The sequence below is a fragment of the Rhizobium sp. KNZ2-6A genome (assembly GCF_056755475.1).
Genome location: NZ_JBNDIC010000017.1, coordinates 1 through 115,343 on the forward strand (window position 1 = coordinate 1; position 115,343 = coordinate 115,343).

A 115,343-nucleotide genomic window follows, 5' to 3' on the forward strand; every position below is an offset into this window, starting at 1 on the left:
CCCGGAGAGAGAGCCCGGCGCCACACCAGGCCCTCGCTTTTCGTCAATGCTCCGCAAGCCAAGTGCTGTAAAAGGACGGGCGTCCCACAGCCTCGAATGCAATTCCCTTCACATAAGGTGCGCCAGCAAAGACCTGTGGCTCCTCGAAGAAGGGGATGACATAGGCCTGATCCAACAAATATTCCTGCGCCGCCTTGGCCGCGGCCAATCGCTTGCCGCTATCGGTTTCGGAAGCAACGGCTTCGAGGATGCCGCTCAGCTTGTCATCCGAGAAAGTTGCCTTCGGATTGAGGCCGCCCTTTTGTAGCAGCGCATCGCGGTTCTTGGGATAGAACTGGCTCTTGATGACATCGGGATCGGCGCGGCCGACTTCGGCGACAACCAACGGCGTCTTTGCCGGATCGATATTGTCGGTGACGAGATTTCCGGATGTGCCAGCCAGAACCTGTAGCTTGACGCCGATCTTGGCCCATTGCTGAGCGACGAGCTGCAGCACGGCCTTGTTTTGCGGCTGCGGCAGGGATTCATAGATGGCCAGCGACAGCGGCTTACCATCCTTCTGGCGAACGCCCTCCGCTCCCTTCTTCCAGCCCGCTTCGTCGAGAAGTTTCTCAGCGGCTGCCGGGTCGTAGGTCAGCTTCGAAGAAAGGTCGGTATAACCGGCTGCCGCCGACGAAATGATCGACTTTGCCTGCGGATAATTCGCCGAAAACAGCGTATCGACGATTTCCTTGTTGTTCGTCGCATGCAGAAGCGCCTGGCGGACCTTGAGGTCGGCGACGAGCGGATTGTCCGGCCGGAAGGCGACGCTGTCGTTCACACCGCGCGTCGGTGCCGCATAGATAGCGAAGCTCTGATCGGCAACCTGCTTTTCGTCGTAGGCTTGCAACTGGCGAATGAAATCAGCCTGGCCAGACAGCAAGGCGCCGATGCGCACGCTGTCTTCGCCGGTGATGATGTATTTGATGCCGTCCAGATAGGCGCGGCCCTGATGCTCCAGCTTGCTCGGACCCCAATTGTAGTCCGTGCGCGCCTTCAGCGCGAGCTGCTTGCCGAGTGTCTCGCTCTCGACGGCGAAGGGACCGGAACCGATGATCTTCGTGGCATCACCGAGCTGATCGAAGGGGAGTGCGAGTGTCTTCAGTGAAACCAGGCCGGAGCCGATCACCGACGTTCCCTGCAGGAAGCCGGGAGATGACTTCTTGAAATAGAACTTGACCGTATAGGGATCGACGACTTCGCTATGGTCGTAATTGTTGATGACCTCCGAAACCGGCTGCTTCAACTCCTTGTTGCCGAGGCCGAACGTATCGTAATTCTTTGCGACGGCATTGGCATCGAGCGGCGATCCGTCGGAAAAGGTCACGCCCTTGCGGATCTTGAACGTATACTCGGTCGCGGTGTCATTGACCGTCCAGGACTCGGCAATCCACGGCTCGATCTGAAGCGTCTTCGGATTTTGATAGGTCAGCTTATCGGTAATCTGGTTGAGAATGCCGCCGTTCGGATAGAAACCACCGGCGGGCGGATAGAGGTTCGTGTGCGCCTGCTGCTCAAGATAAATCAGCGTGCCGCCTTTGACCGGCTGGTCATCAGCAAATGCGGCCGGCACCGCCAGTAACCATGCCGTCAATAGAGTTGCCGCGTTGAGTTTGGCTTTGATGCCCATTGTGTATGCCTCTGTAGGAAAATGCACATCAACCTACGCTGGACATGTCATTATCTATAGAATTAATATTCTAATTTGCGCGCTACTGAGGGAACGAACGCTTTGCATCCCGATCAGTGACGATCGCCAATGATGGCCGCTGAGGAAACCGTTCGCCAGCTCCATCATGGAAACGGAGATCAATGGCCAAGTCATCGATAGTCCGAAAATCAAAAACGCTCACGCGGCCTTCAGCCTGGTTTCGACGAGACGAGCAAACAAAGTGGCACCGACGGGAAGAATGGCATCGTCAAGGATGAAGCCGGGATTGTGAGCCGGAACGTCGCCGGCATGCCCGAGCGTAAAGAACGCGCCCGGCGCGTGGAGGAGCATGTCCGCGAAGTCTTCGCTTCCCATGGCCCGCCGGGACGCCGTCGAAACCCGGCTCTCGCCAAGGACCTTACGGCCGATATCGGCGATAATGTCGACATGCTCCGGGTCGTTGGTCAGAACCGAAAATATGTCGCGTATATCGATGCTGACTTCGATGTCATGCGCTGCGGCGATACTGCGGGAAATAGTGGTCAGTCGGTCGCGGATCAAACGTCTGATATCGTCGGAGAAAGCGCGGATCGTGCCGCCGACGCTAGCCTTTTCAGGGATTACATTATAGGCGGATCCACCCGCTATCTTCGTAACGGACAGCACGGCTGGCTCCGTCGGTGGGACGTTGCGGCTGACGATGGTCTGCAACGCCTGCACAAGTTCGGCAATTGCCGGAATCGGATCACGCGCGACGTCTGGATGGGCACCATGTGCACCCTTCCCTTTGAACGTCACATCGAAAAAGTCAGCTCCCGCAAGCACGCTGCCGGCCGAGACATGCAGATGATGAGGGGGCAACTGCGTCGCATTATGAAGTCCGTAAATCTCGTCTACCGGGAATCTCTCGAACAGGCCGTCGGCGATCATTGCTCGCGCCCCGCCCAGCCCCTCCTCCGCCGGCTGGAAGATGAAGGTCACCGTGCCCGCAAAATCCCGTGTTTCAGCAAGATAGCGAGCTGCGCCGAGCAAGATCGTCGTATGGGCGTCATGGCCGCAGCCGTGAAACCGACCGGGATAGATCGAAGCATAGGCAAGGCCGGTTTCCTCAGGCATTGGCAAGGCATCCATATCGGCGCGCAGCCCCACGGATCTGTTGCCGGGATGCCGCCCCTTAAGACGGCCGACGACCCCTGTCTTGCCGATATTGCGATGAACCTCGATCCCCCAGGACGACAATTTTTCGGCAACGATTGCCGACGTCCTTATTTCCTCGAAACCGATTTCAGGATGCGCGTGGAGATCATGTCGAATAGCAACCAGCTCCGGATAATAGCCTTCGATACGATCGATGACGTCCGGAGCGAGCTCTCCTGCGGGCTGTTTAGCGGATTTATTCATGCGCGGATCTCTGAAAGAGGGATAATGAGCCTGGCTTTCCGGCAGCAGTGAGCGAGCCTTTCAAGACAAGATGTGAGTTGGCCAATGTTCAGGCCGGCACCTGAGCAATCAGCCATCACCTATCGCTGAACCGTCCTGCCGGTCATCAGGCATTCGCGTCAAACCGGACGCTGATGGTCGACACGCCCGCGCACCTCGTTTCCTCGCTTCAGAAGATTGAGGATAGGGCAAAGCCTCTCCACGGTGGCTTGCAACCTAGCTATGTCTTCAGTGCTTGCCGAAGACACCAGTGTTACGATGTAACTGATTTCGTGGGGATAGACCGGAATATCGTCATGGCCCTCAACGCCCCCTCGCGGATCGATCGCAGCCGAGACTTCCGCATGCAGCGATTCCAACGGCACGCCCTGATCGGAAGCATGGATCAGATACGTATGCGTCAGACAGCTGGAAAGTGCGCCGAGCAACAGTTCCGGAGATGAAGGACCGAGATTGTAGCCGGCGAAATCCGGGGGACTATCGGAAATAACCTGAAAATCTCTAATTCTGATACGGCGCACGCCGCTGCGCCCCTCGGCACTCGCACTGGCATTTAGGGTTACCACGCCAAGCTCTCCAGACTTCACCCGCTTACGCCTGTTGAGCAAGGCTTCCCGCTTCTGTCCGAGATATTCGTTCAAATCTGTCACTACCATTTTCCTTCAATTCGATGGCGTGGCTCTTCGCATGCCATTCCGGATCCACAACGGGTGATGATTTCACTTATAGCCGGAGGCGATCATAATAGTCTATAAAAACTATGAACTATTATCGGGCCGACACCGGATCTCCCTGTAGAAGCCACGGAGCTCGGCGATCGAGAGCGTCAGGCTCCACTTACCCGTACTCTGGCTGGAATGTGGCAGCTTCGATGCGCGCAAAGGTCGTTTGTGCATAGCCAGGTTCAGCATCGAGCAGGCGGTTGGCAGCATCTCGTTCCGGGATAGCCCACATCTCTTATATTAGAATTCTATTCCACGATCGCGCAGCGATTTGGTATCGATGAGAATGGCCATCCGCACCTGCCATGCTTATAGTCTACTAAATTAATAGACTAATTCACGCTCTGCAGCTCATCCGCAAGAATGGATTTCAACAGGTGATCGCAATGAACAGACAAGTGATCGAATATGCCGGCATTCCGGTCGGCATCGTCGTTCCGGACAGAAATTCATTGAAGTTCATCGCGGTCAAATTTCACGTCTACGACCTCGACGGTCAACTCTTTGCGACGACATCGGACGTGCTGCGGGCAATCCATAAGCTGACGTTGACATCCTCTGACGGTGTCAATCGGGCCGCCTAGGGAAAACTGCGCCATGAGTCGATTACATTACTTCTTTCGCCTTGCGGCCCAGCGCGACGACATCGAGACAAGATTGCTAGCTCAAGAGTATCGAATGCTGCTTCTCGACGATCATGTTGACGATGGCACCAGCGGGGAATTGCAATCGAAATGCTCGGAGCTTTCCCGTGAAATTTGGTCCCATCAGCAACAGCGCCATCCTTGACAATCAAATCCCAAGCGGCGCCTGCCAGCAGCGTCGTGATCGCTAGGACAAGCGCAAGATCAGCGCGAAATGAATACCTGAATCGACGAGGAAAATTGCCGATGTTACGAAGAGTTTACATCAGGAACGCCGTCTCAATCGCTGCCAAGTTCAGCGCTGCAATTGTACTGACCGCTACTATCGCGCTGGCGTTTCACAGTTCTGCGACCGCAGGGCAGAAGGTACTTATATCCTATGAAGCCACGCCTTCTTCGGGCTTCAACCTGCCAGGGCTCACCCATGCAAGTTACGATGACCGGGCGGCATTCTCGGCGCAAGTGCTGAAGGAGATCGTGCCGAAAATTATATCGGCGAATGGCATTGATCCGGCAACCCTGGAGACCGAGGTCACGCCCGGAGGGTATCTGCTGAAAACGAATGCATCGCTTCAGACGGAAGGAGAGCTCGATGACCTCATCGCCGATCGGCTTGCCGGCTCATTTGGTTACGTTTTTCGTCAGTACAGCGTGCTCGTCTCGCGCCTTGACGATACGTTGGGCAAGACCGGCTTTGTTGTCGTGCGATTTCCCAAGGACACGCTCAACGCGGCTGTCGCACAGAAGTTCTTCGAGACGGCCGACGCGACGAAGAAGGGCCTGGGAGGCGGCTATACAGCGTTCGCGGACGAACAGATTTACCTTAACGTCGCAAATTCCGAAGGAAAGCCTTACAGCGGCCTTGATGACACGGCCTTCCTGGACGGATTGAAACAAACGGCCGCATCCTTCGCGGATCCCAAGCCGGAAATTGCCGCTTCAGGCAAGGCAACCGCGCGCTTCATTAGCAACGATTGGGACAAATCCGGTCAAGGCGAAGACTATGTCGGTCAACTCGGCGGCCCCAATTCCGATCTGGTGCAAAAGCTCGAAGTGATCGGGAAGACCTATGCATCGCTGATCGTCACATCAGCCGAAAAGAATGGCTGGAACCGCGGCCAATAGACTTTCCTCTCCGAACCATGTCCGACGCGGGCTTTGGCAAGTAATGGGAATGCGAGCCGGCCTGCTGCCGCGAGAAGACGACCATTTGATCCATCTTCATATTGGGAGACACTGATGGCTGTTACGGCCCAACCACTTATACTCGATCACGCGGTCATTGGCGTGCTTGACCAGCTGGACGATGCGGCCGCTGTCTACCGCAAGCTCGGCTTCAACCTCACGCCGCGGGGTTATCATACCCTGGGCTCGATCAATCATCTCGCCGTATTTGCTGAGAACTATCTGGAACTGCTGGGATTTCCTCGGGAGAATGACAGAAAGCGAGCCGATCTCTGGTCCTATCCGGTTGGTTTGAATGGATTGGCCTTTCGCACCACCGACGCCGCTGCTCTGCAAAGCGAATTAGACAACGCCGGCAAATCCGTTACGGAATGGCGCGATTTTTCGCGTCCGGTTGACGTGGGGGGCACAGAGAAGTCAGCCAGCTTCCGTACCTTCCAGATCGGCAAGGAGGCGCTTTCCAACGGCCGCTTCTTCTTTTGCCAGCACAATACGCCGGAACTGGTGTGGCAACCGGGTGACCAGGACCATCCGAACGGCGTCCTCAATATTGTCGACGTGTTTATCGTCAGCCGCGCTCCTCAAACGATTACCGAACTGCTGGCTGGATTTCCCAATACCGCGGCGCCGCAAGTCACCAAGGACGGTATTACGATTGAAGCCGGTATCGTCACGATTCATATCGTCTCCGAGGCCGATGCTGCCGCGCGATTTGGATCTGCCGCTCCTCAAAGCTTTGAGGGCAACGAAAGAAAGATAGCCCTTGGGCTGAACGTCCGTTCACTCAAGGTAGCGGCGGATATCCTTGCGCAAGGAGGCTTTTCGCCGCGTGCCTTCGAGGGAGGTTTGCTCGTTGATGCCGACGCCGCCAACGGGGTTGCGCTGTGGTTCAAGGAGGAAACTTGAAGAGGCGGACCTCGCGGACGATAGTAACGGGTAAGAAGAGAGAAGGAAATTCCGCATGACCAACCAACCCGTCACCACACGCATCGTGCTTGCCTCGCGCCCATCCGGAAAGCCCGTGGCTGCGAACTTCCGCCTCGAGCGGGAAACGCTGAGGGATTTGATCGAAGGCGAAATCCTTCTGCAAATCCTTTATCTGTCCCTCGATCCCTATATGCGTGGCCGCATGGATGATGCGAAGTCCTATGCGGCGCCGGTCGGAATCGGCGGCGTGATGGAAGGCGGGACGGTGGCGCGCGTCGTCAGCTCCCGCAATGCGGCATTCAAGCCCGGAGACATCGTTCTGTCCCATTCCGGCTGGCAGAGCCACGCGATTTCAGACGGCAATGGCTTACGCAAGCTCGACCCGAATGCGGCGCCGATCTCGACGGCCCTCGGGATTCTGGGAATGCCGGGCTTCACCGCCTATACGGGGCTACGCAATATCGGGAAGCCCAGGGCGGGCGAAACATTGGTCGTCGCAGCTGCAAGCGGCGCGGTGGGCTCGGCAGTCGGCCAGATAGCGAAGATCTTCGGCGCAAGGGCGGTTGGGATTGCAGGTGGCCCCGACAAGTGCCGCTATCTATACGAAGAGCTTGGCTTCGATGCCGCGATAGACCATCGCGCGAGCGACTTTCAAACCCAGCTTGCATCGGCCTGCCCGAATGGCATCGACGTCTATTTCGAAAATGTCGGCGGGCATGTCTGGAACACGGTATTTCCGCTGTTGAACGATTTCGCGCGTGTGCCGATCTGCGGGCTGATTGCGCATTATAACGATGACGCCGGCGCGTCGCGACACCCCGACCAATTGCCAGCGGTGATGCGCTCCATATTGCGCAAGAGCCTGACGCTACGAGGTTTCATTCAGCGCGAATTTGCCGATCAACGCCCCGATTTCTATCGCGAAGCCGGACAATGGATCGCCGAGGGGCGCCTCAAATACAAGGAGGACATCGTGGACGGGCTTGAAAACGCTCCGGCGGCTTTTATCGGCCTCCTGGAAGGACGAAATTTCGGCAAGCTGGTGGTGCGCATCGCGCCATGATTTAGGGGTGATCGCTGCGCAGTCCGTCAGCAATAGCCTCGGCGACCTTTCTTGCCTGTATGCGGATGTCCGGTACGGCGGTGATTTCCCAGAACTGGCCTGCGGTCAATGCACCAACCGCGTAGAGAGCCACCTTGCTGCCTATCGGCGCGGGAATGCGGGACTGGGCGTCGACAACCAGCCCAAGATGAAGCGGATCAGCCTCCACAAGACCTTTGCGCTGCATCTCCTGCAACAATGGCGAGTGCGCTGTGCCCGCGCGTTCCATGCCGGTGCAATTGACGATCCAGTCCGCTTGTATCGACGCCGCAACACCTCCTCCGCGAGGACGATAGTGCAGCATTAGGCCCCCTGCGTCCTCCACATTCCGCAGGTAGCCGGCTCGCACCGAAACCTGGCCGCTTTGCATCATGCTTTCGAACCTGCGAAAAACGTCGGGGGCGACGCGGTGACGGTGGATGTTCCACCATGGCAATGCGTGGCGCAGAAAGCGGCGGCGTTCGATATTCGGCAGCCTCAGCCACAGAGCCTGGGTTTTAGGGCGCAGACCATCCATGACCCTGCGCCAGTCGCCGGCATTCCTGCTTTCACGACGCAGGACATGCAGGATTTCACTCATCTTCGTGGGCAATGACCCGACATCGATTTCCTCAGCCGGCTTTGGATGACTGATATGATTGAGCGGAACGAGGCCCCGCCGTGAGAGCACGATTACCTTACCCATAAATCCGTGGGCAAATAGCGCGAGAACCTGATCGATCATCGTCAGTCCCGAGCCGAGAATACAGACCGTGTCGGTCCTCCCCACCTGTCTGAGCCAAGACAGCCGCCATGGATTTTCGATGATATGCGATTGCGCATCGGCTGATAACTGCGACTGATCGAGCGGCAACTTGGCATTTCCGACGCCAAGACAAAGTGCGATGCTTCGGCCGGCAATCTCACCGCCATTGTCCAGCAGAAAACCAAGCGCGGCGCCATATCGTTCGACACATCCGCTGGCCTTTGCCTTGATGAAATCGACCCGGCATCGGCGCTTCCTGTTGCGCAGAAGAGCGGCCAGGCTGTCGCGGAGATATAGGCCATAATCCTGTCTGGAGGCGAAGTCTCCTCCACCCAATGGCCGCTTTCGCTCACGCAGCCATTCGACGAAGGCATCCGGACGGTCCGGAAAGAGGCTCATGCGTCCGGCAGGTACGTTCAAGCGATGCAGATAAAGCTCGGTGCGATAAGCCGTCCCCCGGCCAAATCCGGGATCGTCGCCGACAACGGCGATCGATGCCGTCTCAGGAAGCAGCTCGACGAGGTTGCCGACCGTGGCGATGGCGGAAAAGCCGGAGCCCACAACAACGGCATCATAGATCATCGCTTGTTCTTTCTGCTTTCAATGAGCGGAAGAATTGCCTGAATCTCTTTCCCACGGTCTTATCTAGGGCAAGCGAATCTCCAATCCAATATGGGACGGTTCCGTCTCCGGAAGATGCCGGTTTCGCCCTACGCGCTTCCGCGCATCAGGTGGACCGGGCCTGGCCCGCTTCGCAATTCGTGGATAGCCCTAAGCTCATCGGCAACGAGCTTCTGAAGCCTCCACAGATTAAGGTCACGAATTCCCCAGGCCTCGAGATGTTTCACCGTCAAATAAAGATACTCGGCGCACGACCCTCTGGCACCGCACGCCCTTGCCAAGATACCTGCCACCGCTTCCAGTGATAGTTTGGAGGTAACATGCCTTCCCTTTGGATCCGCCCAGAAGACCAACGCGCGCACGGGGCCTTGCTCGGTCTGAACGCGGACCCACCTTATGGTGGATGAGTCTTCAAGGGTGCCGACTTCCCGGCGAAGCATGCGTTGAATCTGGCCCAGGCGATCACCATCATCCAATCTGAAGACAACGGCCTTGCAGTATCCGCCTCGCTTCAATGCAAGCATGAGCCCCGGCTGCGTCAGCGATCCTCGCCATCGCGTCATGCGAAGACAGAATGAGCGATGCCAGCCCTTGATCGCTCCGACACGCGCTTCCACGGCATCGAAATCAGGCTTCCAGATCAGGGAGCCATAAGCGAAGATCCAAAGTGCGTCGCCTTGCGACTCCTGCCATAGCCGCCTTGCCAGCGCGTCCAGTTCGTCATCGGTAATCGGCACTCGCAGCGGGTCCGGACCAGGGTCGATCTCGTCTCGCAAACTCAAAGCGACCAATTCATCCGTCAGATCCATCTGGGATCGGTCGGCTTCGACACCTGCTCGAACTACCTCGCCTACCATCATTTATACCACTGCCGCCAAGTCTGATGAGGCTGCCGCCAGCAATTGTTGAGGCAAGCCAAGGTTGGCACGGAGCGTCCCTTCTTCATATTCGGTGCGATAGACACCCCGTTCCTGCAAAAGCGGCGCGGTCCTTTCGACGAATTCGTCAAAGCCGTCAGGAGTCAAATGCGGCGTAAAGACGAATCCATCCGCGGCATCGGCCTGCACATAGCGATTGATCTCGTCCGCGACACTCAACGTCATAAATCTACTTTTAGTGCCTGCTATTGCGGAGAGAGGCTCATCCAATCTGCAAATGAGTGGCGAAATGTTTTTCGCCGGACCAGCGTCTGCGACGAAAGGCTGCCCAAGAAGCCGTCCACTGCAGCTCGTTTGGCGGCGCGAATGCCTGTCCCTAACCATCGCCGATTCTCGGCACGGATCCGATGAGTTCGCGCGTATAAGCATGCTGGGGGCGCTCAAACACCTCCTCGACCGATCCTGTCTCGACAACAGTCCCTTCCTTCATGACGACGATCCGATGGCTGATGTGCTGGATCACTCCCAAATCATGCGCAATGAAGATCATCGACAGACCGAGTCGTGCCTGCAAATCGACCAGCAGGTCGAGAACTTGCGCCTGTGTCGTGACGTCGAGCGCCGAAACCGGCTCGTCGCAAATCAAAAGTTTCGGCGTGGCGGCAAGGGCCTGCGCTATCGACACGCGCTGGCGCTGGCCGCCGGAAAGAGCCGTCGGCCTGCGGGCAAGCAGATCCGGCGTCAGCCCGACAAGCGCCAACAATCTGACGATCTCTTCGTGGCGCGCCGATCTGTTCAGCTTGCGGTGGAGCAGCAGAGGCTGCTCGATGATGCGCTCGACCGTGAAGCGCGGATTGAAAGAACTGAGCGGATCCTGGCTGATAGTCTGCATTCCGGCTCGCAATGGACGACGCGCGCGTTCGGAAAGCGCGCTCCACGGCCGTCCTGCAAACAGCACTTCCCCCGTATCCGGATGCTGAAGTGCCAGCGCGATCTTGCCAAGCGTCGTCTTGCCGGAGCCGGATTCGCCGACCACACCCAGCGTTTCGCCGCGGTCGACATGAAGCGACACATCGTTGACAGCGCACAAAAGACTGCCGTCCGTACGCCTAAAGCTCATCGACACGTTGCGGATGTCGATGAGGCGCTCGCCCGAACGAACGGCCTCCCTCCTCGGCAAGGGTTTATCCGGAGTGCTGAGACGACGGCCGCGATTGGCAGCCATCGGTACGGCAGCCAATAGCTGCCGGGTATAGGCATGCTGCGGGGCGGACAGGACGCTGCGCGCCGGGCCGGTTTCCACCAACCGGCCCTTCTGCATCACCGCAACCCGATCAGCGAGTTGGGCAGCAACGGAAAGATCATGGGTGATCAGGAGGATGCCATGGCCGGCGGCGGCCAACTCCTTGAAGATGGCAAGCACTCGTTTCTGGACGCTGACATCCAGCGCCGTCGTCGGTTCGTCGGCTACGAGCAAGCGCGGCTGGCCGGCAAGTGCGGAGGCAATCAATGCCCGTTGCCGTAGCCCGCCCGACAATTGATGCGCATATTGCCCTACTCGCGATTCCGGTTCGGGAACACCGACGCGTTCCAGCAATTCTACGACTTGCTGCGACACAAGCGAGCGTGGCGCCAGCCGATGCGTGAGGATTGGCTCGGCAATTTCCCGACCGATGGTCCTCAAAGGATCGAGCGATACGAGTGCATCCTGAAGGATGAACCCGATTTCCCGCCCCCGCACATGTCGCCAGGCTTTTTCCGATAGATCGAGGAGGTTCAGTGACCGATCGTCATGAGCCGTCAGCTTCATCGTGTCGGCCTTTACCGCCGAACGTGGTCCGGCAAGACCCACAATCGCCCGGGCCGTTACCGATTTTCCAGACCCGGATTCGCCAACCAATGCGAGGATCTCACCGGGCGCGATTTGCAGCGACAGGTCGCGAACCGCATCAATCGGGCCGCGCGGGGTCCAAAACACCACGTTCAGTCCTTTGACCGCAAGCAGCGGCGGCGGTTCGGAAGCGGCGGTCAGAAAGTTTCGCGCACCGGCTTGGACATTCATCGCAGATGTCCCGTTGCGAGAAGGGTTTGCAACCGCCGGCCCAGGAGCGTGATTGAAATGACGGACAGCGCAACCACTGTTGCCGGCAGCAGGCTGGTCCAGGGCGCGATGTCGAGAAAATTGCGACCATTGGCGAGGAGTGCACCCCACTCAGCCGCCGGAGGCACGACGCCAAGGCCGAGAAAGCTCAACGCCGAAGCCGACAATACCGAACTCCCCACGCCAACAGTCGCGAGGATGAGAAGCGGCCGGATGGCATTGGGCACGATATGCCTCCTGATAATCGTCCACGGATGCTCGCCAAGTGCTATGGCATGTTCGACATAGCCCGACAGCCTGATGTGAAGCACCTGCGAACGGATCAATCTCGCATAGCCGGCAATGCTGGCAAGCCCGACCGCCAATAGCGTATTGGCGGGCCCGCGCCCGAGAACGGCGATCACCAGCAGCGCAAGCAGCATTTCCGGAAAGGCAAGCAGGATATCGATGATGCGCAATAGAAGCCGGCCGATCGGCCTTGGAGCCAGCGCCGCCGTCGTCCCCAGCACGATACCGCCAAGACTGGCAATTAGGGTCGCGCCGATGCCAATGGTCAGGGATTGCGAGGTTCCGTAGACCACGCGCGAAAATAGGTCGCGCCCGAGTTCATCGGTCCCAAACCAGTGTTGGGCATCGGGGGGCAAGAGTATCGCATTCGGATCGACCGCCTCGGGATCGAAAGAGGAAAGCCATTGTGGTATCCAGACTGCGATGCCAAGAACGACCACAAAGACGAAGGGAACAATCAATCCGAAGGACAGCCAGACCGGGCGTTTGCGCGCGATGCGGCGCTCCCGTCTGTTCTCTAACCCGACATCGCTCAAAGGCCTGTCCTCCGTAAACGTGGGTCGATCAACAGGTAGAATGCGTCGACCAGAAGATTGACGATGACGAAGACAAGGGCAGACAGCATCACCAGGCCAAGAATCAACGGCATATCGCGGGTCTTGATCGCTTGAAGCGTGATCTGGCCAATTCCCGAGCGGCCGAATACGGTTTCAGTCAGGATCGAGCCGCCAAGCGTGCTGGCAAGCAGAGTGCCGGTCAGTGTTGACGCGGCCAGAGCGGCGTGTCGCAAGCCGTGTCTGACACGCAGCACCGTCTCGCCGACGCCGCGTGTGCGCACCGTCAGCGAGAACGGCTGGGATAGTGCTTCCTCCAGACCGTCGCGCAATACCTGGCTTAGTAGTGCTGCCAAAGGCAGGCTCAGCGCTATGGCGGGCAACACCAGAGCGGACGGTCCGTCATTGCCGGTGACTGGAAACCATTCCAGATTGAAGCTGAAGATCGTGAGCAGCACGATCCCGATCCAGTAGACCGGCGTACTCAAGAGGATCAATTCTATCCCTGAAGAGAGCAGCGTCAGGCTTCTGCGGCGGCCTGCCGTTGCCAAGGCAACGGTTATTGCCAGGAAAAGAGCAAGGGCGATCGCACTGCCGGCAAGCTGTAATGTCGGCCCGGCAGCCTCATAGATCACGTCTGAAACCGGCTGGCGATATTGGTAGCTCTCTCCGAAATCTCCGGTCAGAGCTCTGCCGATATAATGCGCATATTGCAGCGCGAGCGGCTGGTCCAGGCCGTATTGATGTATCAATTCGGCGCGCTCGGCCTCGTCGACGACGTTCTCCCCGCCAGCCAATATTGCAACGGGATCGCCGGGAATAAGCTTCACCGCGATAAAGGCAATTGTTGCCGCGCCCCAAAGCACGGCAACAATCACACCGGTCCGCCGCACCACGGACTGGAGGAGCTTATTGATCCAGCCAGGCATCGTAGAAATTCGGCTTCGCATTGGTGGCCCAGGAGATGCCGAGAAGCTTCTTCGAGGCGCCGAGTTGATAGGCCGCCACGAAAAGCGGCACGGCATAGGCCTGATCGATCACTTCCCTCTGCACCTCGCCATAGAGCTTTTTGCGTTCGGCATCCGATGCTCCGACGGCCTTATTCAGCTTCTCGTCTAGGCTTTTGATCCGAGAGGCATTCTGACCATTGGGCGGAATGTAGGCCGAGTGAAATACGGTACGCAGGATATCCGGCTCGGCGCGCACATAGTAGAAGGAGACAAGATCGTAATCATTGGCGTTGGTGCGAGCAGTCCAACCGCCGGAATCGACCGGATCGAGCTGCAGATCAAAGCCTGCCTGCCGCACCTGATACTGAACGGCCTGCGCCAGGGTCACTTCCGTCGCGGCAAGTGACGTGCCGTCATAGACGTAATGCAGCGTCAGCCGACCGCCATCCTTCTTTCGGATACCGTCGGCATCCTTTTGCGACCAGCCGGCCTCATCGAGCAATCGGTTGGCTTTTTCCGGATCGAAACCCCACGACCGGGCGATATCGCGATCATAATAGAGCGTTGAAGGGCCAAGGATGTTGTCGGCCGACTTCAGCGTTCCAAAAAAGGCGGCCTTGATGGCGGCAGGCCCATTGACGGCGCTCTGGAATGCCTGGCGAACCTTCACGTCCTGGAATGGCCCCTTCGAGGTGTTCAGGAAATAGGAGCTGTTGACGCCGGGATTTTCCCGCGTCACCACCTGCAGCTTGCCGTTGCCCTGAACCGAGCGGAAGTTCGCCGGCGGCACTGCGTCGATCGCCTGCAGCTGACCGCTTGCCAGCGCGCCAAGGCGCACGGAAGCCTCCGGCAGATATTTGAAGACGATCTGATCGAAATGGGCTGGCCCCTTATGCACGGCATAGCCCGGACCCCAATTGTAATCGGCGCGGCGGCTGAGCTTGCTGCCGCTGCCCTTGGTGAAATTGTCGAGCACATAGGGGCCGGATCCGATTACGGTATTCGTCGTACTCTGCGCCTTTTGAAGATAGGTCGGAGACTGGATGCCGAGATAGGGAAGGCTCAATCCCTGCAGCAAGGGAGCAAAGGATTGGCGATAGCGAATAACGACCGTGCGACCATCCGGCGCTTCGATCTTGTCGATCGGCCCAAGCAATGACTTGGAGTAGCTGGATGTGGTCTTCGGATCGAGAATGCGATCGAAATTGAATTTGACTGCGGCTGCGTCGAACGGTGTGCCGTCGCTGAACGTTACACCCTGACGCAGATGGAAGGTGTAGACGGTATTGTCAGCATTGATGTCCCAGCTTTCGGCGAGCCAGGGCGTGAACTTATTGTCTTCGCTCTGTCCGACGAGCGAATCGACAATATTCCGGGTAATCAATGCCGTGATGGAGTTGCCGGTGATCGAGGGATCGATGATCGAAGCATCGGTTGCCAATCCGACATTGAGAATACCTCCATCAACCGGCTTTGCCGTGTCGGATGCTGCATTTGCCGCGGTGCCGACCATTGTCAAAAGAGACAATGCCAGTGCAATGCCGATTTTGCCTCGTCTCGCATCGCCGACGCCTAAATACCTTTTATTCATATCCCGTCCCTGTTTTGGTCGCTGTACATCGATCGTGCGGCCGAACGCTTAACCGACATCGTGCAGCATGAACGGCACGATAATTGTCTATAAAAATACTAGACTAAAGGCATCGTCATGCGTTTATGCAAAGAGAGGCGGAAATCCGTTTCAAGATCCAAGGGTGGACCGCCGTTACGCCATCGGAGAAGAGAACGTGCAACTAACGCTCGTCCACTTCCTTCGACCGCCTGACATCGTCGATCGGTTTCCTCGATCCGGCTAGAAGCAGCCATGCCAGTCCTGATCATCGAGACCGGTCGAGCCGGGCTGGCTTCAACCTGCTTTCGACAAAGCGCGCGAGATCCCGACCGAAGCCCCGACCGGAGCCCGCAGGTGGTCTTTTTTTGAGGTGCTTGATCAGGCGGACATTCGATTGCCGAGGACAAACTTGTATCGTTCTGGCCGGATGAAGAACTCCGACCACTCGGCGCAACCGCCGTGATCGAAATATGAGGTTCGTTCGAGGACGAGCAGAACCGCGTTCGCGGCAGTGCCGATCAAGGACGAGATGCGAGGTGGAACTGCGCGCGCGCCGATTGCGATCTCGGCGGAGGCAATATCGGCGCCCGCTTTGTCCTTGAGGAGTGCATAGGTCGGCCGTTGTTCGGCCGTTTTCAAATCCAGTTCGGACATGACGGTGGGCAGGAGGCTCCGCCCCAAAGCTATGGGCTCGTCGTCCACCATGTGAAGACGCTCCAACAGCGCGCATTTTTCGCCAAACAACGAGACAAACGCCGATGGCGTTTCAATCGCGGTCAGTTCGACGATCCGCATCGTGGCATCGAAGCCCTGCACTTTCAGCGACTCGTGAAAGCTGCGGAGCGTATCGATCTGATGGCGGACCTGCTTGCCGGCGACGAAGGTGCCCTTGCCTTTCCTGCGTTCGATCAGCCCGTCCTTGTCGAGCTGATCGAGCGCGAGGCGGACGGTGACGCGGCTGACCTCGAAGCGCGCCATGATCTGCGATTCCGATGGTAGCCGTCCGGAGGGCTCGAATGTCCCATCGGTGATCTCGCGACGAAGGCGATCGGCGATCTGGAGGTACATCGCCACCGGGTTGTTGCGTATCAAGCTCATCTATTTTCCATCGGGGTTAAAAAGACCACGGACTCTTGCAGCTTTGGAATAGCGTTCTCTTCTGCCGCCGGACAAGGAAAGACACCACGTTGATAACCTGTATTATAATGTATTAAAAATTGAGGGAATTCCAACGTCGGATTGTTCGAACGCAATATGGCATTTGTTTCCCCAGCTCCGCAGCTTTCACATGGCGCTACCTTTTCGGTGAGTGGCATGGGTTTCGCCTATCCCGAAAGCCGACGCAGTATATTCGAACGGTTTTCCTTGGAAGCCCGTCCGGGAGAATTCGTTGCCGTGCTCGGTCCCTCTGGCTGTGGCAAGTCGACATTGCTCAATCTCTTGTCCGGCTTCCTGCGCCCGCAGTCGGGTCATATCACCATAGACGGTGCGCCAGTTGTGCCGGAACATCCGGCACTCGGATATGTGTTTCAGTCGCCCAACCTTTTCCCCTGGCTGAGCGTGCTGGAAAATGTCCGCTTTGGCCTTCGTATGAATCGCAGGGGAACGCCGCAGGAGCAAAAGGCCATCGCCCTCAATTTTCTGCGGCTTGTCGGCCTGGAAGAACAAGTGGACGAACCGCCGCACCGATTGTCGGGCGGCCAGCGTCAGCGCGTAGCACTTGCGCGCTCACTGGCACTTGAGCCGCGCCTTCTGCTCATGGATGAGCCTTTCGCGGCACTCGACGCCATGACGCGCTCGGCCCTTAACGACGAGTTGCTCCGCATCTGGTCGAGCTTGGGGCAGACGGTGCTGTTTATTACGCACGACATCGACGAAGCGATCTATCTGGCGGACCGCGTCCTCATCCTCGGTCTGCCTCCAGCCGGCATCACGGCCGAAGTGACGATCGGTTTGCCGCGTCCTCGCGACCAACGAGGCACGCGCGCCAATCCATTGTTTGCACAACTGCGCGAACGGCTTGCCGAGCAAATCGCCGCAGTCACGACCAGCAATCAACGCCTTACCTGAAGGGAACCATCGGATGAACCGCATTTTACCTGCAGCTTTTCTTGCACTTGCCGCTGCCTGGCCCGCTGGTGCGCAGGAACCCCCACCGCTTCGCATCGGCTGGGTTCAGGCCATGGCGAACGCGCCGGTCCTGGTCGCCGAGGAGAAAGGCTACTTTCGCGAAGAAGGCTTGAACGTCGAACTCAAGGGGTTTGGCGATGGCCCTGTCATTCAGCAGGCCGTGGCCGGAGGGGAAATCGACGCGGCCTATATCGGCGCCCCGCCCGTCTATCAATGGGCCGCACGCGGGCTTGAAGCGAAGATCATCGCCAAAGTGAACTATGGTCAGGCAGCCTTGATCGCGAAGACTGATGGCTCCATCCGCTCGCTCCCAGACCTCAAAGGCAAGAAGCTTGCCGGCGTCAACAGGGGAAGCGGCATGGACGTGCTGCTGCGCGGCTTTGTCCTGAAGGAGACTGCCGGGCTCAATCCAGATGTTGACCTCCAACTATCGCAGATGCCCGTGGGCAATATGAATGCAGCGCTCGATACAGGCGTGGTGGACGCAGCCTTTGAATGGGAGCCCTTCATCAGTCAGTCGGTGCTTCGCGGCGCAGGCCGTGTCGTCTTCGATGTGAACGGCGCTTTGCCAGGCTATCCATGGTACGTCGTGGCAGCGCCTGCAAAGACACTGAAGGAGCGGCCGTACGACCTCGTCAAGCTCTTGCGGGCCAATGCCAAGGCCATCGCCTTTCTCAAGGAGCATCCCGAAGAAGCCAATCGGATCATCGCGCGGGGTTTCAAGCTGGAAGCCGTAAAGGCTGTCGACGGCAGCGTCGTCCCGCCGGAAGCGATCGTCGCCGAAGCCAGGAAACGCCTTGGCTGGTCCGCCGAAATCGAACCGTCCGACCGCGCCTTCATCCAGCGGCTCATCAACTACTCCGTTAACCTCGGCATTCTCAATAAGCCATTCAACGTCGATGACATCATTGACGACAGTTTTGCCGCGAAAGCGGCCGCTCAGCGATGAGATCCGATCGATGAAGACATTGACAGCGCGGCTGGGTTTTCCGCAGCCGTCCTGGCGCTGGGCAGCGCTTCCCTTCCTGCTTGCCGTATGGTGCCTCGCAGCCAGCAGGGTTCCCTCTTACGTGCTGCCACAGCCCTGGGAGGTGGTAGCCGAGGGACTGCGTTGGGCCCGGTCCGGCGAGCTCGCCCGCCAGTTTCTGGCCAGCTTGTTGCGTGAGTTCGGCGGCTTCGGCGCGGCTATCCTGGCGGCGCTCGCCATCGGCGTGTCTGCCGGGCTTTGGCGGCCGTTCCGCGAGTTCGCCCAGCCTCTGCTCGGTCTGTTCATGGCCATCCCTCCGATCGCCTGGGCGCCTCTCTCACTGATCTTCTTCGGCCTCGGATACCTCTCGATCGCCGTCGTCATATTCATCGCGTCGGCTTTTCCCATGGCCGTGACGATCCAGGAAGGCGTGCTTTCGATCGGCAGCGGGGAGGTGCGCGCAGCCCGCATTCTGGGTGCCAAACGGTTTCAACTGCTGGCTTATGTGTATCTTCCAGCCTCCCTCCCCTTTCTGACCGCCGCATTGCGCATCGGCTTTGCGCAGGCATGGCGAGCGCTCGTGGCGGCGGAGATGATCGGCGCCTCCCAAGGGATTGGCTGGATGGTCGCCATGGGCGGACAGGTCGGCAATTCGGCGCAGGTGCTTCTCGGCATCGCGCTGATCGGGCTCACAGCGTGGCTCATGGAGAGCCTCGTATTTCGACGGATAGAGCGCCGCTACGAAGGCTGGCGCGGACAATAACGGACATTTCCCATGACAGAGACTTTGCCGCACAAGGCGCCCCAAACCGCCGTACATTCGCCCACGGGCCTTGCCGCCTATTTCGACACGCTTCCCTTCCTCGGCCGCCTCACCTGTCAGAGACAGACGCTGACCGCCGGCGAATGGACCGAACTGGAACTCGTCTATGAGGTCGGTGCTGTCGGCCTTGCCGATGGCGCCTGGCTGAAGCTCGCCTTCAAATTCTATTCCGACTGGGCGCTGTTCCAGACGACGGAGCCAACTGGCGCCAACTATGTTTCCGCCGAATATCACGCCGGTCCGCTGGTTGCTGGCCAGAGCCCGGCAACGGTGCAAGCGCTGAAAGTACGCTTCGACCAGAAGGGACACGAGCGTCCTTTCCAGAAGGCCATCGTCATCGATGTCGTTGATGGCTATATCAATCCCGGCGACAGGATCGTCATTCGTCTCGGCGATCGACGACAGGGCGGCGCCGGTACGCGAGTGCAGACGTTCGTCGAGAAAGCATTCCGATTCCGGCTGTTCATCGATCCGCTGGGCAGCTCGAAATTTGCCGAAGTGCCCGGCGACTGCAAGCTCGAAATCCTGGCCGGCCAGCCCCACGCCCTTCAGGTCATTGCGCCGCGCCTTGTTGGTCTGGGTCAATCCTTCGACGCGATCGTGCGCGTCGACGACATATGGGGAAACACCTGCCGCGACCGTAATTTGCGGGGCACTCTGGTGATCACCGCTCCGGACGCGACCCAACGCACGCAGCCGATCGCGCTAGCCGCGGAGGACTGGACATTCGCGCGGATTTCCGGCCTTTCCTTCACTGACGCCGGCGAGTGGAAACTGGAAGCGCGGCTGGACGGTGAGCCCTTCGTCGCCGCGGCCATCGCCTACGTGCAGAGCGAGGAAGGCGCCTCGCGTCCTCTCTACGCGGACCTGCACGTTCATTCCGACGACACTGTCGGCACCAACGACGCCACCTACAACCTCACCTATGGACGGGACATCGCCGGGCTTGACGTGGTGGGCTACACCGTCAACGACTTCAACATCACCGAAGCGAACTGGGACAAGGCCGTGGAGATTATCCATGGCCTTAACGAGCCCGGCCGCTTCGTCTGTTACCCGGGCACCGAATGGTGCGGCAACTCCGCAGCCGGCGGCGACCGCAACGTCGTCTTCCTTCGGGATGGCAAGCCGCGCTTCCCCTTTGATGAACAAGGGCGCTCCCTTCGATCTTTCGAATGGAACGAGACGACGGCCGGAACGATCCGACCCGGCGTATGGCCGGTAGACCGGCTCCACGCCGCCTATGAAGACGATCCGGAGGGGCACTTGCTGATCCCGCATGTGGGCGGCCGGCGCTGCATTCTGGATTGGAACCATCCGGAACTGGAACGGCTTATCGAGATCGGGTCCGCCTGGGGACAATTCCATTGGCTCTACACCGAGGCGCTCGCGCGCGGATACAGGGTCGGCGCTTCCGCGGCCAGCGACGAGCACCAGGGCCGATGCGGCGGCGGCGCGCCGGCAACCGGAACGTTCGGCTCGCGCGGCGGGCTGACGGGCGTCATTGCCGACCGCTTCGACCGTGCCAGCGTCGGCAGCGCGCTCAGGGCACGGCGCACCTTTGCCACGACCGGTGAACGCAGTTTTGCCGCCCTATGGCAGGGACAGCATTTCATGGGCGAAGTATTCGATGCTGAACCCGAAACGCCGCTCTCCTACCGTCTGCTTGGCCAAGCCGGTTGGGAAGAGGTTGAACTTTATGACGGCGACCGCGTGGTGTGGCGACGCGATCTGCATGCTGAGGCCGGCCTCAGCGAACGCAGTGTCCGCATCCGTTTCGGCGGTGCGCGCATCAAGGATCGCTATCGCGCGGCTTATTGGAGCGGCGATGTCGCCGTGACCGGCGCGGCAGTTCTTGATGTGCATGGGGTCGGCTTTGACCACCCCGAACAAACTGTGTGGCGCACGGGCCTCGGCAAGCTCGGCTTCAGAACCGCGACCCACGGCGATGTGGATGGAATTGAGCTCACACTTTCCGAGCTGGACGACGCTTACATCACCATCGACGCCAAACTCCACGGCTACAGCAAGATCGGCGACCCGCTTCAGCCGCCACCGCATGTGCATGGCCCCGAAGCCAAGCTTGAAGTCAGTGGGAAAGATTTGATTGCGAAAAACTCCGCCACCCTCGACCTACCCGGCGTCGAGCTGCGTCTTATCGTGGAAAGGGTCACCGACCAACCGCTGCCGAGAGATCTTGCGGGCGAGATTTCGCTTAGCGAACTTGAGCTCGATCCGGTACGAGAACATCCGTTGTTCATAACGGCTCGTCAGCGGGACCAATCCCGAATTTGGACGTCTCCATTGTTCTCGCAGCCTCGATAATTGATGCACTGGCTTGCGCCGGTCGGTGGTGGCTTCCGTCACCATCGGCCTGCTCTGGCTTTTGATAGTGCAAACCATTGGTTTGTTCGCTAGCGAGCTGTGTCATTTTGGTCGGCAGCGACGCCCCGTATCCGGGTTCCGCGAACCGGCTATGTCGCGGTCATCCCCCGTCACGCTCATGCCGGAAGCCTGGTAACAGGCTTCGTCGACTGGCTTGTCGCAGAAGCCGGTTCAAGTGCCTACGCGAGCTATTTAGCTCGCCCGATCTACGCGGGTGCAAATAGTTGATCAGTGCAGTGGCAGCCGTTGGATTGAGAAGGGCATTAGGCACAGACGGTTTCGTCTTCGCCCACCGACGCCATCGACACAGCGCTCGCGAAAGATCGCCGTAATCCTCCATGCAAATCCAGAACCGTTCAAACCAGATATTGACGGGGTCGTCTTCTTCCAACACCGGAAACGTCGTCGTTGTCCTCGCCCATTGGAATGCTCCGAACACGATATAGTCGGGGAAGAGAGGGGACGAGCCGCCAATGAACGGCTGGTAGATCAGCATAGAGCGTAGCGGCTCCAGCGCCGAGCGGAAAGAAGCAAGCTTCACGCGGCGATCTCGGGCAACCTCTTCCAGTGTTCGTCCGAATTTGGCTTCACGGCTTTTCCCGAAATAGGCAGCGCTTTCCGGCTCCAGGAGGCCAACCTCCTCCATGAGCGTGGCAATACCGACAAAGGGAGAAGAGTGAGCTGAGACCAGCGCTCGATGAAACGGCCCATCGATCTACCGCCTTCCCCGGCGAACAAGGCGGGCCGATCCGGATAGGCTTCATCGAGGCAAAGCGCGATCGCAAAGGAATCGGCGATCACCCGCTCGCCGTCACGAATGACGGGAACGGTCCTGGAAACACCGTTCTCGACATGTGGCACGCCGACAAATGTTGTCGGGACGGTCTGATATTGGAGCCCCTTGTGGCGCGAGCGACATACGCGTCTTCCAGCAATGAGGGCTGAAACGGATTTCGACACTCGAACCGACAAGATCATAGAGGGTGACTGTCATTGCCATTCTGAAAACGAACCGAAAGGACCATGCGCTGACAAGGTCGCCGGTTATATGAGCTTCTGACCCCGCCCCGTCTTTGTCGAAAAGAATCCAGGATTCTTGCCGGCAATGCTATCTCGACTTTCGCAACTCTGCAAAGTCGGCACTTCCACGGCACTCCGGTTTCCGATCTCCGTTGACTAAACATGGCAAGCCATATATGAGTGAGACAGGTCTGTATCATATAGAGCTTAGCCATGCCGCTCCGCGCCGACGCTGCCGAAAAGCGACAACACATCGTTGAAACCGCCTATCGCCTTTTCAAGCGTGATGGCTTCCATGCTACTGGCATAGACAAGATCATCGCCGAGGCCGAGGTCGCCAAGATGACGATGTATCGGCACTTCCCGAGCAAGGACAAGCTGATCACCGAGGTTCTGGACTGGCGGGCGGAACGGTTCAAGCGGCAGCTCGACCGGCTTTCCAAAGCTGCGATGACGCAGCACAAAAAGATCATGGCGATTTTCGACTGGCATGAGCGCTGGTTCGATAGCCCGGATTTTCATGGTTGCCTGTTCCAGCACGCATTGGCCGAGTTCGGAGATCCAGCCCATGCCGTGTTCGGGGCGGTCGCACGGCAAAAGCGCGATCTGCAGCAGCTGCTCCGGGACATTCTGGCGGAATCCCTAACGAACGATCGCGCAGCGCACGTCGTCGCAACGCTCTTCATGCTAATCGAGGGCGCAACGGTGCTCGCCCATATGGGACAAGGCAAAGCCGCGGTCGCCAGCGCCCGAAAGGCGGCAGCCGATGTTCTGGCCTCGGCGGGACTGCCTCAATGAGCGCGGTTGTCATCGGCCTCGCACTATTCGCCGCGATCCTTCACGCGACATGGAATGCCTTCCTGCGCAGCGGCGGAGATCGGCTGTGGACCGTGACCATCATGAGCTTCGCGAGCACGGTTCTCTCGCTTCCGCTTCTGTTCATCTACCCTCTGCCGGCGTCAGGGGCCTGGCTTTACATCATTCTTTCGGCGGTCCTTCAGGTCGCATACAGCGTCTTTCTCGTCGCGGCCTATCGTTACGGCGAGTTGGGGCAAGTCTATCCGATCGTGCGTGGAACCGTGCCGCTACTGGTGACATCAGGCGGTTTCATCATCACCGGCGACAAGCTCAATTCCTACCAGATTACCGGCGTTGTTCTTATTGCCCTGGGCATCATGAGCCTGGCGCTGGGAAAGGGAAGAGCCTCGACGGCATCCATTCTGCTCGCATTGGCGACCGGCGCAATCATCGCCGCCTATGCGACCGTGGATTCCATGGGAGTACGGCAAGCCGGGCAGAGTGTAGCTTACACGGCCTGGGTGCTTGTCCTCTACGGGGCATTTCTGCCAGCCGCGTTCCTCGCCCTGCGTCGGCGGCTCGTGGTCGATTTTCGCGCGCCTGCAACATGGAAGGCGCTCGGCGGTGGGCTGGTCGCGATGATCGCCTATGGCACCGTGGTTGCGGCCTTTGCCCTGGGACCGGCCGGCCCGATCACGGCGCTCCGGGAAACGAGTGTCGTCTTCGCTGTTCTGATTGGCTGGCTGTTTCTTGGCGAAACCCTGACCGCCCGGCGCATTCCCGCCTGCATCATTGTCGCGGCCGGCGCGATCCTGCTCGGGCTTTGATCGTAGAGTCACGTCGTCTGCACGGATCCTGCTGAGAGCCGAGGCTTGCTGAATACTGCGATAGCAGAGCAGACAGCTGCGAATTACATCGATGGTGAAGCTGCTGCAATGCATGGCTAACCGAGCTTCGCCATGCGGTGAATTCCAGCTATCGCTACTTTAACCACTACGAACGAGAGGGTTAACGATGGAGACCGCGGGCTTTGATGGCATTCGCACCGATCGCGCGGCGGTGACCGCGGTCGTGCTTGGCGTCACGGCTTTTTATTAGTCGCCTTGAAGCGATCCAAACCTGCGACCGGATGGGTTAAAGCGTTATAGCTGGTCGATTTCCGAGGTTTCCTCAATCAGCCGTCGAAGGGTTCTTCGCTAAATTGACTAAGCGGCTAAAGCACGGGGCCTTCCGGTCGCTCGTCGATCTCCAAGCCGCTATCAAACACTTTCTTGCTACCGCGGGCTGGCTGACTGCGACCTGCCGCGCCGCCTCGGCAAAGCTTCTCGCCTCCGGGAGCCGCTGGCAACCAAGTTCCTGAATTCAAACCATAGATGAGGTTCGCACGTAGATTTCGCTAACTCAGCAATTATTGTTTTGAACTCCACGTTAGGAAGGTCTCTGGTTTGACGTCATTCGTCCGCGCCTTCTCGATAAGCGGTTTCAGGGTGTCCTTGACGAAGTCTTCCATTGTCGTGCGTAGCGCAGGACGATCACCGTGAAACTTTACACGGCCGTCGTTGAGAGCAGCCGAGGTGTTCTTATCATAGACCCAGCGATCAAGCGTCCCGAACCTCTTCCGGAATACCGTTTCGACCTCGCGATCGCTCGGATCGACGAAGCGATAATCCACCTCTCTACCGAGTGCCCGGCCGACAATCCCGGCGATCTCAGGCATCGTGTAATCGATTCCCAGTTGCTTCACCGACCGGTGCTGGTCAGTCAGCGTGTCGAACTCCTTCGCCGCGAAACCCACGAGGTCCTGAATGGCAACCCAAGGAGCTTTGACGTTGGGGTCAAGCGTCCAGCCGATCCTATCGTGCTGCGCGATCGCGTCGACCCACCTGGACAGGTCCTCCATGAACCAGCCACCCTGCAGGTGCACCAGATTGATGTCGCGTAACCGGTTGAGAATCTGATCCAGGATATGGAAGCCCTGAAAATGGCCAGTGTTTCCGCTGAGCTCGGACCCCATTCCGGTCAGGCTCACGGCAAATTTGACCGGGGAGTCCCGAAGTGCGTCAAAAAACCGAAGCGCTACCGCAGGGTAGTGCCCGTGAAAGTCTTCCGCCTCCCAAATGGTTTTGACCATGAGGAACGCAGCGTCAGCGTCTTCGAAGAACGTGTTAAGCTCGCCAGCACCTGTGTCGAAGCTGCCAAGGAACGGTTCTGCTCCTTTCGCGACAAGTGCATCGAGGGCGGGCCCTCCTCTCGAAAGAGCTTTGACTGAATGGCCTTTGGCCAAAAGATTCTCGGTGAGTTTGGCACCGATCCTGCCGGTCGCGCCAACCACAGCAATGCGCATGGTCACATCTCCTAAAGTTTGTTGAGCCGATTCTTAAAGGATTGCTTGGCGGGCAAAAGTGGAGATAATGCCATATGATCTCGAAATCGGGCCAACCTTCTAAGCCACCCTGCAGCACCGCTTGCGATCTGAACCTCTTGCACGGGCCGGCGATGGCCGTCAGGATGGACTTCGCCGAGTATGAAGCCGAGGGGGGGCAGCACCAGCACCCGCAGGGTCAACTGATCCTGGCGCTCCATGGCGCGGTGACCTGCAGGGCGGAAAGTGGAGTCTGGATCGTTCCGCCCGACTGCGGAATTTGGATACCGGGCGGCGTTCCGCACAGCAATCAGGTCACGTCCAATGCTCGTCTGACATATCTGTTTGTCGAGCCCGGCGCGGCCATGCTTCCGGCTGAATGCTGCACGCTTTCGGTATCGCCGATGCTTCGGGAGATGATACACCGGATAGCGGACCTATCAGAAAGTGATACGCGCGACGCGCATGTCGATCGGCTCGTGCGGGTCATGCTCGATGAGCTCGCGCTGATGCCCCGAGAGAAGTTGGAGCTACCCGTATCTGACCATCCAAAGATCGCCTTGATCGCTGCGGCGCTTTTGGCAGACCCAAGTGACCGCCGAACCCTCGGTCAATGGGCTGAGCATGTCGCCGTCAGTGAGCGAACGTTGAAGAGGCTCATGGTCCAAGAGACAGGATTGAGCTTCGGCCGTTGGCGGCGTCAGCTACATCTAGTCATCGCGCTGCGGGAACTTGCCGACGGTACGACAGTCCAGCGGGTAGCAGGCGACTTAGGGTATGAATCCACGACGGCCTTCATCGTCATGTTCAAGAAGGCCCTCGGGACCACACCATCGCGTTACTTTGCCGATCGCTTATTGAACACGGAACACGCGTGAGACACTGCCTATCCAAAAATTCCGGCAGCGATAAACCTAAGTCGACTATCCGCTAGGTGCCGGAGGAGACCAGTCAACAAGGCGCATAGCAGTGATGTTAGCGCTGGCCAAACGCACAGCAGGGCCGAATAGCTCGCCTCGTTTAGGCAGGTTCCCAGATCGCTGCGGTTCCTAGGCCTCCGCCGATACCATGACGATCCTGTTGCTGACAAAGGAAGAGACGGACGCCTGGATGCTGGCGCCCTGGAAAAGGCCAAGGATTTGGCCCCCCATTACCGGACGCGCTGATTATTTCGTCGCGCGAACCGTACGGGTCGACGATCGTCTCAATATCCGGAGAGCTGGTGGAACAGGGCAGTCTGCTGTGACGCATCAATGGCCGCTCAATAGAATCGGAAAACGAAAAAGCCTGTCGCGGGAGGAGGTGCGGCAGGCTTTTCGAAAGAATGAACAACGGCTGGGAGGAGGAGTGCCGCTGTTCCCTCAGGCGCCCCTTGGGAGGAGGAACGGGTCACCTGAAACACGAAGCTTTGCGGGAGGAGGCGCATCGCTTCGATGGATTGAAGATACCAGCGACCGCCACGACCGCCAGCGCCGCAATCGCAGCGCAGCTATGCGCGTGTTGCAATGCAATATGGAGGCGCGCTTATTTTTTGGCCACCACCGCGTATCAAATCACATCTTTCGGGTAGTGACTGCCTTTGAATTTGACCATGATCGGGAAACCTGCCTGCTCATCTTCGACCCAGATCCATGGCACGATTAAACTGCTTGTAAATCCGGTGAAAATTTTGCGACAAAACCCCGCGGCGTCTGAACCGAAATGAATCGTCAAGGCGGCGGTGGTGCCCGATCAATTAGTATTGGACAGCGTTCGAGGCCAATACTATAGGTGTTGGAGGGTAGATTGGCTTGGTATGAGCTATGGAATTGCGGCAGCTCCGATATTTTGTGGCCGTCGCCAGGACGCTCAGTTTTACCAAGGCGGCCGCCGAGGTCCATATCGCCCAGCCTCCACTCAGCAGGCAGGTAGCAAACCTTGAGGCAGAGCTTGGTGTCGGGCTGTTCGAGCGAAGCCCCCGAGGCATCAAGCTCACCCCGGCCGGCGCGTTATTGGTTGAACGCGCGAACGAGATCCTGACGAAAGTGGAGCGGACCAAGCGTGAGGTAGCGGCGTTCAACGAAAAGCGCAGGCGTCTGTTCAAGATCGGCTTCGACCTCTCGCTACTATACGGACGGACGCCCCGGATCCTTCGGTATCTGCGCGAGAGCTATGCTGAGTATGACTTCGAATATGCCGAGGTCGCATCCGCTGACCAGGTGCGGGCTGTCCGAAACGGAGAGATTGATCTGGCCCTCGGGCTGACCCTCCTCGTCGACGACCAGGTCGAGCAAATCGTGGTCCGGAACGAGCAGCTGGTGCTCGCGCTTGAAATCGGCCATCCGGCGTTCCGGGGGCGCGACCAGCCGATCAAGTTGTCCGAGGTCAGCAATGAGACACTGATACTATACGATGAGCGGGCGTCCGGGGAACCGCGCCATCCTGTCATACGCTTCATCGAACATGTCGGGTTCACACCTGCCAAAACGATGAAGATCCGTGGACTGGCGGCTGCACTCGGCCTGGTCGCCGCGGGGGGCGGCATCAGCATCGTGCCGGCCAGGGCCCTTCTCATGCGTGGACAGGATATCTGCTTCGCACCGCTGGCCGACGATGGCGCAAGCTCGCCTGTGGTCGTGACGACCCTGCGGGGAACGAACGGCGAAATCGTGACAAGTATTCTCGCGGAGGTGGACCGGCTGACCAGATTCGATCTGTCCTCATCGATACGCGCTATTTTCTGATGCGGCTATCGCGCAGCTGAGTGGTATCGGTTTCGACGCGCCGTTCCCAAGCCTAGCGGACCGGCACTTAGTTAGCCCGCATGGCCGTCTCAAGCGCGGTTTCAACATGATGCGTGCGCTGGGGATCCAGCGGGTGATCGATACGGAGAGGCGGAGGTCAGATCCTACAATCGGCGACCGCCCCTTCAGGATAGGATCAGGCCGCGGTCGCCGATTTGGCAGGGCGTTATTTCGTATTCTCGCCCGCGGCCGCCTTCTCAATCAGGTCCGCGATCGCTTTGGGCTGCGAGACATACACCGCGTGGCTTCCCTTGACCTCGACGGTGACGCTTCCGGCCCGCTTCGCCATGAAACGTTCGAAGTCGGGATCGATCTTTTTGTCCTCGGTCGCGACGGCATACCAGCTCGGCTTGGACTTCCATGCGGCTTCCTTGACGACCGCACCCAACGCCTTCTCGCTCACGGGGACCTGCGACAGGGCCATAAAATCCGCATCCGCCTTCGGAAGGTCCGCCGCGAAATCGTGGTGGAAGGTTTCCTGATTGAGCGTCAGAAAGCCGTCTGCGCTCTTCACCACATTGTTGGTTGCCGGCGGAAACTTGCTCCGGACCTCCGCGAGATTCTCGTTCGCATCAGGTGCCAAAGCTGCGACATACACCAGTGCCTGCACTTCGGGCAGGTTTCCCGCCTGCGTGATCACAATGCCCCCGTAGCTGTGGCCGACCAAGACGACCGGTCCCGCCGTCTGCTTAATAGCTCGGGTCGTGGCTGCGACGTCGTCTTCCAACGATGTCTCAGGCTCCTGCACGACGATCACTCTATAGCCATCACGCGATAGGATATCGGAGACGGCCCTCCAGCCCGAGCCGTCCGCAAAGGCTCCGTGGACCAGCACCACGTTCTTGATCGGCTGGGCGGCGTGAGCCGCCCCGAAAGACGAACCAAGGCCGACGACGATGGCCGCGATGGACATTATATTTTTCATCAGATTTCCCTTTTGAGATGTGGACTGACTATGGCGAGACTTTGAGATCGAGAAGAACGGTCGGGATCAGTTCGGAAACGGTCGGGTGGATCGGTACCGCCCAGCGGAGCGTATCGATGGACTGATCTGCGTTCATCATGTCGAGGATTCCGTGGATCGCCTCATCGCCGCCAGTGCCGAGGATGCGTCGCGTGTCCGCATCAGCCACGACCTTCATGAAGCCCAGCGCCTCGCCCTTTTCGACCGCACGACCGACGCGTGCCATAGGGCGCTTTGCGTGCATAAGTCGACGGCCGCCGGAGCGCGACGGCTCCGCCAGCAGCGTTCACCCCACAACGGCGTATCGGCTCACGCGATGACGATGTGCACGTCAACATTGCCGCGGATGGCATTGGAATAAGGGCAGATCTGATGGGCTTCCGCGACGAGCTGCTCCGCAGTCATCCGCTCGACCCCCGGAAGGCTGGCCGAGAGCTGGACGACCAGGCCAAAGCCGCCCTGACCGTTCGGGCCGATGCCCACGGTCGCCGAAACCGACGAGTCGGCTGCAATGTCGATCTTTCTTTTGCTGCCCACCAGCTTCAACGCGCTCAGGAAGCAGGCTGAATAACCGGCTGCGAAGAGCTGCTCCGGATTGGTGCCCGGGCCGCCGGTGCCGCCAAGCTCCTTCGGCGTGCTCACCACTAGGTCGAAGGTTTCGTCTTCGGTATAGGCACGTCCATCACGACCGCCGACTGCGGTGGCCGTCGTACGATACTTAGCTTCAATATTCATAGCTGCTCCTTGGATCGGTAAGGGGATCGGTGTCATGCTTTGCCCTGAGGCGTGAAAGGGTGGCTCTGCCCCTTGAGGGGATACTTGCCGTGGCCTCAGTGTGCCGCGCGCGATGCCCCTCGCCGGGCCTCGCTGACGGTCAACCAGATGGCCGAAACGAGGAAGTAGAAGGCGCCAAATGCGGCATAGGGAGCGATGTTGGCGATGCCGACCGGTGTCGGGCCATACGCCATCTTGACCATGAAGATGCCTGCCAGGGCGGATTGCGCGCCGCTCAGGATCATTGCCCATTGCGCGCCATAGGATTTCCAGCGGCCGACGGCGGCGGCGAGCTGGAAGATGCCGGCAAATCCGGCCCAGATACCGAAGACCAAGAGCACGCTTGCCATGCTGTCGCTCAGCGCGACGACGACGGCAATGGTCGTGATAATGCTGACGACGAAGTTGAGGAGCTGCGACCTGTTACGGGTGATACCGCCGCTGCGCTGGGCGTCGACGAAGTTGGCGATCGCGTCCCAGGCCGGATAGCCTACCAACATAATCGCGGCGAACGGCGGGCTGTTCTTTGCGATGCTGAGGGCGACCGCCACCCAGGCTGCCGAAAACGCGAAGCGGGTGAAATAGTATATCTTGAGCCATTCTGAGGTCGACCAGGCAGGGTCATTGTCGATGTGCGTCACAAAACATCTCCACTTATTCAGATACCTTTTAGAAGGTAGTTCTACCGGCAGCTGTCCTATTAAATGGTAGTCAGACCGGGAATCGAGGGGGCCGCTGGCGTACCGCGGGGCCATAATCCCCACGGTTCCGACCTACGCTTTGCAGCCAGCCCCCGGCCGCACATCATGGTCATTCACCTTGGGGGCGGCTGTTCGCGGCAGCCTTCTCTATAACCGCCGCGACCTCAGCAGGATGCGAGATGAACACCACATGGCTGGCGCCCGGGATCTCGGTGATCTTGGCGTTCGCACGATTGTACATGAAGCGCTCGAGGTCCGGGTTCACGCTGCGATCTTTCTGCGCGACGATGCCGTAGCTCGGCTTGGTCTTCCAGGCTGCGACCTTGGCCTTGGTGTCGAAAGCCTTCGCCGAGATCATGACCTGCGAATCGGCCATGAAATCACTTTGGTCCTTGGGGAGGTCGGCTGCGAACGCCTCGCGGAAGCGCGCCGGGTCAAGCATGAGGAAGCCGTCCGGGGTCGGCCGGATCGCGCCGGGGATCGGGGGCGGCGTGATTTTGAACAGGTCGACCACGCTCTCCCCGACATCGGGAACGGCGGCCGCGACGTAAACCAGCGCCGTCACCTTAGGATCGTCGCCAGCTTCGGTGATCAGCTGCCCGCCATAGCTGTGGGCGACCAGAACCACCGGACCGTCCGCTAGCGTGACTGCGCGCTTTACGGCCTGAACATCTTCTTCCTCGGTGGTCTGCGGTTCCTGGACGACCTGCACCTTGAAGCCCTTGGCCTTGAGGCGATCATAGACGCCCTTCCAGCCCGAACCGTCGGCCAGTGCGCCATGCACCAAAATGACGTTGTGGGCGGGCTGGGCATAAGCGCCGGAAGCGGTGAAGGCAGCCGACAGGAGGGCGGTGCCGACGATTAGGCTCTTACGAAAACAACGGAACATGAGGATTCTCCTCGAATTGTTGTGGTCAAGACGGGTCCCGAACCTGGGGTTCAGGCTGCGAGTTCGTTCGCTCTCGCTGCAGGATCAAATATCGACCAAAAAGCAATCGAGCCAATACTTTAAATATGGGAACCAATACCTTTATGGTATGATGTGCAGGGCGGCCTATGGTGTCACCGGCGGAAGCTCTGCGTTACCGATGATGCTCGTTGGCCACATCGGTGCCACGCGTTTATTCACGCTTTCGGCTTGGCACAGATGTTCTCGGCTTCTAAACCGAACCAATGGCTACGGCGGCAATTTTAAGACTATTTGCCGGATCGCCAGGTGCCGAATGAGCAGCCGAAAACCCTTCCTTCAGATAGAGTTCAAAACGCCCGTGAGGTCTGGATTAATTAAAGCCGCGTTCGCAAGCTGGCCGGCCCTTGACCTAAGATCTCCGGTGTTAGGTCGGAATGGGGGTGATCGCGACGGGATTGATAATAGTTGATAAACGACCTATCTTGGTCTGCATCACATCAGATGGAGGACCGCATGATCAGTGCCGATCTGGGAAAGCAGCTCGAAAGCTATATTCAGCAACTTGTCGAGACAGGTCGCTATGGTTCGAAAAGCGAAGTCCTGCGGGAAGGTGTGCGACTGGTCCAGGACCGCGAGACCCGGCTTGCCGCGCTGGATGCTTCAATCACGCGCGGCATTGCCGATGGGGATGCTGGCCGAACGAAGCCGGCGAGCGATGTCTTCGATCGGCTTGAGGCCAAATACAGCGCGATGGCTGACAAGGCCGAAAAATCGGCGTGATCCTCGAATTTTCCTACGAGGCGGAAAACGACCTTGAGCAGATCGCCGATTATATCGCGAGGGACAATCCCCAGCGCGCTCTGTCATTCATCCGAGAGCTGCGAAGCAAGTGCGAGGATCTCGTCGATAATCCGAACGGCTACCCCCTCGTCCCCCGCTACGAGCGCCATGGTATCCGCCGGCGCGTCCATGGCAACTATCTGATCTTCTACCGCGTCGAATCCGCGAAGGTGGTCATCGTCCATCTTCTGCATGGCGCCACCGATTATGGCACCATGCTGTTCGGTGAATAACTGCGCCGGTCGATCCGAGAAGTGGACCCACCTGCGAGGCATCGCCCGCATCTTGGTCAGTCATTGTGTGGGCGATGATCTCGCCGCTATCGGCATCCAGTGCCAGATGCAGCTTGCGCCAACCACGACGGGATTTGGCGCCATGTTTCTCCTCCAGCCACTGGCCCGCGCCATAGACCTGAAGGCCGGTGCTGTCGACAAGAACATGCACCCCTCCGTCCAGAGGAACCTGAGGATCTTGCTGTTTGTCGGGCGATTGCCATGTCCGTGCCCGGCGGCTGAGCGTGGTATGATCGGGGACGGAGAGTGCCAACCCCATCAATTGCAGTATCGATTCCAGGAAGCCCTCCACCTGGCGTAGCCGCAGGCCGAACACCAGGCCCAGCGTCAAGGCGGTCTCGATGGCAAGATCAGAATAGCGAGGCTTGCCACCACGCGTTATTCGTCGTGGAGCAGCCCAACAGCCAAGCACCTCCGGCGCAAGCCACAGGGTCAAACTGCCACGCCGGCGGAGGCCTGCCTCATATTTTCCGGCCAGTTCGTCACTTTGAATTTCATCTTGCCGATGCGATGGCGGCGAACGGAATTGTGTTTGAAAGGCATGACTGCGACAGACCGGCTATTGAGATCGCCGCTCGCCTACACCATGATCGCTGAATGATCCGTGCACCAACGCGGCCGTGAAAGAATCCAGGCTCTCGTCTGTATCCAGTGAGGCAGCGCGCTGGTGACGATATCGCTCATCACGGTGCGCGGTATCACTGCATAGGCCGTCTTGAAAACGGCTTTGCTGGACAGGAGGTTGGTCTGAGGCGGCAGGCCGCCCACCTGAGAGAAATAGTTATTCGTGCTCACCATTAGCTCCGGCGTTTGTTTGAGCATATGCCATACCGCAGCCCAGAAATTCGACAATCACAGAATAACTGCGCCGCAGAAAAAAGCGAGGAATTGCGCTATCTATCTACAACATTTATGAAATTTCAGTTTCACATAATCTGGCATGAAATCTGCTTCTCTTTTTATGACTGGACGGAAGTCCAACACGGTTCAAAAAAGAGGGAACGGCATGACCAGGACATTATCGACGACCGGATATGGCATCGGCATTCTTCATACCTTGCGGATAACAACGGTATTGGGCACCGTCGCCGCCGCTCTACTGGCAGCGGCCGTCAATCCGGCTCTTGCGGCCGGAACGCTGCGCATCGGCATGACAGCGTCCGATATACCGCTGACCACCGGCCAGACCGACCAGGGCGGTGAAGGCCAGCGCTTCATGGGTTATACCGTCTACAATTCGCTCATCGAATGGGACCTCACCAGCGCCGACAAACCTTCTGTGCTGATCCCCAGCCTTGCGACCTCCTGGCAGGTCGATGCAACGGATAAGGCCAAATGGATCTTCAAGCTGCGCGACGGCGTGAAATTTCATGACGGCAGCGCCTTCAACGCCGATGCCGTCGTCTGGAACCTCGACAAGCTGATGAAGCCGGACGCGCCGCAGTTCGACAAGCGTCAGTCGGCGCAGGGCAAGTCGCGCATTCCGGCCGTCGTTTCCTATAGGGCGGTCGACCCACTCACCGTCGAGATCACCACCAAGGGGCCGGATGCTACGCTTCCCTATCAGATAAGCTGGATCTTGATGTCCTCCCCCGCAAACTGGGAAAAGCAGGGCAAGAACTGGGATATTGTTGCGCAGAAGCCCTCCGGCACCGGCCCGTGGAAGATGGAGAGCGGTTTTACGCCGCGCGAACGCGCCGAGTTGACACCCAACAAGGACTATTGGGACAAGGCGCGCATTCCCAAGCTCGACAAGCTGGTCCTGATCCCGCTGCCGGAACCGAATACCCGCGTCGCTGCCCTGCGCTCCGGCCAGGTGGACTGGATCGAGGCTCCTGCCCCAGATTCGGTCAAGTCGCTGAAGGATGCCGGCTTCAAGATCATCACCAATTCCTATCCGCACAACTGGACCTGGCATCTATCGCGCGTCGAGGGTTCGCCGTGGAACGACATCCGCGTGCGCAAGGCGGCAAACCTTGCCGTCGACCGAGACGGCCTCAATGAACTTCTCGGCGGCCTGTCGATTCCGGCTCAAGGCTACATGCCGCCAGGCCATCAGTGGTTCGGCAAGCCCTCCTTCAAAGTGGAATACAATGTCGACGAAGCCAAGCGACTGATGAAGGAGGCTGGTTACGGCCCCGACAACCCGCTCAAGACCAAGGTCATCATCTCGTCGTCCGGCTCGGGCCAGATGCTGCCGCTGCAGATGAACGAATATATCCAGCAGACGCTCGCCGAGGTCGGCATCAATGTCGAATACGAAGTGATGGACTGGAACACGGTGATCAACGTCTGGCGCGCCGGCGCCAAGGACCCGAGCGCCAAGGGCGCGACGGCGATCAACTACAGCTACTTCATCCAGGACCCCTTCACGGCAATGATCCGCCAGTCCCAATGCAACCTCGCGCCGCCAACCGGCACCAACTGGGGTTATTATTGCGACAAGGACATGGACTCGCTGTTCGACAAGGTGCGCAACACTTTCGATCCCGTCGAGCAGGACAAGGTGATGCAGCAGGTGCACGAGAAATACGTGAACGACGCGCTGTTCTTAATGGTGACGCATGATGTCAACCCGCGTGCCATGACGACCAAGGTCAAGGGCTTCGTGCAGGCGCAGAATTGGTTCCAGGATTTCTCACCGATCTCGATAGAATGATTTCGAGCATGCGGTGCGCTGCCATTTGCACCACGGCGGCGCACCGCCTTTCATGATGCCCGATCAACCCTTTCCGGTGAGGACACCATGCTGCTCTATGCCCTGAAACGATTGCTCCACGTCGTCCCTGTCACGATCGGCGTCAGTATCGTCTGTTTCATGCTCATCCATATCGCGCCGGGCGATCCGCTCGCCGCCATCCTGCCCTCGGACGCTTCCGCCGACACGCAGGCGCGGATGCGTGCCTTCTACGGCCTCGATCAGCCCCTACCCGTGCAATACGCGCTGTGGGCCTGGCATGCACTGCAGGGCGATCTTGGCACTTCGATCGCCACGGGCCGTCCAGTGCTCGGCGAGATCCTCGATGCCTCGGTCAACTCGATCATCTTGGCGGTCGCCGCGGCCTTCATCGGTTTTGTGGCCGGCTTGACGCTCGGCTTCCTCGCCGGCGTTTTCCGCGGCGGCTGGATCGACCGGCTGGCCTCGGCGGTGTCAATGCTCGGCGTCAGCGTGCCGCATTACTGGCTCGGCATGGTGCTGGTGATCGCCTTCTCCGTCACGCTCGGCTGGCTACCGGCAATGGGAGGCGGGCCGGAAGGGTCATCGGGCCGCAGCCTGAGCTGGGCCTATCTGCAGTTCCTCATCCTGCCGGCAGTGACCATGTCGGTCATCCCCATGGGAATCATCGCCCGTACCATCCGCTCGCTGGTGGCCGACATCCTTTCCCAGGATTTCACCCAGGCACTGGCGGCTAAGGGACTGATGACGCGGCAAATCCTGCGGCACGTTGTGCGCAACGCGGCGCCTACCGCGCTTTCGGTCATGGGCCTGCAGCTCGGCTATCTCCTGGGCGGCTCGATCCTGATCGAGACCGTCTTCTCTTGGCCGGGCACCGGTTTCCTGCTGAACGGCGCGATCTTCACCCGCGATCTGCCGATCCTGCAGGGCACGATCTTGGTGCTGGCAATGTTCTTCGTTTTCCTCAACCTGGTGGTCGACGTGCTGCAGAGCGTGATCGATCCGCGCATCCAGAGGAACTGACCATGGCCGTCGTCACTGCAGACATTTCGGTTCCCACACCTGACATCGCCAGGTCCCCGGGCTTCTGGAGCGGCGTGCTGCGTCGCCTCTGTCATGATCCCGTCGCGATCACGGCGCTGGCGATCCTCATCATCCTCGTGCTGATCGCGATCCTGGCACCCTATATCGCGCCCTACGACCCCTCGAAGGGCAGCGTCATTCGCCGCCTGAAGCCAATTGGCACAGAAGGTTATATCCTCGGCACGGACGAACTCGGCCGCGACATGCTGTCCCGGCTGATCTACGGCGCCCGGCTGTCGCTGATCATGGGTGTCGTGCCGGTGCCAGTCGCCTTCGTGGTCGGCTCGGCGATCGGTATCATCGCCGGTTACGCCGGCGGTCTCGTCAACACGCTGATCATGCGCACCATCGACGTGTTCTATGCCTTCCCTTCCGTGCTTCTAGCAGTCGCGCTCTCAGGTGCGCTCGGATCAGGACTCACCAACGCACTCGTCTCGTTGACCGTGGTGTTCATCCCACAGATCGCCCGCGTCGCTGAAAGCGTCACGACACAAGTGCGCAAACTCGATTACGTCGATGCCGCCCGCGCCTCCGGCGCCCCGCCGGCCACAATCATCCGGGTGCATATCCTCGGCAACGTGCTCGGGCCGATCTTCGTTTTTGCGACCAGCCTGATCTCGGTGTCGATGATCCTCGCCTCCGGCCTCTCCTTCCTCGGGCTCGGCGTGCGCCCACCGGATGCCGAATGGGGGCTGATGCTCAATACGCTGAGAACGGCGATCTACAACAACCCGTTCGTGGCCGCCCTTCCCGGCGTGATGATCTTCATCACCTCGATCTGCTTCAATCTTTTCTCAGACGGGCTGCGCTCCGCCATGGACGTGAAATCATGATCAGCATCGTTGAAAAACCGGCCTACGACCTGCCCGTCGGCGAACGCGGCGGCCCAGCTCAGCCGCTGATTTCCGCCCGCGGCCTGCTCAAGCATTTTCCGGTGAAGGGAAGCGGCTTCCTGAGGCCCAAAAAGGCCGTCCGCGCCGTCGACGGTGTCGATTTCGACATCCTCAAGGGCGAAACGCTCGGCATCGTCGGCGAAAGCGGCTGCGGCAAGTCGACTACGGCGCGCCTGCTGATGCAGCTCATCGTGCCGGACCAGGGCGATATCCTGTTCGACGGCGAAAAGGTCGGCGAGGTGCTGGCGCTCGCAGATTACCGCCGCCAGGTGCAGATGGTCTTCCAGGACAGTTACGCCTCGCTCAATCCGCGTCTGACGATCGAGGAATCCATAGCCTTTGCCCCGCGCGTCCACGGCGTGCCTACCGCGAAGGCGATCGCGAGGGTCCATGACCTGCTCTTCCGGGTCGGGCTGGAACCATCCCGATTTGCCGGCCGCTATCCGCATGAACTGTCCGGTGGCCAGCGGCAGCGCGTCAACATCGCTCGCGCCTTAGCGCTCGAACCGCGCCTCGTCATTCTCGATGAAGCAGTATCCGCGCTCGACAAGTCTGTCGAAGCTCAGGTCCTTAACCTGCTCCTCGACCTGAAACGGGATTTCGGCCTGACCTACCTTTTCATCTCCCACGATCTCAACGTCGTGCGCTTCATGTGCGACCGGGTCATGGTCATGTATCTCGGCAAGGTGGCCGAGATCGGCAGCCGCGATGCAATTTTCGAAAACACCCGCCACCCCTATTCGGCGGCGCTGCTCGCCTCGATGCCGAAGATGGACCCCTCCGAGCGAACCACCGAGCCGCCGCTGTCCGGCGACCCGCCGAACCCGATCGATCCGCCATCGGGCTGCCGTTTCCATACCCGGTGTTCATTTGCAGAGGCCGTCTGCAGTGAAAAGCTGCCGCCACTTGCCGATGTGTCCGAAAGCCAAGCGGCCGCCTGCCTGATGTCTCTGCCCGGATCGGGCCACAGCCGCGCGCCAGTCTTGATGGAGGCATGACCATGCAGACCGATGCCATGATCGATATCCGCAATCTCTCCGTTACCTTCAACCGCGGCCGCAAGCCGGTCAAAGCCGTCAACGGCGTCAGCCTTTCGGTCCGGCCGGGGGAAGTCGTCGCCCTGCTTGGCGAATCCGGCTCCGGCAAGAGCGTCACCATGCGCTCGCTGCTGCGGCTGCACCCCAGGGGCACCAGGATCGAAGGTTCAATGACCGTCGATGGCCGCGACGTCACCGGGCTTTCAACCAGGGACCTCGGTGCCTTTCGCGGCGCCATGGTCTCCATGGTCTTTCAGGAACCGCGATTGGCGCTCGACCCGGTCTATACGCTCGGCCGGCAGATCGAAGAAACGATCATGCGTCATGAGCGCATCCCGCGGTCGCAGGCCGCAGCGCGTGCCCTCACGCTCTTCCAGAAGGTCAAGATCCCCTCTCCCGAGCGCCGGCTGCAGAATTACCCGCATGAAATGTCGGGCGGCATGCTGCAGCGCTCGATGATCGCCATGGCGCTCGCCTGCAACCCAAAGGTCCTGCTGGCAGACGAACCAACCACCGCTCTCGATGCCACGGTACAGATCCAGATCCTGCTGCTGATCCGCGATCTGCAGAAGGAATACGGTCTCTCCGTCATCTTCGTCACCCACGATATCGGCGTCGCGGCGGAGGTCGCCGACCGGATCGCCGTTATGTATGCCGGGCGGATCGTCGAGGAAGGCAGCGTCGCCGAGATCATCCGCAATCCCAAACACCCCTATACGAGGGGCCTTCTCGGCGCCCGTGTCGAACTTGCCCATGGGCGCGACCGTCTGATCACCATTCCGGGGGCACCGCCGGATCTCGCCAACATGCCGGCGGGATGTGCCTTCGCTCCACGCTGCGCACAAGCCTCGGATCTCTGTCGAGCGAATGTTCCGGCCCTTATGACGATTGGCGAAGCAGCGAGGGTCGCCTGCGTGCAATATGCCTAGCAGCGGCTATGATTATCAAAAACGATGATGACTAAGGGAGGAGGACATGCGGTTCGCATGTCTGGAAACAATGAAGCGCATTACTCTGATCAACCCGAACACCTGTCAACCGACGACGGCGATGATGACTGACATCGCCCGCAAATATCTGCCCGAGGGTTTCACCGTCGAAGGAGTCACCGCAAGCACGGGCGTGACGATGATCCTCGACGCGGTCGCGCTTGCAGCGGCGGCGGAAGGCGTTGTTGAAATGGGGATGGCTGCCGCGCCGCGTGCAGACGGGTTGATCGTCAGCGCCTTCGGTGACCCAGGCCTCGACCGCCTGAAAAGACTGTCGGGCCTACCTGCCGTCGGCATATGCGAGGCCAGCATGCTGGAAGCGACCGCCGGCGGCCGCCGCTTCGGTATCGCAACAGTCACTCCGCATCTGGTAACGAGTTTCGCCAAGAAAGCCGAGGTACTGGGGGTTGCGCGTCTTTTCACCGGCACGCGTCTGACGACCGGCGATCCGATACAGCTGGCTGCCGATCCGGATCGCTTGCGGGCTGAACTCGAAAAGGCTGTCCGCGCCTGTTTCGAACAGGATGGCGCAGACGCCGTCATCATCGGCGGCGGCCCGCTCGGACAGGCGGCCGACGATCTTCAACGGCTGCTTTCAGCCCCGGTGATCGCGCCGATCCGGTCAGCCGTCGAACTTCTACTATCGCACATGACCCATCCATCGAAAGCGGTTGCGAAAGCTACGCAATGAGGAAGCCGCACCCGTCTCGCAATCGCGCAGCCGCTTTTTATGTTGCAAGTCGATTGTCGCCAAACGAAAGTCTGCCCGCTGAGAATATGGCGGAGTTTACGGTGCCGAAGGATAGATCATTCCTGTATCGCGTGCGGCAGGCATTGCCCGATCTCCACCCCGCTGAAAAGCGTCTGGGAGAATTCGTCTGCGACTTTCCCGGCGAACTCGCCAGTTACTCGGCGCAGGAACTCGCCGCCCTTGCGCATGTCTCGAAGGCGACCGTTACTAGGTTCATCCAGCGGCTGGGTTATGAAAACTACGAGGAAGCTCGCCGTCATGCCCGGGCGGAAAAACAAACCGGCTCCCGGCTTTTCCTCGCGAGCTCCGCCGATCCGACATCGTCTCAATCGGTAACGGCGCATATCGCGCAGGGGATCGCTAATCTCGAGGCGACATTCCTCCCCATTTCCGACGCCCAGATCGAGACGGTCGCGGCTACGATGATGCAGGCGCGCAGGGTATGGGTACTTGGCTTTCGCAGCAGCCATCCCTTCGCGTCCTATCTGCAATGGCAGTTGACCCAGGTGATCGAGGATATCGTAGCGATCCCCGGTGCTGGCCAAACGCTGGGAGAATATCTCGTCAGCTTGCGCGAAGACGATGTCGTCGTTTTCTTCGCCATGCGCCGCAGGATCGCCCAGATTGATACGATCCTCGCGCAGATCCGCAAATCGAAGGCGAAACTCCTCTACATCACCGACGAAGGTGCACCCTTCGAGACCGCTGCAAGCTGGCATTTCCGGTGCCAGACGCTGGCGCCTGGACCGCTGTTCAACCACACATCCGTCATGGCGCTCTGCCACCTTCTGATCACCAGATGCCTAGAAAAGGCAGGTGTCGAGGGACGTAAGCGCCTCAGAAATATTGAAACACTCAACGAAGGCCTAGAAGAGCTTTAAAAGCAGATGAACGATCGTTTGGAGCATATGGGAGACGTGACGACGTTCATCGCCCGGGCTTCAAAAAGTTCTACCGATGAGAGACCCATACCCGCAAGGTTGGGATATTCACAAATCGCGACGGCTGCGAATTCCGGTGAGCGCATCGAGATAATCCGACACGACGGAAGCCCGCACCAATGCATCATCTTCAGCGTCACCGGAACCATTTGGGTAGGTCGCCTTGAGGGGATGCGAGCCGTCGACCCTGTTATTACAAACGCTATCCGTCTGAAAATCCCCAGTAGCGGACATCCGCTTTGTCCGCCTGGAATGACCGATTTATGGCTGGAAGCAGACCACCTGCTGCTAGAGCGTGATGCCGAAAAGTGCAGGCAGTTTTCGGACGACATCACGCTCTATTTCTTTGATTCTAGAGCGGATTCAGATTTTAGGTCGAACGGACCTAAAATCATCCGGCTCTAGGCCAGACAGGGCGAAAGCCGACATCTCGGCGCCGGGGCCACGCGTGTGCTTCCCGGACGAGATCGCGACCCACAAGCACGGAGCAGACGTTCTATTTCAACACAGCGGGCTGCTTGTCCGGCACGACTACGAAGTCGATATGCAAGGAAAGAACGCCGCGGCTCGCTACATGAGCGACTACGTCACCGCGAACGGTATCGGCATGCCCGGCAAGATGCGCATCTACCCGCGTGACGTCGATAACAAGCCGATTCCGGAACCGCTGATCGTCTCGGTCGATCTGTCGGACACCGGCTTCATAAAACCTTCAAGGGCTTGCGATAGCAGCGGCCAAAGCTCATAGACGATACCTGATGCTACCAAAACAAGCGCAACAGTTTCACCTGGGAGGCGATGGCGGCGGTACAGTGGGTGAGGGTATGTCATGGACCGTCATCGCACAGCCAGTTCCACATTCGGTTACGTTGATGATGCCAGGGCTTCATCGAGAACATGGATCGTGGGCAGGCTTTGCCCATCGATTACAGTCTTTCACTTTTTACGGTTTCGGATTTCTGTATCTCCTTTTTCTTGAATATCAATCTGATCGCGCCATTGCCGCCGATCTTGCCACCACTGCCCAAGATGCGGACTTCACCTTCCGAACTAATCTCAATTGAGAGCTGCACCTCATCGAGCGCCAGGGTCGAACTGGCAAGCGATTGATCGAAAACCAGGCTGACCACCTCCAGCAGATTGGTCATTTGTGATTTCAATAGATCAGCGCTCAGCGTCACCGCTTTGAACGGCGAGCCGAGGATGGAGCCGAAGCCGCCACCGATGTCGTCGCTGCCTCTGGAACCATGACCTTCGGTTATAGAGCTTGCCGGAGACATGGCGTCCGTTATGATCGTGATTTCTCTGCCCATAATATTATTCCCTTTCCGTATTGTTGGCGAAATTCCAATCGAACGCCTTCCGTCGCTCATATGACGCAGACCACTCTGAAGCCGACACGCCCCTCCCATCCGGTCAGGGTTTCCTCCATCCAGTCTCGATAGGCGGATCTACAGAGTGCCGGATTGTGCGAGAAGGAACCACCGCGAAGAACGCGTATGGTCGAACTTCTATCCACGAATGGGCTACCATCACGCGGCAAAGCCGTCAGAGCCGCGCTCCAATTGTCGAGACAATGTTCCCAGACATTACCGTGCATCTCGAACAGCCCGAAGCGGTTCGGTGGAAAGGATCGCACCGGCTTGGTCGATCCGTAGAATGTCCCTGCTGGTCCTTTGGCATAGGAACCCTGCGGATAGGTGACCTCGGCATAGTCGGGGCGAGTAACGTCGCGTCCGAAACTCGATCCACAAACCGCACCACCTGTACCACAATAATTGGCGAGCTCCGGCGTCAAGGTTGGCCCGAAGTGAAAAGCCGTTATCGTTCCTGCCCTGCAGGCTCTTTCCCACTCCGCCTCGCTCGGCAGGCGGATCACACGATCGCTCAACCTCGAAAGCCTGGCGCAGAATTCGGTTGCCTGTCGCCATGTGATGGTTTCGACGGGCCGCTCGTCACCGGGAAAGGATGACGGTGTGGGCGACAATGCCATGCCAATTTGCTGTGGATGGGCATCTAAGACCGCACGCCAAATCCGCTGCGTGATCGTCGTGCGGCTGATCGCTATACGACTGACGGAAACGTCGATCTGTCGCTCGAATTTGCTCACTCGAAGCATCTCGTCTTCTGGTGAGCCCATGGTGAAGGAGCGGAGCGCGGGAATTACGCTGAATTCGATCGCGTTATCTTTGTCGACAGTTTGGACGAAAGTTTCCACACTTTCCCAACTTGTATCGAGCAGTTCACCTTTTTCATCGACCGTTGTCACAGGAATCGTCTCTCCTCGCGTCATCAACGGACGCTGCCTCATCCTCGTGTCAATGAGAAAGGCACCGACGCCGACAGCAGCCACGGTGCCGGCAGCGCCAGCGCCGTAAAGTAGCAGTCGTCGCGATATATTCACTGGGGCCACTTCTTCCCTTTGCGTGATCGGCGAACGAGGCACGGCAGCGCGCGCATCATCACTACGATTAAGCTTGCCTTTCAGCGTAATTCGTCGAATCCCTTCCCTCGCCTGCGCATCTGTGGGCGCGACGGCGTTCACACGCCACCATAGCTGTTCGGCTTCGGCCAGATTGTCGTTTGCCTCCGCCTCCAAGGCCTCAAGCTTCAGCGGCTCGAGATCGTCGGGAGTGGCCAGCGCCGGAAGCAGGATGAAATGGCGTTTCGAGAGCGGCTCGACAAACGTCGATGGCGTCTGACGAGGCTTTCCGTACCTACGGCAAAGATCGGGGACTGCGAATTTCAGGTAATTGTCGAGCTTTTCGACGGTGGCGCAATTCTGTTGGCCCTCCATTCCGAGACCCTCGAGAAGCTCGTAGGTAAAGGCACCGTGACGAAGTTCGGCGATTTCGTAGGAAAACTCCGACGGGCTGCAGGAGCAGATGGTCACCGCACCTTGCTGCCGGTCGAGACCAAGACCTTCTCCGCTGCGTGCTCCTTCGTTCCGACAGGCATCAAGGAGCAAGATCACATTATTCGCGCCACTGCGTTTCAATCGTTCGGTAACATGGCGCACCGAAATTGCCGTCTCCTCGACATTTCCAGGATCCGCATCGATCGGCAGCAGATAGTCTTGATCCCTCTCGCGCCTCCCGTGACCGGCAAAAAAGAACCACAGATTGTCGCTGGGGCGAAGGAAACGCTCGTCAAAACGCACCCTCAGGAAACGCATCAGATTGCCAAAGGTCGGACGCGACTGGAGAGAGCTTCCGAAATCCGAGGTGAGAGGCGGCGCGTCTTCTGCGAGATGATAGACCTGTTTGAAGTGGGCGGTATGACCGAAGAATTCACTGATTGCTTGGGCATCCTGCTGTGCATACTCAAGCGGCCGCAAGTTGTCGTAGTGATTTATCCCTATACAGATCGCCCAGTTCTCGCTCATATTCGCAATGCCCGCTCGTTCATGGCGCCGGAGAAAGCCAGTACCTCACATGTTGCCCTTGGAACTACCACTCCCACCCATGTTACCGCCGGAAGTACTGCCACTACCGGAGCTGCTTCCTCCCATATTGCCACTTGAACTACTGCTGCCCGTATTTGTGCCTCCCATGTTGCCGCCTGTGCTGGTACCACTAGCGCTTCCGCTAGAATTGCTGCTGCCCGTGTTGGCCCCGCCCATGTTACCGCCGCTTGATGCACCACCGGAACGACCGCCATTATGGCTTTTCTGACCAGATTGGTTTGCATTGCCTTGCCCGGGGTCCCATGGCCACCGAAACGGTTTGCGAACATATTGGCTTTCGATCAAGATATGATCCTTTGATCGATAGTTGGAGATGTCGTCACTGTATCCCCATTTACCGCTGTCTGGGCGAGCCAAACCCATGGTGTCCTCGCCGCTGGCTATCTCTGCGGCGGCAACCATTATCGCAGCCGATATCATGCATGAGCTGTTCATAACGACCTCCCGATTTGCGTTGAAGAACGAAAATATGCAAAATTCTTACCTCGCTTCGTGAATTGCGGATCTGCTGCAAGAGGCATTTGGAGCACGTCGACAGGACGGACGAGCCATCGCTCCCGTCAATGCAAATCCCGATAGTGCGAACGGTGCGCGGGCGTCAGTCCATTCCTGAAGAAGCGGTCATAATAGTCGATCTCGACATGATGCGCCTGCAACCACACGCCCGGCACGTGGATGGCGTCGCAATGCGCGGAGAAACGGCCGTGGGTTGCACGGGCGCCGCCACCGCTTGTTGCATCGGCTTGAAGGAAGCGGCGTCGAGAGTTTACGACGTCCAACTCCTTTTTGAAGATTATTTGGAAATCCGATCCCATGCGCACACGCTGCCCCAACCAGGGTTGTTTCGACACTCATGGATTTCTTGCTATGACTGTAACAGAAATATGAGCCGACGTAAGATGCTTTTTGCCGCGAAACGCGACATGCGCAAATGATATCAAAGGGGCGATGTCACGTTGTCGTGGATTTAATGGTTGCAAAATAAGTGGTCGGCATGACCACGTCCGGAAAATCATTTTGCTGACGCCGAAGTCCTTGCGGAAGAACAAGCTACGTGCGCCAACCATTAAGACGATGCCGCGATCGCACCAGGTTTGACCTCGCAATCATCAACTATAAGTCAGACCCAATGTTCGCGGCTGATTGGTATCCAGTTGCAGTAAGCAATGTTTCGTGCAATCCTGCGTTTGAGGGAATATTCGAAAAAACATCCACATTGGTCCTGCCGCGTTTACTCGCGTCGGGAGTTGCTGTTCTGGGAGCAGAACATGCCTAGGGTTGTCGAAAGCGAGATAGTCCAGTTCAAGACCGACGATGGTATCGCGCTCACCTTTGAACGCTTCAGGCCAGTTGGTGAAGTGCGCCAAACGCCGTTGCTAGTTGTACATGGCGCTGGGGTTCGCGCGCGGCTCTTCCTGCCTCCCAATGACGTAACGCTCGTTGATTGTCTCCTAGAGCAAGGCTTCGACGTTTGGCTCTTGAACTGGCGAGCGAGTATCGACTTGACGCCCAATCAATGGACGCTGGATGATGCCGCGGTGTTCGATTACCCAGCCGCGGTACGGACCATTCTGGGACGCACTGGCGGGACAGATGTGCACGCGATCGTTCATTGCCAGGGTTCGACGAGCTTCATGATGTCGATCGTCTCGGGTCTGCTTCCTAACGTCTCGCTGGTGATTGCCAACGCCGTAACGCTTCATCCGATCGTGCCTTGGCGCTCCCTCATGAAATCTCGCTATTTAACGAGCAGCGTCGGCCACTTCATCCCGTATCTCAACCCCCAATGGGGCCTATCGGCGCCTCGCGGCTGGCCACGGGTCATCGACTGGATGGTGAGGGCCACTCATCACGAATGCAACAATGCCGTCTGCAAACACTCAAGCTTCACGTATGGCTCTGCGTTTCCAACCCTGTGGCGCCATGAAAACCTCAGCGACCAAACTCACGAATGGCTCAAAGGCGAGTTTGCGCAAGTGCCAATGACGTTTTTTCGCCAGATGGCCCGCTGCATCGACGCAGGACATTTGGTTTCCTGCGGAAAATACCAGAATCGTTTGCCGGACAGTTTTGTAGCTGCTGCGCCCAAGACTGATGCCCGTTTCGTGTTCCTGGCGGGAGAGGAAAACAACTGCTTTTCCGCCGAGAGCCAAGCAAGAACTTACGACTTCTTCGAGACCAACAGTCCTGGACGGCACGCGCTCTATCAGCTCGCTGGTTACGGGCATCTCGACGTCTTTATCGGCCAACATGCGGCCACAGACGTTTTTCCACTCATCATCGACGAACTTCGGAGAGGCTAGCGTGTTGGGGCTTCAAAACCGTCAGGATAGGCTCAGTGGCAGATATGCGAACGTCGACGGCATTCCATTTGTAATGCCAGTCGATTCGACGGATGCAGGAGCTGTGATAGCGGCGTTCCCAATAGATTTCGACAGGGCCAGGGAGCAACTGCCTCCAGGCGACGTCCATCCCTTTCGAATATGGAAGAAAGCGTTGTTGCTGGTGACGGTTGTCGACTATCGGAAGACTGATATCGGCAACTACATCGAATACAGCGTCGCAATCGCGGTCACGAAAGGAGCAAAGCCCGCACCGCCGCTCCTCCCGGCAATTATGCAGCGCTGGTTCGGCACAGGGCAATACGTAGTCGATTTACCCGTCTCCACGGAGATATCCGTGAAGGGTGGGAAGGGCATTTGGGGCATGCCGAAACATCAAGCCAGTCTTGACTACAAAGTTGGCAAAAAATGGGTCAGCGCGCAATACGATCTCGACGGTCAGATGGTCATGCGCTTCGATGTTCGGTGTCCGGCGTCAGTCTGGCTCCCGGTTTCTATGCCGGCGATCAACTACTGCATGTTCCGTGGCATGATCATGCGCTCCCTCATTCATTTCAAGGGTAAGGCCGGCATTCATTTGCTACGCGGCACAGCGGCTAGGATTGTTCTTGGCAATCATCCCCGCAGCCGGTGGCTTACCGAACTTGCATTGGGCGAGCCGATTTTCGCGGCGTTTCTCCCAAAGGTCCGCGGGCTGCTCGATGATCGCTGCGAGACGTGGTTCGTGACCTATCCCACTGAAGTGAATCCGCCTGCCGGCGAAGGGCTGGAGACGACCTTTCCACTCGCCTACGGCAAGGATTGGCTTGCCCCGCCTTCACGCGACCCCAGCTTCGACCTCGACAAGGAATAACCATGCCTCGGCTGCTGCTGCTCAACCACGTCGTTCTCTTTCTATGCTGTTCCATGTATCTCGGAACCGGCGGTTCACTTGTGCTATTCCAATTTCCTGCGGAGCCGCTGCTGAGACCAGACAACTACATGCTTATCTTCGTGGATCCGGTTACCCGAGCAACGCATTTTTTCACCTGGATGACGATCGTCATGCTGGTAACAGCAATTCTGATGCTGGCGACCGAGTGGCTGTCAGGAATTAGACTAGTTCCGGTGATAGTACTGGCTGCTCTCATTGCCTCGACACTGCTGACCATTTTTCTAATCTTACCATTGAATGATAGGCTGGCCGCAGGGATCTCCGACCCTGGCCAGCTCGCGCAGGTTTTCCATTCCTGGGCCAACTTAAACCGCATCCGTGTGGTGCTTTGGTGCATCGAGTGGGGAGCGATGATGTACTGGTTCTACCGGCTTGCATTTCAGGCGAGGGCCGACCGATGAATGATGCTCTGATCCGTCTGTTGCTTATCGTAATTGCCGCGGTGACCGTGATTAGCGGACTGGTGCAAGTCATCGTACCCGGCATGGTACTCCACTTTCTAGCGCCCGCTTCGGATGATCTGCATCGGCAGCTTTTTGCCACCATCGGGATGTTCATGGTCGTAACCGGTGGGCTCTTCCTTCAATCTCTGTGGAACAGGCTTCCCGGCGGCGCCCTACCGATTTGGATCGGCCTACAGAAATTCCTTGCGGCTCTCTTTGTTGCCCGCGGTGCCTATGCTGGCCTATTCCTGCCCATATCGATCGGTGTCGCGGCTTTCGACGCCCTGAGTGCGATCCTTTGCATAGTCTTCGCCGCGAGAATCACAAGATGATGCTCGCTCTTACCACATCGGCCAGGTGGTTGCAGATCCTGTATTCGCTTATGCTTGTGGTCGTCGGCTTCATCGGGATATTTGCGGCTAGAACCGAGCTTGAGCTACTCTTTCACATTCAGCCTAGCTCCTGGCCGCCGGGTGTCTCCGCGACAATTCTGAACCAGTACAGGTTTCTCAAAGGGGTCGAGTGCGGCGCGGGCATCTTCTGCTTGGTTTTCCGCAAGCAGATCATGACCGGAGGCAAACATGGTGCTGCTTTTGCCGCCATTGTGGTTCTTGGGATCCTCGCTCGGCTTGTGGCGTGGAGCACGGACGGCAAACCAGCGCCTCTCTTCGTACTATTTCTGATACTCGAGATCATTGTCCTCTGCATATACCTCATTCATGCGAGGATGATCGATGGTGCTTAACATCCCAATCGCGGATAACAATAGCCGTAGGGCCTTGATACTCCCGGGAGGCGGCATGCGCGTCGCTTGGCAGGCCGGCGCAATCAAGGCGTTACACGAAAATGGTTTCCGTTACTCGGTCGCCGATGGTGCTTCGGGCGGTACGATGAACCTAGCAGCGCTGCTTTCAGGGATTACACCAGACGACTTATGTCGCCGGTGGCGCGCACTCAATGTCGACAGCTTCCTATCGTTCCGTAATCCCTCATGGTATTTACGTTTTCCGGCGATTGGATCATTTGGCGATTTCGACGGTATTAAAAACTCGATTTTTCCGGGCCTTGGCATCGATGTCGCAGCGATCCGCGAGCAACGCCAAATCGTGGGATCCTTCAACGTTTGCGAGTTCGATTCGAAAACGGTCGCGGCTGTCGCCAACAGCGAGATTACACTAGATCATCTCCTCGCCGCCATATCGCTACCGCTGGTCACCCCGGCTATGTCGATTGACGGGAAGACCTACACCGATGCGGTCTGGATCCAAGACTGCAACCTCATCGAGGCAGTCAAGAACGGAGCCAATGACCTCTGGCTTCTGTGGTGCATTGCGAACACGTCACGCTATAGCGATAACCTTGTGGAACAGTATGTGCACATGATCGAGATGAGCGCACTCGGTTCCCTGCACGGTCAGTTCGCGCAACTGAAGGCGATCAACGAGGATATTGCGAGCGGCGGCCGGCCCTTTGGACATGACACCCCTATCGTCCTGCATCTCATCAGACCGGAGTATCCAATTCCGCTCGACTTCGACTTGGTCGCAGGGCGGACAAACCCTGCCGAACTGATCGACTTCGGGTATCGCGACGCAATGTCCTATCTCGAAACGAATCAGACAAGTGGAACCGCTCTTTCGTCCGACAGTACGCGTATGAAGGTGTCGCCCAAAGGCGTCTCTTTTCGCGAAGTGATGACGGGACGCATAACGTTTGGCGAGAGCGATCCTCAGGTAGGGTTCGATCATCACGGCGCGGTAGCGGTTGCCCTCGACGCGAGCATCGTCATTCGCGATCTCGAGCGCTTCACAGCTGACCCCGATCATCACGGCGAGTTGACGTGTCATCTCTATGCGCCACGTCTCGGCGACAAACCGATCGGCTGGCACGGAACATTTCGGCTCTTTTCACCCGGTAGGGACGCGGCGTCCGCCGAAATGGTTTACGCCACCAACTACAGACAAAATGGACGGCCCCTTTGGTTCGACGGGCGCAAATTCATCGGTAAGGGCTTTCGCCCGTGGTCCATCTGGCCCGAAACGACAACACTTCACGTACAAATTCGCCCTGACGCACGCTCGGACGAGGTAATCGCTGCCGGCATACTTCGACTCGGCGTTTTCGAGCTTCTAGCATTGATCTCGACTTTCCAGGCGATCGGCTGTGAGACAGCCTGGGAAAGAGCTAGATGTGCCTTTCGATTTTTCTGGTTCTTCGCATGTCAAATCGGGCGCTCCTATTTTGCGAGGCGGCATTGATGAAAAGGCAGACCGACAATGATGGACGAAAGGAAATCTCGCTGGCCATCAGCCGCGAAACGCGTGTCGGCTGGTTCGCCGTCAAGCAGCTGTTTGCAACCGTCGGGAAGGTGATCACTTCCACGATCGTCGGCACGATGGCTGGGCGACGCGAACTGCTCGCCGCTCTCGACCAACACTCCACAGTTTCCATGCCTGTAGAAGATGATTTCTCGGGCAAGCAGGAAATGTGGCTGGACTTCATCGCCGATACCGGAGACGGCTTCGACGCCACTCATTCGATCGCGTGGCTGGTGGGCCGCAAGTTTCTCGCGCTTGATCCGGAAGGAAGCCCTACACCGCAAGAGATTCCGCGCAATAATCCCGAGGATGACGCGGCCCCCGGCGCGAAGATGCAAATGATCCTGCCCGCCGGCGAAATTCTCATCCTTGGCGGCGACCAAGTCTATCCGACGGCTTCTGGCGAAGCGTACCAAGCGCGCCTGATCGACCCCTTCCAATCTGGACTGTTCTACCAACCGACGGGTCGGAAGGTATTTGCTATTCCAGGCAACCACGATTGGTATGACGGGCTTAACGGCTTTATCGCCCTGTTCTGTCAAGGCGGCACCCGTTGGATCGGGGGATGGCAGACACAACAGAAGCGGAGCTATTTCTCGCTCAAGCTGCCACACGGTTGGTGGATCTGGGCTGTGGACATGGCCCTTGAAGACGACCTCGATCCACCGCAGCTCGCCTATTTCCGAAATCAAGCCGCCAGATTGCAGGAGGGCGATCAGGTGGTTCTTTGCGTTCCATCACCGACATGGATAAAGCGCGAGGCCCATCGCGCCGCGATCGAAAGAGGCGCAGTAGGAGACAGGGAGGTTGAACGCGAAATACAGCGATATAATCTCATAACGAAGATGGTGGCAAAAACCAAAGCCACGATACGAATTCGCTTGTCGGGTGATCTCCATTATTACGCACGTCACTCGTCAGAAGACAGCGAATACATTGTTTGCGGGGGAGGCGGCGCGTTCGCCTTGGGAACAGGCCGTACGCCCAAAAAGCTCGTGGCGCCCACGATGCCGGCAACGTTGAAAGCCCAATTCCCCAGCAAAACGGAATCCGACAAGAGACGCTGGTCAGCCCTGTGGTTTGCAAAGCTTAGTCCCGGCTTCACGTTTGGATTGACGTGTGTCCAGCTTCTTCTCTGTTATGCTTTCAATCTCGCAAGTCTTCTTAATCCAATCTCGATGGACACCCGTGAAGGATGGGTCGCGGTGATACGGGCAACGCCAGTCGGTTTGGGTGCGCCCGGCGCTATCGCCAGCTATCTTTCCGGTTTCATCTGGAATGCCCCCATCACTATGGTCCTTCTAGCGGCCATGCTGGCCGGCTTCATTGCCTTTGCGAAAAGTGGCAGTCCGGAGACCACGGCGCCGATCGTCTCCTTGAGCTGTGGGGTATTGCATTGGTTGCTGCAAATCGTCGTGGGAATGTCGGTTGCATTTTTCGCAGCTAAGGTGGCAGTATCACCTGGCGTCTGGAGTGACGTGCTTTTTGTGCTACTTAATGCAGTCGGCGTATTCTTGTTCGGTGGACTGCTGTTCGGACTTTACCTGATCGTCACCAACATTCTTTTCGGTCTGCATGAGCAGGAGGTCTTCTCCTGTCAGTCAATCGAGGATTACAAAGGTTTTCTCAGGATCCATATCGATAACAAGGCGCTGACCATCTACCCGATAGGCCTCGATAAGATTTCGAAAGGTTGGAAAACTGCCCCTGGCATCGCGGTGCGAGCACGCAAGACGAATCCGGACCTCTCAATGACGGAGACGGTTGTCGTTCCTGTCCATGCGGGTCGAATCTATGATCCTGTAGCACCGCTGCGGCCGAAGCTTATCGAAAAACCGATCAGGATCGAACATGGGCGATCGTAACTACGATGTCATTGTGGTGGGATCAGGGTTCGGTGGAGCGGTCGCTGCCGCGCGCCTTTCCAAGGCCGGACGAAGCGTCCTCGTTCTTGAACGTGGTCGCGCCTGGAAACCCGAAGACTATCCGCGTGCGCCCGGAGATGCGTGGATATGGGACCAAAGGCGCCCGGAGCGGCACAACGGATGGATCGATCTACGGATCCTCGACGACATGTGGGTGGCGCAAGGCGCCGGCGTCGGAGGTGGCTCTCTGATCTATGCCAACGTCTCGATCGACGCGAACTCCTCTGTTTTCACGTCCGGATGGCCTTCCGCTATCACCTATGATGCGCTTCGGCCCCACTACGAGAAGGTGGCCGATATGCTTGGATCTCGGCAGATCCCCGATGGCCAGGCAACCGAGCGGTTCAAGCTCGTAAAGGAGGCTGCAGAAAAACTGGGGGTCGGAGACCGCTTCCGGAAAGTCGACCTGGCGATAAATTTCGATGACGATTGGTCGTATTCGCTTGGGGATGCGATCAACGAGAAACATAGCAAGTGGAAAGAGAACCGTTTCAAGCGACGTCAGGGCACATGCTACCATTGCGGCAACTGTGATCTCGGCTGCAAAGTTCAAGCGCGAAACTCTCTCGATCTTAACTATTTAGCCGTCGCGGTGGATTCAGGAGCGGCCATAGAGCCGCTTTGCCTTGTTACTCACGTCTCGTCGAATGGCAGTGGCTGGCGGGTGCATTATGACAAGCTGATTGATGGCAAACGTATCGCGCGCACGGCACATGGACGGCGGGTCATCCTTGCTGCTGGATCGCTGGGGTCAACCGAGATTTTGTTGCGGTCCCGCGACCAGTATCGGACACTTCCCAGCCTGCCCCGCTCCCTCGGCAGAGGCTGGAGCTCCAACGGAGACTTCCTAACGCCAGCCTTCTATCATGATCGTCGCATTTCACCCACGGAAGGTCCGACCATCACCTGTGCCATTGATTTTCTGGACGGCTCGCAAGGTGGCCGATTTTTTGTCGAAGACGGCGGCTTTCCGAACATCATTGCAAACTTCCTTGGCGCTAGAAAAGCCAATTCGAGCCTGTTCCGCCGAATGACAGGTCTTTCCAGACGGCTGCGCACGGCCATCAATGACTGGAACCCGACCGAACACATGATGCCCTGGTTTGGACAAGGCATCGATGGGGCGAATGGAACACTCTATCTTCGCCGACGACTATGGGCACCTTGGGAGCACATTCTAACGCTTGATTGGGATTCAGAACGCTCGGAGGCTGCGATCAACGGTCTGATCGCCATGCACAAGAAATTGAGTTCGGCGACGGGCGGCAAGCCCGAAGTTCCAGTCAGTTGGACCGTATTCCGAAACCTGGTGACACCCCATCCGCTTGGTGGTTGCGGAATGGCGGCGAGCCCTGCCGCTGGCGTTGTGGATCATTATGGAAATGTCTTTGCCCACCCCGGCCTGCACGTGCTAGATGGCTCGATACTGCCGCGTGCGATCGGTCTGAATCCATCTAAGACGATTGCGGCACTTTCAGAGCGGGGCACCGCCGAAATAATCAGAAATGACATTTCTTATACAAGATGACGTGCCGCCGGTAATTTTCTCCAGAATAGATTGGAGCCCAGGTACCGTAAAGTTAACCGACACTGGTCAAAAATGTTGCCCGCGGCTTTTGCTTATGCGATTTGCAGGTGTGCGATTTCGTTCCAGATCTTCATGGCTTTGGCTCGCAGTTCGCGGTGATGATCGGATGGAATATCGTGGCGTGGAATGTGAAAGAGGTTGGCGACCGGGTCATGAATAGAGACGAAACGCTGGAGATGTCGGGCTGACTTGAAGCCCTTCATGACCCGCTCTCGCCGCCGGGTCGGTTGATGGGAATTCTCCGCCCGGTTGTTCAGGCCTTTGTGCGAACGATGCTCGACCCCGGGCATGATGTCGCGCTTTGCTGCGCCGTAGGATCGCAATTTGTCGGTGATCATGACGCGGGGCGAGTGCTCCTGTCCTTTCATAAGCTTTCGCATCAGACGTTTGGCGGCCTTGGTATTACGGCAGCTCTGCACCAGCACATCGAGAACAAAACCGTCCTGATCGACGGCGCGCCAAAGCCAGTGTTTCTTGCCGCCAATAGAGATGACGACCTCATCGAGGTACCATTTGTCGCCGAGCCTGCCGGCGGATCGCCTCCGAATATCATTGGCGAAATGCCGACCGAATTTCTCCGCCCACAGACGCACGGTCTGGTGCGAAACGAGGATCCCGCGCGCCGCCAGCAGGTCCTCGACCATGCGCAGACTGAGCGGAAAATGAAGATAGAGCCACACGGCATGGGCAATCACTTCAGCTGGAAATCGATGGCGGCGATAAAGGTGATCATGAGCGACTTGGGTCATGCCGAAGGATCGCACAGGCCAATCGCCGACAGATTAACTTTACGGTGCCTATTCCGATAGCATTCGTAGTATCGGTTCATCGGCGCGGACGAACGCTTCTCATGCAAGCAGCCGACCCTCTAATTTGCGCGATCCTTTTCATTAGAGCCGGATGATTTTAGGTCGGGTCGACCTAAAATCTGAATCCGCTCTAGAATCAAAGAAGTAGAGCGTGATGTCGCCCGAAAACCGCATACACTTTTCGGCATCACGCTCTAGATACCGAGTGACAAATGTCCTTCAATGAAACAGCGGCTATGGCAATCGGAAATTTGTTTACCTCAACCCAAACGATTTGTGGGAGCAGTTTTCAACCCATCGACTTTCAATCCTCACTTGAGATTAATGAGATATACGGGCCAACGCACCGTCGGTTTCATCGCCAGTAATGGGAGGTGATTGGATGAATATCGCGCAGCTGAATGACTTGGACCGACCCCTCATGGAGGAAACCATCCGCCTCTACGAGCACGAACCTGATCTACAGAACTTGCCATCAATCCTCTTTGACGCGGTGGCCCGACTGATCGATGCCGATGTCGTCACGTATGCAGAGTTTCATCACAAGAGCAAAGACTTTCGTGCCCTGGTTTCGGTAGAGGACGACGCCGCTGCGCGAGGAGCGGGCATGGCTGCCTACGCACGCCATATGCACAGCCATCCATTCTGGCAGAACACTCCAGAGTTTTTTGGCGGCCAAGCACTGCGGGAATCCGATTTTTTCGATGACGAGACCTATTTCAATCTGCCGATCGTGAAAGAAGTCTTCCTGCCATCTCGAGCGCGACGGATCATGAAAATGATCATCGCGCATGACGATTATGTCGTCGACATCGCCGGGTTCAGAGTGATCGGGCGCCCTGCTTTCAGCGATCTCGAGCGTGATCGGCTGGTCGCTTTTCGTCCGCATATCGTTCGCAGCTATCGTCAAGCGCAAGAGCGCACGCTGGCCAAACTGACGCCGATCGATCGACTGCGCATTGCGTTTCCACAGTTGAGCCCGCGTCAACTTGAAGTAGCCTCGTGGGTTGTTCAAGGAAAGTCCAACGAGGACATCGCCACCATTCTGGATGTCGGCATCGATACGGTGAAGGCGCATGTCAAAGCGCTCTATAGCAGGATCGGCGCCGAGGGGCGCCTTGCCGCTGCCGTGATCGCCCACACGACCCCACCATTTTCCGAGCTTCCGCCCCTTTGGAAGCTGACGTCATCGGCTTGGGGCAGGCAGCATAGACCGATCTAGCGCTGCTCAGAGCTCATTTATGGGCTTGGCTTTGATGTGATTTCGCTCTCTCCAGAAACAGTCAGGCAACAAGAACACCCCGATCGTGCTCGACGCCGAGTTCGGCTCGAAACTGATCCGGCTCGGCTGTCCGCTCCGGTATCACCCTTCTGATCGACGAGAAATCGGACATCCCGCGTTCCGATCAGAAACATGTCTCCCAATGGGACATATCGGTCAGTTGCGCTCAGCAAAGCGACGCTCATCAGACCGATCCTTACCCTTTCGGGTAATGGCATCGCGCCGCGAAAACGATCAAAGTCCTAAAGAGCCATTCGTTCAACCGCAAATGGCGCTGGCATCGAGGAGAAATGGCTATGACGCGCATAACTCCGCATGACCGACGATTCGTGAACGGCGCAAACGCGCCAGACGAACCGAATCGCACCAAACCGTGCGCCAACCGCTGCAGCCAGTCAGATACGCAGGAATAACGGCCGCATCAATTCGCCGGCCCTGCCCTTCCGTCCATTCCAAAACGAGGATTTCAGCGATGCCCCTGACCTATCAAACCATGAGCCTCAGCCCTATCCAGAACCATACCTTCACTTTCCCTGACACGATCAGCCAGTTCGCGGTCGGCATCTCGTCCTTCTACTTCGCTTTCAGCAAGGATCATCACGTTCAGCAGATCAGTCTCGCCCTCACGTCGAACCAGGTAGCCCCCGCGCAGGTCTTCGTCACTGTGAACGGCGTGTTGAGCGATGCAAGCGGCAACACGGTCGACCTCACCAAATCCTACGTGACCGTCGTGGTCGTCGCGTGGACAGGCTCGGCCACCACCACCAACCTGCTTTCCGCGCCGTTCTCCGTAGAGAGCGGATCCAACAACGAAAGTCCGCCGATCAGTCTGCCGGACTCGTTCCATTCCATACTGCAGGCCTGCATGAGCGGCTTTTATTTCGCCTATCCGCAAACCGATCATCATGTCCTGAATGTCAATGCTTCGGTCGGGAGCACGTCCAACGGTTCCGACGGATACATCACGGTCACTGCGAATATGTCGGACGATTCGGGCAACACGGCGCAGAACCCGACGGGAACGGGGTTCCTGATCGCAAGCGCCGACAAGATACCCTCCTTCGTTGTAGTGCCGTACACGGCGCAAGACCCCGGTCAGCAGATGATCCCCATGGGATCGGTGAAACTGTCCGATGCCTTCGTGCTCCTGACCGGTTTCCAGGTGCAGTTCCCGGATAATGATGATCACGAGATCAGCAATATTGGTGCTGGCCCGAATACCTGGGTCTGCCAGAATGACGACACGGGCTCCAAGGTCGTGAGTTCCGGTGTCTGGGCCTGGATGGGCAACGACGATGGCGACACGCAGGACGCGTCGCTGAGCAGCGCCAGCGTCATCGCGGTTGGCATTCTTGACCAGTCCGAATAGCAACCCATCCTTGCTGGGGACCTTCCCATGTCAGACTCCACCTCTCAACTTCCGCCGATCCGTACCTTCCAGTTCGATACCAGCGCCGTTGCGTCGCTTGACAGCAATGTCAACCAGTTCCGCGGCGACATCAATCTGACGCAGGCATTGCTGGCGATGCCGGGTCGACTGAGTGGTGACGGGCTGGATATATCGGTGTCGTTGCTCTACCAGAGCAACGTCTATCGCGACGCGATGACATGGAACCGGGATGCGCCCACGAGCATAGCCGGACTGGGCTGGACCCTGCCTGCGACATTGATCGAGCTCGATGATGGCGGCGCCCCAACGCCAGGCACACGGCAATACACTTATGTGAGGGGGGGAATTCCCACCCCGCTTGCGCGGGAACCGGAAACCTCGAACCTTTTCGCGGTGGACGAGTTGCTCGCCAATGATCTTGAGGACGGCCAGCCCGTGCCGGCCGCCCTCCGCGCCGAATTTGTCCGTCGCGGCTTCAACCTGTCGTCGGCGACGATGGTCTACGCCACCTCCTCGACGGCATGGACCCTGTCCGATGACGACAACCAGCAGCTCTTTGACCTCGCGCTTGCCGACACTCAGCTTCAGGTCCTGGACGGAGGCGAGGCATACCAGCTGGTCAACTACGCATTCCGCAAGATCCTCTACTATCCACTTTATGAACGATGGGTCGTCGTCAACGAAGACGGCCACCGAATGTCCTTCGGGGGGCTCGAAGCACCAACGGCACAGGGTTACGCGACTTCAGTCGGTAACAGCATCGAGTGGGGCGTGCGCTGGTCCCTCGATGGCGAGGCGGCCTCCGCCATATGGGAAGGTGCGAGCGAGGTGACATCAGGCCAGTGCCAATATGCGCGGGTCTGGCATCTGGTCGGATGCTCGGTTCTCTGGGGCGATTCGATCGCATATGGCTACAATGAATGGGTGCGGGATTCGTCCACGGGGCTGATCCCGGACGTGGAGCAACCCGTGGGCGCCAGCGGCCTGCCCTACACCAAGGCCTGCTACCTAACCAGCATCACCGACGTGTTCGGCCGCAAGGCCGTCTTCCAGTATGGTGACAAGTTGTGGGACGATTCCACGCCCGAGAGCGCGCGGGAATATGCCGATCCGCACAAGCTCAAGCCGGACATGACGGCGAACGCATACCAGGATCGGTACGAAACGAAATTCCTCGAAGGCATCGCTGTGCAGGATGTCACCGGTGCACCGATGTTCAGCCTGGCGCTCGCCTATCTGCCGACCCAGCCCGCCGGCGGGGATGACAGCCCCGTCGCCAACGTAACCTCCTATGCCGGCAAGCTGTACGGCGACACCTGCAAGCGCTTCCTCACCGGCGTCACCTTCCAGAATGCTTCAGGAGAGGCCCTGCCCGGGCTCATCTTCGACTACTATTTCGATACCTCGCTGTCAGGATCGAGCCCGGGCGCTCTGAAATCCATCACCTATCCGCAAGGCGCGGTCGCCACCTATACCTATACGCAGCAGCAGCTCGCGGTCTGCGAGCGGATGGTAAGCGTCGGACCGCCTTCGGACGACTTCCAGGGTGCGGAGCCACGGGCCTTTTTCGGACCCGATTATGTCGTCACCACCTGGTACAATACGGGCGAGGGCAAGCTTTCATTGCAGGTCTACACGTGGCTTGGGCGCTGGATCGAATGGTCGCTGACCGATGATACCATTCTCTTCAGCAGTGCTGGCGGCCTCGACCTGACGACGCTTAACGTCGTCGCCAGCGAAAATTTCTTCGCGCTCTCCTTCACGAGCAGCAGCGAGACCGATCTATACGTCTTCCAGAAGGACGTGGCGCGGCCAGGCCAATGGGTGCCGGCCACGGTCGACGGCACCACAACAGCGCCCAACCAGCCGACGCGAAGCTACGCGCCTTCCGGCGGAACGGTGGATGTCATCGGAGGTAACACCTTCCTGCTCGTCGTCTGCATGGACCCCGATCATTCATCCTATGGCTACGATCGGCTGACTTGGCGCTGGACCACGGCAAGCTGGACGCTCGAATCCTTCACGCTGTCGCAGTATGCCTGGGCAACGGCGATGAACGAGTATCAGCTGATCCTGGACGAGACGGGAAAGGCGGAATTGTCCTTCCTGTCACCCGGCCTCGTCTGGAGCCAACCGGCGATCCTGACGCTGCCTGATTTCAGCGTCGTGTACTACGACCGGGTGACGTTGGTGCCGTCCGCCTCCTTCGTGGTGATGAGCAACCTGCAGACCGACAATTCCCAGTGGCGCGGCTACGAGCTCACCTTTCTTCAATGGGACGCGGCTTACGCCTTCCCCTCGACCGTGACGAGCTTCACCTTCAACGACCGCCTGGAAGCGAGCGGCAACTACAAGACGCCCTATATCCCCACCATTATCGACAACACGATGGTCGCGGTGGCCGCACATGTGTTGCGCTACAACGGTCAGACCTGGCTTGAGAATTCGCAGCTCGTGCCCGCCAGCCTGCCATCGGGATCGCAGCAGCGCTATGCCTACGGTCCGGACTACGCGATCCAGATCATGGTACCGGGCGGCGGCGTCGGAACCACCACGGCAAAGGTCCTGTCCTTCGATCCCGACGCGGACTCCTCGTCCTGGACGCGAAACCCCGTCACACCAGCGCAGGGGCTCTCGAACCCGCCCGGCTATTCGGCGACCGCCAATTGGCCGTCCGCCGGTGGCGGAGATTTCATGAACATTGGCCAATATCTTTATTTCCGTGGAGCAGCCACGAATTGGGATGACGTGCTGACCCAGTCTCCGAATGCGGACCTGCAGCAGCTGGTGAACCAGGCGCTCGGCTCCGCTGATGGCTATGTCCTGAATGCCGAGTCCGTTATCAACGAAGGGCCGACCTTCCTTGGCTATTACGTCTATGACATCGCGGATCCGACAAACGATCAGGCCGCGGTGCTGGTGCTCAAGAATGGCGGCGTCTACGGTGCGGCCCAGACGCTGTCGTCGGAACGCATCTACACGCCTGCCGAAAGCGTCCCGACCGCACCCGGACAGACGCCGGGCGGACCGGAAGCGTTTGCCGCATATCCGAGCACGGATTCGGATTTCGACCACGCCTCGGCGATCCTCCTGCACCGCTATGCGGGCGACGCCATCGACGGAGTACTGACCCATTACGCGGTCACCGGCATCTCCATCTCCGACGGCTTCGGCGCAACCGCCGCGACGACCTATTTTCCCGATCCCGATCAGGCTGCCTGCGATCCGACAGGGCTCGTGGTCAAGTATTATGAGGTTACGACCTACCCCGGCACCGCGGATGCTTCGCAACCGACCTATGGCTCCAAGGTAACGCGGTATCTCAACGGTCTCGCCGTCGCCACCGGCGCAGACTACTACAACATGCTCGACGGCCTGCTGCAAAGCGCAGATACGCTCGACAGCCAGGGCAACTTGCTGGCCCAGACCGAGAATACATGGCAGGCTTACACCACTCGCGCCTCCGACCCCTCCGACCCGGAAGCGCTGCTGCTGAACCTGAAAGGCGCTTACGTTCTTCAGGTCCAGCAGACCAAGATGGAGGATGGCGTCACCAGTATGCAGACGACGGGCTACGTCCCCGACGGTCTCGCCGCGCCCTTTTCCGGTCAGCCGGTGTCGACACAGACGCTCGTCTATGGCGGCAGCGGCGTACAGGAAACCTTCACCACCGCCACGACCTACGGATACGAGATCGACGCAACGCTGCTTGCACAGCACATGCTGACCAAGGTGGCGCAATCTGCAACCAGTTGGGCCTCGGGCAATGCCGCCGCAGTGCCGGTCAAGGCAACGGCCATGACCTATGCCGGCTTCCCTAGCAGCTACGGGGAGGATGTGCTCGTCCCTGCGAAGGAGGCAACCTTTGCCTGGACGGGTACGGCGGCGATCGCTTTCCCATTTGAATCCTACAAGCCTGGCTCTGTTCCGGACGGATGGCTTCGCAACTCGCTGATCCAAGGACGCACGGCCTCGGGCCAGCTTACCGAGATGGCGGACGCCTGTGGCGTCATTCAATCGACGCTCTACGGCACAGCGCCGGAGCTTCCGATCGCGCGCATCACCAATGCCTCGCTCTCGCGTGGTGAATGTGCCTATCTCGGCTTCGAACCTTACGAGAGCAACGCGGCTTGGACTATGGAGGGCACGCAACTCGTCACGGGCGACGCGCATAGCGGAACGAACAGCCTAAGCCTGGTGGGCGGCGGGATAGCCATGCTTGCCACGACGCTGACCCCTGCGAACATCTCCCAGAACTACCTGCTCGGCTTCTGGTATAAGACGCCGTCCGGCTTCTCGCCAGGCACCGGCACCGGCTTCAGCGTGGTCGTCATGGTCGACGGCCTAGTGACGGAGGCACTCGGCGCCCCGTTCGACGATACCGGCGGCGCTTGGACATACCGGACGCTGGGTATCCCGCTCATCGCGGGGCAGAGGTCCATCGAGCTGATCATCCAGGCCACCAACACCGCTGCGGATGCGGTGCTCGTCGACGACGTTCTGGTAACGCCCCTGGCAAGCAAGGTCTCCGTGCGCGCCTATGATACGGCGACGCACCAGGTCACCGCGATGGTCGACTCGGCCGGACATACGCTGCGGTGCATCTACGACAGCTTCCAGCGGCTGGTGGCCAAGGTGGGACCTCAGGAGCAGGTCAAGGAACTCGTCCAGGTCTCCCTGTCGCGCGCGGGCAATGCCACCGATACGTTCGATGCCGGCAACCCCAACGCCAATCTGTCGCTGGAACCCGCTGATGGCGGCACGCTGGAGACCTTCTGCACAGGCGACGAATGGCAGGATCGCTGGCAGGCCAGCGCCACATCGACGAATTGGAGCGTCTCCGGCGGCGCGCTGTCGCATACGGCAAGTGTGGACGATACGCTTACCTGGCAAGGCTCTTCCCCCGCCACCTCGGCCCTTTATTTCGAGGTGCTCCCGCCCGCGACGATGGCCGGTCCACTGGCTGTCTCCTTCGCCCAGGGCTACCAGATCGCCTTCGATCCGGATGCCGGCTACAGCTTCATCGATCCGAACGGCAAAACGGTTCAGACGCCGTTGACAAGCCAGCCCCAGATGGCGACGGAATGGCTCACGGTCTTCGGTGATGGCCTCGTGCTGTTCTTCGGTGACGGTCAGCTCCTGTTCAGCGCCAGCGTTCCCCTCGACAGCATGTATCCGATCGCGATCTCGACCGGTCCGAACCTCCTCTCCTTCCGCAACCTGGCGATGGTCGCGGCGCCACGGGTATCGCTCTCCTACACCGACGCCTCCGGACAGGACCGCCAGAAGCAACAGCTTCTCGGTCAGGATGCCGCCATCTCTGCCACCATTCACGATCCGCTCGGCCGAACCGTGGCGGTCACCCGCATGGCCCCGGCCAGCTTCGGTGCGGACGCAGCATTGCCGATACTAAGCTATCATCCGGACTTCGTCGACGTATCGGGCTTCCTCGCCGCAATGGACGGAAGCTGGGAGATGACCGGGGACCTGGCCGACTACTATGCCGGCCAGTCCGACGGGACCGTGCCACGCTCGGACGACGAGGGCTACCCGTATTTCGGCTACTTACTCGAAGCCTCGCCTCGAAAGCGACGCCTGGAGCAGGGACAGCCCGGCAAGGCCTACGCGATCCACGACATCGACAGCACGGCGCCGGCAGATCGCCAGACAACGCAGTTCCTTTACGGACCGAATAACAGTTCGGCCTTCGATCTGCCGCAGGGAGACTATGTCGCCAACACGCTGATCAGCCCACTGAAGACGCAATCGCTTACCCTGCGCGACACGATGGGCCGCAAGCTTGCCTCTTCGCTCACGGATATCGCCGGCGAAGTCGCGGGGCAAGGGCAAGCCATCGCCACCTTCGCCGATGCCGCAGGGGCAGCAGCGGCCACCCTGCAGACCCGCCAGCCGAATTTCTACACCAAGACGCCGCAGTCGGACCCTTCATCCTTCGTAAAGTCGCTGGTACAGGACCCACTGGGGCGCACCCTGCAGACCACCGACCCGGACACAGGCACCAGCCAGTTCCTCTATGATCCGTCGTCGCGTCTTCGCTTCGTGAACACAGCGCTCGAGGATGGCGAGGCATGGTTTGCCTACTACAAGTACGACGCGCTCGGCCGTGTGCTCGAGGAAGGAACGGTTCAGCAGGCCTGGGATGCGGCGCAACTCGCCACGCTCGCTGGACAGGCTGCCTGGCCGGATGACACCGTCGCGCATACCGTCGTGCGGACCCATGGCTATGATGGGGATGGCAGCGATCCGAACGCGATCGGCAAGGAAATATTGATCGTGACGGTCAACCAGGCGCCTGCCCTGGTCCCCTCGGCCGATGCCGTGACCACGACCGAGTCATTGGCCTATAACGGCGACGGAAATCTCGCCAGCATCACGCTGCAGCTTCCCTCGACGCTTGGCACCTCGGCTGCGACCGTGTCCTACACCTACAACAATCTGAAGCAGATCACTCAAGTGAGCTATCCGGACGGCTCGCCTGTCGCAACTGTCCTTTACAGCTATGACGACCGGGGCCGCGTGACCGGCATCGGTACCTCGGTGAGCACTCCGACGGATATCGCCGCCTACACCTACAACTCAGATGGTGATGTCGAGACGGAGACGCTGAACCAGGGGTTACTGACCGGCGCTTATCAGTATGCGTCTCCGGGCTGGCTCACCGGGTATACTGTGACGCCGAGCGGCACGACAGATGCCTGCTTCACTCTGGGGCTAGGTTACGACGCGGATGGCCGGATCGAGAGCCGCGACCTGTCGTACAGCTTCGGCTCGGATTCGGACAGCACGCAGGTCGCCTATGCCTATGACGGTCAGATGCGCCTGGCGAGCGCAACCGTGACAGGAGACACACAGGGCAACGAGTCCGTCGGACTATATGATGCCAACGGCAATATCTGGAAGCTCACCCAAGACGGCGTGGAATACGATTTTACCTGCGCCCCGGGCTCGAACCGGCCGAGCACGCTGGCGACCGGCAGCGCCGATCCCGATCCCATTTCCTTGCAGTTCAGCGCCGATGGCCGATTGACGCAAGCGGGGGGCCTGGCGCTCGAATATGACCCGTGCCTGAAACTGGCGACCGGACTGACGGTCACCTCGGGGGATGACGTGACGCAGCTTCGGCTTGCCTATGGCGGCAAGGGGCAGCGGATAATGAAGCAGGTCAGCGGCAATACGTCTTCCACCACGGTATATCTCTGGGGCGCTGCGGCCCAGCCGCTATGCAGCCTTTCCGACGGGACATGGACGGCCTACATCCAGGGGCCCACGGGCCTGGTGGCCGTTGTCAGCGATGCACGCTATTTCCCGCTAAAGGATCACGCGCAGACCGTCTGGGCCGTGGTCGACGATCAGAATGCGTTGGTGGCCCGGTACAGCTACGCGCCTTTCGGCGAGGTGCTCAGCATCTCGGGTTCCCTTCCGCAAATCGTCCCATTCCGTTTCATGGGAAAGGCACTCGACACGGAAACCGGCCTCTACGATTTCGGGGCGAGGCTCTACCATCCCCTCCTGCGTCGCTTCTGCTCTCCCGACGTCGCGGGGCAAGGTGCAAGCCCCTACGGTTTCGCCGGCAACAACCCGATCATGATGATCGACCCCACCGGCAATACCTCGACCTGGGCGCGCGTCGGCATCGGGGCGGGAATGGCAGCACTTGCCGTCACCGGCTTCGCCCTCAGCTTTTTCACATTCGGCCTTTCCGACGTGCTGGCTGCCATCGGCGATGCTGTCGGCTCCGCGATTGGCTCGATATCGAGCGCGCTGACTGGCGGCTCCGAAGTCGTGGCCGCCGGCGCTTCGGTCGGAGCCCAAGGCCTTTCACAGACGGCGGTGCTGACCGAGCTGTCGACCACGGTCGCGCTGCCTGAAGGCGTTGGCGCTGCCGGCATCGAGGGAACCGTCAATGCCGTTGGAAACTTCCTGCAGCAGGTCGTGACGAACACCGCCTTCGGCGTCGGCTCCTCCGGGCTGCAATATGATATCAGTCCGGGTGCCCAATTCTCGGGACAAGGGTTCCGCGATGCGCTTCTGTCCGGCGCCTGGAGCGGGCTGCTCTACGGCATCGGTTCCGGCGTGGCCGGGCTCGAGGCCGAAGCCGTCAGCAAGGCATGGGGTGACGTCGCCGAAAAGGCGGGACTGAACGCAGCAAGCAAGATTGCGGGCAAGGCGGCATTCAAGGTTGCTCTCAACGTGGCGATGGGTAGCTCCACCAACGCCATCGCCCAGATCATGACGAACCTGATGACCCATCAGTCCTGGAACCAGGGCCTTGCGCTCGCGGCGAAAGTGGGAGTGGCCGGCGGAGTGCCCTTCGGGGTGGGCGACGTCCTGCTGAACGATGCCAAGAACTGGGCAACGGAGTTCGCTACGTCTTTCGGCAGCGAAGGTCAAAGTCGCGTAGCGACGGCGATCCGAGGCGTGGATCAGGCGCTAAAGGCCGCGAAGTCGAACACGGCCGTGTGCCTGTACGGTATCACCGGCTATACGCTAGCGGGGGGATATGTCATCTGGGGAGCAACGAACCAGGGCAAATAGCCTGCAAGAGGATGCACTCTTACTACCCTACCACCATGCGGCTCGATCAGCCCGACTTCCTAGCGTATCAAATCTCTGCTGTAGTGCAATTGTGAGAATGATGGCACAGTAGATTGGAACCTTCGAGCCGTGGCTTCACCGAGGGAAGGCCACCCTAATTGGAACTGAACTATCAATCTTGCCATTGGATAGCCGAAGCTCTTGAAGGGATCTGAACCCGAAACCAGCAACCTTCCAATAAGCTATCTAGCTGTTTCCCCGAAAGAATGTTCTTAGAATTAAACGAACCGCGTGGTCGTCAAGAGAGGGGAGCAGAGCTGCCGGCGACGCTGACTTGGTGGAATGGCTTCCATTGGGATTGTGCAGTTGTTGCGGCTCATGGCGCGTTCGCCCGCCGCCAACCGTTCAACTTTTTACCCTTATTTATCCCGGGTTCGAAGACCGGCGATGCTAGTCCTTTTTCCAGAGGCGCTGATGTGGATCGGCACCCAATCCGGAAGGGAAAGCATCATGAAAAAGTATCTTCTTGCCACTGTCGCACTTCTTATGGCGATCACGCCCGCTGCAGCTGAAGCCCGCTGCCTGCCGGCCAGCACAGTCATCGCCGCGAATGCGGTTCCCGTCATTCAATACAAAAATACTATGATCGATGGCGTGAATGTCTTCTACCGTGAAGCCGGCCCCAAGGACGCACCAGTCCTCCTGCTCCTGCACGGATTTCCGACCTCTTCGCACATGTTCCGCAACCTTATTCCGCTGCTGGCCGACCGCTACCGGGTAATTGCCCCCGATTATCCCGGCTATGGCCAGAGTGATGCTCCTGACCACACCAAGTTTTCCTACACATTCCAGAATGTGACCAACATCGTCGACAAGCTGGCCGAAAAGGTCGGAGCCGACCGCTACAGCATGTATGTCATGGATTACGGCGCACCGATCGGATACCGGCTTGCGCTCAAGCATCCCGAGCGGGTCGAAACGCTCATCGTACAGAACGGCAACGCCTATACCGAAGGTCTCGCCGCATTCTGGGACCCGATTAAGGCCTACTGGGCCGAGAAGACCCCGGCGCGTCGCGAAGCACTCGCCGGCCTGGTCACGCTCGAAACAACGAAGTTTCAGTACACCGACGGCATGGGCGATGTCATGCATATTAGCCCCGACAACTGGGTCGTCGATCAGGCCTTGCTCGATCGACCGGGCAACAAGGACATTCAGCTGGATATGCTGGGCGACTACGGGAGCAACGTACCGCTTTACCCGCAGTTTCAGGCCTTCTTCCGCGAAAAGCAGCCGCCGACTCTGATCGTGTGGGGCAAGAATGATAAGATCTTCCCCGAATCCGGCGCCCATCCCTATCTTCGCGATCTTCCGAAGGCCGAGATGCACATTCTGGATAGCGGCCATTTTGCTCTCGAGGACAAGCTCGACGTCATGGCGCCCCTGATCCGCGATTTCCTCGACCGCAAGGTTTGCAACTAGACCAAAACCTATCCATTCCGCGGGGCTAGCGGCGCCGCGGCCACCCTCCTCAAAGGAAAGATCATGTCCAATCTCATTTCAGGCACCCAGGCAACTGGGTCGCCATCCCTTTCGATCGTCCTCGTGCATGGCGCTTTTGTTGATGACTCCGGATGGCAACAAGTATATGGCGAACTTGTTGACCGCGGGTTCGAGGTGCTTGTCGCTCAACACCCGACGACCTCACTCGAAGGTGACGTTGCGGTCACCGAACGCCTGATCGCTGCGGCTCGCCACCCGGTCCTCCTTGTGGGCCACAGCTACGGCGGAGCGGTCATTACGGAAGCGGGTGCCAACCCCAAGGTCCAGGCGCTGACTTATATTGCGGCTTTCGTGCCTGAAGTCGGCGAGTCCGTCGCGGCGCTGAACGAAACTCCGGAAGAGCCCGGCGAGGCGAAGGCACCGTTGCTGCCGCCACAGGATGGTTATCTTGTTGTGGACCCGGCCCGCTTTCCGGACGCTTTCGCAGCCGACGTCGACCCCGCGATCACGCGCTTCATGGCGGCAGCGCAGTTACCCTGGGGCCTTGCCGCGGTGATTGCGCCGCTCACTCATGCCGCATGGAAGACCAAACGCAGCTTCTATCTCGTGGCATCCGCCGACAGGATGGTGCCGCCCAGTGCGCAGCGTCGCATGGCCGGGCGCGCGGGAGCAGCGATTACCGAAATCGACAGCAGTCACGCCGCGATGCTGTCGCACCCGCGGGACGTCGCCAAGTTCATCGAAGCCGCTGCCTCTGTCTCAACCCCGACCGAAGGTGCCGGACAATGACCCGGCCCGTCACCTATCACCGAACAACCATCATTGACGGCGTAAAAATATTCTATCGCGAGGCCGGAGAACGGGGCGCACCTGTCGTGATGTTGCTGCACGGCTTTCCAAGCTCCTCGCACATGTACCGCAACCTCATTCCAGCGCTCGCCGATCGCTATCACGTGATTGCGCCCGACCTTCCCGGGTTCGGTCTGTCGGAAATGCCTTCTTCGGATGACTTCGAATATGGCTTTGCCACTTTTGCGTCCATCATCGCCAATCTTCTCGAACAGCTGGGTGCCGAACGCTACGCGCTCTACGTCATGGATTACGGGGCGCCAACCGGGTTTCGCCTGGCGCTCGCGCGCCCCGACCGGGTGACGGCTCTGATCGTCCAGAACGGCAACGCCTATGAAGACGGCATGGGGGATTTCTGGGCACCTACGCGCGCTTACTGGGCCGACAACGGTGCGAAGAACCGCGACGCGCTGCGACCTTTTCTGTCGCTCGATGGAACGCGCTTTCAATATCTCAGTGGGTCAAAAGACGAGGCGCGGATCGATCCCGCGGCTTGGCTATATGACCAGCTCTTTCTCGACCGTCCGGGCAGCGTCGAAATCCAGCTGGACATCATCTACGACTATCGGACCAACGTCGTTCTCTACCCCGCGTTTCAGGACTATTTTCGCACGCATCGGCCGCCAGCCCTGATCCTGTGGGGCGAGAATGATCCGATCTTTCTGCCTGAAGGTGCACGCGCGTATCTCCGCGACGTTCCCGACGCCGAACTTCATTTCTTCGACACCGGACATTTCGCCCTCGAGGACAAGGCGGACGAAATGATCCCGGTCATGCGGGACTTCCTCGCCCGAAACCTGAGCCTCTAACTGAAACCCCAAAAAGGATATCGACCATGTACAACAGCAAATCCAAGTCGAGCGTACTTCCGACCGGTGGTGGCGCGGCCCTCATCGATCCCTCCGACGCTCTGATCCTGCTTCTCGATCACCAGTCGGGACTGTTCCAGACCGTCAAGGACATACCGGTCGCCGATCTGCGCCGGAATGTGGGAATCATCGCCAGGCTCTCCACACTCCTGAACATCCCGGTCATCACGACCGCCTCGGAACCTGCCGGCACCAATGGCCCGCTGATGCCCGAGATCCATGAGTTGGCTCCGCACGCTGTCTATGTACCGTGCAAGGGCGAAGTCAACGCATGGGACAATGACGATTTCGTCGCAACGGTTCGCTCGACCGACCGCAATACTCTCATCATGGCAGGCGTCTGGACCAGCGTCTGCGTGATGTTTCCGGCGCTCGACGCCCGCACCGCCGGCTACGACGTCTATGCGGTCCTCGATGCGTCGGGGGATCCGAGTGAAATGGCCTCGCGCATTTCACTTGCCCGTTTCGTGCAGGGCGGCGTCAAGCCGACATCGACCAACGCATTGCTGTCCGAGCTTCACCGCACCTGGGCGCGGCCTGAGGCTGCCGAGCTCGGCAAGCTTTATGGACTTTCCGCGCCCAACTATGCTGCGGTGGCCGAAAGCTATGCACGCGCTCAGCAGGCCGCACTAGAGAGAATGTAGCACCTCTGTTCGCATGCCCTGCGAACTGATCAAATTTTAGGGAGATACGATATGTCTTACGGCTTCATGGATATTGCGATCACACCAGCGGTTCGCAGGGCGCAGGCGGAAATGGGAGCGGATCATATCTGGTCCGACTTCAAGGGGCACCGCGAATTTAACCGGTTCTCAGCGAGAGAGGCCGCGTTCATCGCAGAGCGCGACAGCTTCTATATCGCCTCGGTTTCGGAGACGGGTTGGCCTTATGTCCAGCATCGCGGTGGGCCTGCGGGCTTTTTGAAAGTCCTCGACGATCGCACACTCGCCTTCCTCGACTACCGCGGCAATCGCCAATATATCAGCATCGGCAATCTGGCCGAGAACGACAGGACATGCCTGTTTCTAATCGACTATCCCGCACGGACCCGCCTGAAGATCTATGCCCGCGCCGAAAAGCTGACGCTCGACGCGGATCCGGCGCTTACGGAGAGAGTCAAGGATGGTGATTATGGCGCCCAGGCTGAGCGCATCTTCAGACTGAAGCTCGAGGCGTTCGACTGGAACTGTCCGCAGCATATCGTGCCGCGGTATACCGAGGCCCAATTTTTGGCGGCCTCGCGACACCTTCTCGACAGGGTCAGTCAGCTTGAGCAGGAAAATGCATCGCTCCGGTCGCAGATCGGCCCGCAACGAGAGGATTGAGCGGGCACCCACGAACCCGAGAAGGTGCGAAGGTCAACCTCGGTCCGTTGCATCCATGGCAAATTGGGTCCGCCTGGTCGCGCCCCCTGCGCCGATAGTGCGTGCGCAATCCAGTGACGTCTGGAAATAGCGCATCGCCTTGTCGGGCTGCCTGCGTCCGGCTGCAATCATTCCCGCAACGCGCCAAAGATCCGGATGCCACCAACGCTCTTCACGTATGCCGGTTTCTGCAAGCACGGCACGCAGGCACTCCTGCGCAAGCTGAATTTCCCCCGCAGCAATATAGGCCTCCGCCAGGAGGCTTCGGTAGAATGGGACACGCGTTCGCCAGCGTCCCCGAAGCAATCCGGTGATGCTGTCCTGCATCAAGGTCAAACCGGCTGTGTCACCACGAGCCGACTGGATGGCACCGGCGAAAAACGTGGCAGTCCCCTCGTAAATGCCGACGCTTTCGCGGCGGCTGACATCAGCCAGCTGCCGCTGAAGCTGCGAGGCGGTTTCGAGATTGCCGTTCACGAAAGCGATCGGCAGGCCGGCCAATGAAATTGCATTGCCGAGGGATATCATGTGATCAAGATCGACGGCACGATCGATGGCATGACTGGCCAGATCGGCGGCACGATCAGGGTCACCCTGCAACCAGGACAGAAATGCTTGGGACAGGCGTATGCCAGCTGGCAAGTCGACCTGGAAGCGCGAGAGCCCGTGGCCTTCTTCCAGGTGACCCCAATCACTCATCAGCGCGTCCAGGTGAGCCGATGCCGTATTGAGCTCCCCTGCATAGATCTGGATATGCGCCAACAGCCGTTTGCCGTCGGGCGCAGTCGTCCAGTCCAGCCCCCTTGCTGCAGCAAACTCGTTCATGCTGCGTAACGCCGTGCGCGGCCGGCCGGAATAAGCAAGAAAAACGGCCTGTCCGCAAACCGAGCGTATTTGCAATTCGGCATCGTGCGATCGGCCCGCATGAAGGATACTTTCGCGCCAGGCCTCATGGGTTTGCGGGTGCATGTGGCGCGCCAGCGTCATGGCCCAGGCCCGCGCCGTTGAAAGCTTTGCTCGTCCCAAAGGCGCAAGCCCTGCCAGTGCCGCGCTGTTTGAGCTTGCAAGCTCGATTGCCTCCAGCATTTCCCTGAACGCCGACAGTTCTTGCCACAGCGGCAACGCAGCGACCACCAGTTCGACACCCAAGACAGCATCACCCGCAGGATCGAACGCCCAGGAGATCGCGGCACGGACGTCATCGATCTGCTTGCGATATTTCCCGAGCCATTCGCGAGACGTCTGCGACGACCATTCCCGCTCGGCGATCTGCAGCTTGTCCCGCGTTCGAACGGCAAATTGCCGTCTTGCCTTCTCTCTGTAGAGCGAACCCAACAGGCGCCGCGCGGCGTAGGTACCCGTGCTTTCGGCAAGCCTGTAATGCACGGTCCCGCCGTTGTATTCGGCGGAGACCAACGACTTTGCCACGAGCTGCGACAGTGCATCTCGCCCAGTCATCGGCTCAAGGGCGCCGGCGGGATACATTGCCTCCACGTCGTCGGCGTTGAAACGGCCTGAAAACACCGAAAGCAGACCGAGCAAGACGGCCTCGCGGTCAGGAAGAAGTCGATAGCTCCAGTCGAGGGTCGCCTCCAGGGATTGGTGGCGCAAGGGCGCATCCCTTGCGCCCCGGTTCATCGTATCAAAGCCATCCTTGAAGAGATCATCGAGCGCCGCGCCCGCAAGAACGCTGGCTGTGCCGGCCGCTAGTTCTATCGCGAGTGCCAGTCCGCCCAGCCGCGTACAGATCGAGACGACACTGCGGACATACTCGTCGGTGGGCTCGGCATCCGCTGAGCCCCGCGCCTTTGACATGAATAGCTGGATGGCCGGAAACTGCAGCGCATCGCTGGTGGAAAGCGCCGTCGTTTCGTCCGGATAAGCGAGCCCGGAGAGGAAATGGATCTGCTCGTGCCGCGTCCGCAATGGCTCGCGGCTGGTCGCGATGATACGGGCCGCAGGAACCTCTGATGATATCCGCTCGACCACAGTCGCTGCCATCGCAATGACATGCTCGCAATTATCGATGATGAGAAGCAGCTTGTTGCTGCGAAGGACGTCAATTACGCCCGCGATCGGATCGTCAAATCCGAGCGAAACGCCAAGAGCGGACGCGATCGCCGGCACCACAAACCGCGGGTTGCTGAGGGTAGACAGATCCGCAAAGGCAATGGCTTCGTCTGCCCCACAGGATCGCTCGGCAACCGTGACCGCAAGAGAGGTTTTTCCCGCGCCGCCTGGCCCAACGATAGTGAGGTAGCCCGGTTGATCGAGCGTCCCGGAGATCTGCCGGATCGCGTCATCGCGGCCGAGGAGTGGCCGTACCTGAGGTGCGGCGATATGATGGCTTGCGCCTGAAACCACTTGCCGTGCCGGCACCGGAAGATCGCTTTCCAAGGCGGCAACGAACTTGTAGCCTCGCCCGGCAATGGTTGCGATGTACTCCATGGAAGGATCAAGCTCGGCCAGCGCGCGTCTAAGGTTGCCGACATTGACCTTCAAGTTATGGTCGTGGACGATATAGTCCGGCCATACATGCGAAAACAGATCTGCTTTGCTGACGACCTCGCCCGCCCGCGCCACGAGCAGGGTCAGAATGTCGAAACCTCGCCCACCGAGGCTAACGGGCTGCCCCTTGTACAGGAGGGCTTGAGCCTCTGGCAGAAAACGGAAATCTCCGAACTGGAAAGCGGTTCGCTTCGACAATGCCTGAAACCTGCGATCGTGTGACACTTCTGCTCTCACAATTCATAAGATATCGACGCTACACCGCACTGGTCAGTTTGCAAGGCGTATAGAGGCATCGTTGCACCGCACGTTGGCTTAACATGATGGGTAGCATGTCTCTTCGCAGATCCTTCAGGGTATGGGAAGATCGTCCGGCTCGCTGTACATCACCCCTCGTCGACGTCGGCGCACATCCCTTTCACCGGCATTTCCCATTCAGAAAGATGTCCAGGAATTCGCTGATGCGATTGCTCTGTTTTTAATCCAACAGTTCCTTTATCTGTTGTCAGCGAAGTTTATGCCTTTGGAGTACGTTCGTGGATTCTTTTTCTTCTGATCAGCCCTGCCCTACGCAGGAAGATGCCATTGAGGCCAAGGCTTTCATTGATCTGCACAGGGCCGCCCGCGGCCGATTGGCAGACGACGAGCAATTTGAATGCGTTTCGATGAATGGCGGATGCGCGATCTCACTTCCTAGCGCGCCGGCGATCGGCCTCAACCGCATCCTTGGCCTCACCAGAAGTGAAGACCTCGACAAAGCCTATACCTGGATGAAAGGAAAGACGGGGAACAGGTTCTTGCAGGTCAATACCGACACCGCATCTGACGAGCTGAAACAGTGGATCCGATCGAAAGGGTTGGTTCCTTATGGTCCGGGGTGGGCGAAGCTGTCGCGATCTGCGGACGCGGTCTCTCCTCCTTCCCTTGACGCCGTGAAAACACGAAAAGTTAGGCCCGACGAAGCGGAGGTATTCGGCGCCATGATGTGTGCCGGTTTTGGCTTTCCGGGAAGCCTCACGGGTCTCTGGGCAGCAATCGTCGGGCGCGACGGGTGGTCCTGTTTCTATGCGCTGGACGGAGACACGCCAGTGGGAACAGGCGCAATGTTCGCTTCAGGATCTTTCGCCTGGCTCGGCGGTGGAACGACCGTGCCAAGCTTTCGAAACCGCGGTGCGCAGAAAGCTTTGATTCAAGCTCGCTTAGAAGACGGCGCAGCCCGTGGCGTGTCCACTTTCGTGGTCGAGACCGAAGTGCCATCGGCCGAAAAGGCGAGCATCTCGAACGCCAATCTGGCGAAAATGGGCTTCCTGCATGTCTATAATCGCAGCAACTTTATTGTATGACGGCTGGTGTTGAGAGAGACCGATGTTCCTGCAGTGGCGATTTAATTTGCTTCGGGAGCTTAAGGCGACGGACTTCAAGTTCACCTTCTCGCCTTGAGCGGATGTGAACCGGCGACGCGTTATCCAGATGCGCTAAGTGCTTGATAAACCAGACTTCAGGGTATGACGCCAATTTATGGAATATGCTGATGCTGCCGCCCATCTTGAAGAGATAGGCGGCAGAGGCGAATGGATAGATCGTTGGGGGTAAGTCCTCCTTCGCCTCGTTGTCCGACCGGCAGGGCGTCGAATTACGATGGTCTGCGCTTACCAAACCCGAATGTCTTTCGCAAGCTGCTGTCGACTGCGTTCGTCGGCATAAACCTGCGCAGCCGGCTTAAAAGCTTCGCGTTGCCGCCGGCGGGTTGACGCATTCGGTACGGACCGTTGATGGCGGCCAGGATTTTCGCGGCCACGACCTGTGGTGAGGGCGCTGATTTGATCTGCGCCTGAACCGTCTCGATGGTCGCGTAGGCCTGCTTTTCGTAGACACCCAAAGGGGCCTCGGTATGGGCCGCGTTTACGTCGAGCTTGGTGTTGGTGAAGGTGGGTTCGAGCAGGATGGCCCTGACGTTGAACTCGCGGATTTCGTGGTCCAGCGACTCCGACAGTCCCTCAAGCGCATGCTTGCTGCTGGCATAGAGTCCCATGAACGGCGCAGGCAGGAAGCCCAAGACCGAGCTGACATTGATGATGAGCCCGCTCCGGGCGGCTCTCATGGATGGCAGAGCGGCACGTATCATGCGCAACGGGCCGAACACGTTGGTATCGAATACTCTTTGCGCTTCCGCCGTTGAGGTGTTCTCAACGGGGCCGACCAGCGAAACGCCGGCATTGTTGATCAGAATGTCGATCTTACCTGCTTCGGCTAGAACCCATTCCACAAAGTTCGTAACCGATGTGTCATCGTTGACGTCAACGGCTCCGAAGCGCACGCCGGGGATTGAATTGGCGCGGTTCGGGTTGCGTACGCCCCCAAACACCTTGAAGCCATTTTGTGCGAGAAGGCGTGCTGTGGCCTCGCCTATTCCGGATGATGCGCCGGTGATAACAACGACTTTCTGATTGGACATGCATGCTCCTGAGGTTTGTGCGAACGAGTGCTGGGAAGCTTTCAGCAGAATCGGATTTTTGTTCCTTTGCAGGTGGAATTCCGCATTTTGCTTCGCACAACACTCCGTTAGATTTCGATCGTAATCTAACTCTATTTTGGATGTCGATCAACATATAAAATGAACGCTCGGGCTGTTTTGGAGCATTTTCATTGAGGTGACGCTGTTGCGGATGCCGGGTCCGCCTGCAACGGCCGAGATACGTGGGCAGGACTGCTGCGCAGTCGATTGATGACAGCCGCAGCATTGCCAGCGTGCTTAGCGCGACCACGTCGGATTGTGTTCGAAGCCGCGACGTGTGCGGCACGCTATGATGAACGATAGACGATCGAGCAAACGAGGAGCGGTTTTTGCCTGACGCTACCCTAATCTGTGATCGCCTCGCCTTGACACACCGGCTCCTCGGCTTCGTCTTAACCGAGCTTAGCATGGAAGTGCGACGCAACCCGGTCAGCAGCCTGGCGCACTGTCTCGGCTTGGTCGTAAAAGTCATAGTGTTTTCCCTCTGTCCAATGTAATTCTTTCGGACCCGCCAAAAGGCCGTACATTTTGCGAGCCTGATCAGGGAACGCTGCGCCATCTGAGTGAACTACGAGAGTTGGTGCCGTAACATGGGGAGCCTGCGCCAAAGGATCAAACGCGAGCCAAGGCTCCCACGCCATAACTGCAAACTCGTTGCGCCAGGGACGAACGCTCCCGCCGCGTGACTGACCCATATAGTATTCATTGGGGCCGGAGCTCACCGCAGTTTTGTCGTTCGGCATATAGGCGAAGACCGTTTGGATTATCCCTTTGTCGTCATAGCGCTTACGCGCCTCTCGACTAGCCGCGATCCGGCTGTCGATACCTTCTTGGCCGCCGAACATCTTCAACACTAGTTCCGGGTCGGAGAAAAAGCCTGCAACGATGGCTAGCGCGCCCATATTCGGATCTTTCGCAGCCGTGTAAAGAGCCGTGCCGCCGGACGTACAAATTCCGAGGATACCGGTCCCGGCGACGTCGCTACGTTTCTTCAGGTACCGCAAGGCGGCCGACAAGTCCTCTGCCTTTGAAGCTTGGTCCTCGAACTGGCGCATCGCACCGCTACTCTCGCCGTAATTGCGATAGTCAATTGCGAGCGCAATTATGCCGCGTCGGGCAAGCTCGCCGGCATAATTTCCGCCCATCTGCTCCTTCACCGAGGTTAGCGATCCGCCGACCGCGACGGCTGGATAGCGGCGCGACGGATCATGTCCCTCCGGAAGATAAAGATTGGCTACGATGAACCCGTCGCCGCTTTCAAAGCTGACTTTCTGCGGCACTGGTTGGCTTCGTTCGGTCAGTGTCTGTGCCATGGTATTTTTCCCTGCGCTGAAGAGAACGGCGGTCGCCCCGATAGCGAGACCGAGCCTCCGGCGCGTGATCGATGTAATGGGCATTGGGGGCCACTCCTCACTAAGCTTCTGAAGATATTTGGTGGAATTCAATTTGATAATCTGCAAAAAACTAAATGGGTTTATAAGGTAGATTTGATAATGCGAGCGGACCTACTGGATGGAATAGTCGTCTTCACCCGTGTCGCTGAACGACGCAGTTTTACCGCGGCTGCGCTCGAACTCGGCGTGACTCCTGCTGCAATCAGTTGGACTGTCAAGCAACTGGAAACGCGTGTGGGCGCACCGCTGTTCACCCGCACAACGCGTTCGGTTGGCCTTACCGAAGCGGGACAACTCTTTTTGGAGCAAGCCACGGCGGGCATCGCATATGTTGAAGCTGCATATGAGGCGGCTCAACGGCTCAGTGATAACCCAAGAGGGCTGCTGCGCTTGAGCGTTCCTTATGTGGCGCAGACGCTTATCGAACCCAAACTCAAGGGATTTACCGACGCCTACCCGGACATCGAACTCGAACTGGCCTTTGAGGACCGTTTTGTCGACGTCGCCGGAGAAGGCTACGATGCCGGCATCAGGATCGGGGAGATGATCGCGCAGGATATGGTGGCCGTAAGGCTAACCCCAGCTTCTCCGAGGGTTGTCGTGGGATCACCTGCTTACTTTGCAGAGCGCGGGAAGCCTGTGCGGCCGGAAGAGCTTGAGCATCATGCCTGTATCAACATTCGGCTCGCTGGAGGCGCGGTCTACCGCTGGGATTTTGTAGAGCGCACCGAGGAGAATGGGACCCGAGCCTTCGCAATGAACGTGGAGGGGCCTCTAACAGTGAATGGACCTGCAGCTTCCCTCTCGGCCGCGCAGGCAGGCGTAGGGCTAGCCTACAATATCGCGGCTGTCGTCGAGCCGCTGATCCGCCAGGGTCTCCTTGAAACCTGCCTCGAAACTTTCATGCCCACGAGTCCTGGTTTTTTCATCTATTTTCCGGACCGAAAACAAGCACTTCCAAAATTACGAGCGTTCGTAGATTACTGGCACCGATATCATTCTTCTCAAGCCAACTCGTTCTGACCGCAGTAAGTTCGCCGGCCAGAAAGCAAAATCCGAATCCGTCCCTACGTGATCAAGGTGTAAGGAGAACAGCGCTTACGGAAAAGTGGCTTAGGTGGTCGGGGTCGCTATCCGCTGTCGCCGCTAGCGTTGCCTCCGAAGCCTCGGTGCCCCGCCGGTCAGATTTGCCGAGCGCCCGCATGATAAAACGAATTTGGGCGTTGACCGACACAGCAATCTCGTCTTCCTCCTGGAAGCATTGCGCGACCAGGACAGGGTGGGAAAACGGCAGGAACGCCGTGACCACTCTTTGTGCGGCAGCGGCGGCGTTTTCAACTTCGAATTCACCCGATCGTAGACCCTGACGGATAATCGCTTCCAGGACCGCCCGGATTCGCTCACTATGCGCATTCATCGTTGCCCAATTTTCGTTCGTAGCAGCGACAAACAGCTCGTGAACGGGTCTTTCTTCGACCAGCGTCCGCCTGCTGTGCCGATGAAGGACGTTCAAAAATTCAACGAGCTTTTTGCTCGCTGTCGCGTCTGTCCGTACGATCGAAAAAGCACGTTCAGTCAGCCCATTCACGATACGCCCACACACAGCATTGTCGATCGCGGCCCTTGTAGGAAAAAAGCGGTACACGTTCGCTCGACTTGTACCCAGGTCCGACGCTATGTCAGCAATCGTTGTCTTGCGACGACCGATACGGCGAATGTGTTTTTCCGCAATATCCAGGATCCGGTTACGTGCTTGCTCTAAAATTGCGTCACTGGAATCTGGGGAATGAGACCCCCTTTCCTCGGATTCCGGTTCCTGTCGATCGGACGCCCAATAGGCGTCCGACACCGTCGATGCTGAATCCTTCGTTTTCTCCTTCGCGCTAGAAACAGTCACGTCAGTACACATCCGAAACATGATCTCACTCCGCAGCCATGGCACGTTGGAGTTCTGGAGCATTTTGCTCCGTAAGGTGTGTGTCTCCCTTAGTCGGCTTGATGCGGAACCATGTGGCATAGAGAGCAGGAAGGAACAGCAGGATCATTACGGTCCCGACCGCCGTACCGCCGATCAGCGTGTAGGCCATCGACCCCCAGAACACCGAATGGGTAAGAGGAATAAAGGCAAGAACGGCCGCAAGGGCTGTCAGCATGACCGGGCGGGTCCGCTGCACCGTCGCCTCGATGACGGCATGATAGTCGTCGAGACCGGCTGCCTTGTTCTCCTTGATCTGCTCGGTCAGGATCAAGGTGTTGCGCATGAGGATTCCCGCCAGCCCGATCAATCCGAGAATGGCGTTGAAGCCGAACGGCTGATGGAAAAGGAGCAGGACCGGAACCACGCCCGCAAGGCCGAGCGGTCCCGTCAGCATGACCATGGTCATGGTCGACAGGCTGCGGACCTGCAAGACGACGACGATCAGCATCGCGGCAATCATCGCCGGGAAGATCTGGACGAGGGCGACATTGGCCTTCAAGGATTCCTCGATGTTTCCTCCCATCTCGATACGATATCCGGCTGGAAGCGAGGCGATCAGCGGCTGAAGCGCCTTCATCACCTGCTGCGAAACCTCCGGAGGCTGCGTTGCCTCGTTGATATCGGAGCGGACGGTAATGACAGGCGTCCGATCACGCCTTTTCAGGATCGGCTCTTCAAACCGGATTTCCGACTGGCCGATCTGGTCGAGCGGAACCTGCCTACCATCCCGGCTCATCAGCGAGAAATCTGCCAGTCTTGACGGATCGAGCCTGTTTTCGCCGGCACTGCGCGCAATGACAGGCACGTTGCGGATATTCTCGCGAACCTGCGTGATCGGAATGCCGCTCAGCAACAATTGCATCTGCTGGGCTGCTTCCGCCGGCGAGAGACCGATGAGGCTCAGCCGATCCTGGTCGGGAACGAAACGAAGCACCGGTGTGCGGTTGCCCCAGTCGCGGTTTGCCTGCCGGACATCCGGTATGCCCTTCATGATGTCGAGAGCCTTCTCCGAGATCTGATACAATTGCTTGGGATCAGGCCCCATGATGCGGAACTCGACCGGGAACGGCGTGTAGGGACCGAAGACGAGCTGCGTAACACGGACATAGGCTTCGGGAGCGAGCCCGTCCGAGACGGCCGCGCGGAGGCGATGCTTCAGGGCTTCGCGTGTCTCGGCGTCAGGGGTCAGCACGACGATCTTCGCAAAGGATGGATCCGGCAATTCCGGCGCCATGGCGAAGAAGAAGCGAGGAGCGCCCTGCCCGACATAGCTGGTGACGGTCTTTGCCTCAGGCTGCTTCTGCAGCCATCCTTCGAGCTTTTCAACTGTCGCCGTCGTCGTCTCGATGCTGGTGCCCTCGGGCAAGCGGACCTCGACCAACACTTCGGGGCGATCCGACGTCGGGAAGAACTGCTGCTTGACGGCTCCCATGCCAACGACGGAGATCCCCATGGTGATGCCGACCACCGCACATGTGACGAACTTATGCCGCACGACAAACTCGATCATCCCCCGAAGGCGACGATAGTTCGGCGTATCGTAGATGGCGTGATGACCGCCTTCGACCGGCTTGATCGCTGGCAGCATCTTGACGCCAAGATAGGGCGTGAAGACCACGGCGACGATCCACGAGACGATAAGGGCAAAGCCCACGACCCAGAAGATGTTTCCAGCATATTCGCCGGCGGTCGAGCGGGCGAAGCCAACCGGCATCAGCCCGATGATCGTCACCAGCGTACCGGACAACATGGGTGCCGCCGTGTGGCTCCAGGCATAGGCCGCCGCCTTGATGCGATCCATCCCCTCTTCCATCTTCACCACCATCACCTCGATGGCGATAATAGCGTCGTCGACCAGAAGACCGAGCGCCAGGATGAGCGCGCCGAGGGTGATGCGGTCGAAGAATCGTCCCGTCTCCAGCATGATGAGGAAGACGACGGCCAGTGTGAGTGGAACGGCCAGAGCAACGACGATGCCGACACGCCACCCGAGGCTGATGAGGCTCACGAACAGCACGACGCCAAGCGCCATGGCGAATTTCAGCATGAATTCGCCGACCGCTTCCTGGATGTTGACGGCCTGATCGCTGACCTTGGCGAGCGTCATGCCGAGCGGCAAGGTTTGTGCGATCGTCCCAGACCGCTCTTCCAGCGCCTTACCGAGTTCCAGCCCGTTCCAGCCCTGCTGCATCACGACGCCCAGCATGATCGCAGGCTCGCCGTCATGACGAATGAGATAGGTGGCCGGATCTTCGTAACCGCGCCGCACTTCGGCGAAATCCGAAAGCTTCAACGTGCGCCCGCCTGCGACAATCGGTGTGTCGGCGATCGCCTGGATGCTGTCATAAGCGCCATCGAAGCGAATGAAGACCTGCGGGCCGCGCGTATCGATCGAGCCTGCCGGTGTCACGGTGTTTTGCCGCTGCAAGGCGGCCGCGATGTCCTGTGCCGAAATTCCGAGAGTGGCCAGCTTGGCATAGGAGAATTCGACAAAGATCTGTTCAGGCCGCTCTCCAAGGATGTTGATCTTCTTGACGCCCGGCACATGCAGAAGATCCTGGCGGATCACCTCCGCCTGACGCACGAGGTCGCGCATCGGCATGCCCTTGGCCTTCAACGCATAAAGACCGAAGCTGACGTCGGAATACTCGTCGTTGACAAAGGGACCAAGCACGCCCTGGGGCAAGTTGCGTGCCTCGTCTCCAAGCTTCTTTCGGGCCTGATAGAACTCCTCTTCGACCGCCGTGGGCGGTGTGCTGTCCTTCAGCGTAACGGTCAGGAAAGCATATCCGGGCCGCGTTGTTGTCTCGACGCGGTCATACCATGTGAGCTCCTGGAGGCGTTTCTCGAGAGGCTCTGCGACAAGATCTTGCATTTCGCGCGCCGTCGCGCCCGGCCATGCGGCCGTCACGGTCAAGGTCTTGATGGTGAACGAGGGATCCTCCGCCCGTCCAAGCTTGGTGAAGGCATACACGCCGGCGGCGGCAAGCAAGACGATGAAGAATAGGGTAACGGCTCTCTCGCGAACGGCGAGCGCGGACAGATTGAAACTCATTGGTTGGCCGCCTCTGCCTGTTCTACCTTGGTCCGCACGCTCGCACCGTCCTGGAGGAGATGCGCTCCGAGAGCGACAATCGGCTCGCCTGCCTTGAGGCTGGAGACCACCGCGATCTCCTCACCCATCTTCTCGACCGTTACTTGCCGGAAGTGCACGGTCGACGATTTTTGGTCAAAGACCCACACGCCACTGCGGCTGCCGTCGTCAAAAACAGCGCCAACCGGCACCGCGGCATGCGCCTGACCGGTATCGCTGGCGATTTTGACCGTCACCGTCGCGCCGAGTGGGGCCGAGGCTGCGGCGCCATCCAGGACCCAGCGTGCTTCATAGGTGCGGGTTTGAGGATCGGCGGCATCCGAGATCTGCCGAAGCCGCGCCTTATCTTGGCGGCTTTCGTTGCCGTAGATGCTGGCTTCGGCTAGGTCCCCAATCTGGGGCCGAATGGATTCCGGAAGCCAGACCACAGCCTCGCGAGGCCCGGCCTGGGCGAGCCGGATGACCGTCTGTCCAGCCGTGACCACTTGCCCCGGCTCTCCGAGCGTTTCGACGACGGTGCCATCGGTATCGGCGATCAGCAGTGAATAAGTTGCCGCGTTTTCGGCGACGCTTGCATCGGCTTGCGCTGCGGCAAATTGGGCAGTTGCGGTGTCCAGAGCTGCTTTTGCCTGTTCATAACGCTGCGGAGAAGCGGCCGCCAATCCGTTTTTCACCAAGGCGGCGTAGCGTCTCTCGTCAGCTTGCGCCTGGGTGAGGACAGCTTGAGCCGCAGCGACCGCGTTGCGTTTTGCGGCAAGCGCCAGACGCAGGTCGGTCTCATCGATGCGCATCAGGGGCTGACCGGCCTTCACCTGCTGACCGACGTCAACATAGCGCTCCATGATCTTGCCGGGCACCCGAAATCCCAGATTGCTTTGCACCCGAGCGGCGATCGTGCCGGTAAAGGTGCGTGTCATCGTGTCCGGCCTCTTTGCATCCACCAAACTGACGATGGGCGGCGCGACGCGGGGGTCCGTGGCCTGTGCCCTTCCTTCCGAGGACTCGGCAAGGAGAACGAACGCGGTAGTGCCAACGGCCACCAATATGCCGACGGAGGCGAGGAGAATTTTGCGATTCATGTCATTTGACCCTTGTTGACGGGCGCAACAGTTAAATTAGATTGCGATCTAACTCTAAATGTGTTATAGATGTCAAGTGAAATCTAAATGGAGATCGATATGAGAGTCAGTCGGGCTCAGGCAGAGGCAAATCGCGAAGCGGTCATCAACGCGGCAAGCCGGCTCTTCCGGGAGCATGGATTCGATGGGATCGGGCTGAAGGACCTGATGAAGGGCGCCGGCCTTACCCAGGGCGCATTCTACAAACAATTCGCATCGAAGGACGATCTTGCCGCGCTGGCGTCGAGGCGAGCGATGGAGAGCGCAACGCGCAGGTGGTCGACCGTTGCAGCCGGAAGTTCCGATCCCCTTGGGGCGGTTGTCGGCATCTATCTTTCGTCCGATCACCGGGGAGAAACAAGCGATGGATGCCCGCTTGTGGCGCTTGGCTCCGATGCGGCTCGCCAGAGTGAAGAAGTACGAGCGCCTTTCCAGGATGGCATTGAAGCGCATCTTCAGATTCTCGACGAATTGATCCCGGCCGCGGACGGCTCGAAACCCTATGACAAAGCGATGGCTGTCTTGTCACTGATGGTGGGCGCCGTAACGATCTCGCGCATCATGACGGATGAAGGCATGTCGCAGCATGTCCTCGAAACCGCCGCTGATGCGGTCAGGCGCATCACGAACTGCGCCGAAGAAGAATAAGATATCGGTTCTGGGAGTATCCTGTCTTTTGCAGGACGCTGCCTTCCGGAGTCACCATCAACCTCATGTCGGCCGGTCTCCCGGCTCCATGAAAGATTGACCGCTAGAACACATGCGCCGTATCGTGATCACAGGCATGGGCGCCGTCAGCCCTCTCGGAGCCAATGTATCGACATCCTGGACTAGGCTCCTGGCCGGTCGCTCGGGCATCCGGCGCCTTCCAGACGAGGTTGTGGGAGATCTGCCCACAAAAATTGGTGGCATGGTTCCATCCTCGGAAGAAGATCCTGAGGCCGGCTTCGACCCGAATACCGTCTTTGCCCCAAAAGATCAGCGCAAAGCGACCGCTTCATCCTTTTTGCTCTGGCGGCGGCGGAAGAGGCCCTCACGCAAGCCGGCTGGAGACCGGTGTCGGAGGTGGATCGCCTGCGCACCGCGACAATCATCGCCTCCGGGATCGGCGGCTTTCCGGCCATAACCGAGGCGGTACGGACAGTCGACCAGCGAGGTCCCCGTCGTCTGTCGCCATTTACGATTCCGTCGTTCCTGGTGAACCTGGCGGCTGGCCAGATTTCGATCCGCCATGGTTTCAAAGGTCCGCTCGGCGCACCGGTCACCGCCTGTGCCGCCGGCATTCAGGCGATCGGTGACGCGGCACGCCTCATCCGCGCGAACGAAGCCGACATCGCCGTGTGCGGTGGAGCGGAAGCATGCATGAACGTTGTCAGTCTCGGTGGTTTCGCAGCCGCTCGGTCTCTGTCCACCGGCTTCAACGACAAGCCGGATAAGGGCTCGCGCCCCTTCGACATGTTGCGCGACGGCTTCGTCATGGGCGAAGGTGCCGGCATTCTTGTCATTGAATCGCTGAGCCATGCGCTTGCCCGCGGCGCGAAACCGATAGCCGAACTGGTCGGTTACGGAACAACAGCAGATGCTCATCACGTCACCTCCGGTCCCGAAGACGGGGGTGGTGCGCGCCGAGCCATGGAGATCGCGATTGCCCAGGCCGGCATCTCCCCGGGTGAAATTCAACACCTCAATGCGCATGCGACATCGACGCCGGTCGGCGATCTCGGCGAGATCAATGCCATCAAGAGCGTCTTCGGCGCCGATTCCTCGATAGCGGTAAGCGGTAGGAAGTCGGCGACCGGCCACCTGCTCGGCGCCGCCGGCGGTCTCGAGGCCATCTTCACAATCCTGGCCCTGAAGGATCAGGTGGCACCGCCAACCTTGAACCTGAACGCTCCCGATCCGGCCGCGGATGGGATAGATTTCGTGGCAAACGAATCCCGCTCAATGGAGATCGATTATGCGATTTCCAATGGCTTCGGCTTCGGAGGCGTCAATGCCAGTGCGATATTCCGGCGTTGGACGGACAAACTGGCTGGCGGTTGAGCCGGTGGCGCTCACGACGAACAGGCGCAAATAGCAATTTATTGGAGATTGGTAATGACGGCGACCCGAAACATCGTTGAGCTGAAGCCCAAGATCACTGTGATCAGTGTCGGTGGTGGCGGCGGAAATGCTGTCAACAACATGATAGCCGAGGGTCTTCACGGCGCAGATTTCGTCGCCGCGAACACGGACGCCCAGGCGCTAGTTCAATCAAAAGCATCTCGCATTATCCAATTAGGCGCGAACGTGACTGAAGGCCTCGGTGCTGGTTCGCTCCCGGACGTCGGACGCGCCGCGGCCGAAGAAACTATCGATGAAATCATGGACCATCTGGCCGGGACACATATGTGTTTCGTGACCGCGGGAATGGGTGGTGGAACCGGAACCGGTGCCGCGCCTGTCATCGCCCAGGCCGCGCGCAAGGCCGGTATTCTCACGGTCGCCGTCGTTACGAAGCCGTTCGTATTCGAGGGCGCCCAACGGATGCGGGCGGCAGAACAAGGCATCGAGCGCCTCAGCGAGTGCGCCGACACAGCACTGTATCTCGCGGACCGCGTTCTCGTCATGGAGCCCAATCCGGGTCGCATCCGCGACGTCGTTGAGGTCGACCTACCGCGGCCGCGGGACCGCGGTGATCCGGGTATCGCCGAACTCAAGCGCAGGTGCTTAGCTACGTTGGTTTGAATGCAATGCCTGGTGTCGTTTGGCACTTGATAGGGTCTTCCTCACTTTATCCGGTGGTGGAATTTGCGGTGGGCGAGTTCCATCACAGATCTCCGCTATGTGGGAAGAATGGGTGCAACTTGCCGCCACACCCACCTCTTTTCTGCGGGAACTATGAATTTGAACCTGGCGTAATGATTTTAAATTTCGGACATCTTCTTTGACTTTCCGTAGGCATTCCTCAAAGCAAACGCCACCTTGGGCGGCCGATCGACATTACAATGGGATGCCAACGGCTGAATATTAGAGTTTTCAACTGGATCAGGCGCAAATAGAAACGGCTATGCTGGTGGGTGACCAGCTAGACGCATCCCGTTGCTCTCGAGGGATTCCGAATGCATGACGCAGGCAATGAGTCGGAGAGGTGATGTCACATTATTTCGGCTTAACAGTTGATGGGTAACTGGGCGCGGATGAGCTCGCCGACAATCAGCTACAAGAACCACCGCTTTCCACCACAGATCATTGCCCATGCCGTGTGGTTCTATTTCCGGTTTCCTCTGAGCCTGCGGCTGGTCGAGGAAATGCTTCTGGAGCGCGGCATCATCGTGTCCTATAAAGCGATCCGGCGCTGGCGCGGCAAATTTGGCTCGGCATATGCGACGCGGTTGCGCAGAAAGAAGCCTTCCCGAAAGGATATCTGGCATCTGGAGTTGGTGATTTCCATCGGCGGTCGGAAGCATTGGCTTTGGCGCGCCGTCGACCAGGATGGATATGTTCTCGACGAGATCATCCGGGCCGGTCGCGACACCAAAGCGGCCAACGGTTGCTTGTCAGGCTGCTGAAGAAGCAGGGCCTCACGCCGAAGCGGAACCTCACCGGAGCCGCGCGGTCTTTGCGTGCTAGGCTGACTGCCCGAAGAAACCAGCCATGTAAACGAACCGCCCGTTGCCATCCGGCCTGACAAAATTATATCCGGTCGCTACCTTCATCCCATCCGGCTTGTGCATGGTCCAAATCGTCAATAACTCGCTGTGATGGATGAAAATCTTCTCCGTTTCGAAATAAGTGCCTGGCATCTTTTTCTGGAAGTCTTGAATATGAGCAATGAGACCGGTGCGGCGCTCACCTCGACCTCCAGGATTTGTGAAGACGATATCGTCAGCGACGCTTTGCTGAAGCAACCGTTCCCGTTCGTCGGCGTCGATAGCCCCATAGGCCGCAAGATATGCCCTCCAGTTATTTTTCAATCCTTCATGACTCACTTTAAAATCCCTCCAAAGTAGCAATAGCCGCCATGACTACCAGGCCACTTGGATGTAGGGCCGATCTGATGTACTGTCGATAATTGAAGATATATCTACGATTATCGAAAGTCTAAATTTGGCGGACGTGTTGCTTGACATCATGCGAATTCTTCGTCCGCGAGCCGTACTCTTCGCCGGTGTGGACGCGTCAGGAGAATGGGCTCTCGGATTCCGTGAGCGGAACGACCTTCTCTTCTGTTGGGTGGAACAGGGGGAATGCCTCGTTATTCGGCCAGATCATCAACCGCTCCTGCTCAGGCAGGGAGATTTTCTCCTGATCCGGGCATCCACGCCCTTTAGGCTCGCCTCGAGCAGCTCCGCGATTGCTGTCGATAGCGAGACTGCCGTCATGTCTTCAAAGAGCAAGCGACTTCGGCTCGGCTCCGGCGCGGACCGACAGTCTACGCTTCATGCTGGAAAATTCATTGTTTCTACAGCGAACCACGATCTCCTTGAGGAGCTGCTTCCGCAAACTGTGGGAGTCTCGGCTTCCGACCCGTCTGTTGGGCGGATCCGAGCCCTACTGGCGATGAACGAAGCGGAGGCCCGTTCGCCTGGACCGGCAAGCGAATTCGTGATCATACGGCTGGTCGAGCTGATCCTTGTCGAAATCCTCCGGAGCGGCTTTGTCAGCATAAATGCGGAAAAGAAAGGGCTCCTGGCCGGACTGGCCGATCGATACACGGAAAGAGCCATCGTCGCGATGCACCGAGATGTCGCACGCAACTGGACTGTCGCCGAGCTGGCAAAACTCTGCGGTGTGTCACGAGCGGGCTTCGCAACAAGATTCAGGCGCATTTTCGGCGTGGGACCGATCGAGTACTTGCTGCGATGGCGCATCGCATTGGCGAAGGACGAACTCCAGAACGGTACGAAGACGGTTGCGCAGATCGCGTTTTCCATAGGATTCGGATCATCGAGCGCCTTCAGCTCGGCTTTCACAAGGACAGTCGGCTGCTCTCCCACTCAGTTCGCGCGCGCATGCGGGACCGAGGCAACCGAGGCACTGCAATCTGATCGGACATTGGTCAGGGAGTGAGTGCCAAGGCTGCCGCCATTAAAGGTGGCCATCATGGTGCGAACCTTAGGGCCTGCCTTATGTCAGGACCCTGGACTCACGCCCGCTTTTCGATGAGCTCCAGCGCCGGCGCGCCGATCAGGGGAGCCAGCCGCTGCTGTATCGCTACAATGTTGGCGAGTGGCCGCCACTGGACCGACATGCTTGTGATACGGCCGTCCTCGCCGATCCGCATATCGTCCACGCCCGTCACTTCAATACCGCCAGCCCGGATGCGCAGCATCACCGCAGCGCGTTTGTCGCCCGCGATGACTTCTTCCGTCGTAAATGAGTCGACACCCGAGTGCAGCACACCCAACACCTTAATGACAGCATCGCGGCCAACGAATGGATCGACGACAAACGGGCTGAGCAGCACGATGTCGTCGCTTAGATGTTCGCCAAGTTTGTCCACCTCGCCGGCGTCCATGGCGTCCAGAAATGGCTTTACATGTCGCATATCCATGCCGATTTTCCTTCTGTTGATTTGGAATAAATCGCACGACGCCTCCCGCCCTTGTAGCGCCGGACTAGGCGTGACAGTATTGACACCATGTCAACACCAACACTCAGTACAATTCAGTTACAGTGCTTCGTGCGGATCGTTGACACTGGATCATTCGCCGAAGCAGGTCGGCAGCTGGGCTTGTCCACGTCGGGCATCTCGAAGACGATCGCACGCTTGGAGGAGATGAGAGGAGTGCGACTGCTCAATCGCTCGACGCACTCCCTTTCCTTAACGCCGGAAGGTGAGGAGCTTATCGGACTTGCCCGCGAAGCGGTTCGCAGCATCGAACAGGTGGACACAGCCTTAACAGCGGCAGCACGAGACGGTGCCCACGGTCGCGTCCGAGTCGGAGCACCAACCGCTTTCCTCAGCGCCTGCCTTGCTCCCTTGACTGCAGCCTTCAGGCGCGCGCATCCCGATATCCTGCTCGACTTACGTGGTAGCGATCAGATGATCGACTTGGCCGAGGATGGGGTGGACATTGTGCTGCGTGCGGGAGCTATAGACGGCATCCCTGGGCATCTTCAGCGGACGCTATTCGACTTTGCATGGGTCGCCTGCGCGTCGCCCGCCTATTTATCCAACCGAGGAAAACCATCGGCGCCCAGCGACTTGTCAAATCACGATCTTATCGGCTTCCGCAACCAACGTACCGGGGTCGTGGATGCGTGGCGCTTCGGCACCCGTCATGGTGATGGTTCCGAATTGCGATGGTACCCGAACCCCACATTGATCCTCGACGATGCCAACTCCGTTGTCCAAACAGCAATTGCCGGAGCCGGCATAGCGTGGGCGCCCCACTGGTTGGTCGCCGACGCATTGCGGGCCGGCAGCTTGTCTCCCGTGCTTGATGAATGGGCATGCGAACCAACAACGATGTGGATGATCCGTCGAAACCATACGCTTAACCCGACGCGAATGGATCGCGTCATGACGTTCTTCAGGAAGAACGTGGCGGCATTCCGCTAACATTCTACCCCGATCACGTCGCTGGCGCAGGCAATATTTTCACGAGCTTCAATAGGAATTCCGCGACCTAACCGGGGATGTGACCCGCGCAACCTACATCCTTCATGAAGGCGAGCAGCAGCTCGCTCAGCCGAACCGGCTGCTCCTGCTGGATCCAGTGACCGGCGCCGTCGATCAGCTCGATGCCAGCCATCTTCGTCGCTGCCTTCGTCCTCATGATATCGAGCGCGCCCGGCGCCGCATAGGTGCCCCAATCGCTCTTCCCGCCGACGAAGAGTGACGGGACATCGATCGTCCTGCCCGAAAACAGGCGCAACTCGGCATTCAGGTCAGGATCGGAATAGACGCGATAAGTCTGCAGCGCGCCCTGAAATCCGGTGCGGCCATACTCCTCCGTGTACACGCCAAGTTCCGGATCGGTGAGCCATTTGCAGGATTGGATCTCGGCCGCGGAAGGCTGGAATGGAGCGACAGTCTCGGGCATCGTCTTGCCGAGATCCATGACGTAGTAGGTGGGCATTTTTGCGAGCTCTATGGCGCTTCGCGCCTGCAGCGGATGCGGCTGGTTTCCCGGCCAGTCGGCACTCTTGACGTAGAAAAAGGCACGAAGAAACGCGTATAAGCCTTGAGGCGGGTGCCACATGTCATTGTTCGCCTGCCGCCCGCTCAGGTATTGCTGATAATACTCTCTCGGCGGATCGAGCGCCGCCAGCGCGGCCGCCAGCTTTTGGTTCTCATTTTCGGTTGCGCCGACGATGCCTCGCTTTCCGCGATGTTGAACGGAAGCGCGGGCGGGCCGGGGAACGGTGCGCTCATCAGCACCACCGAGGGAAAGACGTCAGGCCGAGCGAGCGCGCAATAAGCCGCTACGGGTGAGCCGAAGTCGTGCCCGACGAGCATCGTCGTGCGCCGATACCCCAGCGCCGAAACCAGTCCGAGGGCGTCGCGCGTCATATTCAAGAGGCTGAAGGGCGCGAGCGGGGCATCATAGCCGTTCACCCAACCGGTGGTGCGACCAAAACCTCGCTGATCGGGCGCCACGACACGGTACCCGGCGTCAGCCAGCATCGAGATCAGATGTCGCCAGCCGTAAGCCAGATCCGGAAAACCGTGCAGAAGCAGCGCGAGCGGCCGGCCGGGGTTTTCATAACCGGCCTCGAGAATATGGACATCAAGGCCGTTGACCCCGTGGATCATGCGCGAGCGGACGCCCTTGGGAAGCGTTCCCTCGCCATACGGTGATGTAGTCAAATCACTTCCTCCTATGGGGTTTGCGCGGGCCGATCGAAGTGAAGCCGCAGCCAGGCTGGCAGCGCCCATAGCCAGGACGGTTCGTCGGGACATCGATGGTTTGAAACGAATGGGATGACTCATGTGCCGACCATTTTCTATGGTGATCACCATAGTATGGCGATCACCATAGCTACGTCAAGCGAACCGTGTTATGTTTGTTGCATGCCACGTAAGACTGACGCCCGCGCTAACGCAATTGCCACCGCCCAAAGACTGTTTCGCATCCAAGGCTACACTGCCACCGGATTGACTCAGATCATTGAACAAAGCGGTGCGCCTAAAGGATCGTTCTACTTTCACTTCCCACGCGGCAAGGCACAGCTCGCAGAAGAAGCGATCGATCAGTACGTTGCGAGCCGAATTGCGGTTTTGCGGAATATCTCTGCTAATACGACAGGAGATGTTCGGAAATTTGTTCACCAGATTTTCAGCACATTCGCGGCCGAAATGGTCGCCACTGATTTCCAGTATGGATGTCTCATGCAAAATCTAGCGAATGAACTGCCCGCGCTCGACGCCGAGCTGACCAAACGGGTAGCGCGCGGATTTGTCGATTCGACCGAGATTATTGTGGAGCATTTCAGGCAGTGCGGCTTTGCCCCCGCCCGCGCATCCTCTACCGCAGCCGCTTTGGTAGCTGCCCTCGAAGGTGCGCGAACGATCGCACGCCTGGAACGCACGCCGGCTATATTCGAGGCGCTAGCGGATGTTAGTGTCCAGAGGTGCTTACCATCAGCATGACTGGGGGCCGCGTGTTCTCGAAAAATAACGTCACGACATCTGTGCTGCCGCACGAACTTGATCGCTCCTGGCGCCCACCCGGTTAAAGGTCTGGATGCAGGTCTCTGACGGTGCTCACGCTTTCCAGCTGTGACGCGACTGCCAGGATCGTCGATTCCGCCAACCAACTGCCGACGATCTGGACGTTGATCGGCAGACCTTCCTTGCTCGTGCCGAACCGCATCGAGATTCCCGGCAAGCCGGTGACGTTGAGTGGCACGGTCGCGCCCTGAAGGTAGGTGGCATCGACTACCTGGCCATTGATGATGAACTCCTCCTGCCCGTGCTTGTGGGCCGGGAGGGGCAGCACCGGCGTAATCAGCGCGTCGAACTTCTGGAAATATTCGGCGAAACCATCGCGGAGACGCTCCGCCGCCTGCTCAGCCTCGATGAAGTCCGCCATCGCGGTGTCGGGCAGCGACAGCATCGTCTTGGACATCTTGTACATCCGGTCTTCCTGCCCGGCGGTTGCCTCCGCGAAGGCCCGCTTCATCTCCATCACATGGATGCGATTGAAAACATCAAGCGCGAAATCTCTTTCGAGTGCCGGGATGCGGACCGGCTCGACATGCAGCCCGAGGCTTTTGAGTGCCTCGGCAGCTGCCTCGACCACCTTGGCGACTTCCGGATCGATCGGCCCGAAGCCCGGTTCGACCAGCCAGCCTACCCGAAGCTGCCGATAGGGCTGACGACCGATGCCAGCATCGAATTGAACCGTGCTCGTCGCGAAAGCGTCCTCGCCGTCGGGGCCGGCAAGCTGCGATAAGGCGAGTGCCAGATCGCGGATGCTGCGCGCCATTGGACCCACATGCCAGAAGCGGCGGGGCGCGCGCGGATAAATGCCCGTCATCGGGACACGGCCATGCGTTGCCTTGATGGACGAGATGCCGGTCTGGGCTGCCGGTCCGCGTACCGAGATGGCGAGATCGGTGCCGAGGCCGATCGGCGACATGCCCGCCGCAATCGCTGCCGACTCGCCGCCGCTCGAACCGCCCGGCGTTCGCGTCAGATCCCAGGGATTGTTCGATCGACCGGTAAGGAGATTGTCGCTTTCGATCCAGTAGGAGAATTCGGGAAGATTGGTCTTCGCAAGCAGGATACCGCCGGCCCTCTTCATCCGTGCGACGCTGGTCGCGTCAGCATCGGGCGTGCGGCCTTTGAAGATCGGAGAGCCGCGCTGCGTCGGCACGCCGGCGGTATCGATCGAGTCCTTGACCGTGAACGGAACACCGTGAAGGACGCCGAGCTCGTCACCCGCGCGAACCGCGGCGTCTGCCGCTTCGGCCTGTTCCAAGGCGTCATCAGCGAGCGTGACGATCGCGTTGACCTTCGGATCAACCGCCTGGATTCGGTCCAGATGGGCCTTGACGACCTCGACCGCTGAGACTTCGCGGTTGCGGATCATGTCAGCGAGCTTGGTCGCATCCGAATAGATGATGTTCTCACTCATGGCTTTCTCTCTTTTCCGGCTTCGTCCCGCTCGATGCGTAACCTACCTATCGTTCGTTAGGGCAAAAGATAAGTCCTTTTCTTTTTGCACGTCAAGCCCTATCTAACACTTGGTAGGGAAATGATTACTCAATGTTGGGCGCTGAGATGACGACGACGAATTCAAAGGAAGCGATCCTGGCCGCCGCCAGGCAGATCGCTCAATCACATGGCTATAGCGGGCTGAACTTCCGCGATCTCGCAGACCAGGTCGGGATCAAGGCGGCGAGCATCTATCATCACTTCCCTAGCAAGGCGGGGCTCGGTGCGGCGGTTGCTCGGCGCTACTGGGAGGATACCGAAAACGAGCTCGAAACCTTGCTCAAGGAGGCGGCCGATCCGATCAGCGCACTGCGCCAGTATCCGAAGATCTTCCGACGATCGCTGGAGAGCGACAATCGGCTTTGCCTCTGCAGCTTCATGTCGGCCGAATATGACGACCTTCCGGACGAGGTGACGGCAGAGGTTCAGGCCTTCTCCGACGTGAACGTGACCTGGATCAGCAAGGTGCTTGTCGCCGCCGGCGCGGCGCGCCCGGAAAACAGCGAGGCGCAGGCCCGCGCGATCTTCGCATCGGTTGCCGGAGCTCAGCTCATGGCGAGAAGCCGCTCCGACATCTCATTATTCGACACGCTGATCGAAAGCTACCGGGCCACCGGGCTCCTGCCGGCATAGGTGGTATGGCCGTCGCGACCGCCTACCCTTTGCTGTCTTCAGGTGTGGTGAGAAGCCGAACGTCGAAGCATAGATCATCGCGATAATTGCGGATATTCGGATCACACGATATCGGTGACAAAGTCGTCGTGGCTTCGTCGGACCTTCTTCAGGTGCACGAGCCAATCGCCCTCTGGGGCTCGATATCCAATCGGCAGCATAACGACGCTGCGCAGCCTCCTCGATCGCAGGTCCAGTATCTCGTCAACCGCCGCCGGATCGAAACCTTCCATAGGTGTCGAGTCCACCTGTTCGAAGGCCGCCGCGAGGACTGTAACGCCCAAGCCGATATAAGCCTGCCGGGCAGCAGCTTGATGATTGGCCTCTGTTCCCTGCGCGGCAACGATAGCAAGCAGTTTCTGGCGATAATTTTCCCAGTCCTCGTTCCTAAAGCCTCGAACCTCGTTGGTGAGGTCGAACATCATGTTGACGCGATCGGCAGTGATGTCGTCCCAGGCAGCAAAAACCAGCAGGTGCGAGCAGTCAGTGATTTGCGCCTGATCCCAGGCCGCAGCTCGAATTCTCGCGCGGATTTCGGGGTTGCTTACAACAAATAACTCGAACGGCTGAAGCCCGCTCGACGTGGGTGCTAGGCGCACGGCCTCAACAATGCGCAAGAGCGTGTCGGGGGCGACGCTCCTGCTCGGGTCGTACTTCTTGGTCGCATAGCGCCATTCCAAACGGTCATTAACAGTCGTCATCGCATTTTTCCTCTTTCGTCTCGCGTCCGGCGGCGACCGCGTCGCTGCCGTGTCGAAACACAGATAGTCTCACCAAAGAGCTAGGAATATTGGGGTTCGCCGCACTATAATGCTGCAATGTGTGCAGCAATCTTGCTTCCGTGTGGGCAATCTTGAGGCGAGCCGATAATCATGCATCTGGAACAAGCGCGGACCTCGGTCCGCTGATTGACGCGCCGAAGCTCCCCTCGCGACATAGCAGGCTTCCGGTGTACTCGCCTCGGCCAAAGCCACCGCGTCGGCACCGGCGGGAATCTGTACGGGGCTTGAGAGATCGTTCACCGCGCGCCACACCGCTTCTGCGACATCCTGCGAAGGGGTGACCGGCCGCGGTTGGCTGAAGCGGGCCATAAAACCCTTGACGAGCTCCGCATAGGCCTCGTGGTCGAGACCCTGCATGCGCGAGCCGCCATTCTCGGCGAAGCGGGTCTCGGGTGCGCGCTCCGGTAGCACGATGCGCGCGCGTATGCCGAACTGTGGCGACTTCCAGCGCCATGGACTCGGTGAATGCGTTCACCGCCGCTTTGCTCGCCGTGTAGGCCGCGACCAGCGGGAGCGCCCGCAGCGTCACGTTGACGCTCGCCCCCGCCCGGCGCTCCCTGAACTGCGGCAGACGCAGCCCGTGTTTCGCGCGCAAGTGCACGGCGGATCGGATGGACTGTTCGCAAGCGTTTCGGCGTCTTTTCAGTGAATCAGTGAACCATTAACCATATGAATTAACATTATTCTTCCGCCATAGTGAATCGAAGTTGGCTATTGCTTCCGTTGCTCAGGCAGTGTTTTGTTGGACTTATGACTATCGATAAGTATCAAATATCGATAGTGATATGACCTACAATCAGGCAAACGTCGTTTTTGCACCTATTATCGCGCAGAATGTCGATTTGCGGGCTATGGCACGGTCTGCGCGACGAGAGAGCGAATCCAGTTCCCCGAAGAAACCATCATGAGCGTCACCGTCAAGGTCGCAGAGGCCAAGGCCCATCTCTCCGAATTGTTGGCCCGCGTCGAGGCCGGTGAAGAGGTCATCATTTCCCGCGGCAACAATCCGATCGCCGTGTTGTCGCGCATTGGCAAGGAGAACGATATCGACAAAACGATTGCCGATATCAGAGCGATGCGTCAGATGGCCAAGCCGGGTCACCCAAGAGGAAATTCGCGCGTGGCGCGACGAGGTGCTCGAAGCGAAGGCATCCTGATTGTAGGACTGCTTGAACATGAACATCGATCGGGACTCCGGTGTGTCTCCGCCGCGAACGAATGATCCGTTCGCGCGCAAGCGCTCAACGCGCCGAAAAGAACCAACGCCGATCGATGTCCCATCGGACTTGACGGCTCAGGGCCGGCGTGCTGTGTGGCCGATGCCACATACGCGCGCGGCGTCTCTATGACGAAGATGGGTTGCCACGATCATAAGGATCCCGCTGCCGACTAAAGGCCGAGACCTCGGAAGGATGGTGTCCGCGGGTCAACGATTGGCGGGCTTACCGGACCACGTCTCAACCATGCCGAGGAGATCAACGCGCTCGATGCTATCCTCCCCTTCGATCGCCGCGACCAACTGGCAACGCCACTCACGGACGAAGAAGTCGCTACTCTAAACATCTTGCCAGGAAAGGCATTGGCTACAATACGCTGAGAGCGCTAGCCTCCATCCTCGGCTACATCGAGGCCTGATGCGGGCTTGCGACCGGCACGCCCCTCCCCTGGCCAGCGCCTGAATCGTTGCTGCTGAAATTCGTCACCTATCACCTCTGGGATTCCGCCAAACTTGCGGAAATCCCAACCACGGCACGCCGGCTTAGGTTGAAGTCGGCTACGTTTCCAGGGATTGCAGCGCGTTGATGGTCCGCATCGCCCGGTGCGGTACGGCGCCGGCTGACCACATGGTCGATCCTGGCCCACTAGCGCCGCCTGAGTGATTGTTGGCCGCTCCCGCCCAAAAGCCGCGTCGCGGCTAACGGGTCATTGTGACATGGCGGAGGTGAGTTGCAGACGGCTTTCCGATAGCTATTCCTGGCATTGGTGCTTGCTGATCAACCGACCCGTCGCCATCCCGGCGCTTCCTGCCGTTGAGATGCTGACCATGGAGCCGCGCAGAAGTGCTAAAGAGCGCTCATGGCTGCGCGGACAAAATCCGGACTTCAATTGGATCGGTTCCGCTCTGGCGGCAATCTTTCTCGGCACGCTGGAACTGACGCTCGATCGGGCCTTGAAGATGACCGGTTCGGATGGAGCTTCGTCATTACCGGGGCGGGAAGGGCAGGTCCGCTGGCCGCGCAACACCGGCAGGCGCTCCCTGGATCAATAGCAACTGGGGAGCTAGGCTTCACCGCTGTGCTACATAAACGCGTTCAGGCGCTGACACCTCGCGCGCGCAGCGATCCCCTCGCACTGACGCCGCCCACCCTCAGGCGAGAAGGCCTCTCGGTCATTAAATCACATGCGTCTGAGTTCGTCGCCGTCCTGACTGTAAAACCGTCGCCTTACGCATGAAAAACCCTGACAGCTGTCAGGGTTTTTCATGCGCTGCATTCTCGGTCTGAAACCTGCGCGCCAGACTACATCTGCGTCTGTCACAAACCGCCCGGAAGCCCTGCTACGTTTCCCTGGCGCTGTTCCCAAACCCTGACAGCTGTCAGGGTTTTCATCGAACTTCGCGAGCGGTCAGCCGCTGGCTGGCGACGCGTGGCGCGACCTGAAGCATCGGCCCTTGCCTCAGCTCCTGGAATGAATAGGCTGAGCCAGCGCACCATCATCGATCCGGCAACGATGTAAGCTCACGAGACCGTTACGGTTACACAGGCGAAAGGGGAGGCGGTTTGAAGCCCGATCCGTATTTCATAGTTGAAACTGACGGATGGCTCGTCAGTCATCGTGCAAATTCCGCTCTCCCCGGCTATCTCATCATCAGCTCTAAAAACTTCGCCACCGATCTGTCGGACCTGTCCGCAGATGCCTTACGGGAACTAGGGCCGTTACTGGCGTTAGCTCAGGCAAACCTGAAGCGCCGGCTAAATGCCCGGCGCGTCTATATGGGTCGATATGGGCATGTTCCCGGCTATACGATCCATTTTCATGTCATCCCAATTTACGATTGGGTCGAGGAATTCTTCTGGCAGGATCTCCGCTATCGCGTGCTGGAAGGTCTTGCGGAAGGGCAGGGGGACCAGGCAACGGATGGCGCCGAACTGACCCTCTACGTATGGCGTGAATTCTGCGAACGCCCAGACCCGCCGGCAACCATAGGGCCGACTGTCGCCCAGGCCATTCAGGCTCTGCGTCAATCTATGAATTCCGGATCGCCAGTTGAGAGCTTCGGCTGTAAAGCCCGATCGAGTGAGATTGACTAGGTATTCCTAGCTAGCCGCTTTAGTAGGGCCGCTGTAACCTGCCTCGGCTATGAAATTCGCCTCTACGGCTGTGAATTTGTATTACAATTACATATATGTTTTTGCTGCATAATTTCTGTATATGGAAACAAAAAGAACTATTTCTTCCGCTAGCTATACATTCTTGCCTGACAACCAAAAGCTCCACTTCTCCGAGCTAAGAGATCGTCCACGCATGGCCGCTGCGTAATCTACCAATATTGAGCTGCTTCGGTAAACAAACTTCCCAGCCAGCCAGAAAGCCCAGCTTTTGCCGATTAAGGAAGGCACCCGCGGGCCCTGCGCAGAAGACAGGCCGCGATATTCAATCGGGCAGGCAACGTGCTCGGAGAAGCATCCATCGGCGGGCGCGCTTTCAATATCGGTCCGAGTGGGCTGGGGGAGGCGGTAGCACTGCCCGCCCAGGTATCTCGAAACCGTCAGACCGCCAGCTAATCGCCGTCAGAACCCAAGGTTAAACTCGGTGCCATGGCTGATTGATAATTTGAATATTTCCTCGACATCGGCGAGATTGGAAAAATCGCTTGCGAGACGGAAGGACTGCCGGGCGACGAGGCGCACGACTTTTCCTTCTCGCCGGATATAGCAGATGCTTGCTGCGCCTTACTGCAACTGCCGCGGCCGGATCAGCGCTGCCATGGCAATAATTGTAGCAATGACGCCGCCCGTCGCACAGAGCCAGAACGCGAGACGAACGCCGCTCGCAAGATCGCCGGCCGAAACCTCGCCCTCTGCGAAACCGGCGTGGGCATTGGCAAAACCAACGAGGACGGCAAGACCAACGGCGTTGCCTATGTTCATCGCGGTCGACGCCATCCCTGACGCAACGCCCTGTTCGCAATCCGAAACTCCGGAACCGGCAATAATCCACATTGCGGTCCACACGATGCCTTGACCAATTCCCGAAACGAGCAGACCCGGAATGATGGCTGCATAGCTACTTTCCGGCCATGCCCCGACCACCATGATGGCCGTGCCCGCTGCGCCCAACAGCATTCCCGCAATCAATGTCGATCGTGCCGAAATGCGCGACGCGTATCGCTCGCCGATTTGAGTGCCGGCGGCAATGGCAAGCGAAGGAACCAGGAAGGCAAGGCCTGTCTCTAAGGCTGTGAAGTGATGGATATCTTGGAACAGCACCGTCAGAAAATAGGGCAGGGCTCCAAATGTACCCATGTAGAGAAAGGTGATGGCCATGCTCGCCACGAGCATGCGATTGCCAAGCAGCCTGAGAGGCATCAAAGGATCGCGACTTTGCCGCTCGATGACCACGAATACCAGCAGTAGAAGCGCCGATAGGCCAAACGCGGAGAGAATCGGTGCGGCATTCCATCCGAACACCGGTCCTTGGACGAGCGCGAACACCAACAGGGTGGCGCCTCCAGTGACCGTCAGCGCTCCCGGCAGGTCGAAGGAACGACGATAAGACTGGTGAGGATCGTGCGGGATGACAAAAAACGCAGCCACGATTGCGACCGCGGCGAGGACGACATTGACGAAAAACACCGACGGCCAGCCAAAAGCGCTCGTTAAAAAACCGCCGGCGAGCGATCCGATCGTAACCACTGGCACCGGCTCCTCCCCAGACTGCCAGAGCCCGGTTGCGCGCTACCCCCTCCGGGAAAAGCCGGTTGACGAGAGAGAGCGTGGCGGGAAAAAGAAAAGCGCCGCCGATCCCTTGGACGGCTCGCGCCATAATGATGATCGCCGGCTGCCAGGCCAATCCTCCCACTAGCGAAGATGCCGCATAAAGCGCCAGCGCCGTGACGAACAATCGGCGTTGGCCAATAAGGTCCGCGGCTCGCCCGCCAAATAGCAAAAAGCCACCGCAGAAGACTGTATAGGCGCTGACGACCCATTGCAGCGTCTGACCGGAAAAGTTGAGACCCTCGCCGATTTTGGGCAAGGCGACGAAGACGATGTTGATATCGAGCGAGATGATCAACTGTGCGAACGCGAGGAGCGCTAGTGCAGCCGCTCGGTTGAAATTCGCCGCGCCTGCCCCGACTGATGGTCTTTCCGCAATGTGGTCCATTTATCCTCACCGTCCATTTTTTGTCGATCAACAAACAATGTTAGGCTTGCATAGCTGAGTCAAGGCGCTTATTTGTCAAATGACAAAGATTGAGGTCGAGCATGGCGGGAAGGCCGCGGGAATTTGATCGTGACGAGGCGCTGGCCAAAGCCCGCGACCTCTTCTGGGAGCGAGGCTACGAAGGCGTCTCGATGGCCGACCTCGTCGGTGCGATGGGTATCGCGTCGGCGCGCATTTACGCCGCTTTTGCATCGAAAGAGGCACTGTTCCAGGAAGCGGTCACGCTTTATGCTTCTGGCGAAGGCGGATTTGCTACGCGCGCTTTGGCTGAGGAGCCGAATGTTCTCGTTGCCTTCGAGCGGCTTCTGCGGGATGCAGCCTTGCTCTACACTCGCCCAAATCACCCACATGGCTGCATGATCGTGATGGCGGCCACCAACTACACGATCAATAGCCGCGCCGTCCGCACGCGGCTCGGCAGATACCGGCGGGACCGCGCTGCTTCCTTAAGCGAGCGGCTGACAAAGGCGTCGGAGACCGGAGAGTTGAAACCCGATGCGAACCCCCACGCACTGGCAGAATTCTACGCTGCTTTTCTCCACGGTTTGTCGGTGCAGGCGGCCGACGGCGTGCCAAGAGACATCCTGCTGTCTACATTGTCTCACGCGCTGTTGCCGTTAAAGAGCGCGTTATCGGCGAAGGCTGACAAGCTCTGAAACGATTACAGCCGGCGTTACACAATCTCGATAGTGAGAACTTCAATCCACAGGGAGCGAATTCGTTTCAGCTCCGCTGCCCTTGCGGAACTGGCTCGGTGGAGCCCCGATAATACGCTTGAAGGCACGGCTGAACGATGCTTCTGCGTCATAGCCCAATCTCTGTGCGACCACGGACACACGCATTCCGCCACGCAGCCATTGAAGGGCCTGATACATGCGCACCCTGGCTACGTAGCGTGCTGGCGTTTCACCCACGACTTTCAGGAAACGCTCGGCGAAACCCGACCGTGAGATCCCCATTAGGTTCGCAAGTGCCGCCAGGCTCCAGTCACGGTCCGGCTCGAGGTGAATAGCGGCCAGCACGCGGCCGATTTCGGGGTTGCGCACCGCGGCAATCCAGCCGGTGGTATCGCCGCAGCCATGTTCGACCCATGTCCGGATCAACGTCGCGGTCAAGACATCCGCAAGCCTTGCGAGTATGCCTCCCGCGCCGACCCGATCCATCTGCACTTCACGCGTCATGGCATCGAGCAAATGCGGAATGGCCGGCTCGTTCTTCGCCAGATCGCTGGTGAGCATGGTGTCAGGCATCAACCGCAGCAGCGGATGAAGATTGTCGATATTGAAGCGCATCGCCGCGGTCAAAGCCACCGTTCCCCCGCAGGCATCGGGGCACTGAAGATCGAAGACATCCTGGCAGACCTCCTTGCGGTCAAATTGCTCGAAAGGCACCGGCGGAATGCCCGGCTCGCTTGCAATCACATGCGCGTTGCCACGCGGCAGAAGCGCAGCATCGCCAGGCCCCAACTGAAGCCAATCGCCTGACGGTGCCTGAAGCCAGGCGGAACCGGACGAAATGAAATGCAATCTCGCCGACGACTGCGGCGCAAAATAGGTCGACCACGGCTCAGAGAGCCGACAGCGCCCATATTCAACACCATCGAGCCGCAAGCCTCTCAGCATCTCGCTCAGAGCATCGCGAGTTACGCCAGTATTGTCTTTGGACGAATGGTCAAGCATCTCGGATTTCCTAGCATGGAAAGTACAGGCTGTCACGACTACCTTTTTGCTCAATGGCATCAAGAACACGCCAAGACATCTTAATATAGGACGCGCGCCATGGCAGAGAGCGATTTCAAGCCCAATCCATCCCCTCACAACCAGCCGACGTCAGAGACATCCCACAGACCACGATGGGATGCCGTCGTCGCCCTAGCTCTCGGTGTCTTCGGTCTCGTTACGGCGGAATTTCTGCCGGCCAGTCTGCTCACCCCAATCTCCTCCGATCTTGGGCTCTCAGCCGGGGAAACCGGCCAAACGGTGACTGCAACGGCTGTCGTTGCTGCATTTGCAGGCCCGGGTATCGTCATAGCCACTCGAAGTTTCGATCGACGCCGTGTGCTGTTTAGCCTTACTGCTCTTCTGATCCTTTCCTGCGCCTTGGCGGCAACCGCCAACAATTTGATTTCGCTTCTCGTATCACGAGTTATGCTGGGCGTCGGGCTCGGCGGTTTCTGGGCGATGGCCGGCGCACTTGCAATGCGGCTGGTCCCGATTGAGCATCTCCCCCGGGCGATGGCGATGATCTTTACCGGCGTGTCCATCGCTACCGTCACGGCGGCACCTCTCGGCTCCTATGTGGGGGCAACCCTTGGATGGAGAGCTTCCTTTGTCCTGGCCGGAGCTGTCGGCGTGGTTGCATTCATTGCCCAGGCTATCACCGTGCCATCGCTGCCACCGGCAGGTCACGCAGGTTTGTCAACGATGGGCGCCGTTCTGACGCGGCCCAAGATCCGGGTCGGTCTGATCACGACCCTTCTCACCGTTGCGGGCCATTTCGCCGGTTTCACTTACATCCGCCCCTATCTGGAAGGCATCGCCCACCTCAACGTCGAGATGGTGTCGCTGGTGCTCCTCGCCTACGGCGTCAGTGGTTTCTTCGGCAATATTGTCGGCGGCATGATCGCGGAGCGCAGCGCTGCTGTTGGCACCGTCTTCTCGTCGAGCCTGATTGCCGTCGCCGCCGCCATCTTCGTAACCGTAGGCGCGTCCGAGCTCGCGGCGATTGTCGGAGTTGCTATTTGGGGTTTCGCCTTCGGCGCATTTCCTGTCTCCATCCAGAGCTACATCACGCGTGCCGCTCCCGACGAAGCTGAAAGCGCAGGAGCACTGCTTCTGACCGCTTTCCAGGTCGCTATTTCGAGCGGAGCGGTCTTGGGCGGCATATTGATCGACTTGCAGGGACCGCTAGGCGTCATGTCGTTCCTCGGAGCCGCTTGCCTTGCGGGAACTCTCTTGATGGCAGCACGGGGCGGCAAGCAGACCTCTCTTGTTCAAAGCTGACGATCAAGATCGCAGGTCTGCACCGATAATCGAGGGTAACTTTCGAGCCGCAGATAGGCAGCGATCGGAAACACCCTCGGTTGCCCAGCGGAAAATCAACTGGCGGGATCAAGGAGGGGAGGGAGCAATGCCATGCTTGCGGCGAAAGGAAGATACGCGATCACCGATCGCATCGGCTCCCAATCCGTTGCTCCTCTTCGGTGAGGCATCGCCCGAAGCATTACAAATTTGTAAGCATCCTATTCATTTTCAGTTAAGTCGAATTGGGGCATCAAAGTCAGGCGTTATCGCGCAGCATCAACCCCCAATGCTTACGAGGACCAACATGAAAAACCTGTTTCTTGCTTCCGCAATCGCCCTGGCATCCGTCGTCGCTGTCAGCGCCCCGTCTCAGGCTGCTCCGTTCCACCGCCATCATCATCATGACTGCTTCGTCAAGACTGTGAAGCATAAGGTTCACGGCCATTGGGTTATTCGCAAGGAACGCGTCTGCCGCTAAGCCCGTATTTGCTAGACACGGTCGACCATCTTCGACCGTGTCCATCGGCCACAGCTAAATCCTTCGGCTGTGGCCGTATCGTTTATGAGAAAGACGAGCGGCCAATCTGTTGCCGCGCCAACACTGTCTCCGGCGGCAAATAAGGTTCGGCATGTGCCGAGGAGGATTATCTCACGAGGCTTTTCCCGTCACATGGTCGCCATGGCCGTTTGCTCGGAGCAGGGCCATGATTGCCGGGCCAACGGAAAACTCGCCGCGCTTCGCCTTCATCGTGAGATCCCGCAGATAGGCGCCGGCGGAGTTGATGTGCCCCGACCGTTCAAGAATGCAGGCGACTGTCGTGGCGGCGTTCTCGGGCCCCATCGCCTCGCAGGCATCCTGATAGGCCGAAGGGCTGACGCCTAGCATCGATCGAACCACGACGGCGGCAGCCATCAGCTCCCGCCAATTGCTGATGGCCCCATTTGGCCCGTAGGCAATAATCTCCGGGCAAGCTTTCAGCACCAAACCCAATGGGAACGTTCGCATCGTCTCGCTGCGCGGTTCACTTTTCCTCTCAGGTTTCGCCCCTAGCTCTTTTCGAGAGCTTGGTTCAAGTTCATAGATGGATTCGGGGTTTGAATTCTGTATATGGCGCTCATTATGAGCATCATTGGTGCTATTATTTGCAGTTTTCTGCTGACTTTCCAGAAGGTTGACGATCTCGTTTCGCAGAAGTTCCATCTCTTCCAGGATGCCGGCGACCTCCGGCATCGACGGAGAGCGCGGAATACGCCTGATAAGGCCGATGTAGATATCTTCGATCATTGCCCAATTGCCCGCGGCACCTTCCTCGATCGCGGCCGTAATAAGCTTTCGCACATCGCGCCGGCAGATCGTCAGGCTTTCCTTGGCTCGCCGGAATGCAAGGCGGTCTGCTGCCACCTTCTGCGCCATGACTGCAAGTTCCTCTGCCCGCAGCAGAAGCGGCGAAATATCGAAGCCGAATGCATTTTCGATCTCGCCCGCCCTGTCCTTCCTGGCATAGCGCTTGCCATTGGCGCTGTCCTTGCGAACAATCAGCCCGGCCTCGACGAGGAGCGCGAGATGCCTGCGAAGCGTCGCCCCGGCAATACCATGGGCGCGCAAGGTCAGCTGCGCATTGGAGGGAAAGACGATAAGCTGCGCGTCCTGGCGCAGCTCGTTATCGGGATAAAAGCTCAGCAATGCATCGAGCACCGCCAGGCTGCGATCCTGCAATCCCAGCAGTTCCCTGGCCTCGGATGCGTCCCGAAAGACTTTCCATTTATCGGCCGTCTTGCCAGGCGCGATCTCGGCCGTGGCAACCTGCCGCCGCACTAGGGCAAGCGACATCGGCCGCCGCCCAAAGGGCGTCGTCACACTTCCATTCTGCATTTCCCTCACCCTCGCAAGGCAAAAGAAATCCGCTCACCAAAAACGGTGCCAAAAACTCTTGACTGGGTTTCGTGGAAATGCGATTCTTCAGTTGCTACATTGAAGAGAAGGCTTCCACGACGGCAACGTTTGGGGGCCTTTTTTCTTTTGCTAGGTTTCCTTTCCGATCTGAAAAACCCTGACACCTGTCAGGGGTTAGGCTTTTTTCGGCGGGCGAAGCGCTCGACCAGATCGGGCAGCTCCTCCTCGACAAACTTTATGAATTCTATTCCGAGCTTACCCTCGCCGGAGATCCGCATCTCGCGAGGCAATATCACGCACGCTCCCAGCTTTGTTCCCGACGCATCGGAAATCGGCACCTGGATATTGCGCGAACCGGAGCGGGGCTTGATCGCGTTCAGCGCCAGCTGGAATCTTTCGTCCGAGGTCTCCTTTGCCCCAGTTGCATCGGAAAGGGCGGCACGCACCACCTGCAGTGCATCCTGCCGTTCAGACACTGTCTTAGCCAGTTCCAGCCAACGCGGGCGTCCGATCTTCGGCGCCCGGCCGATCGCTTCGATCACATCGGCCGGGACTGCTCGATAGACGCTGCGCATTCGGGCAAGCTCCGCGTCCTCGATCGAGAGCGCCGCGTAGATGTGCCGCGCCTTGATGCCGGCATCGTCCATGCGCGAGGCGAACAAGGCACGCTCGATCCACGTCAGATCCTGTCGGCTGGCATTCTCGATGCCCTGCGCGAGAACGAGGTCGAGATCCGAAATCTCGACCTCTATGGCGCGCACATTACGGCCGAGCTCTAGAGCAGCCCGCCATCTGCGATGACCATAGACCACCTGATACCGGTCGGCCGAGGACGGATGCCGCCGGACCTGGATCGGAACCTTCTGGCCTTCCTCCTCGATCGAGCGCTTGAATCTCTCGAAATCATGCTGATGGTCGTCCGGAAGACGATCCGGATAGGGGGATGGATCGATGATATGGGGATCCAGATCCTGAACCCAGCCTTCACCTGATTCGACGATGGCGCGCAGCCGGTCACGTTCCGCGCGAATATCGCCAATCGCGCGATGTGCGGCGCCGATGACGCCTGCTCCGACACGAGCCGGCTGTGCCGCGGGGGCAGGGGCTGGCGAAGGCTGTTCAACGGCAGTTTCGCTGCCTTCCAATTCGGCGGAAAGAAGGCCGAAACTTGCAACGATGGATTTCCTCGGACTTTTGCTCATCCACGCCCCCAACTTGTGTTGATGAGTTGAACGATCGCCTCATTGACCGCATCCACGGCCTCCCGCGCGCGCTTCTGCGTATCGCGGCCGATCTGGCCCATTTCGAGTTCGTAGACGGAACGCTTGGCAAGCCCGGCGGCTTCGACGGCCGTGCTTTCGATCGCCGTCGGCAACAGCACATCGGAGCCGAACAGATGGCGCAGCATCGCAACCACCTGCGACTGCGGCGCATCGTTCGGATCATGGCGCGTGACAAGGTAGCGAATGAAATCCTGGTCGAGCTGGGCGCCGCTTTCATTGAGTACGCTGATCAGATCGCCCATCATCAGGAGGAACTGACTCATCGATGCGACATCGAGCATGGCAGGATGCACCGTGATGATCATGCTTGTCGCCGCGTAGATCGCGCTCAGCGTCAGGAAGCCGAGCGAGGGGGGCGTATCCAGGATGACGATATCGTAATCCCCTTCGACCTCGGCAAGCGCAAGCTTGAGCCGCTCGAAGAAGATGGCGCCGGCACCCGATTTCTGCGCCAGAACACGAGGGGTCTCATGCTCATATTCCATGACCTCCAGATTGCCCGGAATGAGGTCGATGCCATCGAAATAGGTCTTGCGGATGATTTCGCGGATCGGGCGTCTTTCGGCCTGGTCATATCTCAAGGCCGCATAGATGGTCTCGTTTGCCCCGACATCGACCTCCGGCTGCGCTCCGAACATGGCCGAAAGCGACGCCTGGGGATCGAGGTCGAGCGCAAGCACTCGATAGCCGTGAAGCGCGAGGTAGTGGGCAAGATGAACGGAGGTGGTCGTCTTGGCGCTTCCGCCCTTGAAATTAGCGATCGCCAGCACCTGAAGATGTTCGCCCGGGCGGCGGCGCGGCAGGAAGCGCAGGGCATCCGACGGCTTCTGCTTTGCAAACAGCTCGCGTAATTCATTGATCTGTGCGAGCGTGTAGACCCGATGATTGTTTTCCAACCGGCTGGGCGCAGGGCCTCGTCCTTCGCTCGACATCAGTTTCAGGGTCGAATCCGGGATCGATGTCAGCTTGGACACTTCATTGGTCAGGAACTGCCGGAGTATTTTTTCGGACTTCGGCGGATACATGCGGGTTCTAAGCTGCTGTAGCTGGCCAGACAGCAGATTTGCATGGCGCGCAATTTTGCCGCCTGCATCTTCCTTGGAAGGAGCTATCGTCTCCGTGCGCTCTGCTATCGCCATTTGTCCCTCTTGGCGGCCTAATGCCGGTTTGCCGACCTATGCCCGACAAAAGGTAGAACACGATTCTGTCAGACCGTCCAGAGATTAAGGCGTAATGGCTGATCAGCGTATGACGAAATCTTATCAAGCTGAAGACATTTATCTATTTGATTTTGTTATATTTACTTCATCACATCGTAACAGTTGCCCGATACGGTTACTCACACTTTTGGTAGCAAACTGCGAGATATAACTGAACAAGCAACGCTTTCGGCATTGGGCGGGCGGCATGGCTGAAGCGAATCACTGCCGTCGGCGGGCGAGGTCGTTCAGGATGCGAAGCGCTCAGCGCCATGGGCAAAAGCCAGTGCCTCGAGCTCCTCATAGAGCGATTCCGCAAAGCTGCGCAGCACGGTAAGCTCGAAATCGTCGGTGCCGGTGCGCGTGAGCTGCATCGAGATGTGACCGAAGAGCGTCATTGCCGCGCTCCCCACGGGAAAGGCCGCCCGATGCAGGTCAACGGCGGTGCCTTTATTGAGGACTTGAGCAGCATTGGGGCCTGAGAGGCGGATACGGATACGGCCGTGGCTTTGGTCGGAGATGAAGGCGCTGCCCGCAAGCACCTCGGTCAATGCCCGCAGATGCACATCGGAGAGCCGATCATTGCCGGCGATATACCATTGCCGGTATACGGCCGGCCGCACCGAGCTTTCCTTGAGACCGGCGGCAAGAAGATGCGCCCTGATCTCTTCTGTCGTGACAGCGCCCATGACATGCAGGAGATGCCCCTCGGGCAGGGCCTCCAGCCGGACAGTTTCGCCACCCAAAGCGGGCTTGCCGGCAAGGGCCGGTCTATATGTGGGCAAATCAGACATGGAGCTTCTCGTTCTGAGGGTCGATGAAGACGGGACTGCAGATCACCGCATTCGTGTATTCGTTTCTGAGGCCATTCCAGACAGTGATCTTCTCGCCGATGCGCTCCGGTCCGTTCTTGACCAGGGCCAGCCCGATCGTATGGCCGAGGCTCGGTGAAAAGGCGCTTGACGTGACATAGCCCTGGTCGTTTTCGAGCGTCGCCGCCGCGCCATCTGCCAGGATATGGGCGCCGGTGCGGAAACTTGTGGCCGGATCCAGCGGTTTAACGCCGACGAGGCGCGGACGATCCGCTGCCTGAAGTCCATCGCGCGCAAGCATCGCCCTGCCGATGAAATCGGGCTTCGTCGTCGAGACCATCCGGGCAAAGCCGAGATCGCCTGGCGTTACCGTGCCGTTGATCTCCGCATGGGTGACATGGCCCTTCTCGATGCGCAGAACGCCAAGCGCTTCGGCGCCATAGGCGCAGATACCATGCTTCTCGCCTGCCTGCATGATGGCGTCGGCAACGAACTCGCCATAGGCCGCGGGCACGCCGAGCTCGTAAGCGAGCTCGCCGGAAAAGGAGATGCGGAAGAGCCGGCCTTCGAGCTTGCCGCCGAACAGTGAAACCGGACGTGCGCTCATGAACGGGAAGGTGGCATCGGATATGTCCTCGTCGACGATCTCGGAGAGGATTGCCCGCGATTTCGGGCCTGCCACCGCCATCTGAGCCCATTGGTCGGTCGAGGAGGCAAAGTAGACCTCGAGCTCGGGCCATAGCGTCTGGGCGCAGAATTCCAGATGCGTCAGCACGCCGGCTGCAAGCGCCGTCGTCGTGGTCATGAAAAAATGGTCTTCGCTCAAGCGGCTGGTGGTGCCGTCATCATAGATCATGCCGTCCTCGCGCAGCATGATGCCGTAGCGCGCCTTGCCGACGGCGAGCTTGGCGAAACCGTTGCAATAGATCCGGTCGAGGAAGGTCGCGGCATCCTTGCCGAAGATCTCGATCTTGCCGAGTGTCGAGACATCGCAGATGCCGGCATTCTTGCGGATGTTCAGCACTTCGCGATCCACACTTTCACGCCAGGTCTTCTCGCCCTCGCGCGGAAACCAGGAGGACCGATACCAGAGACCGGTCTCCACGAAGACCGCGCCATTCTTCTTCGCCCATTGGTGCAAAGGGGATTTGCGCGCGGGCTGGAAGTGCTTGCCGCGCGAGGCACCCGTGAGCGCCCCGAAAGAGACCGGCGTATAGAAGGGCCGGAATGTCGTGGTGCCGACTTCAGCCGGTGAGACGCCGCGGGCTTCGGCCAGGATGCCGATGGCGTTGATATTGGAAAGCTTGCCCTGGTCGGTCGCCATGCCGTTGGTCGTGTAGCGCTTGGCAAGCTCGACATCGCCATAGCCCTCGCGCACGGCAAGGCCGAGATCCTTGAGGTGCACATCGTTCTGATAGTCGACGAAGGCCTTCCCCTTGCCGCCTTTGACATGCCAGAGCGGTTTGGCAGCGGGTGGGGCTTCCTCCTTTGAAGCAAAGGCGGGGTCAACCTTTCCAAAGCCGATTGCTTCCAGCGCCTCGGCAGCTTTGATAGCCCCATCGCCAAGACAAGTATCCGTGGATGCGAGACCGGCCGCCGAGCCGGCAATCAGCAAGCCATCCTGTCTCTCCGGCGCGAGGAAAGCCGCGTGCTTTTCCGACCAGATCGGCTTGGCGCCGCGATGGCAGGCAAGGTGGATGATCGGGCTCCAGCCGCCGGACATAGCGAGCGCATCGGCCTCGATCTCCTGCGTGCCCAAGCCACTCGCAATGCCGACGCGACGCAGCTGCTTTCCGCCAAGTGCATCGACGATGCATGCGCCGGTCAGGACCCGCGCCTTGCCATTCCAGTATTCGCTATTGCTCCGCGTATCGACGATGGCGGCCACTTCGACGCCCGCAGCTTCGAGGTCGGCGGCGGTCCGGTAGCCGGAATCGTTGGTCGTGAAGACCACGGTGCGCTTGCCGGGAGCGACAGCCTGCCGGTTCAGATAGCTGCGCATGACGCTTGCCATCATGACGCCCGGAGTATCGTTACCGCCGAAGACGATCGGCCGTTCCTCGGCGCCGGTCGCAAGGATCGCTTGTTTGGCGATGATGCGCCAGAGACGTTCGACGGGCACGCGTGGATCGGGCGTTGCCATATGCTTCTGGACGCGTTCGACCGCACCGAAGACGTTGTCGTCGTACCAGCCGATCACGGTGGTGCGCGGCAGGCATTGCACGTTTGGCAGGCTATCGAGCTCGTCCAGCATGTCCTTAAGGGGCGAGTTGGGCTCTGTAAGCAAACTGCCGCCGAGAGCGAAGCCTTCGTCCGCGAGAATGACACGCGCTCCGGCGCGTCCCGCCGTCAGCGCCGCAGCAAGACCTGTAGGACCAGCGCCGATGACGAGCAGATCGCAATGCGCCCAGCATTTCTCGTAGGAGTCCGGATCGGCTTCATAGGAAGCCTTGCCGAGACCGGCGGCCTTGCGGATCAACGGTTCGTAGACTTTCTCCCAGAAGGCGGCCGGCCACATGAAGGTCTTGTAGTAGAAACCGGCACTTAAGAAAGGTGAGAGCAGACCGCTGACGGCGCCGACGTCGAAGGCGAGCGACGGCCAGCGGTTTTGGCTGCGCGCCGCCAGCCCATCATGGAGCTCGATCATCGTGGCCCGGGTGTTGGCTTCCGTTCGCCCGCCAGTCCCAGTCGTGACGAGTGCATTGGGCTCGGCCGCCCCTGCCGTCAGAATGCCGCGCGGGCGGTGATATTTGAAGCTGCGGCCGACGAGTTGGATACCGTTGGCGAGCAGGGCGGAGGCGAGTGTGTCGCCGGGATAGCCGGTCAGGTTCCTGCCGTCGAAGCTGAAGGCAATGGTTTTGGACCGGTCGATCCGGCCGCCGGAGGAGAGGCGATAGCTGCTCATGCGCCACCTCCGAGCTTGGCAAGTGCTGCATCTCTGACGCCATGGACCTTGTGGGTGACGGTGTCGCGCTCGACGATCAGCCAGCGGCGGCAACCGGAGGAATGGTGCCAATATTCCTTGTGCCGCCCCTTGGGATTATCGCGCAGATAAACATAATCATACCAATCTTCCGCGCCGGCATCCGGGGTGGGACGACTGAGGCCTGCATCGCCCTTGATGGTGAACTCCTCCTTGGGACGGGTGCCGCAGTGAGGGCAGGAAATCAGGCTTGCCATCGTGTCATGTCCTCAATGCAGGTTCGGTTGGGCGCCGACGCCCTTTTCGTCGATCTGATAGCCGCGCTGGAACCGGTCGAGGCGCAGCTGCCTGGCCGTCTCATGCGGCTCGTTGCGGGCGATCAAATGGGCATAGCAGTAGCCCGAGGCGGGTGTCGCCTTGAAGCCGCCGTAGCACCAGCCGGCATTCAGATAGAGATTGTCGATATGGGTGCGGTCGATGATCGGAGAGCCGTCCATGCTCATATCCATGACGCCGCCCCAGCTGCGCAGGTAGCGCACCCGGGTCAGCGCCGGGATCATCGCCACGCCGGCTTCGGCGACATGCTCGACGGTCGCAAGATTGCCGCGCTGCGCATAGGAATTGTAGCCGTCGATATCACCGCCGAAGACGAGGCCGCCTTTGTCGGATTGCGAGACATAGAAATGCCCGGCGCCGAAGGTGACGACACAATCGATGAATGGCTTCAATCCTTCCGAGACGAAGGCCTGCAGCACATGGCTTTCGATCGGCAGACGCAGCCCCGCCATGTCGGCAACGACGGTGGAATTGCCGGCTGCCGCCAGCGCCAGCTTGCCACAGCCGATGAAGCCCTTGGTGGTTTCCACGCCCAGGACGCGGCCATTGTCGGAACGAATACCGGTTACTTCGCAGCCGGTGATGATGTCGACGCCGCGGCTGTCCGCGCCACGGGCATAGCCCCACGCGACGGCGTCGTGGCGCACCGTGCCGCCGCGCTGCTGCAGCAGGCCGCCCATGATGGGGAAGCGGGCGTTGTCGAAATCGAGGAAGGGCAGCTTCTTGCGGACGGCTTCGCGATCGAGCAATTCGGCATCGACGCCGTGCAAGCGCATGGCATTGCCGCGTCGCGTATAGGCATCGCGCTGCGCATCCGAATGAAAGAGATTGAGCACGCCGCGCTGCGAGACCATGGCATTGAAATTGAAATCCTGCTCCAGCCCTTCCCAGAGCTTCATCGAGAGCTCGTAGAAAGGGTTGTTGCCGGGCAGCAGGTAATTGGAACGGATGATCGTGGTGTTGCGACCGATATTGCCCGAGCCCAAATAGCCCTTTTCCAGAATGGCGACATTGGTGATGCCGAAGGTCTTGGCAAGATAATAGGCCGTCGCCAGACCGTGGCCGCCGCCACCGACGATGATAACATCATAATGCGGCTTCGGCTGGGGCTGGCGCCAGGCAGGCGCCCAGCCGGTATTGCCGCGAAGCCCATTGAGAAAAACAGAGAAAGCCGAATAGCGCATGGTTCGATCCGCTTTGAACTGGTGCTCATGATGCCAGAGTGGGAAATGGCGACTTGCCTGATTGGGACCTATTTTGATAAAAAAGGGACATGGCGCCAATCGATGGAAGAAATACCCAAAATATCGGTTTCATCCTGATCCCGGGATTCGCGCTGATGTCTTATGCTTCGGCGAGCGAGCCGCTGCGCGCCGCCAATCTGCTGGCCGGGCGCGAAATCTATCGATTGTCGGCTTTCTCGCCGGACGGCACTCCGGCGCTGTCATCGGGCGGCGTCCCCGTACCGGCCGGGCCGCTTCCCGGTCGTGGATCTGGCCTCGGCACGGTCTTTGTCTGCGCTGGCGGGTCACCGCGCGATTGGCATTATCCCGCCGTTCTTGCCTGTCTTCGCCAGCTGGCGCGCGAAGGTATGCGCATCGGCGGCATTTCTGGCGGCCCCTATCTGCTTGCCGCCGCCGGGCTTCTGCCCGAGCGCGATTTCACTATTCATTGGGAACATGCGCCCGCATTGCTGGAAGCCTTTCCGGCGCTGTCGCCGCGTCAGGCGCGCTTCGTCATCGACGGCAATCGCATCACCTGCGGCGGCGGCATCGCGCCGCTCGACATGATGCATGTCCTGATATCAGAGCGCATGGGCGGCGATTTTGCACGGCGCGTCAGCGACTGGTATCTGCACACCGAAGTGGGCGAACCTGCGGCGCCGCAGCGCGGCTCGCTCGCCGAGCGCTATGGCGTTCACCATCCGGGTCTGCTGAGCGTGCTCGAAAAAATGGAAGAGACGATCGAGATGCCGCTCGATCGTACCGCCATGGCGCGCATTGCCGGTGTCACGCCGCGTCATCTCGACAGGCTGTTCGCCACACATCTCGGCGCGACATTCCTTGAGCAATATCGACGAATACGCCTAGAGCATGCCCGGCGGCTTCTGGAGCAGAGCCCGCTTTCAATTTCCGAAATCGCCATCGCCACCGGCTTTTCCAGCGGCGCGCATTTCTCAAGAGCCTATCGCTCTCTTTATGGCATGGCGCCCGGCGAAACCCGCCGCCCCTGATTTTCGTGGCAGTTGAGGAAATTTCACTGGGAGGATAGAGTCATTCCCAGCAAGCCCTGCCGACAAAAAGGACGTCGAATGAAAACCAAGGCAGACAAAATATCGACCGACGATCAATCCCACGCCGGGCGGTCGGCTTTTTTGCAGAATCCGCATGCGCTCCGCGAACCGAAGGAAAACAATCTCGAAATGGCGATCGGCCATGAGGTTCGCGCCTATCGCAAGAAGCTCGGCATCACGGTGACGGATCTGGCGGCCGCAACCGGCATCTCGCTTGGCATGCTGTCGAAGATAGAGAACGGCAATATCTCGCCGTCGCTGACGACGCTGCAATCGCTGTCGCGCGCACTCGGCGTGCCGTTGACCGCTTTCTTCCGCCGCTATGAGGAGCCGCGCAATGCCGTATTCGTCAAGGCCGGCCAGGGCGTCGAGCTGGAACGCCGCGGCACGCGCGCCGGCCACCAATATAATCTACTCGGCCACATCGACAACAATTCGAGCGGCGTCATCGTCGAGCCCTATCTCATCACGCTGACCGCCGATTCCGATGTCTTTCCGACATTCCAGCATGAGGGCATGGAGTTCCTCTATATGCTCGAGGGCGAGGTGATGTACCGTCACGGCGACCAGCTTTATCCCATGCAGCCCGGCGACAGCCTCTTCTTCGATGCCGATGCGCCGCACGGGCCGGAGGTGCTGGTAAAACTGCCGGCGAAATATCTGTCAATCATCAGCTATCCTCAGCGGGGCAAGACCGATTAACTTG

Annotated in this window: 97 protein-coding genes and 11 pseudogenes; 60 read left to right on the forward strand and 48 right to left on the reverse strand. The window is 58.9% G+C overall.

Translation table 11 applies throughout. From position 1 onward, the window contains the following. Positions 1-43 precede the first annotated feature (43 nt). From ACPYOP_RS13890 to ACPYOP_RS13900, 3 genes are all read right to left on the reverse strand, one after another. Entirely contained in the window at positions 44-1,669 is a 1,626-nt protein-coding gene (locus ACPYOP_RS13890) for a TIGR04028 family ABC transporter substrate-binding protein (protein WP_481410960.1), read from the reverse strand. 219 nt (positions 1,670-1,888) lie between these two features. Continuing rightward, positions 1,889-3,091, reverse strand: coding sequence for a M20 aminoacylase family protein (locus ACPYOP_RS13895; protein ID WP_481410961.1), 1,203 nt, complete (start codon positions 3,089-3,091; stop codon positions 1,889-1,891). Positions 3,092-3,249: 158 nt separating this feature from the next. Next, a complete protein-coding gene (locus ACPYOP_RS13900; protein ID WP_481410962.1) occupies positions 3,250-3,780 on the reverse strand; it encodes an OsmC family protein in 531 nt (176 codons plus the stop codon). A 458-nt stretch (positions 3,781-4,238) separates the two neighbouring features. Between ACPYOP_RS13900 and ACPYOP_RS13905 the strand changes: the two genes are divergently transcribed. From ACPYOP_RS13905 to ACPYOP_RS13925, 5 genes are all read left to right on the forward strand, one after another. Further along, entirely contained in the window at positions 4,239-4,436 is a 198-nt protein-coding gene (locus tag ACPYOP_RS13905; RefSeq protein ID WP_481410963.1) for a hypothetical protein, read from the forward strand. Between the two features lie 13 nt (positions 4,437-4,449). Next, positions 4,450-4,641: a hypothetical protein gene (locus ACPYOP_RS13910; protein ID WP_481410964.1), complete on the forward strand. Its 192-nt coding sequence runs from the start codon at positions 4,450-4,452 to the stop codon at positions 4,639-4,641. After that, positions 4,638-5,621, forward strand: coding sequence for a hypothetical protein (locus ACPYOP_RS13915; protein ID WP_481410965.1), 984 nt, complete (start codon positions 4,638-4,640; stop codon positions 5,619-5,621). The genes ACPYOP_RS13910 and ACPYOP_RS13915 overlap by 4 nt, the downstream gene beginning before the upstream one ends. Before the next feature lie 114 nt (positions 5,622-5,735). Further along, complete coding sequence (locus ACPYOP_RS13920; protein ID WP_481410966.1) at positions 5,736-6,587, forward strand: VOC family protein; 852 nt, start codon at positions 5,736-5,738, stop codon at positions 6,585-6,587. Positions 6,588-6,642: 55 nt separating this feature from the next. Next, positions 6,643-7,671 (forward strand): NADP-dependent oxidoreductase, encoded by a 1,029-nt coding sequence (locus tag ACPYOP_RS13925; protein WP_481410967.1) that lies wholly within the window; start codon positions 6,643-6,645, stop codon positions 7,669-7,671. A gap of 1 nt (position 7,672) precedes the next feature. Here ACPYOP_RS13925 and ACPYOP_RS13930 read toward each other — a convergent pair whose 3' ends face one another. The 9 genes from ACPYOP_RS13930 to ACPYOP_RS13970 form a co-directional block, all read right to left on the reverse strand. Further along, positions 7,673-9,037, reverse strand: a complete 1,365-nt coding sequence (locus ACPYOP_RS13930) for an FAD/NAD(P)-binding protein (protein ID WP_481410968.1) — start codon at positions 9,035-9,037, stop codon at positions 7,673-7,675. A 128-nt stretch (positions 9,038-9,165) separates the two neighbouring features. Continuing rightward, positions 9,166-9,936, reverse strand: a complete 771-nt coding sequence (locus ACPYOP_RS13935) for a gamma-glutamylcyclotransferase (protein WP_481410969.1) — start codon at positions 9,934-9,936, stop codon at positions 9,166-9,168. Then, positions 9,937-10,179, reverse strand: coding sequence for a hypothetical protein (locus ACPYOP_RS13940; protein WP_481410970.1), 243 nt, complete (start codon positions 10,177-10,179; stop codon positions 9,937-9,939). 151 nt (positions 10,180-10,330) lie between these two features. Further along, positions 10,331-12,016: a dipeptide ABC transporter ATP-binding protein gene (locus ACPYOP_RS13945; RefSeq protein ID WP_481410971.1), complete on the reverse strand. Its 1,686-nt coding sequence runs from the start codon at positions 12,014-12,016 to the stop codon at positions 10,331-10,333. Beyond that, positions 12,013-12,879: an ABC transporter permease gene (locus ACPYOP_RS13950; protein WP_481410972.1), complete on the reverse strand. Its 867-nt coding sequence runs from the start codon at positions 12,877-12,879 to the stop codon at positions 12,013-12,015. The genes ACPYOP_RS13945 and ACPYOP_RS13950 overlap by 4 nt, the downstream gene beginning before the upstream one ends. Next, positions 12,876-13,826: an ABC transporter permease gene (locus ACPYOP_RS13955; RefSeq protein ID WP_481410973.1), complete on the reverse strand. Its 951-nt coding sequence runs from the start codon at positions 13,824-13,826 to the stop codon at positions 12,876-12,878. Before ACPYOP_RS13955 ends, ACPYOP_RS13950 begins: the two co-directional genes overlap by 4 nt. Continuing rightward, positions 13,807-15,438 (reverse strand): ABC transporter substrate-binding protein, encoded by a 1,632-nt coding sequence (locus tag ACPYOP_RS13960; protein WP_481410974.1) that lies wholly within the window; start codon positions 15,436-15,438, stop codon positions 13,807-13,809. The genes ACPYOP_RS13955 and ACPYOP_RS13960 overlap by 20 nt, the downstream gene beginning before the upstream one ends. A gap of 399 nt (positions 15,439-15,837) precedes the next feature. Beyond that, complete coding sequence (locus ACPYOP_RS13965) at positions 15,838-16,557, reverse strand: GntR family transcriptional regulator (RefSeq protein WP_481410975.1); 720 nt, start codon at positions 16,555-16,557, stop codon at positions 15,838-15,840. Next, the gene (locus tag ACPYOP_RS13970; RefSeq protein WP_481410976.1) at positions 16,554-16,775 is read right to left on the reverse strand and encodes a hypothetical protein; all 222 of its coding nucleotides are present in this window, start codon (positions 16,773-16,775) and stop codon (positions 16,554-16,556) included. The genes ACPYOP_RS13965 and ACPYOP_RS13970 overlap by 4 nt, the downstream gene beginning before the upstream one ends. Here ACPYOP_RS13970 and ACPYOP_RS13975 point away from each other — a divergent pair. Genes ACPYOP_RS13975 through ACPYOP_RS13990 form a run of 4 tightly spaced genes read left to right on the forward strand, consistent with a single transcriptional unit; the run spans position 16,774 to position 21,704 of the window. Next, the gene (locus tag ACPYOP_RS13975) at positions 16,774-17,529 is read left to right on the forward strand and encodes an ABC transporter ATP-binding protein (protein WP_481410977.1); all 756 of its coding nucleotides are present in this window, start codon (positions 16,774-16,776) and stop codon (positions 17,527-17,529) included. The two genes, ACPYOP_RS13970 and ACPYOP_RS13975, sit on opposite strands and share 2 nt — an antisense overlap. A 13-nt stretch (positions 17,530-17,542) precedes the next feature. After that, positions 17,543-18,538, forward strand: coding sequence for an ABC transporter substrate-binding protein (locus ACPYOP_RS13980; protein WP_481410978.1), 996 nt, complete (start codon positions 17,543-17,545; stop codon positions 18,536-18,538). A 10-nt stretch (positions 18,539-18,548) separates the two neighbouring features. Further along, positions 18,549-19,319 carry an ABC transporter permease gene (locus ACPYOP_RS13985; protein WP_481410979.1) on the forward strand — a complete coding sequence of 257 codons (771 nt, stop codon included), beginning with the start codon at positions 18,549-18,551 and terminating at the stop codon, positions 19,317-19,319. A gap of 12 nt (positions 19,320-19,331) precedes the next feature. Beyond that, positions 19,332-21,704, forward strand: coding sequence for a CehA/McbA family metallohydrolase domain-containing protein (locus tag ACPYOP_RS13990; RefSeq protein WP_481410980.1), 2,373 nt, complete (start codon positions 19,332-19,334; stop codon positions 21,702-21,704). Positions 21,705-22,027: 323 nt separating this feature from the next. On the opposite strand, the pseudogene ACPYOP_RS13995 reads toward ACPYOP_RS13990, so the two are convergent. Then, positions 22,028-22,758 (reverse strand): annotated as a pseudogene (locus tag ACPYOP_RS13995) (glutathione S-transferase family protein). A gap of 239 nt (positions 22,759-22,997) precedes the next feature. Between ACPYOP_RS13995 and ACPYOP_RS14000 the strand changes: the two are divergent. Continuing rightward, a complete protein-coding gene (locus tag ACPYOP_RS14000) occupies positions 22,998-23,582 on the forward strand; it encodes a TetR/AcrR family transcriptional regulator (protein WP_481410981.1) in 585 nt (194 codons plus the stop codon). Then, positions 23,579-24,409, forward strand: a complete 831-nt coding sequence (locus tag ACPYOP_RS14005) for an EamA family transporter (protein ID WP_481410982.1) — start codon at positions 23,579-23,581, stop codon at positions 24,407-24,409. The genes ACPYOP_RS14000 and ACPYOP_RS14005 overlap by 4 nt, the downstream gene beginning before the upstream one ends. 581 nt (positions 24,410-24,990) lie before the next feature. On the opposite strand, the gene ACPYOP_RS14010 is transcribed toward ACPYOP_RS14005, so the two are convergent. Next, a complete protein-coding gene (locus ACPYOP_RS14010; RefSeq protein WP_481410983.1) occupies positions 24,991-25,926 on the reverse strand; it encodes an NmrA family NAD(P)-binding protein in 936 nt (311 codons plus the stop codon). A gap of 74 nt (positions 25,927-26,000) precedes the next feature. Between ACPYOP_RS14010 and ACPYOP_RS14015 the strand changes: the two genes are divergently transcribed. The 3 genes and pseudogenes from ACPYOP_RS14015 to ACPYOP_RS14025 all read left to right on the forward strand — a co-directional run bounded on the left by ACPYOP_RS14015 (position 26,001) and on the right by ACPYOP_RS14025 (position 28,667). Then, positions 26,001-26,822: an AraC family transcriptional regulator gene (locus ACPYOP_RS14015; RefSeq protein ID WP_481410984.1), complete on the forward strand. Its 822-nt coding sequence runs from the start codon at positions 26,001-26,003 to the stop codon at positions 26,820-26,822. Between the two features lie 190 nt (positions 26,823-27,012). Next, positions 27,013-27,190: pseudogene (locus ACPYOP_RS14020) on the forward strand (SOS response-associated peptidase); the annotation flags it as partial. Positions 27,191-27,746: 556 nt separating this feature from the next. Further along, positions 27,747-28,667: a LysR family transcriptional regulator gene (locus ACPYOP_RS14025; RefSeq protein WP_481410985.1), complete on the forward strand. Its 921-nt coding sequence runs from the start codon at positions 27,747-27,749 to the stop codon at positions 28,665-28,667. A 226-nt stretch (positions 28,668-28,893) separates the two neighbouring features. On the opposite strand, the gene ACPYOP_RS14030 is transcribed toward ACPYOP_RS14025, so the two are convergent. From ACPYOP_RS14030 to ACPYOP_RS14050, 5 genes and pseudogenes are all read right to left on the reverse strand, one after another. Then, the gene (locus tag ACPYOP_RS14030; protein WP_481410986.1) at positions 28,894-29,640 is read right to left on the reverse strand and encodes an alpha/beta fold hydrolase; all 747 of its coding nucleotides are present in this window, start codon (positions 29,638-29,640) and stop codon (positions 28,894-28,896) included. Positions 29,641-29,680: 40 nt separating this feature from the next. Continuing rightward, positions 29,681-29,959 (reverse strand): annotated as a pseudogene (locus tag ACPYOP_RS14035) (pyruvate/2-oxoglutarate dehydrogenase complex dihydrolipoamide dehydrogenase); the annotation flags it as partial. Between the two features lie 41 nt (positions 29,960-30,000). Then, a complete protein-coding gene (locus ACPYOP_RS14040; RefSeq protein WP_481410987.1) occupies positions 30,001-30,426 on the reverse strand; it encodes an organic hydroperoxide resistance protein in 426 nt (141 codons plus the stop codon). A gap of 95 nt (positions 30,427-30,521) precedes the next feature. Next, positions 30,522-31,106: a DUF308 domain-containing protein gene (locus tag ACPYOP_RS14045; protein WP_481410988.1), complete on the reverse strand. Its 585-nt coding sequence runs from the start codon at positions 31,104-31,106 to the stop codon at positions 30,522-30,524. Between the two features lie 169 nt (positions 31,107-31,275). Continuing rightward, a complete protein-coding gene (locus ACPYOP_RS14050) occupies positions 31,276-32,055 on the reverse strand; it encodes an alpha/beta fold hydrolase (RefSeq protein ID WP_481410989.1) in 780 nt (259 codons plus the stop codon). Between the two features lie 534 nt (positions 32,056-32,589). Here ACPYOP_RS14050 and ACPYOP_RS14055 point away from each other — a divergent pair. Further along, on the forward strand, positions 32,590-32,856 hold the full coding sequence (locus tag ACPYOP_RS14055) for a type II toxin-antitoxin system ParD family antitoxin (protein WP_481410990.1): 267 nt from the start codon (positions 32,590-32,592) through the stop codon (positions 32,854-32,856). Then, complete coding sequence (locus tag ACPYOP_RS14060) at positions 32,853-33,149, forward strand: type II toxin-antitoxin system RelE/ParE family toxin (RefSeq protein WP_481410991.1); 297 nt, start codon at positions 32,853-32,855, stop codon at positions 33,147-33,149. Before ACPYOP_RS14055 ends, ACPYOP_RS14060 begins: the two co-directional genes overlap by 4 nt. Before the next feature lie 16 nt (positions 33,150-33,165). On the opposite strand, the pseudogene ACPYOP_RS14065 reads toward ACPYOP_RS14060, so the two are convergent. Further along, positions 33,166-33,752, reverse strand: a pseudogene (locus ACPYOP_RS14065) (IS5 family transposase); the annotation flags it as partial. 72 nt (positions 33,753-33,824) lie between these two features. Beyond that, positions 33,825-34,007 (reverse strand): annotated as a pseudogene (locus ACPYOP_RS14070) ((S)-ureidoglycine aminohydrolase); the annotation flags it as partial. 208 nt (positions 34,008-34,215) lie between these two features. Here ACPYOP_RS14070 and ACPYOP_RS14075 point away from each other — a divergent pair. The 9 genes from ACPYOP_RS14075 (at position 34,216) to ACPYOP_RS14115 (ending at position 42,328) form a co-directional block, all read left to right on the forward strand. Beyond that, complete coding sequence (locus tag ACPYOP_RS14075) at positions 34,216-35,868, forward strand: ABC transporter substrate-binding protein (RefSeq protein WP_481410992.1); 1,653 nt, start codon at positions 34,216-34,218, stop codon at positions 35,866-35,868. A gap of 87 nt (positions 35,869-35,955) precedes the next feature. Next, positions 35,956-36,909, forward strand: a complete 954-nt coding sequence (locus ACPYOP_RS14080; protein WP_481410993.1) for an ABC transporter permease — start codon at positions 35,956-35,958, stop codon at positions 36,907-36,909. A 2-nt stretch (positions 36,910-36,911) separates the two neighbouring features. Beyond that, positions 36,912-37,802, forward strand: coding sequence for an ABC transporter permease (locus ACPYOP_RS14085; RefSeq protein WP_481410994.1), 891 nt, complete (start codon positions 36,912-36,914; stop codon positions 37,800-37,802). Beyond that, the gene (locus ACPYOP_RS14090) at positions 37,799-38,860 is read left to right on the forward strand and encodes an ABC transporter ATP-binding protein (protein ID WP_481410995.1); all 1,062 of its coding nucleotides are present in this window, start codon (positions 37,799-37,801) and stop codon (positions 38,858-38,860) included. The genes ACPYOP_RS14085 and ACPYOP_RS14090 overlap by 4 nt, the downstream gene beginning before the upstream one ends. A gap of 2 nt (positions 38,861-38,862) precedes the next feature. Beyond that, a complete protein-coding gene (locus ACPYOP_RS14095) occupies positions 38,863-39,828 on the forward strand; it encodes an ABC transporter ATP-binding protein (protein ID WP_481410996.1) in 966 nt (321 codons plus the stop codon). A gap of 46 nt (positions 39,829-39,874) precedes the next feature. After that, positions 39,875-40,579, forward strand: a complete 705-nt coding sequence (locus tag ACPYOP_RS14100) for an aspartate/glutamate racemase family protein (RefSeq protein WP_481410997.1) — start codon at positions 39,875-39,877, stop codon at positions 40,577-40,579. Positions 40,580-40,665: 86 nt separating this feature from the next. Beyond that, positions 40,666-41,520 carry a MurR/RpiR family transcriptional regulator gene (locus ACPYOP_RS14105; RefSeq protein WP_481410998.1) on the forward strand — a complete coding sequence of 285 codons (855 nt, stop codon included), beginning with the start codon at positions 40,666-40,668 and terminating at the stop codon, positions 41,518-41,520. Positions 41,521-41,526: 6 nt separating this feature from the next. Then, positions 41,527-41,985, forward strand: coding sequence for a hypothetical protein (locus ACPYOP_RS14110; protein WP_481410999.1), 459 nt, complete (start codon positions 41,527-41,529; stop codon positions 41,983-41,985). A 43-nt stretch (positions 41,986-42,028) separates the two neighbouring features. After that, positions 42,029-42,328: a hypothetical protein gene (locus ACPYOP_RS14115; protein WP_481411000.1), complete on the forward strand. Its 300-nt coding sequence runs from the start codon at positions 42,029-42,031 to the stop codon at positions 42,326-42,328. Between the two features lie 178 nt (positions 42,329-42,506). Here ACPYOP_RS14115 and ACPYOP_RS14120 read toward each other — a convergent pair whose 3' ends face one another. The 3 genes from ACPYOP_RS14120 to ACPYOP_RS14130 all read right to left on the reverse strand — a co-directional run bounded on the left by ACPYOP_RS14120 (position 42,507) and on the right by ACPYOP_RS14130 (position 45,897). Then, positions 42,507-42,893 (reverse strand): Pepco domain-containing protein, encoded by a 387-nt coding sequence (locus ACPYOP_RS14120; protein WP_481411001.1) that lies wholly within the window; start codon positions 42,891-42,893, stop codon positions 42,507-42,509. A gap of 56 nt (positions 42,894-42,949) precedes the next feature. Further along, positions 42,950-44,965, reverse strand: coding sequence for an SUMF1/EgtB/PvdO family nonheme iron enzyme (locus tag ACPYOP_RS14125; protein WP_481411002.1), 2,016 nt, complete (start codon positions 44,963-44,965; stop codon positions 42,950-42,952). A 641-nt stretch (positions 44,966-45,606) separates the two neighbouring features. Further along, positions 45,607-45,897, reverse strand: a complete 291-nt coding sequence (locus ACPYOP_RS14130; protein ID WP_481411003.1) for a hypothetical protein — start codon at positions 45,895-45,897, stop codon at positions 45,607-45,609. Positions 45,898-46,212: 315 nt separating this feature from the next. On the opposite strand from ACPYOP_RS14130, the gene ACPYOP_RS14135 reads away from it, so the two are divergent. Genes ACPYOP_RS14135 through ACPYOP_RS14170 form a run of 8 tightly spaced genes read left to right on the forward strand, consistent with a single transcriptional unit; the run spans position 46,213 to position 54,536 of the window. After that, the gene (locus ACPYOP_RS14135; RefSeq protein WP_481411004.1) at positions 46,213-47,349 is read left to right on the forward strand and encodes an alpha/beta hydrolase; all 1,137 of its coding nucleotides are present in this window, start codon (positions 46,213-46,215) and stop codon (positions 47,347-47,349) included. A 1-nt stretch (position 47,350) separates the two neighbouring features. After that, positions 47,351-48,241: an acetoacetate decarboxylase family protein gene (locus ACPYOP_RS14140; protein WP_481411005.1), complete on the forward strand. Its 891-nt coding sequence runs from the start codon at positions 47,351-47,353 to the stop codon at positions 48,239-48,241. Between the two features lie 2 nt (positions 48,242-48,243). Then, on the forward strand, positions 48,244-48,723 hold the full coding sequence (locus ACPYOP_RS14145; RefSeq protein WP_481411006.1) for a hypothetical protein: 480 nt from the start codon (positions 48,244-48,246) through the stop codon (positions 48,721-48,723). Beyond that, positions 48,720-49,097, forward strand: coding sequence for a hypothetical protein (locus ACPYOP_RS14150; protein WP_481411007.1), 378 nt, complete (start codon positions 48,720-48,722; stop codon positions 49,095-49,097). Before ACPYOP_RS14145 ends, ACPYOP_RS14150 begins: the two co-directional genes overlap by 4 nt. Continuing rightward, complete coding sequence (locus ACPYOP_RS14155) at positions 49,094-49,510, forward strand: DUF4345 family protein (protein WP_481411008.1); 417 nt, start codon at positions 49,094-49,096, stop codon at positions 49,508-49,510. The genes ACPYOP_RS14150 and ACPYOP_RS14155 overlap by 4 nt, the downstream gene beginning before the upstream one ends. Next, on the forward strand, positions 49,500-51,023 hold the full coding sequence (locus ACPYOP_RS14160; RefSeq protein ID WP_481411009.1) for a patatin-like phospholipase family protein: 1,524 nt from the start codon (positions 49,500-49,502) through the stop codon (positions 51,021-51,023). The genes ACPYOP_RS14155 and ACPYOP_RS14160 overlap by 11 nt, the downstream gene beginning before the upstream one ends. Then, a complete protein-coding gene (locus ACPYOP_RS14165) occupies positions 50,954-52,948 on the forward strand; it encodes a hypothetical protein (RefSeq protein WP_481411010.1) in 1,995 nt (664 codons plus the stop codon). Before ACPYOP_RS14160 ends, ACPYOP_RS14165 begins: the two co-directional genes overlap by 70 nt. Then, complete coding sequence (locus tag ACPYOP_RS14170; RefSeq protein WP_481411011.1) at positions 52,935-54,536, forward strand: GMC family oxidoreductase N-terminal domain-containing protein; 1,602 nt, start codon at positions 52,935-52,937, stop codon at positions 54,534-54,536. Before ACPYOP_RS14165 ends, ACPYOP_RS14170 begins: the two co-directional genes overlap by 14 nt. A 92-nt stretch (positions 54,537-54,628) precedes the next feature. Here the strand turns inward: ACPYOP_RS14170 and ACPYOP_RS14175 are convergent, their stop codons facing one another. Continuing rightward, complete coding sequence (locus ACPYOP_RS14175; RefSeq protein ID WP_481411057.1) at positions 54,629-55,345, reverse strand: IS6 family transposase; 717 nt, start codon at positions 55,343-55,345, stop codon at positions 54,629-54,631. A gap of 442 nt (positions 55,346-55,787) precedes the next feature. On the opposite strand from ACPYOP_RS14175, the gene ACPYOP_RS14180 reads away from it, so the two are divergent. The 8 genes from ACPYOP_RS14180 (at position 55,788) to ACPYOP_RS14215 (ending at position 71,179) form a co-directional block, all read left to right on the forward strand. Next, positions 55,788-56,627 (forward strand): response regulator transcription factor, encoded by an 840-nt coding sequence (locus ACPYOP_RS14180; protein WP_481411012.1) that lies wholly within the window; start codon positions 55,788-55,790, stop codon positions 56,625-56,627. 532 nt (positions 56,628-57,159) lie between these two features. Continuing rightward, a complete protein-coding gene (locus ACPYOP_RS14185) occupies positions 57,160-58,056 on the forward strand; it encodes a hypothetical protein (protein ID WP_481411013.1) in 897 nt (298 codons plus the stop codon). A gap of 27 nt (positions 58,057-58,083) precedes the next feature. Then, positions 58,084-66,633, forward strand: coding sequence for an RHS repeat domain-containing protein (locus tag ACPYOP_RS14190; protein WP_481411014.1), 8,550 nt, complete (start codon positions 58,084-58,086; stop codon positions 66,631-66,633). Positions 66,634-67,143: 510 nt separating this feature from the next. Then, positions 67,144-68,115 carry an alpha/beta fold hydrolase gene (locus tag ACPYOP_RS14195; protein ID WP_481411058.1) on the forward strand — a complete coding sequence of 324 codons (972 nt, stop codon included), beginning with the start codon at positions 67,144-67,146 and terminating at the stop codon, positions 68,113-68,115. Between the two features lie 63 nt (positions 68,116-68,178). Next, complete coding sequence (locus ACPYOP_RS14200; RefSeq protein WP_481411015.1) at positions 68,179-68,925, forward strand: alpha/beta hydrolase; 747 nt, start codon at positions 68,179-68,181, stop codon at positions 68,923-68,925. Then, on the forward strand, positions 68,922-69,794 hold the full coding sequence (locus tag ACPYOP_RS14205) for an alpha/beta fold hydrolase (RefSeq protein WP_481411016.1): 873 nt from the start codon (positions 68,922-68,924) through the stop codon (positions 69,792-69,794). Before ACPYOP_RS14200 ends, ACPYOP_RS14205 begins: the two co-directional genes overlap by 4 nt. 26 nt (positions 69,795-69,820) lie before the next feature. After that, a complete protein-coding gene (locus ACPYOP_RS14210) occupies positions 69,821-70,498 on the forward strand; it encodes an isochorismatase family protein (protein ID WP_481411017.1) in 678 nt (225 codons plus the stop codon). Positions 70,499-70,549: 51 nt separating this feature from the next. Continuing rightward, complete coding sequence (locus ACPYOP_RS14215) at positions 70,550-71,179, forward strand: pyridoxamine 5'-phosphate oxidase family protein (RefSeq protein ID WP_481411018.1); 630 nt, start codon at positions 70,550-70,552, stop codon at positions 71,177-71,179. A 33-nt stretch (positions 71,180-71,212) separates the two neighbouring features. Here ACPYOP_RS14215 and ACPYOP_RS14220 read toward each other — a convergent pair whose 3' ends face one another. After that, positions 71,213-73,924, reverse strand: coding sequence for an ATP-binding protein (locus ACPYOP_RS14220; RefSeq protein WP_481411019.1), 2,712 nt, complete (start codon positions 73,922-73,924; stop codon positions 71,213-71,215). Between the two features lie 338 nt (positions 73,925-74,262). Here ACPYOP_RS14220 and ACPYOP_RS14225 point away from each other — a divergent pair, with 338 nt between their 5' ends. Next, the gene (locus tag ACPYOP_RS14225; protein ID WP_481411020.1) at positions 74,263-75,069 is read left to right on the forward strand and encodes a GNAT family N-acetyltransferase; all 807 of its coding nucleotides are present in this window, start codon (positions 74,263-74,265) and stop codon (positions 75,067-75,069) included. A gap of 290 nt (positions 75,070-75,359) precedes the next feature. Here the strand turns inward: ACPYOP_RS14225 and ACPYOP_RS14230 are convergent, their stop codons facing one another. Both ACPYOP_RS14230 and ACPYOP_RS14235 read right to left on the reverse strand, forming a co-directional pair. Beyond that, positions 75,360-76,181 carry an oxidoreductase gene (locus tag ACPYOP_RS14230; protein WP_481411021.1) on the reverse strand — a complete coding sequence of 274 codons (822 nt, stop codon included), beginning with the start codon at positions 76,179-76,181 and terminating at the stop codon, positions 75,360-75,362. 452 nt (positions 76,182-76,633) lie between these two features. Continuing rightward, a complete protein-coding gene (locus ACPYOP_RS14235; protein ID WP_481411022.1) occupies positions 76,634-77,554 on the reverse strand; it encodes an alpha/beta hydrolase in 921 nt (306 codons plus the stop codon). Between ACPYOP_RS14235 and ACPYOP_RS14240 the strand changes: the two genes are divergently transcribed. Further along, complete coding sequence (locus ACPYOP_RS14240) at positions 77,525-78,658, forward strand: LysR family transcriptional regulator (RefSeq protein ID WP_481411023.1); 1,134 nt, start codon at positions 77,525-77,527, stop codon at positions 78,656-78,658. The genes ACPYOP_RS14235 and ACPYOP_RS14240 overlap by 30 nt on opposite strands. 52 nt (positions 78,659-78,710) lie before the next feature. On the opposite strand, the gene ACPYOP_RS14245 is transcribed toward ACPYOP_RS14240, so the two are convergent. Genes ACPYOP_RS14245 through ACPYOP_RS14255 form a run of 3 tightly spaced genes read right to left on the reverse strand, consistent with a single transcriptional unit; the run spans position 78,711 to position 83,786 of the window. After that, a complete protein-coding gene (locus tag ACPYOP_RS14245) occupies positions 78,711-79,532 on the reverse strand; it encodes a TetR/AcrR family transcriptional regulator (protein WP_481411024.1) in 822 nt (273 codons plus the stop codon). 25 nt (positions 79,533-79,557) lie between these two features. Continuing rightward, positions 79,558-82,668 carry an efflux RND transporter permease subunit gene (locus ACPYOP_RS14250; RefSeq protein ID WP_481411025.1) on the reverse strand — a complete coding sequence of 1,037 codons (3,111 nt, stop codon included), beginning with the start codon at positions 82,666-82,668 and terminating at the stop codon, positions 79,558-79,560. Further along, positions 82,665-83,786 (reverse strand): efflux RND transporter periplasmic adaptor subunit, encoded by a 1,122-nt coding sequence (locus ACPYOP_RS14255; RefSeq protein ID WP_481411026.1) that lies wholly within the window; start codon positions 83,784-83,786, stop codon positions 82,665-82,667. Before ACPYOP_RS14255 ends, ACPYOP_RS14250 begins: the two co-directional genes overlap by 4 nt. Before the next feature lie 99 nt (positions 83,787-83,885). On the opposite strand from ACPYOP_RS14255, the gene ACPYOP_RS14260 reads away from it, so the two are divergent. From ACPYOP_RS14260 to ACPYOP_RS14275, 4 genes and pseudogenes are all read left to right on the forward strand, one after another. Continuing rightward, positions 83,886-84,473: a TetR/AcrR family transcriptional regulator gene (locus ACPYOP_RS14260; protein WP_481411027.1), complete on the forward strand. Its 588-nt coding sequence runs from the start codon at positions 83,886-83,888 to the stop codon at positions 84,471-84,473. A gap of 136 nt (positions 84,474-84,609) precedes the next feature. After that, positions 84,610-85,868 (forward strand): annotated as a pseudogene (gene fabF, locus ACPYOP_RS14265) (beta-ketoacyl-ACP synthase II). Positions 85,869-85,922: 54 nt separating this feature from the next. Next, positions 85,923-86,429 (forward strand): annotated as a pseudogene (locus tag ACPYOP_RS14270) (cell division protein FtsZ); the annotation flags it as partial. A gap of 575 nt (positions 86,430-87,004) precedes the next feature. Next, a pseudogene (locus ACPYOP_RS14275) lies at positions 87,005-87,435 on the forward strand (IS6 family transposase); the annotation flags it as partial. On the opposite strand, the gene ACPYOP_RS14280 reads toward ACPYOP_RS14275, so the two are convergent. Beyond that, positions 87,434-87,796: a nuclear transport factor 2 family protein gene (locus ACPYOP_RS14280; RefSeq protein ID WP_481411028.1), complete on the reverse strand. Its 363-nt coding sequence runs from the start codon at positions 87,794-87,796 to the stop codon at positions 87,434-87,436. The pseudogene ACPYOP_RS14275 and the gene ACPYOP_RS14280 overlap by 2 nt on opposite strands. A 127-nt stretch (positions 87,797-87,923) precedes the next feature. On the opposite strand from ACPYOP_RS14280, the gene ACPYOP_RS14285 reads away from it, so the two are divergent. Further along, complete coding sequence (locus ACPYOP_RS14285) at positions 87,924-88,877, forward strand: AraC family transcriptional regulator (protein ID WP_481411059.1); 954 nt, start codon at positions 87,924-87,926, stop codon at positions 88,875-88,877. A gap of 76 nt (positions 88,878-88,953) precedes the next feature. Here the strand turns inward: ACPYOP_RS14285 and ACPYOP_RS14290 are convergent, their stop codons facing one another. After that, positions 88,954-89,361: a nuclear transport factor 2 family protein gene (locus ACPYOP_RS14290; RefSeq protein WP_481411029.1), complete on the reverse strand. Its 408-nt coding sequence runs from the start codon at positions 89,359-89,361 to the stop codon at positions 88,954-88,956. Positions 89,362-89,448: 87 nt separating this feature from the next. On the opposite strand from ACPYOP_RS14290, the gene ACPYOP_RS14295 reads away from it, so the two are divergent. Next, a complete protein-coding gene (locus ACPYOP_RS14295; RefSeq protein WP_481411030.1) occupies positions 89,449-90,372 on the forward strand; it encodes a LysR family transcriptional regulator in 924 nt (307 codons plus the stop codon). 67 nt (positions 90,373-90,439) lie between these two features. Here ACPYOP_RS14295 and ACPYOP_RS14300 read toward each other — a convergent pair whose 3' ends face one another. Together ACPYOP_RS14300 and ACPYOP_RS14305 are read right to left on the reverse strand one after the other, a co-directional pair. After that, on the reverse strand, positions 90,440-90,892 hold the full coding sequence (locus ACPYOP_RS14300; protein ID WP_481411031.1) for an alpha/beta fold hydrolase: 453 nt from the start codon (positions 90,890-90,892) through the stop codon (positions 90,440-90,442). 146 nt (positions 90,893-91,038) lie between these two features. Further along, positions 91,039-91,569, reverse strand: coding sequence for an alpha/beta fold hydrolase (locus ACPYOP_RS14305; protein ID WP_481411032.1), 531 nt, complete (start codon positions 91,567-91,569; stop codon positions 91,039-91,041). A gap of 258 nt (positions 91,570-91,827) precedes the next feature. On the opposite strand from ACPYOP_RS14305, the gene ACPYOP_RS14310 reads away from it, so the two are divergent. Next, positions 91,828-92,406: a TetR/AcrR family transcriptional regulator gene (locus ACPYOP_RS14310; RefSeq protein ID WP_481411033.1), complete on the forward strand. Its 579-nt coding sequence runs from the start codon at positions 91,828-91,830 to the stop codon at positions 92,404-92,406. A gap of 82 nt (positions 92,407-92,488) precedes the next feature. Here ACPYOP_RS14310 and ACPYOP_RS14315 read toward each other — a convergent pair whose 3' ends face one another. Next, positions 92,489-93,895 (reverse strand): amidase, encoded by a 1,407-nt coding sequence (locus tag ACPYOP_RS14315; RefSeq protein WP_481411034.1) that lies wholly within the window; start codon positions 93,893-93,895, stop codon positions 92,489-92,491. A 146-nt stretch (positions 93,896-94,041) separates the two neighbouring features. Between ACPYOP_RS14315 and ACPYOP_RS14320 the strand changes: the two genes are divergently transcribed. Beyond that, positions 94,042-94,608 (forward strand): TetR/AcrR family transcriptional regulator, encoded by a 567-nt coding sequence (locus ACPYOP_RS14320; RefSeq protein ID WP_481411035.1) that lies wholly within the window; start codon positions 94,042-94,044, stop codon positions 94,606-94,608. A 101-nt stretch (positions 94,609-94,709) separates the two neighbouring features. On the opposite strand, the gene ACPYOP_RS14325 is transcribed toward ACPYOP_RS14320, so the two are convergent. Further along, positions 94,710-95,348 (reverse strand): NAD(P)H-dependent oxidoreductase, encoded by a 639-nt coding sequence (locus ACPYOP_RS14325; RefSeq protein WP_481411036.1) that lies wholly within the window; start codon positions 95,346-95,348, stop codon positions 94,710-94,712. 169 nt (positions 95,349-95,517) lie between these two features. Continuing rightward, complete coding sequence (locus ACPYOP_RS14330) at positions 95,518-96,030, reverse strand: SDR family NAD(P)-dependent oxidoreductase (protein ID WP_481411037.1); 513 nt, start codon at positions 96,028-96,030, stop codon at positions 95,518-95,520. 303 nt (positions 96,031-96,333) lie between these two features. Between ACPYOP_RS14330 and ACPYOP_RS14335 the strand changes: the two are divergent. From ACPYOP_RS14335 to ACPYOP_RS14350, 4 genes and pseudogenes are all read left to right on the forward strand, one after another. After that, positions 96,334-96,586 (forward strand): annotated as a pseudogene (locus ACPYOP_RS14335) (type II toxin-antitoxin system Phd/YefM family antitoxin). A 275-nt stretch (positions 96,587-96,861) separates the two neighbouring features. After that, positions 96,862-97,158 (forward strand): annotated as a pseudogene (locus tag ACPYOP_RS14340) (integrase); the annotation flags it as partial. A 258-nt stretch (positions 97,159-97,416) separates the two neighbouring features. Further along, positions 97,417-97,698, forward strand: coding sequence for a hypothetical protein (locus ACPYOP_RS14345; RefSeq protein ID WP_481411038.1), 282 nt, complete (start codon positions 97,417-97,419; stop codon positions 97,696-97,698). A gap of 511 nt (positions 97,699-98,209) precedes the next feature. Then, entirely contained in the window at positions 98,210-98,740 is a 531-nt protein-coding gene (locus ACPYOP_RS14350; protein WP_481411039.1) for an HIT family protein, read from the forward strand. Positions 98,741-99,382: 642 nt separating this feature from the next. Here ACPYOP_RS14350 and ACPYOP_RS14355 read toward each other — a convergent pair. Further along, positions 99,383-100,345 carry an MFS transporter gene (locus tag ACPYOP_RS14355; protein WP_481411040.1) on the reverse strand — a complete coding sequence of 321 codons (963 nt, stop codon included), beginning with the start codon at positions 100,343-100,345 and terminating at the stop codon, positions 99,383-99,385. Between the two features lie 55 nt (positions 100,346-100,400). Beyond that, a pseudogene (locus ACPYOP_RS14360) lies at positions 100,401-100,814 on the reverse strand (MFS transporter); the annotation flags it as partial. Positions 100,815-100,915: 101 nt separating this feature from the next. Here ACPYOP_RS14360 and ACPYOP_RS14365 point away from each other — a divergent pair. Next, positions 100,916-101,530 carry a TetR/AcrR family transcriptional regulator gene (locus tag ACPYOP_RS14365; RefSeq protein WP_481411041.1) on the forward strand — a complete coding sequence of 205 codons (615 nt, stop codon included), beginning with the start codon at positions 100,916-100,918 and terminating at the stop codon, positions 101,528-101,530. Between the two features lie 42 nt (positions 101,531-101,572). On the opposite strand, the gene ACPYOP_RS14370 is transcribed toward ACPYOP_RS14365, so the two are convergent. After that, the gene (locus ACPYOP_RS14370) at positions 101,573-102,553 is read right to left on the reverse strand and encodes an AraC family transcriptional regulator (RefSeq protein ID WP_481411042.1); all 981 of its coding nucleotides are present in this window, start codon (positions 102,551-102,553) and stop codon (positions 101,573-101,575) included. Positions 102,554-102,652: 99 nt separating this feature from the next. Here ACPYOP_RS14370 and ACPYOP_RS14375 point away from each other — a divergent pair, with 99 nt between their 5' ends. Together ACPYOP_RS14375 and ACPYOP_RS14380 are read left to right on the forward strand one after the other, a co-directional pair. After that, positions 102,653-103,876 (forward strand): MFS transporter, encoded by a 1,224-nt coding sequence (locus ACPYOP_RS14375; protein ID WP_481411043.1) that lies wholly within the window; start codon positions 102,653-102,655, stop codon positions 103,874-103,876. 325 nt (positions 103,877-104,201) lie between these two features. Next, the gene (locus ACPYOP_RS14380) at positions 104,202-104,375 is read left to right on the forward strand and encodes a hypothetical protein (RefSeq protein ID WP_481411044.1); all 174 of its coding nucleotides are present in this window, start codon (positions 104,202-104,204) and stop codon (positions 104,373-104,375) included. 171 nt (positions 104,376-104,546) lie between these two features. On the opposite strand, the gene repC is transcribed toward ACPYOP_RS14380, so the two are convergent. The 7 genes from repC to ACPYOP_RS14415 form a co-directional block, all read right to left on the reverse strand. Beyond that, positions 104,547-105,770, reverse strand: a complete 1,224-nt coding sequence (repC, locus tag ACPYOP_RS14385; protein WP_481411045.1) for a plasmid replication protein RepC — start codon at positions 105,768-105,770, stop codon at positions 104,547-104,549. A 188-nt stretch (positions 105,771-105,958) separates the two neighbouring features. Further along, positions 105,959-106,993 (reverse strand): plasmid partitioning protein RepB, encoded by a 1,035-nt coding sequence (gene repB, locus ACPYOP_RS14390; RefSeq protein WP_481411046.1) that lies wholly within the window; start codon positions 106,991-106,993, stop codon positions 105,959-105,961. Further along, positions 106,990-108,213, reverse strand: a complete 1,224-nt coding sequence (repA, locus tag ACPYOP_RS14395) for a plasmid partitioning protein RepA (RefSeq protein ID WP_481411047.1) — start codon at positions 108,211-108,213, stop codon at positions 106,990-106,992. The genes repB and repA overlap by 4 nt, the downstream gene beginning before the upstream one ends. A 308-nt stretch (positions 108,214-108,521) precedes the next feature. Next, a complete protein-coding gene (locus tag ACPYOP_RS14400; protein ID WP_481411048.1) occupies positions 108,522-109,067 on the reverse strand; it encodes a sarcosine oxidase subunit gamma family protein in 546 nt (181 codons plus the stop codon). Further along, positions 109,060-111,990, reverse strand: a complete 2,931-nt coding sequence (locus ACPYOP_RS14405) for a sarcosine oxidase subunit alpha (protein ID WP_481411049.1) — start codon at positions 111,988-111,990, stop codon at positions 109,060-109,062. Before ACPYOP_RS14405 ends, ACPYOP_RS14400 begins: the two co-directional genes overlap by 8 nt. Next, the gene (locus tag ACPYOP_RS14410; protein WP_481411050.1) at positions 111,987-112,265 is read right to left on the reverse strand and encodes a sarcosine oxidase subunit delta; all 279 of its coding nucleotides are present in this window, start codon (positions 112,263-112,265) and stop codon (positions 111,987-111,989) included. The genes ACPYOP_RS14405 and ACPYOP_RS14410 overlap by 4 nt, the downstream gene beginning before the upstream one ends. Before the next feature lie 12 nt (positions 112,266-112,277). After that, positions 112,278-113,528, reverse strand: coding sequence for a sarcosine oxidase subunit beta family protein (locus ACPYOP_RS14415; protein ID WP_481411051.1), 1,251 nt, complete (start codon positions 113,526-113,528; stop codon positions 112,278-112,280). Between the two features lie 89 nt (positions 113,529-113,617). Between ACPYOP_RS14415 and ACPYOP_RS14420 the strand changes: the two genes are divergently transcribed. Together ACPYOP_RS14420 and ACPYOP_RS14425 are read left to right on the forward strand one after the other, a co-directional pair. Next, entirely contained in the window at positions 113,618-114,577 is a 960-nt protein-coding gene (locus ACPYOP_RS14420; RefSeq protein ID WP_481411052.1) for a GlxA family transcriptional regulator, read from the forward strand. Positions 114,578-114,655: 78 nt separating this feature from the next. Continuing rightward, a complete protein-coding gene (locus ACPYOP_RS14425; RefSeq protein WP_481411053.1) occupies positions 114,656-115,339 on the forward strand; it encodes a helix-turn-helix domain-containing protein in 684 nt (227 codons plus the stop codon). Positions 115,340-115,343: the final 4 nt, after the last annotated feature.

What these genes read in the sequence shown, in the direction of transcription:
- ACPYOP_RS13925 (WP_481410967.1), top strand. Translation starts at nt 6,643, where the DNA reads ATGACCAACCAACCCGTCACCACACGCATCGTGCTTGCCTCGCGCCCA.
- ACPYOP_RS13945 (WP_481410971.1), bottom strand. Translation starts at nt 12,016, where the DNA reads ATGAATGTCCAAGCCGGTGCGCGAAACTTTCTGACCGCCGCTTCCGAA.
- ACPYOP_RS14215 (WP_481411018.1), top strand. Translation starts at nt 70,550, where the DNA reads ATGTCTTACGGCTTCATGGATATTGCGATCACACCAGCGGTTCGCAGG.
- ACPYOP_RS14290 (WP_481411029.1), bottom strand. Translation starts at nt 89,361, where the DNA reads ATGGATATGCGACATGTAAAGCCATTTCTGGACGCCATGGACGCCGGC.
- ACPYOP_RS14380 (WP_481411044.1), top strand. Translation starts at nt 104,202, where the DNA reads ATGAAAAACCTGTTTCTTGCTTCCGCAATCGCCCTGGCATCCGTCGTC.
- ACPYOP_RS14145 (WP_481411006.1), top strand. Translation starts at nt 48,244, where the DNA reads ATGCCTCGGCTGCTGCTGCTCAACCACGTCGTTCTCTTTCTATGCTGT.
- repA (WP_481411047.1), bottom strand. Translation starts at nt 108,213, where the DNA reads ATGGCGATAGCAGAGCGCACGGAGACGATAGCTCCTTCCAAGGAAGAT.
- ACPYOP_RS14365 (WP_481411041.1), top strand. Translation starts at nt 100,916, where the DNA reads ATGGCGGGAAGGCCGCGGGAATTTGATCGTGACGAGGCGCTGGCCAAA.
- ACPYOP_RS13975 (WP_481410977.1), top strand. Translation starts at nt 16,774, where the DNA reads ATGGGTTTCGCCTATCCCGAAAGCCGACGCAGTATATTCGAACGGTTT.
- ACPYOP_RS13895 (WP_481410961.1), bottom strand. Translation starts at nt 3,091, where the DNA reads ATGAATAAATCCGCTAAACAGCCCGCAGGAGAGCTCGCTCCGGACGTC.
- ACPYOP_RS14195 (WP_481411058.1), top strand. Translation starts at nt 67,144, where the DNA reads ATGAAAAAGTATCTTCTTGCCACTGTCGCACTTCTTATGGCGATCACG.
- ACPYOP_RS14250 (WP_481411025.1), bottom strand. Translation starts at nt 82,668, where the DNA reads ATGAGTTTCAATCTGTCCGCGCTCGCCGTTCGCGAGAGAGCCGTTACC.
- ACPYOP_RS14325 (WP_481411036.1), bottom strand. Translation starts at nt 95,348, where the DNA reads ATGACGACTGTTAATGACCGTTTGGAATGGCGCTATGCGACCAAGAAG.
- ACPYOP_RS14095 (WP_481410996.1), top strand. Translation starts at nt 38,863, where the DNA reads ATGCAGACCGATGCCATGATCGATATCCGCAATCTCTCCGTTACCTTC.
- ACPYOP_RS14180 (WP_481411012.1), top strand. Translation starts at nt 55,788, where the DNA reads ATGAATATCGCGCAGCTGAATGACTTGGACCGACCCCTCATGGAGGAA.
- ACPYOP_RS14185 (WP_481411013.1), top strand. Translation starts at nt 57,160, where the DNA reads ATGCCCCTGACCTATCAAACCATGAGCCTCAGCCCTATCCAGAACCAT.
- repB (WP_481411046.1), bottom strand. Translation starts at nt 106,993, where the DNA reads ATGAGCAAAAGTCCGAGGAAATCCATCGTTGCAAGTTTCGGCCTTCTT.
- ACPYOP_RS14230 (WP_481411021.1), bottom strand. Translation starts at nt 76,181, where the DNA reads ATGTCCAATCAGAAAGTCGTTGTTATCACCGGCGCATCATCCGGAATA.
- ACPYOP_RS14030 (WP_481410986.1), bottom strand. Translation starts at nt 29,640, where the DNA reads ATGTCCATCGCGGCCATCGTCGTCGGCCTTGGTTCGTCTTTCGGGGCG.
- ACPYOP_RS14255 (WP_481411026.1), bottom strand. Translation starts at nt 83,786, where the DNA reads ATGAATCGCAAAATTCTCCTCGCCTCCGTCGGCATATTGGTGGCCGTT.
- ACPYOP_RS14175 (WP_481411057.1), bottom strand. Translation starts at nt 55,345, where the DNA reads ATGACCCAAGTCGCTCATGATCACCTTTATCGCCGCCATCGATTTCCA.
- ACPYOP_RS13940 (WP_481410970.1), bottom strand. Translation starts at nt 10,179, where the DNA reads ATGACGTTGAGTGTCGCGGACGAGATCAATCGCTATGTGCAGGCCGAT.
- ACPYOP_RS13930 (WP_481410968.1), bottom strand. Translation starts at nt 9,037, where the DNA reads ATGATCTATGATGCCGTTGTTGTGGGCTCCGGCTTTTCCGCCATCGCC.
- ACPYOP_RS14040 (WP_481410987.1), bottom strand. Translation starts at nt 30,426, where the DNA reads ATGAATATTGAAGCTAAGTATCGTACGACGGCCACCGCAGTCGGCGGT.
- ACPYOP_RS14055 (WP_481410990.1), top strand. Translation starts at nt 32,590, where the DNA reads ATGATCAGTGCCGATCTGGGAAAGCAGCTCGAAAGCTATATTCAGCAA.
- ACPYOP_RS13960 (WP_481410974.1), bottom strand. Translation starts at nt 15,438, where the DNA reads ATGAATAAAAGGTATTTAGGCGTCGGCGATGCGAGACGAGGCAAAATC.
- ACPYOP_RS14400 (WP_481411048.1), bottom strand. Translation starts at nt 109,067, where the DNA reads ATGTCTGATTTGCCCACATATAGACCGGCCCTTGCCGGCAAGCCCGCT.
- ACPYOP_RS14005 (WP_481410982.1), top strand. Translation starts at nt 23,579, where the DNA reads ATGAGCGCGGTTGTCATCGGCCTCGCACTATTCGCCGCGATCCTTCAC.
- ACPYOP_RS14105 (WP_481410998.1), top strand. Translation starts at nt 40,666, where the DNA reads ATGGCGGAGTTTACGGTGCCGAAGGATAGATCATTCCTGTATCGCGTG.
- ACPYOP_RS14405 (WP_481411049.1), bottom strand. Translation starts at nt 111,990, where the DNA reads ATGAGCAGCTATCGCCTCTCCTCCGGCGGCCGGATCGACCGGTCCAAA.
- ACPYOP_RS14320 (WP_481411035.1), top strand. Translation starts at nt 94,042, where the DNA reads ATGACGACGACGAATTCAAAGGAAGCGATCCTGGCCGCCGCCAGGCAG.
- ACPYOP_RS14375 (WP_481411043.1), top strand. Translation starts at nt 102,653, where the DNA reads ATGGCAGAGAGCGATTTCAAGCCCAATCCATCCCCTCACAACCAGCCG.
- ACPYOP_RS14200 (WP_481411015.1), top strand. Translation starts at nt 68,179, where the DNA reads ATGTCCAATCTCATTTCAGGCACCCAGGCAACTGGGTCGCCATCCCTT.
- ACPYOP_RS14000 (WP_481410981.1), top strand. Translation starts at nt 22,998, where the DNA reads ATGCCGCTCCGCGCCGACGCTGCCGAAAAGCGACAACACATCGTTGAA.
- ACPYOP_RS13890 (WP_481410960.1), bottom strand. Translation starts at nt 1,669, where the DNA reads ATGGGCATCAAAGCCAAACTCAACGCGGCAACTCTATTGACGGCATGG.
- ACPYOP_RS14155 (WP_481411008.1), top strand. Translation starts at nt 49,094, where the DNA reads ATGATGCTCGCTCTTACCACATCGGCCAGGTGGTTGCAGATCCTGTAT.
- ACPYOP_RS14125 (WP_481411002.1), bottom strand. Translation starts at nt 44,965, where the DNA reads ATGAGCGAGAACTGGGCGATCTGTATAGGGATAAATCACTACGACAAC.
- ACPYOP_RS14300 (WP_481411031.1), bottom strand. Translation starts at nt 90,892, where the DNA reads ATGCCCACCTACTACGTCATGGATCTCGGCAAGACGATGCCCGAGACT.
- ACPYOP_RS13965 (WP_481410975.1), bottom strand. Translation starts at nt 16,557, where the DNA reads ATGAGCTTGATACGCAACAACCCGGTGGCGATGTACCTCCAGATCGCC.
- ACPYOP_RS13970 (WP_481410976.1), bottom strand. Translation starts at nt 16,775, where the DNA reads ATGCCACTCACCGAAAAGGTAGCGCCATGTGAAAGCTGCGGAGCTGGG.
- ACPYOP_RS14090 (WP_481410995.1), top strand. Translation starts at nt 37,799, where the DNA reads ATGATCAGCATCGTTGAAAAACCGGCCTACGACCTGCCCGTCGGCGAA.
- ACPYOP_RS14100 (WP_481410997.1), top strand. Translation starts at nt 39,875, where the DNA reads ATGCGGTTCGCATGTCTGGAAACAATGAAGCGCATTACTCTGATCAAC.
- ACPYOP_RS14170 (WP_481411011.1), top strand. Translation starts at nt 52,935, where the DNA reads ATGGGCGATCGTAACTACGATGTCATTGTGGTGGGATCAGGGTTCGGT.
- ACPYOP_RS14415 (WP_481411051.1), bottom strand. Translation starts at nt 113,528, where the DNA reads ATGCGCTATTCGGCTTTCTCTGTTTTTCTCAATGGGCTTCGCGGCAAT.
- ACPYOP_RS14425 (WP_481411053.1), top strand. Translation starts at nt 114,656, where the DNA reads ATGAAAACCAAGGCAGACAAAATATCGACCGACGATCAATCCCACGCC.
- ACPYOP_RS14015 (WP_481410984.1), top strand. Translation starts at nt 26,001, where the DNA reads ATGATCTCGAAATCGGGCCAACCTTCTAAGCCACCCTGCAGCACCGCT.
- ACPYOP_RS14205 (WP_481411016.1), top strand. Translation starts at nt 68,922, where the DNA reads ATGACCCGGCCCGTCACCTATCACCGAACAACCATCATTGACGGCGTA.
- repC (WP_481411045.1), bottom strand. Translation starts at nt 105,770, where the DNA reads ATGCAGAATGGAAGTGTGACGACGCCCTTTGGGCGGCGGCCGATGTCG.
- ACPYOP_RS14050 (WP_481410989.1), bottom strand. Translation starts at nt 32,055, where the DNA reads ATGTTCCGTTGTTTTCGTAAGAGCCTAATCGTCGGCACCGCCCTCCTG.
- ACPYOP_RS13920 (WP_481410966.1), top strand. Translation starts at nt 5,736, where the DNA reads ATGGCTGTTACGGCCCAACCACTTATACTCGATCACGCGGTCATTGGC.
- ACPYOP_RS14150 (WP_481411007.1), top strand. Translation starts at nt 48,720, where the DNA reads ATGAATGATGCTCTGATCCGTCTGTTGCTTATCGTAATTGCCGCGGTG.
- ACPYOP_RS14410 (WP_481411050.1), bottom strand. Translation starts at nt 112,265, where the DNA reads ATGGCAAGCCTGATTTCCTGCCCTCACTGCGGCACCCGTCCCAAGGAG.
- ACPYOP_RS14190 (WP_481411014.1), top strand. Translation starts at nt 58,084, where the DNA reads ATGTCAGACTCCACCTCTCAACTTCCGCCGATCCGTACCTTCCAGTTC.
- ACPYOP_RS14310 (WP_481411033.1), top strand. Translation starts at nt 91,828, where the DNA reads ATGCCACGTAAGACTGACGCCCGCGCTAACGCAATTGCCACCGCCCAA.
- ACPYOP_RS13955 (WP_481410973.1), bottom strand. Translation starts at nt 13,826, where the DNA reads ATGCCTGGCTGGATCAATAAGCTCCTCCAGTCCGTGGTGCGGCGGACC.
- ACPYOP_RS13990 (WP_481410980.1), top strand. Translation starts at nt 19,332, where the DNA reads ATGACAGAGACTTTGCCGCACAAGGCGCCCCAAACCGCCGTACATTCG.
- ACPYOP_RS14210 (WP_481411017.1), top strand. Translation starts at nt 69,821, where the DNA reads ATGTACAACAGCAAATCCAAGTCGAGCGTACTTCCGACCGGTGGTGGC.
- ACPYOP_RS14295 (WP_481411030.1), top strand. Translation starts at nt 89,449, where the DNA reads ATGTCAACACCAACACTCAGTACAATTCAGTTACAGTGCTTCGTGCGG.
- ACPYOP_RS14235 (WP_481411022.1), bottom strand. Translation starts at nt 77,554, where the DNA reads ATGGCACAGACACTGACCGAACGAAGCCAACCAGTGCCGCAGAAAGTC.
- ACPYOP_RS14110 (WP_481410999.1), top strand. Translation starts at nt 41,527, where the DNA reads ATGAACGATCGTTTGGAGCATATGGGAGACGTGACGACGTTCATCGCC.
- ACPYOP_RS14135 (WP_481411004.1), top strand. Translation starts at nt 46,213, where the DNA reads ATGTTTCGTGCAATCCTGCGTTTGAGGGAATATTCGAAAAAACATCCA.
- ACPYOP_RS14025 (WP_481410985.1), top strand. Translation starts at nt 27,747, where the DNA reads ATGGAATTGCGGCAGCTCCGATATTTTGTGGCCGTCGCCAGGACGCTC.
- ACPYOP_RS14315 (WP_481411034.1), bottom strand. Translation starts at nt 93,895, where the DNA reads ATGAGTGAGAACATCATCTATTCGGATGCGACCAAGCTCGCTGACATG.
- ACPYOP_RS14165 (WP_481411010.1), top strand. Translation starts at nt 50,954, where the DNA reads ATGTGCCTTTCGATTTTTCTGGTTCTTCGCATGTCAAATCGGGCGCTC.
- ACPYOP_RS13905 (WP_481410963.1), top strand. Translation starts at nt 4,239, where the DNA reads ATGAACAGACAAGTGATCGAATATGCCGGCATTCCGGTCGGCATCGTC.
- ACPYOP_RS14160 (WP_481411009.1), top strand. Translation starts at nt 49,500, where the DNA reads ATGGTGCTTAACATCCCAATCGCGGATAACAATAGCCGTAGGGCCTTG.
- ACPYOP_RS13985 (WP_481410979.1), top strand. Translation starts at nt 18,549, where the DNA reads ATGAAGACATTGACAGCGCGGCTGGGTTTTCCGCAGCCGTCCTGGCGC.
- ACPYOP_RS14080 (WP_481410993.1), top strand. Translation starts at nt 35,956, where the DNA reads ATGCTGCTCTATGCCCTGAAACGATTGCTCCACGTCGTCCCTGTCACG.
- ACPYOP_RS14010 (WP_481410983.1), bottom strand. Translation starts at nt 25,926, where the DNA reads ATGCGCATTGCTGTGGTTGGCGCGACCGGCAGGATCGGTGCCAAACTC.
- ACPYOP_RS13935 (WP_481410969.1), bottom strand. Translation starts at nt 9,936, where the DNA reads ATGATGGTAGGCGAGGTAGTTCGAGCAGGTGTCGAAGCCGACCGATCC.
- ACPYOP_RS13980 (WP_481410978.1), top strand. Translation starts at nt 17,543, where the DNA reads ATGAACCGCATTTTACCTGCAGCTTTTCTTGCACTTGCCGCTGCCTGG.
- ACPYOP_RS14085 (WP_481410994.1), top strand. Translation starts at nt 36,912, where the DNA reads ATGGCCGTCGTCACTGCAGACATTTCGGTTCCCACACCTGACATCGCC.
- ACPYOP_RS14120 (WP_481411001.1), bottom strand. Translation starts at nt 42,893, where the DNA reads ATGGGCAGAGAAATCACGATCATAACGGACGCCATGTCTCCGGCAAGC.
- ACPYOP_RS14370 (WP_481411042.1), bottom strand. Translation starts at nt 102,553, where the DNA reads ATGCTTGACCATTCGTCCAAAGACAATACTGGCGTAACTCGCGATGCT.
- ACPYOP_RS13910 (WP_481410964.1), top strand. Translation starts at nt 4,450, where the DNA reads ATGAGTCGATTACATTACTTCTTTCGCCTTGCGGCCCAGCGCGACGAC.
- ACPYOP_RS14420 (WP_481411052.1), top strand. Translation starts at nt 113,618, where the DNA reads ATGGCGCCAATCGATGGAAGAAATACCCAAAATATCGGTTTCATCCTG.
- ACPYOP_RS14260 (WP_481411027.1), top strand. Translation starts at nt 83,886, where the DNA reads ATGAGAGTCAGTCGGGCTCAGGCAGAGGCAAATCGCGAAGCGGTCATC.
- ACPYOP_RS14305 (WP_481411032.1), bottom strand. Translation starts at nt 91,569, where the DNA reads ATGATCCACGGGGTCAACGGCCTTGATGTCCATATTCTCGAGGCCGGT.
- ACPYOP_RS14075 (WP_481410992.1), top strand. Translation starts at nt 34,216, where the DNA reads ATGACCAGGACATTATCGACGACCGGATATGGCATCGGCATTCTTCAT.